Origin of the sequence: Burkholderia latens, from assembly GCF_902499045.1 — a bacterium.
Lineage (GTDB): Bacteria > Pseudomonadota > Gammaproteobacteria > Burkholderiales > Burkholderiaceae > Burkholderia > Burkholderia latens.
Window position 1 is genome coordinate 1 of sequence record NZ_CABVPL010000009.1, and the last position, 111743, is coordinate 111743.

The window sequence follows — 111743 nt, forward strand, 5'->3', positions numbered from 1 at the left end:
GGTGGTTCCGGCGGTGGTTCCGGCGGTGGTTCCGGCGGTGGTTCCGGCGGTGGTTCCGGCGGTGGTTCCGGCGGTGGCTCTGGCGGTGGTTCTGGTGGTGGTCACGGCGGGGGTTCCGGCGGCGGCTCTGGCGGCGGCTCTGGCGGCGGTCACGGTGGTGGTTCCGGTGGCGGTCACGGTGGTGGTTCCGGCGGCGGTCACGGTGGTGGTTCCGGCGGTGGTTCCGGCGGTGGTTCCGGTGGCGGTTCCGGTGGCGGTTCCAGTGGCGGTTCCGGTGGCGGTTCCGGTGGCGGTTCCGGTGGCGGTTCCGGCGGTGGTTCCGGTGGCGGTTCCGGTGGTGGTTCCGGTGGTGGTTCCGGCAGCGGCGGTCACGGCACCGGCGGTCACGGCAACGGTGGCGGCAACGGTAATGGAAACGGCAGCGGTGGCGCAGGAAACGGAGGGGCCAACGGCGTCGGCAATGGCAATGGCAACGGCAGCGGCAGCGCCGGCGGCAATGGCGGCAACGGCGGATCGGCCGGCGGCCACGGCCACTGACCGCGGCGTGACCTGACTCGGCCTGTCAGAGCATTTCGAGCGCGCGCTTGCTGCGCGGCGGGCGGAAGTACCCGTCGAGCTGCGCGCGCTCGTCATCGCTCAGCACGAGATCGAGCGCCGCGCGGTTGTCGCGCACGTGCTCGATCCGCGATGCCTTCGGAATCGCGAACACGTGCGGCTGCGCAAGCACCCACGCGAGTGCGACGCGCGTGACCGACACGCCGCGCTGCCGCGCGATTTCATCGAGCGGCGAACGCTTCGGCAGCCGTCCGTGATCGACCGGGCTGTAGGCCATCGCCGGGATCCGGTGATCGGCGAGCCACGGCAGCAGGTCGAATTCCGGGCCGCGGCGCGCGATGTTGTACAGGATCTGGTTCGTCGCGCACGCGCCGCCACCCGCGTCGCCGACGAGTTCGGCCATGTCGGCCGTGTCGAAATTGCTGACGCCCCAGTGGCGGATCTTGCCGGCCCGCTTCAGCGACTCGAAGCCTTCGACCGTCTCCTCGAGCGGCACCGAGCCGCGCCAGTGCAGCAAATACAGATCGATGCGATCGGTGCGCAGGCGCTTCAGACTCGCGTCGCACGCGGCGGCGACACCGCGCCGGCTCGCATGATGCGGATACACCTTGCTGACGACGAACACGTCGTCGCGCAGCCCGTTCAACGCTTCGCCGACGAGTTCCTCGGTCGCGCCGTCGCCGTACATCTCCGCAGTATCGACGAGCGTCATCCCGAGCGCGATGCCCTCGCGCAAGGCGGCGATCTCGTCCGCGCGCCGCGCAGGCCGCTCCCCCATTTCCCAGGTTCCGAGGCCAAGCTTCGGAATCGTCTCGCCGTCCGGCAGGACGACGGTGGCGATCGTGTCTGTCATGCGTTCCTCGCTGCGGATAGGCGGCCGCACGCGCGGCCAACGCATGGGCCAGTGTAGTCAATCGGCGCCCTGCCCGCCTATTGCACGGCAAAAACCGGCTATAACGGCGCCGCATGATGACTTAGAATGGCCGGCAACCTGATCGATACCCATTCCATGAAGGCACCCACGGACGACCGCTGGCAGGACCTGCGCCCCGACCCCGACAACGACACGCCGCTCTATCTGCAGCTCGCCCGCAAGCTCGGCGACGCGATCCACGACAATCGCTGGGCGGCAGGCGAGGCGCTACCGTCCGAACGCGTGCTGTCCGAAGCGCTCGGCGTGTCGCGCATCACCGCACGCAAGGCAATCGCGCTGCTCGTCGAGCAAGGCCTGATCCGCCGCACGCAAGGCGCCGGCAACTTCATCCAGCCGCGCTACGAGGATCCGCTGTCGCGGCTGTCGAGCTTCAGCGAGATGCTCGAGCGGCGCGGCTTCAAGCCGAGTTCGCAATGGCTCGAACGCGAGATCCAGCCGGCGAACCGCGACGAAGTGATCCAGCTCGGCCTGTCGCCGGCCGCGTCGGTTACGCGGCTGAAACGCCTGCGCCTCGCCGACGGCATCGTGATGGCCGTCGAGAACTCGACGTTCCCCGCCACGCTGATTCCCGATCCGCAGGCGATCGGCGGTTCGCTGTACAGCTATCTCGAAGCGCGCGGCACGCCGATCGTGCGCGCGCTCCAGCATTTCCGCGCGGTCAACGCGACCGACGAGATCGCGCAGCAGATGGGCATCGCGCCGCACGACGCGCTGCTGCTGATCACGCGGATCGGCTATACGGCCGACCAGCGCGCAATCGAGCTCACCGACACGTACTGCCGCAACGACTACTACGATTTCGTCGTCGAACTGCGCAAGTAACGCACATCGCGCAATCGCGGCCTACAGCCAGCGCGCGGCGTCGGTGCCGAGCGGCACGGGCGGGCGTGCGAATCGCGGCGGGGTCGCCGACAGGCGCTCGGCCGAACGCACGGCGTCGATCGTGCCGAACGGCGACGCAGCCCGGTCGAGCCGGTCGCGCACGTCGTCGATCGTGAAATCCGGTGCGCGCAGGCCGTCCGGCACCGCGCCGAACGACTGCAGCCAGCGCCCGGTCTGCGCGAGCGACAGCCGCACATGCCAGCTCCCGCCCTCCGTCGCGCGGCGCGCGAGCGCGATCATCGCGCCGAACGCCGCGAGATAACCCGTCGCGTGATCCAGCGCCTGGCACGGCAGATGGCGCGGGCCGTCCGCATGTGCGGCGTGCTGCTCCTGCCACGCGATGCCGCTCGCCGACTGCACGAGACTGTCGAAGCCGCGCCGCATCGCCCATGGCCCCGCGTGACCATACGCGGACACCGACACGCATACGATCCCCGGCCGCAATTCGGCGAGCGCCTGCGGCGAGAACCCGCGCGCCGTGAGCGCGCCGGGGCGATAGGCCTGCAGGAACACGTCCGCGTCGCGCGCGAGTTCGCGCAGCGTAGCGACGCCCGCGGCGTCGCGCAGGTCGATCCACGTCGAGCGCTTGCCGCGCCCGTTGTCGATCACGAGCGATGCGATGTTCGGCAGGTGCGGGCCGTTGACGAGCAGCGTCTGCGCACCGTGCGACGCGAGCGTGCGGCCCGCGACCGGCCCCGCGATGATGCGCGTGAGATCGAGCACGCGCACGCCCGCGAGCGGCTGGTCCGGCTCGCCGCGGCCGATCGCCTCGACGGGCGCGTCACCGATCCGCTCGATCTCGAACAGCGGCAGCGACGCGAGTGCACGCGCCTGCTCGTGCGCGGCCCATTCTTCAGGGGTTCTGATCAATGCCGCGCACAGACCTGCTTCGGCCAGCGCGGTATCGAGTGCCGCGCCGTCCCGCGTGCGGATCGCCGCGGCAACGTCGTCGCGCTCCGGCCCGCAGCCGAGCACGTCGAGAATCCCGTGCAGGTGATGCGGAAAGTTCGCATGCAGCTGGATCCAGCGCCCGTCGCGCGTGTCGTAGAAACCCGTCACCGGATGGCGCGGTTCGGGCGGCGGGCCGCCGTCCACACGCAGGTAGCGCTCGCTGCGGAACGCGACGAGCGCGTCGCGCACCGACACGTCGACGCGCTGCGCGACGCCCGTGCGCAGCCGGTGGCACTCGGCCGCCGCGAGGCCGGCCGCCGCGATCGTCGCCGCGGCAAGCGTACCGACATGGAACGCCGACGGCAGCGTCGGGTCCTGGCCCGTCACGGCCGCGCGGGCCAGTGCGCCGGGCTCGCCGTGCGCGAGTTGCCACAAACGGGTCAATGCGAGTTCGGGTGTCATGGTGCGAGCGTGCCGTTGGGAAGACGCAATCGAGTCTAGAATCGGCGACAGGTGCGATCAATCTTGATCGCGCGAATCAATACATAACGAATAGTTGTAACCGGGCCGCGCTTCATGCGCCCCGACAGGAGCGATCGGCATGACGTCCCTCAGCGCGCCGGAAGCCGCCGGCATCCTCGGTGTCAGCGTGAGCACGCTCTACGCGTACGTGAGCCGCGGCCTGCTGCGCTCGCTGCCCGACGGCGCGAGCAAGCGCCACCGCTACGACGCCGACGAAGTGCGTCTGCTCGCGCGCCGCCGCGCCGACGCGAAACGCGCGGGCGGCGTCGCCGAGCGTTCGCTCGACTGGGGCGTGCCGGTACTCGAATCGCGGATCACGCAGATCGCCGATGGCCGCCTGCGCTACCGCGGCGCCGATGCGATCGCGCTCGCGAACGGCGCGACGCTTGAAGAAGCGGCCGCGAGGTTATGGGATTGTCCGCCGGCGCGATTTGCGGCGGCGTCGCTTGCCGCGGCCGGCTTCGACACCGCGCAGTGGGACGATTGGGCGCGCCGCTGGATGCATCTCGCGCCGCTCGAACGCGCGCTGCTGCTGTTGCCCGCCGCGGCTGCGTCGCTGCCGCGCCTGTGGGCGCAGGAGCGCGACGCGCGGTTCGAGACGGCCGCGCTGCTGCTGCGCGTGACGGCGGCCGCGCTGGCCGGCATCGCGCCCGGCGACGCGCCCGTACATCGGCAGCTCGCCGCCGCGTGGCGCATCCGGCGGCGTGACGAAGCCGACCTGCTGCGCCGCGCGCTCGTGCTGTGCGCCGATCACGAGCTGAATCCGTCGACCTTTGCAGTGCGCTGCATCGCGTCGACCGGCACCCATCTGTTCGGCGCGATCGCCGGCGGCCTCGCGGCGCTGTCGGGCCCGCGTCACGGCGGCGAGACGTTCCGCGCGGGCGCGCTGCTCGACGAAGCGGCGCGCGCCGCCGACCTCGACCGCTACCTCGCGCTGCGACTCGCGCACGACGAGCGGACCGACGGCGCGCGCACGGTGCTGTCCGGTTTCGCGCACCCGCTCTACCCCGACGGCGATCCGCGCGCACGCGCATTGCTCGATGCGCTGCGCGCCGCAGCGCCCGAGCGGGCGCCGCTGCGCGCGGCCCTCGCGCTGGCCGCACGCGTCGAGACGGCGACAGGGCTGCGGCCCACGATCGATTTCGCGCTCGCGGTGCTGGAACGCACGCTCGCGCTGCCCGGCGGCGCCGCGTTCACGCTGTTCGCGGCCGGCCGCACCGCGGGCTGGATCGCGCACGCGCTCGAACAATACGCGGACGGCAAGCTGATCCGGCCACGCGCGCGCTATGTCGGCAGCGACGCGGCCGCGTGAGTACGCGCCCCGCGCCACGCGGCGAACCGGCGCCACGCCGTGGGCGCCGCCTGCACGGCCGGCGCCGCCTGCGGACCGAACGCGAATACCGCGCCGCCCGCCGCCGCGCCGATCCACACGCGCATGCCCGGCTCCAGCGCGAGCGACTCGCCGGCGCGCAGCCAGTGATCGTCGGGCCGGCCCTCGACCGTCACCCACAAGCCGCCGTCCGCGACCTGCAGCGCGGTGCGATCGACGATCCGCCAGCGCCCGGCCGGCTCGTTGCCTTCCATCTCGTAGAGTCGCAGTTCGCGCATGGCCGCCTCCGGGTCGCATGGGTTCGATGACACCAGTATTCCGGACGGCGGCAACACGCGGACAGGTACGCCTGCGGACACTTTCGGCTGAACTGTACCGGTCCGTCGGCGGACGGGCGTCATGCGAGACGGCGTGCGGGCAGCCCAGGCGGTCGGCCCCATCCTGCGCGGCATGGCGGCTTTGCCTACAATGACGGCTGTCTTGCGCCACCTGCCCCGTCTTCATGTTCCAACGCCCGCCCGCCGCCGCTCCCGGCGAAAAGAATCTCACCGTGATGCTCTGGCTCGTAGCGACGGGCTTCTTCATGCAGACGCTCGACGCGACGATCGTCAACACGGCGCTGCCGTCGATGGCCGTGAGCCTCGGCGAATCGCCGCTGCGGATGCAGTCGGTCGTGATCGCGTACTCGCTGACGATGGCGGTGATGATCCCGGTGTCGGGCTGGCTCGCCGATACGTTCGGCACGCGGCGCGTGTTCTTCAGCGCGATCCTGGTGTTCTCGCTCGGCTCGTTGCTGTGCGCGAACGCGCATACGCTGGCGCAGCTCGTCGCGTTCCGCGTCGTGCAGGGCATCGGCGGCGCGATGCTGCTGCCGGTCGGCCGGCTCGCCGTGCTGCGCACGTTTCCGGCCGAGCGCTATCTGCCTGCGCTGTCGTTCGTCGCGATTCCCGGGCTGATCGGCCCGCTGATCGGGCCGACGCTCGGCGGCTGGCTCGTGAAGATCGCGTCGTGGCACTGGATCTTCCTGATCAACGTGCCGGTCGGCATCGCCGGCTGCGTCGCGACTTTCTACTCGATGCCCGACGCGCGCAACCCTGCCGTCGGCCGCTTCGACATCAAGGGCTATCTGCTGCTGACGATCGGGATGGTCGCGATCTCGCTGTCGCTCGACGGCCTCGCCGATCTCGGGATGCAGCACGCGGCCGTGCTCGTGCTGCTGATCCTGAGCCTCGCGTGCTTCGTCGCGTACGGACTGTACGCGGTGCGCGCGCCGCAGCCGATCTTCTCGCTCGAGCTGTTCAAGATCCATACGTTCAGCGTCGGGCTGCTCGGCAACCTGTTCGCGCGGATCGGCAGCGGTGCGATGCCGTACCTGATCCCGCTGCTGCTGCAGGTGAGCCTCGGCTATTCGGCGTTCGAGGCCGGGCTGATGATGCTGCCGGTCGCGGCGGCCGGGATGTTCTCGAAGCGCATCATCACGCACCTGATCACGCGGCATGGCTACCGCAAGGTGCTGCTCGCGAACACGATCATGGTCGGCGTGATGATGGCGAGCTTCGCGCTGATGCGCGACACGGTGCCCGTGTGGGTGAAGGTCGTCCATCTCGCGCTGTTCGGCGGCTTCAACTCGATGCAGTTCACCGCGATGAACACGCTGACGCTGAAGGATCTCGGCACCGGCGGCGCGAGCAGCGGCAACAGCCTGTTCTCGCTCGTGCAGATGCTGTCGATGAGCCTCGGCGTCACGGTCGCGGGCGCGCTGCTGGCCACGTTCACGGGAATGCTGCGCACGGTAACGCCGAGCAACACGCTGCCCGCGTTCCATGCGACTTTCATCTGCGTCGGGATCATCACGGCCGCGTCCGCGTGGATCTTCGCGCAGCTCGCGCCCGAGATCCGCGGCCGCGCGCAGCACAAGACCGATCCGTCCGAACGCGCATGACGGCGGCGAGCACTTGACCTCATGCACGTAACCTGCGCGATACGCGCGGGTGGCGTCGCCACGGCGGCGCGTTGCGCACCATGCCGGTGCAGCGGCGCCGCTCGGCGCGGAAGCCGCTGGCCGCAGCGGGCCGCCGCGGTGGAGCCCACGCCGCGCATGCTTCTTGCTGGCCTATTCTGTAGGTAAACTGGCAGTCTTCCTTCGGCCGACATCATGAGCATGATCGACATCGATCCCCCTGGCTTCCAGCCGCCCCGCCCCGTCGCCGGCGACGACGGCAAGCGGCGCACCGTGCTGTACGGCGCGTACACCGTGTTCAGCGTGTTCCAGCCCGTTTTCTCGGTGTCGCACCGCCGCGCGATCGGCTATCACGCGTCGCTGCGCGCGCACGACGAGGACGGCCGTCAGGTCGCGTCGCACGAGGTGTTTACGCAGGCGGCGCGGCGCGGCGACCTGCTCGAGCTCGGCCGGCTCGCGGAATCGCTGCATCTCGGCAACTTCCACGCGTTCGACAGCCACGACGAATGGCTCTTCCTGAGCCTGCACCCGGCCGCGCTGATGGACACCGTCTACGGCGACGCGCTGCTCGCGAACCTGAAGGCGCTCGGCCTGCCGCCGCACCGCGTGGTGCTGGAAGTGCCCGAGCAGGCGGGCGGCGAAACACCGCGCTATGCGGCGATCGTCGACGGGCTGCGCAAGGCCGGCTTCCTGATCGCGCTCGGCGGCTTCGGCGCGAAGCATTCGAACATCGACCGCGTGTGGCACCTGCACCCCGACATCGTCACGCTCGACCGCGGGATCCTCGCGCAGGCGAGCGAGCACTCACATCTGGAACGCGTGCTGCCAGGGCTCGTGTCGCTGCTGCACGAATCCGGTCAGCTCGTGCTGATGGGCGGCCTCGCGACCGAGCGCGACGCGCTGATCGCGCTCGAATGCGACGTCGATTTCGTGCAGGGACAGTATTTCGCGGGGCCGAGCGTCGACCCCGTACAACCGCAGGCCGCCGCCGGTTGCATGGATACGCTGTCGGCCGCGCTGCGGCTGCGCGTCGCGCAGCGCGAACGCACGCAGGCCGAGCGCCTCGCGCCGTATGTCGCCGCGCTGGAAGAAGCGAGCCAGAAGCTCGCGGCCGGTGAAACGCTGATCGACGCGGCCGGCGCCGTGCTCGGCCTGCCGGAAACCGCGCGCTGCTTCCTGCTCGATGCGTCGGGCCGCCAGATCGGCGACAACGTGCTCGCACGCGGCAGCGTATCGCAGCGGGCGAAGCGCTTCCGGCCGCTGCTGCATTCGGAGGGCGCGAGCTGGGAGCGCCGCCCTTACTTCATCCACGCGATGCGCGCACCGGGCCGCGTGCATCTGACGCCGCCGTACCTGTCAATCAACGAGGCGCACCTGTGCGTGACCGCATCGATCGCCGCGCCGGCCGCGGCCGGCATGCAGGTGCTGTGCGTGGACATCAACTGGGAAGCGGCGCTCAGCCGCGAATGAAGCCCAGCGGCGCGCTCGGCGGTGCTGGCGGCATCAGCGCATCGGCACGGCGCACGATCAATCGATGCTCGCGCTTGCCGGATGCCACTGCCCCCTCGTGCTCGTCCATCAAGCGAATGCCGGCACCGAGCACCGCACGCATGCGCGCCGAAGCGAGCGGCATGTACAGGCGGCGCACTGCGTGCCGCTGCCGCGACGCGCCAGCTCAGGTACAGCGTGCCGCCCGGTATCGGCAGCGCGGTGAGCCGGGCGGCGGCCGACACGGCGGCGCGCATGCGCCGATCCGGCATACCGACGCGGCCGCCGGGTCAGACATGCGAATGCGCGCCGCCGCGCACCGGGCCGGTGCGCCGCTCGACTTCGCGACGTACGTCGCCGCGCAGCCCCGCGAAGAACGCGACTTCGGCAACGACGAACAGCGGCCCGACCATCAGGCCAACCAGATCGTCGACGAACGCCGGCTTGCGCCCTTCGAACCAGTGCCCGACGAACTGCACGATCCAGCCGACCACGAACGCGCCGATGCCGATCCCGAGCCATTGCGCGGTCGGCAACAGCGCGAGCGTCTGCGCGGCCCACAGCCCGAGCGCGAACAGCGCGGTCATCACGACGCCGAAGCGCAGGTCGAGCCTCAGGTAGAACACCGCGAACGCAACGGCGAGCACGAGCGCCGGCGACAGCGCGACGCCGGCCAGCGTGCCGAGCGCCGGCCGCGACAGCAGCACCTCGACCGCGAACACGATCATCGGGATCCCGACCAGATGCGTCGCGATGTTGCGCGCGTCGCGATGGTAGGCCGCATATTGGGAAAGATGGTCTTCAAGGGTCTTCATCGCGTCTCCTGGACGATCATTGAGCGCTATGATGCGCGTCAAGCCCGAGAACCTCTGTCAGCTACCCGACATCGCGCGCCCATGCCGTCGCCGCTTGCCTCCTACCTGCCGCAGATCGACGCGAACCCGTGGTTCGCCGCGCTGCCGTCCGCGTTGCGCGACGATCTGCTCGCCCGCGCCGCGCTGCGGCGCCTGCCTGCCGGCCATGCGCTGTTCCGGCGTGGCGACCCGCCGTGCGGGCTGTATGCGGTGCTGGCCGGTTCCCTGACGATAGGCGCGGTCGATCCGCGGGGCAAGGAAGCGCTGCTGATGGTCGCCGAACCCGTCACGTGGTTCGGCGAGATTGCGCTGTTCGACGGCCAGCCGCGCACGCACGATGCGATCGCGCTCGACGATACGCTGTTGCTGCACGTGCCGCAGGCCGCGCTGCTCGCGATGCTCGACGCGACGCCGCAATACTGGCGGCAGCTCGCGCTGTTGATGGCGCAAAAGCTGCGTCTGAGCTTCCTGAACGTCGAATCGATGAGCGTGATGCCGGCCGCGCAACGGCTCGCCGCGCGGTTGCTGATGATCGCCGACGGCTACGGGGGGATCAGCGCCGCCCGCACGCGTATTCGGCTGTCGCAGGAAAAGCTCGCGGCGATGCTGTCGCTGACGCGCCAGACCACCAACCAGCTGCTGCAGGCGCTGCAAGCCGACGGCGTCGTGCGCTTGCACGTCGGCGAGATCGAACTCGTCGACGTCGGCGCGCTGCGCCGCGCGAGCGGGCTGTCCGATGGCACGGGCTGACGCCGCGCCGATTACGCAACCGTTCCGCGCCGACGCCACCGCGCAAGAGCAAGACGCCGCAACGCCCGTTTTGCGCCGTCATCACGTCGCGGTATCGTGGCGGCTCACCCGTTTTTCCACGTCCACCGTCTTCCCCGCACGCACTTGAGCACATCGACCGTCACCGCCCCTTCCCGCCACGCGTGGCCCGTGTTCGTCGCGTTCCTGCGGCTCGGGCTCACGTCGTTCGGCGGTCCCGTCGCGCATCTCGGCTATTTCCGCGATGAATTCGTCACGCGGCGCGGCTGGCTGACGGAACGCGCGTATGCGGATCTCGTCGGCCTGTGCCAGTTCCTGCCGGGGCCGGCGAGCAGCCAGGTCGGGATGGCGATCGGACTTTCGCGCGCGGGCTACGCGGGGATGTTCGCCGCGTGGCTCGGCTTCACGCTGCCGTCGGCGCTGCTGATGATGCTGTTCGCGCTCGGCGTGCATGCGACGGGCATGTCCGTCGCGGCCGGCGCGCTGCACGGGCTGCGGATCGTGTCGGTCGCGGTGATCGCGCAAGCGGTGTGGGGCATGGCGCGCACGCTGTGCCCCGATGCGCGCCGCGTGACGCTGATGGCGATCGCGGCCTGCATCGCGATGCTCGTGCCGGCCGCATGGCTGCAGGTCGTCGTGATCGTCGCGGCCGGTGCGGCCGGTCTCGTGCTGTTGCCGCAGCCCGAGCGCGGCGCGCACGATCCGTTGCCGCTGCATGTGTCGCACCGCGCGGGCGTGCTGTGGCTCGCGCTGTTCGCCGCGCTGATCGTCGTGCTGCCGATCGCCGCGGGCGCGCTTCGTTCGAATACGCTGACCGTGGTCGACGCGTTCTTCCGCACCGGTGCGCTCGTGTTCGGCGGCGGGCACGTGGTGCTGCCGCTGCTGCAAGTCGCCGTCGTCGCGCCGGGCTGGGTCGGCGATTCGACGTTCCTCGCCGGCTACGGTGTCGCGCAGGCCGTGCCGGGGCCGCTCTTCACGTTCTCCGCGTTCCTCGGCGCATCACTGCGGGACGCGCCGAACGGCTGGGTCGGCGGGACGATCGCGCTCGTGTCGATCTTCGCGCCGTCGTTCCTGCTCGTCGCGGGCACCGCGCCGTTCTGGGAACGCCTGCGCCGCAGCACGCGCATGCAGGCCGCGCTCGCCGGCGTGAACGCGGCCGTCGTCGGGCTACTGCTCGCCGCGCTCTATCACCCGGTGTGGAGCGAGACGATCGTTGCGCCGCGCGACTTCGCGGCGGCGCTCGTCGCATTCGTCGCGCTCACGTTCTGGCGCGTGCCGCCATGGGCCGTCGTGATCGCGAGCGCGGTGCTCGGATGGACGTCGACGATGCTCGCGTGATCCGGCGAACGTCGCCGCACCGCGCAAAAAACAGAAAAGCCCTCGCAACGAGGGCTTTTCTTGACGTGCCGCGCGCCGCAGCGGCGCGCGAAGCGCGTGGATTTTACACGAAGTTCTTCGCTGCGAAGTCCCAGTTCACGATGTTCCAGAACGCTTCGACGAACTTCGGACGTGCGTTGCGGTAGTCGATGTAGTAAGCGTGTTCCCACACGTCGATCGTCAGCAGCGGCTTGTCGGCCGTCGTCAGCGGCGTGGCGGCGTTGCTCGTGGACACGATGTCGAGCGAACCGTCGGCCTTCTTCACGAGCCATGCCCAGCCCGAACCGAACGTGCCGACTGCGGCCTTCGAGAACGCTTCCTTGAATGCGTCGTACGAACCCCACTTCGCGTTGATCGCGTCGCCCAGCGCGCCCGACGGTGCGCCGCCGCCGTTCGGCGACAGGCTGTTCCAGAAGAACGTGTGGTTCCAGATTTGCGCGGCGTTGTTGAAGATGCCGCCCGACGACTTCTTGATGATCTCTTCCAGCGGCAGGTTCTCGAATTCCGTGCCCGGGATCAGATTGTTCAGGTTTGTCACATAAGCCTGGTGATGCTTGCCGTAGTGGTACTCGATCGTCTCTTTCGAGATGGTCGGCGCGAGCGCGTCTTCAGCGTACGGGAGCGGCGGGAGCGTATGAGCCATGGCGATTCCTTCGTTGAGTATGTAGGGAGGCTGTGTTGAATGCTGCCGAGCGTCCGATTGTAGGCGAGTCCGAATATCCCCGCAAACTCACGGGTATTTATCCGCGGCATGCGGAAAATCGGCGCTGGCGCTTCACCCGGCAGGTCAATGCGCGCGCAGCATCCGTTCCTACGCGCGGCACCACGCGCCGATCCGGCGCCGCCGCGCGCACGACCTTCGTTTCGCTTACGCGCTCTCGTCAGATCGTATCGGTGAGACGCGGCTGCACGTCGGCGAGCGACACGTCGGCCGAGCCTTCGGCCAGATGCACGGTCAGCCGGCGCTGCGGTTTCAACGCGGTCGGCGCACGCACTGCGCGGCCGGTCTGCGTGTCGATCAGCGCCGCGTAGCCGCGCTCGAGCGTGCGCTGCGGGCTCAGCACCTCGAGCCGCGCCGCGCACGCCGACACGCGCGCGGTGTCGCGTTCGTGACGGCGCTGCAGCGCGACCGCGAGACGTTGCGACAGCCCGGCGAGCGCATGGCGCGCATGCACCGGATCGGGCCGCGCGCGCTGCCAGCGCAATTGCGCGAGCGCGAACCGCGCACGCGCGTCGCGCACCGGCCGCGCCGCCGCCGACGCGAGCCGCACCGCGAGCTGCTCGACATGGACGCGTTGCCGCTTCAGCCGTTCGTCCGGACTGACGAGCCGGCGCGCGAGCCAGTCGAGCTGCTGCGCACGCTGCTGGAGCCCGCGCTCCATGCTGCGCGCCAATGCGCGCTGCCGATCGGCGACCTCCGTCAGCAGCAGCGCGCGTTGCGGGCTCGCGAGCTCCGCTGCGCCGGTCGGCGTCGGCGCGCGCAGGTCGGCCGCGAAGTCCGCGATCGTGAAATCGGTTTCGTGGCCGACGCCGCTGACGACCGGCACTTCGCTCGCCGCGATTGCGCGCGCGAGCGCTTCATCGTTGAACGACCACAGATCCTCGATCGACCCGCCCCCGCGACAGACGACGAGCACGTCGACCTCGCGCCGCGCGTTGGCCGTCTGCACGGCCGCGACCAGCTTCTCGGCCGAGCCGGCCCCTTGCACGGGCGCCGGATAGACGATCACCGGAATGTGCGGCGCGCGGCGCGCGAGCGTCGTGACCACGTCGCGCAGCGCGGCGGCCTGCAGCGACGTGACGATGCCGATCGCGCGCGGATGTGCCGGCAGCGGCCGCTTGCGTTCCGGCGCGAACAACCCTTCAGCCTCGAGCTGCGCCTTCAGGCGCAGGAACGCCTCGTACAGCCGCCCCTGGCCGGTGCGCCGCACGGCCTCGACGTTGAGTTGCACCTCGCCGCGCGGCTCGTACATCGTGACGACCGCACGCACCTCGATCCGGTCGCCTTCGCGCGGCGTGAACTCCGCATACTGCGCGCGGCCGCGGAACATCACGCAGCGCATCTGCGCCTGCTGGTCCTTGATCGAGAAATACCAGTGACCGCTCGCGGCGCGCGTGAAATTCGACACTTCGCCCGAGATCCACAACAGCGGGAACGAGCGCTCGAGCATCGTCGAAATCGCGCGATTGAGCGCCGAAACGGGAATCACTTCGTCGCCGCCTCGGGTCGCGCCGGGAGCGGAAAAAGGGGAGTCGGAAAGCATGGGCGGTCGGATGAATGCTGGCGGCGACACGATAGTCCCACATGCGCGCGGCGTCCAGCGCGGACCATCGGCGTCGCGATGCCAGGAATGTGTCCACACTCTGGCAATCGTCCAGCAAAAACCCTTGCAAACCGCGCAAAAATCCAGACAATTCTTTCTAACACATTGATTTCAATGAATTTTTAAACCTTACGGTTGGCTTCACCTCCGATTCGATGCCCGCCGGACGGGCGTTTGACGCGGACGGGCGGGCGGTTTTTCACAGAGTTATCCACAGGGCTCTCCGATCCGGCCCCTTCCGCCCCGCCACCCGGCCGCGCTTGCCGCGCCCGCGTGCGGCGCGCTAGAGTGCCGCCTTCCGAAGACCTTGCGGCGGTTGCCGCCCAATGGAGAATCCGTCTTGACGAATCCGTCCCACGCCGCGGCGCCCGACGCGCCGCGCCCGGCCCGATGAGCGCGCGCGGCGGCCCGCTCGCGCGGCTCGAAGCGCGGCTCACGCGCGAATGGCAGCGCCGCGGCGCGCTCGCATGGGCGCTCACGCCGTTCGCGTGCGTGTTCGGCCTGTGCGCGGCGCTGCGCCGCACCGCATACGCGCAGGGCTGGAAGCAACCGGTCGACGTCGGCGTGCCGGTCGTCGTGGTCGGCAACGTGACGGTGGGCGGCACCGGCAAGACGCCGACCGTGATCGCGCTCGTCGATGCGCTGCGCGCGGCCGGCTTCACGCCGGGCGTCGTGTCGCGCGGCTACGGCGCGAACGTGAAGGCACCGACTGCGGTCACGCCCGCGTCGCGCGCGAGCGCGGCCGGCGACGAGCCGCTGCTGATCGCGCGCCGCACCGGTGCGCCGGTGTGGGTGTGCCCGGACCGCGTCGCGGCCGCGCAGGCGCTGCTCGCCGCGCACCCGGACGTCGACGTGATCGTCAGCGACGACGGCCTGCAGCACTATCGCCTCGCGCGCACGGTCGAGCTCGTCGTGTTCGACCACCGGCTCGGCGGCAACGGCTTCCTGCTGCCTGCGGGCCCGCTGCGCGAGCCGCTGTCGCGCCATCGCGACGCGACGCTCGTCAACGATCCGTACAGCGGCGCGCTGCCGCCGTGGCCCGACACCTACGCGCTCGCGCTGACGCCGGGCGCCGCGTGGCATCTCGACCAGCCGGCGCTGCGCCGCCCGCTGTCGCAGTTCGCGAACGAGCGCGTGCTCGCCGCGGCCGGTATCGGCGCGCCGGAACGCTTCTTCGCGACGCTGCGCGCGGCGGGCCTTGCTCCGGCGACGCGCGCGCTCCCCGACCATTACGCGTTCGCCGACAATCCGTTCGTCGACGACGCCGCCGATGCGATCCTGATCACCGAGAAGGATGCAGTAAAATTGGGCGCTTCCTGGCGCGACGCTCGGCTGTGGGTCGTCCCCGTCGAAGCCGCGCTCGATCCTCGCCTCATTGCCCTCGTTGTGGAGAAACTCCGTGGACGCTCGCCTGCTTGAAATCCTTGTGTGCCCTATCTGCAAAGGCCCGCTCCACCATGACCGCGCCGCGCAGGAGCTCATCTGCAACGCGGACAAGCTCGCCTACCCGATCCGCGACGGCATCCCGGTGATGCTCGTCGACGAAGCGCGACAGACCGTCGAAGGCACGCCGGTCGATCCGGCCGGCCCGGCCAGCTGAACGCCGCAGCACGGCGCACGGCCGCGGTATATCCGCAGCCGCGCGCCGAACCCTGCCGGCCGCCCCGCTTTGCACGCCGCCGGCCCCGCCCCAGTCCCAGCCCCAGCCCTTCTCACCGCCCAGTCCCGATGACTCATCCGCAGCCCTTCATCGCCGTCATTCCTGCCCGGCTCGCGTCGACGCGCCTGCCGAACAAGCCGCTCGCCGATCTCGGCGGCAAGCCGATGGTCGTGCGCGTCGCCGAGCGCGCGCGCGAAGCGGGCGCGCAGCAGGTGCTCGTCGCGTCCGACGCGCAGAGCGTGCTCGATGCGGCCCGCGAACATGGCTTCGACGCGGTGCTCACGCGCGCCGACCATCCGTCCGGCACCGACCGGCTCGCGGAAGTCGCCGCGACGTTCGGGTGGAGCGACGACACCGTCGTCGTCAACGTGCAGGGCGACGAACCGCTGATCGACCCGGCGCTGGTCCGCGACGTAGCGTCGCACCTCGCCGCGCATCCGGACTGCGCGATCGCGACCGCCGCGCACCCGATCCACGACGCGGCCGACGTGTTCAACCCGAACATCGTGAAGGTCGCGCTCGACGCGCGCAACGTCGCGATGTATTTCTCGCGTGCGCCGATTCCGTGGAGCCGCGACGCATACCAGACGCACTGGCCCGACGTCGGATCGATGCCTGCGCCGGCGTTCCCGGTCCATCGCCACATCGGCCTCTATGCGTATCGCGCGCGTTTCCTGCGCACGTATCCGTCGCTCGCGCAGGCGCCGATCGAGCAGGCCGAGCAGCTCGAACAGCTGCGCGCGATGTGGCACGGCGAGCGCATCGCGGTGCGGATTACCGAGCATGCGCCCGAAGCCGGGATCGATACGCCGGCGGATCTCGCACGCGTGCAGGCCCTTTTTCGGCCGGGTTCAAAATAACCCGTGGCATAATCGGGCGATTGTGCGAGCCGTCCGCGACCCGCGCGTTCTCGCTTGACCCGCCACGGCCCGTCCCGGCAGCCGCGCGCCGCTTTTCGCCGCGCGCCGCGTCAGACCGGTGCGCCGCGCGCCAGGCAAGCCCCGCGCACGCTGTCGCCGACGCTTTGCGTCTCGCCAGACGAATCTACATACTGGAGATATCACCATGCGTTTGATCCTGTTGGGCGCGCCCGGCGCGGGAAAGGGCACCCAGGCAAACTTCATCAAGGAAAAGTTCGGGATCCCGCAGATCTCGACGGGCGACATGCTGCGCGCGGCCGTGAAGGCCGGCACACCGCTCGGCGTCGAGGCGAAGGGCTACATGGACGCCGGCAAGCTCGTGCCGGACGCGCTGATCATCGGCCTCGTGAAGGAGCGCCTGAAGGAAGCCGACTGTGCGAACGGCTACCTGTTCGACGGGTTCCCGCGCACGATCGCGCAGGCTGACGCGATGAAGGAAGCGGGCGTCGCGATCGATTACGTGCTCGAAATCGACGTCCCGTTCTCGGAGATCATCGAGCGCATGAGCGGCCGCCGCACGCACCCGGCATCGGGCCGCACGTACCACGTGAAGTTCAACCCGCCGAAGGTCGACGGCAAGGACGACGTGACGGGCGAACCGCTGATCCAGCGCGACGACGACAAGGAAGAAACGGTCAAGAAGCGCCTCGAAGTGTACGAAGCGCAGACCAAGCCGCTGATCACGTACTACGGCGACTGGGCGAAGCGCGGCGAGGAAAACGGCCTGAAGGCGCCGCAGTATCGCAAGATCTCGGGCCTCGGCACCGTGGACGAAATCCGCGCGCGCGCGTTCGACGCGCTGAAGTAAGCATCGAAGCATCGCGTCGCGCACGCGCGAGCCGCCCTTTCCGGGCGGCTTTTTTTCGTCCGCCCGATTCGTCCCGCTCGGCCTGAACTTGCACGTTCGTGACGCGGCCGCACGCACGCGGCGGCGCCCCGTACAATCGATCGAACGCATGCGCGCGGTGACACGGCGCACCGCGCGTGGCCACCGATCGACCGGCATCGGACCCAACCAAGGAGACAGTGATGGAGATTCGCGGCAACGTCTTTCTGATCACGGGCGGCGCATCGGGCCTCGGCGCAGGAACGGCCCGCATGCTCGCACAGGCTGGCGGCCAGGTCGTGCTCGCCGATCTGAACGAAGCGGCCGGCACGGCGCTCGCGGCCGAACTGGGCGGCGTGTTCGTGCGCTGCGACGTGTCGAGCGAGGCCGACGCGCAGGCGGCCGTCGACACGGCGACGCGTGCCGGCACGCTGCGCGGCCTCGTGAACTGTGCGGGCATCGCGCCTGCCGCGAAGACGGTCGGCAAGGACGGCGCGCATCCGCTCGACGTGTTCGCGAAGACGATCAACGTGAACCTCGTCGGCACCTTCAACATGATCCGGCTCGCGGCCGCCGCGATGGCCGCGACCACGCCGAACGACGGCGGCGAGCGCGGCGTGATCGTCAGCACCGCATCGGTCGCGGCCTACGACGGACAGATCGGCCAGGCCGCGTATGCGGCGTCGAAAGCCGGCGTCGCCGGCATGACGCTGCCGATCGCGCGCGACCTCGCGCGCAGCGGCATCCGCGTGATGACGATCGCGCCGGGGCTGTTCGAGACGCCGATGCTGCTCGGCATGCCGAAGGACGTGCAGGACGCGCTCGGCGCGATGGTGCCGTTCCCGCCGCGGCTCGGCAAACCGGACGAATACGCGCTGCTGGTGCGCCAGATCGTCGAGAATCCGATGCTCAACGGCGAAGTGATCCGCCTCGACGGCGCGATCCGGATGCAGCCGAAATAAGTGCAAACAACTGCAAACGAAAAACGCCCGCGAGCGGACGTCTTCGACCTTCGATGTGGCGCCTCGAACCGGGGCGCGCGGCTCAATCGTCGCCGTCGCGCTGCATCCGCTGCCGCAGTTCGGTCACCTGCGATTCGACGACGGTCGCGTCTTCCGCTTCGGGCCGCTCGCCGAGGTACTGTTCGAGATCCTCGAGTGCCGGGCGCAGGTAATCGAGCCGCGCATACGCGAAGCCGCGGTCGCGCACTTCGTCGAGCTGTTCCGGCAGCAGGATCACGAGCCGCTGCTGCACGGCGAGCAGCCGCTGCCAGCGTTCCGTCTGCAGATAGATCGTCTTCAGGTTGCGCAGCATCCGCGCGATGATCTCGCGACTCGTGGCCGGCTGCAGCAGCGCGCGCAACGCGCTGTCGACCGCACCCGCCGCCCGCGCGACGTACGGCTCGAGCATCTCGACCATCTCGGCTTCGGACAGCGAATGGCCGTTGGTCGGATCGATGATCAGGTCGCCGTCCGGCAGCGTCACGCGCAGCAGGAAGTGGCCGGGGAACGACACGCCGCGCGCAGGCACGCCGATCTGCTCCGCGAGTTCCAGATACAGCACCGACAGCGAGATCGGAATCCCGCGGCGCCGCTTCAGCACCGCGTTCAGGTGGCTGTTATCGGGGTCGTAGTAATCGTTGTGATTGCACGCGAAGCCGAGTTCGCGGAAGAAGAACTCGTTCAGCGCGGCGACGCGGTCCTTCAGGTCCGCATCGTCGGCCAGCCGGCGGCGCAGCCGCGCCGCCAGCATGTCGAGCTCGGCCAGCGTGCCCTGCAGGTCGAGGTCGGGATAGGCGTCCTGTGCGAGCGACAGCGCGGTTTCCGTGACGGGCAGACTGTCGTCGTCCGCCACGAGCGTGCTGAAGTAGTCGAGGACGCGGGTCATTGCGGTCGTCACTTGGCGCGCCTTCTGAAGTAAGCGTATTTGAAGCCCATCACCCACAACATACCGAAATATAGTGCAGCGAACAGCACGAGGCACGCGGCCATCAGCGCAATGCGATCGAGCGGCTGCGCGCGCATGCCGGTCCAGTCGAAGCTGATCGCGCACCAGTGCATCAGGCCCGCGAGCACGAGCGCCGCGCCGACGAGCTGCACGAAGAAGCGCAGCCAGCCCGGTGACGGCTGGTAGATGCCGCGCTTGCGCAGCCCGAGGAACAACAGCAGCGAGTTCAGGCATGCGCCGACGCCGATGCTCAGCGTGAGGCCCGCATGGCCGATCAGCGGCACGAACACGTAGTTCGACAACTGCGTGACGACCAGCACGCCGACCGCGATCTTCACCGGCGTCTTGATGTCCTGCTTCGCATAGAAGCCCGGCGCGAGAATCTTGATCAGGATGATGCCGACGAGGCCGATCCCGTAGGTCGCGAGCGCGCGCGCGACCATCGTGACGGTATGCGCGTCGAACTTGCCGTAGTTGAACAGCGTCGCGGTGAGCGGCGTCGCGAAGAAGAACAGCGCGAGCGCGCTCGGCGCCGCGAGCAGGAACGTGACGCGCAGCCCCCAGTCGAGCAGCGCCGAATACTCGTGCGTATCGGCGTCGACGTGCGCCTTCGACAGGCTCGGCAGCAGGATCGTGCCGAGCGCGACGCCGAGCAGCGCGGTCGGGAATTCCATCAGGCGGTCCGCGTAGTTGATCCACGACACCGCGCCCTGCCCGAGCCGCGACGCGATGTTGGTGTTGATGATCAGCGACAGTTGCGCGACCGACACCGCGAACGTCGCGGGCACCATCTTTGCGAGCACGCGCTTCACGCCGCGATGGCGCAGCGCGCGCAGCGGGTTCAGGCCGATCAGCGGCACCATGTCGATCTTCTTCAGGCCCGGCAGTTGCACGACGAACTGCAGCACGCCGCCGACGATCACCGCCCATGCGAGCGCGAACACCGGCACCTTCAGGTGCGGCGCGACGAACACGGCCGCGGCGATGAACGCGACGTTCAGCAGCACCGGCGCGAACGCGGGCAGCGAGAAACTCTTGTACGTGTTGAGCACGCCGGACGCGAGCGTCGTCAGCGAGATGAACACGATGTACGGGAACATGATCCGCGTCATCGTGACCGCGAGCGGGAACGCCTGCCCGTCGGCATGCAGGCCGGACGCGACCGCGAACACGACCCACGACGCGCCGGCGATCCCGGCGACCGACAGCACGGCGAGTGCCCACGCGAGCACGGTCGACATCGCGTCGACGAGCGCCTTGGTCGCGTCGTGCCCCTGCTGGTTCTTGAACTCGGCGAGGATCGGCACGAACGCCTGCGAAAACGCGCCCTCGGCGGACAGGCGGCGCAGCAGGTTCGGAATGCGGAAGGCGACGTAGAACGCGTCGGTGTATTGACTGGCGCCGAACGCACGGGCGATCAGCGTCTCGCGGGCCAGTCCGGTCACGCGCGACAGCAGCGTGAAGCCGCTGACCGTCAGCAGGGCTCGGAATAGATTCATGGGGCGCTTATTATACGGACGTTGCGTGCCCCGGCACGGACGGGTGCCGAAAAGCGCGCGCGCCGCCGACGCCCCCCGTCCGGCCGATATCACGTCGAACTTGCCACGCGCTTGATTTTGTTGCTATAATCGCCGGTTTCTGAGCCTGTTACATGCACGGCGCCTGTCGTTTTCATGTCTCGGCCTCGGTTAAAATCACCGTTTTTTTATGCGCCCCTGGGCAATCGTTCTCAGGGGACGGATCGAAAAGCAGCGCTTGGCCGTCAGGCTCCAAGCTCTGGAAACAGGACAGGATAAGGAACCGTCATGGCTAACTCCGCACAAGCACGCAAGCGCGCCCGCCAAGCCGCGAAGGCAAATTCGCACAACTCGGCGCTGCGCTCGAAATTCCGTACCGCGATCAAGTCGGTTCGCAAGGCTGTTGAAGCCGGCGACCAGGCAAAGGCTGCCGAGCTGTTCAAGGCTGCCGTGAAGACGATCGACACGATCGCCGACAAGAAGATCGTGCACAAGAACAAGGCCGCTCGCAGCAAGAGCCGCCTGGCCGCAGCCGTCAAGGGCCTGCAGGCAGCAGCGTAAATCCGGTGTGCCCGCTTCGGCGGGTGCTCCTGTTTCCTGCAATCACGAAAAAGCCCGCCTAGGCGGGCTTTTTCGTATCCATCTTTCGCGCATCATCGTGCCGGACGAGCATCGGGCGAGGCCGCATCATGCGCGCTCGCCCGCCGGGCTCACTTCTTGTCGTTGTAGTCCGGCAACTCGCATGCCTCGGTGACGACCAGGTTGTTGTCCTTCGCGAAATTCAGCACGAAATCGAATGCCATCGGCTCGATGTCGCGCAGCCTCGAATCGAGGATCACGCATTTCAGGTCGCCGAGCATCGTCGGGCGCACGTACAGCGAATATTTGAGGCGCGCGTTCGGACCGCTCGCACCCGGCCCGAAGCAGGCCATCACGCCGGCCAGACGCTCCGACCAGTCGCTCGGGCGAAACTTTTTCCCGTCTTTCGTGATGCCCTGGATGAAGAATTCGGTCGGAGGGGTTTCAGCCATGTGGTTACCCAAGTGACGGCCCGGCGATGTCCAGGCGACGGCGCCTGGGTACGCGAACACAAAGCTGGAATGGACAGCGGCAGACGCGCTTCGATATCCCGAAAACAGGCCGTCGACGCGTGCCGCCGGCGCGCCGCACCGGATTTGTGCAGCGCACGGCTTGTGTCCGGCAGAGCGCGAAAAGGCTTGCCTGCCGGGCTGGAGAAAACTTTCGAATTATACCGCAGCGCGGCATCGCGCGTCGTCCCGCGGCCGCTCTTCCCGCGCGCGCGGCCGCCCGTCAAGCTCGCTCCCCGCTTCGCCGCGCGGCTCGTCAAAGCACGGAAAATCCTTTATGCTGCTTTGAGTTATCCACATCCGACGGCGGCGCCGTCCGGCCCCGCTGCCGGTCCCGACCCGCCGTATTTCGTTTCATGACCGCCAAAACCATTCGTCACTACCTGCAGTTCAAGGATTTCTCGCTGGAAGACTACGAGTACGTGCTCGAACGCACGGGTATCCTGAAGCGCAAGTTCAAGAACTACGAGACCTATCACCCGCTGCACGACCGCACGCTCGCGATGATCTTCGAGAAGAGCTCGACGCGCACGCGCCTGTCGTTCGAGGCCGGGATCTTCCAGCTCGGCGGCCACGCGGTGTTCATGAGCACGCGCGACACGCAGCTCGGCCGCGGCGAGCCCGTCGAGGATTCCGCGCAGGTCATCTCGCGGATGGTCGACATCATCATGATCCGCACGTTCGAGCAGGACGTGATCACGCGCTTCGCACAGAACTCGCGCGTGCCGGTGATCAACGGCCTGACGAACGAATATCACCCGTGCCAGGTGCTCGCCGACATCTTCACGTACTACGAGCACCGCGGCCCGATCGCCGGCAAGACGGTCGCGTGGGTCGGCGATGCGAATAACATGCTGTACACGTGGATCGAGGCCGCGCAGATCCTCGGCTTCAAGCTGCGCCTGTCGACGCCGCCGGGCTACGCGCTCGACATGAAGCTCGTGTCGCCGGACAGCGCGCCGTTCTACGAAGTGTTCGACGATCCGAACGAAGCGTGCAAGGGCGCCGACCTCGTGACCACCGACGTGTGGACGAGCATGGGCTTCGAAGCCGAGAACGAAGCGCGCAAGCAGGCGTTTGCCGACTGGTGCGTCGACGAGGAAATGATGGGTCACGCGAACCCGGACGCGCTCTTCATGCACTGCCTGCCCGCGCACCGCGGCGAGGAAGTGACGGCCGGCGTGATCGACGGCCCGCAGAGCGTCGTGTGGGACGAAGCGGAAAACCGCCTGCACGTGCAGAAGGCGCTGATGGAGTTCCTGCTGCTCGGCCGTCTGAAGCACTGATCACCGCGCGCGCCGCCTGCATGCGGGCGTATGCGAAAAAAAGCGCCGATCGTCGATCGGCGCTTTTCGTTTGTGCCGCTGAAGCCGGTGCGGGGAGCCGGGTTACATGCACACAGGCTCGGGCTCCAGTTCGACGCCGAACCGCGCTCGCACGTCGCCCTGGATCGCCCGCGCGAGCGCCAATACGTCGGCGCCCGTCGCGCCGCCGCGATTCACCAGCACGAGCGCCTGTCGGTCGTGCACGGCCGCCGCGCCGAGCGCGCGCCCCTTCCAGCCGCACTGATCGATCAGCCAGCCGGCCGCGAGCTTCACGTGCCCGTCCGGCTGCGGATACGACACGACGTCCGGCACGCGCTCGCGCAGCGCATCGAACTGCGCGGCGTCGATCACCGGATTCTTGAAGAAGCTGCCGGCATTGCCGAGCACGAGCGGATCGGGCAGCTTCGCGCGGCGGATCGCGACGACCGCGTCGAACACGTCGCGCGGCGTCGCCGCGTCAGGCGCGATACCGCGCGCGTCGAGCTCGCGCGTGACGTCCGCATAGCCGAGCCGCGGCGTCCATTGCTTCGGCAGCCGGAACGTCACCGCGACGATCGCGAAGCGGCCGCGCCCTTCCCGCTTGAAGAAGCTGTCGCGATAGCCGAATGCGCAGCGCGCCGCATCGAAACGTTCGCTGCGCCCCGTCGCGAGTTCGACCGCGACCAGCGAATCGAAGTACGTCTTCATCTCGAGGCCGTACGCGCCGATGTTCTGGATCGGCGCGGCGCCGACGGTGCCCGGAATCAGCGCGAGATTCTCGAGGCCCGGCATCCCATGCTCGAGCGTCCATGCAACGAACTCATGCCAGTTTTCGCCGCCGCCGGCCTCGACGTACCACGCGTCGTCGTCCTCGCGAACGACGCGGCGGCCGGCGATCTCGTCGAGCAGCACGACGCCGTCGAAATCGCGCGTGAACACGACGTTGCTGCCGCCGCCGAGCACGAGCCGCGGCAGCGACGCGACGCGCTGGTCTCGATGCAGCGCCTCGAACTGCGCCGCCTGCGTGACGCGCGCGGCAAAGCGCGCGTTCGCGGCAATGCCGAACGTATTGTGCGCGGCGAGCGGATGGTCGGGGAGCAGCGACAGGGCGGAATCGTCAGGAGGCATCGGCATTCGCGGTCACGTCCGCCGGGCGGGCACGCGGCCGGCCTTGGGCAAACGGAGGGGCATCGGTAAAATGGCAAACAGTCCGCAATTATAGCGAGTGCCCGCGCGCGAGCCGGGCGCCCGCACCTCAAGGGAGAATGCCATGCCATCGTTCGACGTCGTTTCCGAAGCGAACATGATCGAAGTGAAGAACGCCATCGAGCAGTCGAACAAGGAAATTTCGACGCGCTTCGACTTCAAGGGCTCCGACGCGCGCGTCGAGCAGAAGGAGCGCGAGCTGACGCTGTTCGCCGACGACGATTTCAAGCTCGGCCAGGTCAAGGACGTGCTGATCAACAAGCTCGCGAAGCGCAACGTCGACGTGCGCTTCCTCGACTACGGCAAGGTCGAGAAGATCGGCGGCGACAAGGTCAAGCAGGTCGTCACCGTGAAGAAGGGCGTGACGGGCGACCTCGCGAAGAAGATCGTCAGGCTCGTGAAAGACAGCAAGATCAAGGTGCAGGCGAGCATCCAGGGCGACGCGGTGCGCGTGGCCGGCACCAAGCGCGACGACCTGCAAAGCGTGATCGCGATGCTGCGCAAGGACGTGACCGACACCCCGCTCGACTTCAACAACTTCCGCGACTGATCGACCCGCGTCGATCGAGCGGCCGGTCGAGCGGCCGCTCGCGCCGCCGGTCGCGCCCTCGATCGGTCATCCCGCGCTGCCGGGCCGCGCAGGCGGCGGCGCCCCGGCGGCCGGGTCATGCAGCGGCGCCTTTCTCAAGCCTTCCCGCCGTCCTGCGCGCCGCCGTCGGCCGCCGCCTTCTTCTTGTCGCCGATCCGGCTCTCCTGCCCCGCCAGCAGCTTCGAGATGTTGCCGCGGTGACGCCACACGAGCAGCATGCTCATCGCGAGCACGGCCCATGCGATCGGATTGTGGCCGGTGCCGAACAGGAACACGTCGAACACCGGTGCGAACACGGCGGCGACCAGCGCCGCGAGCGACGAATAGCGGAAGAAGAACGCGACGATCAGCCAGGTCAGCGCGGTCGCGAGGCCGAGCACCGGATGTACGGCGAGCAGCACGCCGGCCGCGGTCGCGACGCCCTTGCCGCCCTGGAAGCGGAAGAACACCGGATACAGGTGGCCGAGGAACACGGCGATCGCGACCCATGCGACGGCAACGTCGGACAGCCCGAAGTGCCGCGCGAGCCACACGGCGAGCCAGCCCTTGAACGCGTCGCCGACGAGCGTCAGGATCGCGGCCTTCTTGTTGCCGCTGCGCAGCACGTTGGTCGCGCCGGGATTCTTCGACCCGTACGAACGGGGATCGGCCAGGCCCATCGCGGCGCTGACGACGACGGCGAACGACACCGAACCGATCAGGTAGGCAACAACTGCGGCGAGCAGGATCTGCATGCGGAGAACTCTTCTTTCAACGTATCGGTGAAGGGGCGGCCGGGCGCGGCATCCCGGCCGGTTGCGGCGGGCGCCGCCGCGACGAACCGCCGGCTGGCCGTGACGGCCGGCCGCGCGGGCCGACCGGCCGAAACGGCGCCCATTCTACCGAACGGGCGCGGCCTGCCACGAAGGTGAAACCCTCAGTCGACGCTCGCGCACTGCACGGGCGTCGCGCCGAGCAGCGTCGTGAGCACCGCGGGCGCGACGCTGACGAGATAGCCGCGGCGGCCGCCGTTCAGGTAGATCGTCGGCAATTCGAGGATCGTCGACTCCACGTACACGGGCATCGCCTTGCGCGTGCCGAACGGCGACGTGCCGCCGACCAGATAGCCGGAATGGCGGTTCGCGACGTCGGGCTTGCACGGCTCGACGCGCTTCGCGCCGATCTGCCGTGCGAGATTCTTGGTCGAGACCGTGCGGTCGCCGTGCATCAGCACGATCAGCGGCTTCGCGTGCTCGTCTTCCATCACGAGCGTCTTCACGACGCAGTGTTCGTCGACGCCGAGCTGGCGCGCGGACTCGCCGGTGCCGCCGTGCTCGACGTAATCGTACGGATGCTCGCCGAACGCGACGCCGTGGCGGCGCAGCAGCTGGGTCGCGGGTGTCTCGGACACGTGTCTGGATTTGCTCATGGCGGCATTTTAATGGCGAACGACCGGCGGGCGGCCACGATCGCGCGGTCGTGCACCGCGCGGTGTTCGCGGCAGCCGGCTGCGCGGGCGGTATACTCGCGGCCCTCTTTGCCGCGCGGGCTCGCGTCCTTCATCGCGACGCGCGGCTCCATCATCGTTGCGGACATCGCGAAGCGCTATTGCCCGATTGGCCGATTGTGGCGCGCGCGCCGTCATGGCACGATCGTTCGCAAATCGCGCCGCGCCGTTGCCCGGCCCTTCTTCTGGAGACGCCATGACCGCCCCTGCCCGCTCAGCCACGCCGCTCGACGTCGCGGCGCTTCTTGCCGCATTGCCCGGCCGCATCGCCGACGTGCCCGCCCGCCGGGCCGCGCATGCACCGGCGTATCCGGCGCTGATCGAGGACGCGCGCCGGCTGTCGTACGGAGAACTCGCGCAGGCCGTCGACACGGCCGCCGAACGGCTCACGCACCTCGGCGTGCGCGGCGGCGATCGCGTGATGATCGTCGCGGAAAACAGCATCGCGCAGATCGTGCTGCTGTTCGCGGCCGCGCGCGTCGACGCATGGGCGCTCATGTCGAATGCGCGGCTGTCGGCCGGTGAGCTCGATGCGATCGCCGCACATGCGCGCCCGAAGCTGATCGCCTTCGCGACGGAAGCGTCGCCCGATGCGCGTGCGCACGCCGCGCGTTACGTCGCGACGGCAGCCGATGCGCTACCCGTCGACATCGGCGCGTGGTCGCACCACGTCGACGCAAGCGCGCCGGGCGAACCGGTCGCGGCCGACGGCGCCGCGCAATGCGCGGCGCTGATCTACACGACCGGCACGACCGGCACGCCGAAGGGCGTGATGCTGTCGCATCGCAACCTGCTGTTCATCGCGGCGACGTCGAGCGCACTGCGCCGCGTGTCGCCCGACGACGTCGTCTATACGGTGCTGCCGGTGTCGCACGTGTACGGGCTTGCATCGGTGTGCCTCGGCAGCCTGTACGCGGGCGCGACGCTGCGGCTCGCGCCGCGCTTCTCGCCGGAGGCCGTGCGCGTCGCGCTCGCCGACGAAGGCGTGACGATCTTCCAGGGCGTGCCCGCGATGCATGCGAAGCTGCTCGAGCACCTGCACACGCACGCGCATGCATGGCGTGCGCCGCGGCTGCGCTTCGCGTATTCGGGCGGCTCGCCGCTCGATGCCGACCTGAAGGCGCGCGTCGAACGCGTGTACGGCGTACCGCTGCACAACGGCTACGGAATGACCGAAAGCAGCCCGACGATCACGCAAACGCCGCTCGACGCACCGCGAACCGACTGCTCGGTCGGCGTGCCGATCCCCGGCGTGGAGATGCGGATCGTCGCACCGGACGGCACCGACGTGCCGCGCGGCGAAGTCGGCGAAATCCGCGTGCGCGGGCCGAACGTGATGATCGGCTACTACCGCAACGCCGAGGCGACGCGCGCGGCCGTGTCGCCGGACGGCTGGCTCGCCACCGGCGATCTCGCGCGGCAGGACGCCGACGGCTCGGTGACGATCGCGGGCCGCAGCAAGGAACTGATCATCCGCTCGGGCTTCAACGTGTATCCGGTCGAGGTCGAACAGGTGCTGAACGCGCACGCGGACGTCGTGCAGGCGGCCGTCGTCGGCCGTGCGGTCGAGGGCAACGAGGAAGTGCTCGCGTTCGTCGAGCTGGTGCCGGGCGCGACGGCGACGGAGGCGACGCTCCACGCGTGGTGCGCGGAACGGCTCGCGCCTTACAAGCGTCCTGCGCGCATCCGCGTGCTCGACGCGCTGCCGGCCGCATCGACCGGCAAGGTGCTGAAGCACAAGTTGCGCGAGCTCGTGTAACGCGCGGCGCCGGCGGCGGCCTCGTCGTGCGCAAGCCGGCGCACGCGCCGCGTGAACCTACCCGCGCGGGTGATGCTGCGCGTGCAGCGTCTTCAACCGTTCGCGCGCGACGTGCGTGTAGATCTGCGTGGTCGAGATGTCGCTGTGGCCGAGCAGCAGTTGCACGACGCGCAGGTCGGCGCCGTGATTCAGCAGGTGCGTCGCGAACGCGTGCCGCAGCGTATGCGGCGACAGGTGCGCACGCACGTCGGCCTCGCGTGCGTGGCGCTTGATGATGTTCCAGAACTGCTGGCGCGTCATCCCGTCGCCGCGCGCGGTCACGAACAGCGCGTCGGCCGCGCGCGCGCCGAGCAGCGCGGGCCGCGCGTCGCGCAAATAGCGCTCGATCCAGCCGTGCGCGACTTCGCCGAACGGCACGAGCCGTTCCTTCGAGCCCTTGCCCATCACGCGCACGACGCCTTCGTTGAGCCCGACCTCGACCGTCTTCAGCGTGACGAGCTCGCTCACGCGCAGTCCGCTCGCATACATCAGCTCCAGCATCGTCCGATCGCGCAGGCCGAGCGGCGTCGCGACGTCGGGCGCGCCGAGCAGCGCCTCGACCTGCGCCTCCGACAGCGTCGACGGGAACCGCGCGCCCTGTTTCGCCGACGTGATCCGCAGCGTCGGATCCGCGTTCGCGCGATGCTCGCGCACGGCCCAGCCGTAATAGCGGCGAAACACCGACAGCCGCCGGTTCGACGACGTCGCCTTGCCGTCGCTGCGCGCGGCGATGTAGCCGGTCACCATCGCTTCGTCGGCCGAGTCGAGCGGCGCGTCGTGCGTCGCGGCCAGCCATTGCGAAAACAGCACCAGATCGCGCCGGTACGCATCGAGCGTGTTGCGCGCGAGCCCGTGCTCGAGCCAGAGCGCGTCGCAGAACACGTCGATCGACGCACGGCTCGCGATGAGCGCGGGCGACGACGCGGTCGTGTGGTCCGCCGCGTCGGCCGCGTCGGCCACGGGACGGGGATCGGAATCGGGGGACAGCAACGGTTCGCTCATTTGTACGGCACACCCTCGTGCGCGAGCAGCCAGCGCTTCACTTTCTGGTAATAGCCACCGTCGTCGTGGTTGGCGAAGCCCCCGAGGCCGCCCGCCGCGACGACGCGGTGGCATGGAATCACGAGCGGGAAATAGTTCGCGCCGCACGCCTGGCCGACCGCGCGCGGCGCGCTGCCGATGCGCTTCGCGACCTGCCCGTACGTCAGCACGGTGCCCGGCGGAATGTCGCTGATCACGTCCCACACGCGATGCTGGAACGCGCTGCCGACGTCGGCGAGCGGCAGGTCGAAGCGCGCCGACGCGCGCTCGAAATACCGTTCGATCTGCTCGACCGCGCGCTTCGCGAGCGGCGAATCGGGCTCGACCGACCGGGCCGATTCGGGCAGATAGACGATCTCGCGCACCACCGCGCCGTCGGTCCGAATGCCGACCTTGCCGAACGGCGCGTCGATGACTGCGTTGAACATGAGGTTCTCCTTACCGGTGAAACGTGCGGCGCCGCCGACACTTTACGCCGCCTTCACGCGGCACGCAGCGCCCATTCGACATGCTCGCGCACGACCGGCGAAGGATCGTCGGCGCGCGCGCGCAACGCGGCGACGATCGCGCCGCGCGCATCCGGCGCGAGCCGATCGGCCGGCGCGCGCAGCGCATTGCCGAGCCCGACCGCGAGATTGCGCAGCCAGCTTTCATGGCCGATGCGCCGGATCGCGCTGCCCTGCATCCGCGTGTCGAACGTGTCGGCATCCCAGCCGAACAGCTCGACGAGCGTCGCGCGATCGAGCCCGTGCCGCACGTCGAAATCGGCGACCGGCGCGGCCTGCGCGAACTTGTTCCACGGACACACGAGCTGGCAGTCGTCGCAGCCGTACACGCGGTTGCCGATCAGCGGCCGCAGCGGTTCGGGAATGCTGCCCTTCAGTTCGATCGTCAGATACGAGATGCAGCGGCGCGCGTCGACGCGATACGGTTCGACGATCGCGCCGGTCGGGCACGCGTCGATGCAGCGCGTGCAGCTGCCGCAGTGCGCGCCGGGCGCCTCGGGCGCGGTGTCGGGCGCCGTTTGCGCATCGGTCGGCAGCGGAATGTCGACGTAGATCTCGCCGAGGAAGAACAGCGAGCCCGCGTCGCGCTGCAGCAGCAACGTGTGCTTGCCGCGCCAGCCGACGCCGGCTTTCTGCGCGAGCTCGACCTCGAGCACCGGCGCCGAATCGGTGAACACGCGGTAGCCGAAGCCGCCGATCTCGCGCTCGATGCGCTCGGCGAGCGTCTGCAGCCGGTTGCGCAGCACCTTGTGATAGTCGCGGCCGCGTGCGTAGATCGACACGACGGCCGCCTGCGGATCGTCGACGCGCGCCCGCTCGCGTGCGCGCCAGTCGTGCGGCACGAGCGCGCCGGACGACACAGCGACCGCGTCGGCGGCGAGCGTTTCGGCCGGCAGATACGCGAGCCGCGCGGAAATCACGCGTCGCGTACCGGCCACAAGTTCGGCCGGCCGCGCGCGTTTCATCCCGTGTTTGGCCATATAATCCATTTCGCCGTGGTACCCGGCTTCCAGCCAGGCGGCGAGGCCCGCTTCGGCATCCGAGAGATCGGTATCGCTGATGCCGATTGCCCCGAAACCCAATTCGCGCCCCCACGCCCTGATGCGAGCGGCGAGCGCGGTCAACGTCGCATCATCGAGCGCGCACGGCGCCGCGCCTTCGGCACGAGTCGAAGGGGTGTCGGATGCGGCGAGTTCCGGTAATCGGTTCATCGCACTATTTTACGAGAATGCCAGCCACGTCCCATACGCGTCATGCCGACACGCTGCCTGCCCCGCTCGCGGAACGCGTGATCGCGCTCGCCGACGAAGCGGCGACCGAAGCCTTCGGCACCCGCTTCGCGCACGCGCTCGATGCGGCGCGCACCGCACTCGCCCGCGCGCACGCGTTCGACGGGCTGCAGATCCAGCTGCTCGGCGATCTCGGTGCGGGCAAGACGACTCTCGTGCGCGCGATCCTGCGCGGCCTCGGCCATGCGGGGCGCGTGCGCAGTCCGACCTACACGCTGGTCGAACCGTATGCGTTCGCACGCGACGACGGGGAACTCGAGGTCTATCACTTCGATCTGTACCGATTCAACGATCCGGCCGAATGGTCCGATGCAGGCTTTCGCGAATATTTCAATTCCAGCGCGATCTGTCTCGTCGAATGGCCGCAACAGGCGGGCGCCCTGCTCGGCGTGCCCGATCTGGTTTTCTCGCTCGACGTGGACGGCGACGGCCGCGCCCTCACCGTCCGGGCGTACAGCGCTTCAGGAAAGGCATGTCTCGAAAGATGTTGATCAAACCGTTCCGCTCGATCGAATCGGCGGCCACCGCGACGCACAACTGGCGGCGCCGCCAGATCCTGCGCGCGGGCGCGTCGACGCTGGTGCTCGGCCTCGCCGCGCCGCGCCTCGCGCATGCGTCGTCGGTGCTCGGCGTGCGCGTGTGGCCCGCCCGCGATTACACGCGCGTCACGATCGAATCCGACCAGCCGCTGCAGAATAGCCAACAGCTGTTGCAGGCGCCCGACCGGCTCGTCGTCGACCTGACCGGCCTCGAGCTCGACCAGGCGCTGCGCGACCTCGTGTCGAAGATCGCGCCGAACGATCCGCAGATCCAGTCGGTGCGCGTCGGCCAGTATCAGCCGCACGTCGTGCGGATGGTGTTCGACCTGAAGGGTTCGGTGAAGCCGCAGGTGTTCACGCTGCCGCCGGTGGGCACCTACAAGTACCGGCTCGTGTTCGACCTGTATCCGGCCGTCGCGCCCGATCCGCTGACCGACCTGATCGCGCAGACGGAGCGCAAGGAACAGGCGCTCAACGACACCGCGCGCGCGCAGCAGATGCAGCCGCCGACCGCGCTCGCGGGCCCGGCCACGCCGCCGCCTTCCGCGGCCGACAACAGCGACGCGTTCTTCCAGCGCTTCGCGCAGAACACGCCGGCGACCCCGTCCACGCCGCGCACGCCGCCGGCCGCGGCCACGCCGTCGGCGCCCGCGAAGCCGGCCGTGAAGCCGCCGCCCGTCATCGCGCGCCGCGACGACAGCGACGACGACGGCGACACCTACAAGTTCACCGCGCCGAAGTCCGGCAAGAGCGGCACCGTGCGCCTGCTGACGGTCGCGATCGATCCGGGCCACGGCGGCGAGGATCCCGGTGCGATCGGCGGCGGCGGCACGTATGAAAAGCACATCGCGCTCGACATCGCGAAGAAGCTGCGCGCGAAGATCGACGGCGCGCCGAACATGCGCGCGATGATGACGCGCGACGCCGACTTCTTCGTGCCGCTGAACGTGCGCGTGCAGAAGGCGCGCCGCGTCGGCGCCGACCTGTTCGTGTCGATTCACGCAGATGCGTTCACGACGCCGTCCGCGCGCGGCTCGTCGGTGTTCGCGCTGTCGGATCACGGTGCGTCGAGCGCGGCCGCGCGCTGGCTCGCGAACAAGGAAAACGCGTCCGACCTGATCGGCGGCATCAACATCAAGACGCAGGACGCGGCCGTGAGCCGCGCGCTGTTCGACATGTCGACGACCGCGCAGATCCGCGATTCGCTGCGCTACGGCAACTACGTGCTGAAGGAAGTCGGCGGCATCAACAAGCTGCACAAGGGCTCGGTCGAGCAGGCCGGGTTCGCGGTGCTGAAGGCGCCCGACATTCCGTCGATCCTCGTCGAGACCGCGTTCATCAGCAATCCGGACGAAGAGCGCCGGCTCAACGACGACAGCTATCGCGACGAAATGGCCGACGCGATCTTCCGCGGCATCAAGCGCTACTTCGCCGCGAATCCGCCGCTCGCGAAGAACCGGATGGCCTGACGGCCGCGCGCGCGACCACCCGCTCCCGCGCCGCCGGCACGCGCCGCGTGCCGGCGCGTCACGACGCCGCGAAGCGGCGTATCAGCTTCCCGCCGAACACGTTCACCGCGAGGCCGGCCATCACCAGCGCCGCGCCGATCAGCTGCGCGCGGCTCAGATGCTCGTCGAGCAGCAGCGCCGACGACGCGAGCCCGACGATCGGCACCAGCAGCGAGAACTGCGCGACCTGCGCGGCCGGATAGCGCGACATCAGGCGGCTCCACAACCCGTAGCCGACCAGCGTCGCGACGAACGCGAGATACACGACCGCGAAGATCGATGCGCGGTCGAGCCCGGCGAGCGCGGCGCCGATCCGCTGCGGGCCCTCGAACCACAGCGACAGCGCGAAGAACGGCACCGGCGGCACGAGGCTCGCCCACACGACGAGCGACACCAGGTTCGCGTTGCCGACCTTCTTCGTGACGATATTGCCGAACGCCCACATCGCGGCCGAGCCGATGGTCAGCAGGAAACCCGCGAGCGTCATCGCGCTGCCGCCCTGCACGGCGATCACGACGAGCCCGGCCGCGGCGATCGCGAGGCCGATCAGGTTCTGCACGCGCAGCCGCTCGCCGAGGAACAGCATCGCGAACACGAGCGTGAAGAACGCCTGCGACTGCAGCACGAGCGACGCGAGGCCGGCCGGCATGCCGACGTACATGCCCGTAAACAGGAACACGAACTGGCCGAGCTGGATCGTCGCGCCGTACAGCAGCAGCATGCGCCACGGAATCTGCGGGCGACGCACGAAGAACACCGCGGGCACCGCCGCGAGCGTGAAGCGCAGCGCGCCGAGCAGCATCGGCGGCATGCCGTGCAGGCCGACCTTGATCACGACGAAGTTCACGCCCCACGCCAGGATCACGACCAGCGCGAGCAGCAGATCCTTCGGGGCCATCATCGGCGTCTCCTCGATTGTCGAATGATTGTGAAGCCGGTCAGTCTACCGGGTTTCGCCGCGCGGCCCGATACCCGCGCGGCGAGAATGGAATCGGCGCGGGCGCAGCGGTGTGCGCAACAACGGGCGCAGCAGCGCGCCGCCAGCGCGCACCGCACGACGCATGCCGGCCGCGGCCACATCCCGCGACGCGCGCGTTCCCCCGCGCGTTCCCCGTCACGCGCGTCGCGCCGCCGCCGTGCCGCCAGTACAATGACCGGCAGACCAGCCGTTCCCCACGAGGCCCGCCATGACCGCTCCGATCAAAGCCCTGCTGAAGCCGCACGTCCGCGACATCGGCAACCTGCAGGTGCGCCGCACGCTGCCCGCGCTCGCCGCACGCCTCGTCGGCCCGTTCATCTTCTTCGATCACATGGGCCCCGCGGCGCTGCCGGCCGGCACCGGGCTCGACGTGCGCCCGCATCCGCACATCGGGCTCGCGACCGTCACTTACCTGTTCGACGGCGCGATCCTGCACCGCGACAGCCTCGGCTCGCGGCAGGAGATCGTGCCCGGCGACGTGAACTGGATGACGGCCGGCCGCGGGATCGTGCATTCGGAGCGCACGCCCGACGCGCAACGCGCGAGCGGCCATACCGTGCACGGGATCCAGACCTGGGTCGCGCTGCCGGTCGCGCACGAAACCACCGAGCCGTCGTTCGAGCACCACCCGGCCGACACGCTGCCCAAGCGTCACGACCACGGCGTCGCGCTGACGGTGATCGCCGGCGACGCGTTCGGCCTGCGCTCGCCCGTCACGACGTTCTCGCGCACGCTGTACGTCGCCGCCGAATTCTCGGCCGGCGGCAGCGTCGAGCTCGATGCGTCGCACCAGGAACGCGCGGTCTACGTGGTCGACGGCGACCTGACGATCGACGGCACGCCGGTGCCGGCCGAGCAGATGGCCGTACTCGCGCCGGGCGCGACCGTCACGCTCGCGAGCAGCAACGGCGCACGCGCGATGCTGCTGGGCGGCGACAAGATCGACGGCGAGCGCTTCATCGAATGGAATTTCGTCGCGAGCAGCCGCGACGCGATCGAGCGCGCGAAGCGGGCGTGGACGAACCAGGAAATGGGCAAGGTGCCCGGCGAAACCGAGTGGATTCCGCTGCCCGAATCGAAGCCGCGTTGAAAAAGGGGCGCGCCGCCCCAACCCTGACGACATTCGAACGGAAGAGAACGACATGGACACCACGCTTGCCACTTTCGAGAAAGACGTCATCGAGGCGTCGCTGGACACGCCCGTGCTGGTCGACTTCTGGGCGCCATGGTGCGGCCCGTGCAAGACGCTCGGCCCGCTGCTCGAAAAGCTCGAAGCCGACTACGAAGGCCGCTGGAAGCTCGTGAAGGTGAACGTCGACGAGAACCAGGAGCTGGCCGCGCATTTCCAGACGCGCAGCATCCCGCACGTGATCGCATTCGCGGACGGGCGCCCGGTCGACCAGTTCATCGGCGTGCTGCCGGAAGGCCAGCTGCGCGCGTTCCTCGACCGGCTGCTGCCGGCGCCCGACGAAGCCGAGCGCCGCGCCGCGCAAGATGCGATCGCCGAATCGCGCTACGACGATGCACGCGCGCATCTCGAAGCCGCGCTCGCGCTGAACCCCGGTTTCGACGACGCGCGGCTCGACCTGATCGAGCTGCTGCTCGCCCACAACGACGTGGACGCCGCGCGCGCCGAGGCCGAGCGCCTGTCGCCGCAGACGGTGCAAGGCGCCGATCCGCGCTATCAGGCGATCAAGACCCGTTTCGACGCGCTCGACGCGACGGCCGATCTGCCGCCGACCGACGCGCTCGAAGCACGCATCGCGGCCGATCCCGCCGATCTCGACGCGCGCTTCGACCTCGCGCAGAGCCTGATCGCGCGACGCGCCTACGAAGGCGCGCTCGAGCAGTTGCTGGAAATCGTGTTGCGCGACCGCTCGTATGGCGACGATCTCGGCCGCCGCACGATGATTTCGGTGTTCGAGCTGGCCGGCGATCGGCCCGAACTGGTCGCCGCGTGGCGGCGCAAGCTGAGCATGGCGCTCAACTGACCACCTAACCGCGCCGGGCCGCACGCAGCGGCCTGGCCAGTTCGCGCCGTCGCGCGCGGCGGCAGCTGCCGCGCCGCACCATTCCCCTTGTGTCGAACGCCGCCTTGATCAGCCGGCAGCGCGCGCCGCGATCGCGCGCAGCGCATGCGCGGCCGCCGCGAAACCGAAGCTCGCGGTCACGCACACGCTCGAACCGAACCCCGCACAATTGAGCCCCGCGACATGCGCGGCGGTGGACGGCTCCGCGCCGTCCTCGATGTCGCATGCGGCCGCTTCCGGATAGATCAGCGGTTCGTCCGAATACACGGCGCTGATCTTGAAGCGCGCCTTCGGCCCGCGCGGAAAGCCATGCTGCTTGCGCAGCTGCGCGCGCACTTTCGACAGCAGCGGATCCTGGATCGTCAGCGCGAGATCGTCGATGCGGATACGCGTCGGGTCGAGCTGCCCGCCCGCGCCGCCGACCGTGACGAGCGGCTGCCCTTTCGCGACGCACCATGCGATCAGCGCGACCTTCGTGCGCACGCTGTCGATCGCGTCGATCACGTAGTCGAAGCCACCGCCGAGCAGCGCATCGAAATTGTCCGGTTCCGCGAAATCCTCGATCCGGTTCACGCGGCACGCGGGATCGATCAGCGCGATGCGCTCGGCCATCGCGTCGACCTTCGGCTTGCCGTAGTTGCCGTCGAGCGCGTGGATCTGCCGGTTCGTATTGCTTTCCGCGACGTTGTCGAGGTCGATCAGCGTCAGCGCGCCGATCGCGCTGCGCGCGAGCGCCTCGGCCGTCCACGACCCGACCCCGCCGATGCCGATCACGGCCACGTGCGCGCGCTCGAACGCGGCGAGCGCCGGTGCGCCGTACAGCCGCGCGATGCCGCCGAAACGGCGCTCGCGATCCACGTCAAGCTGGATCGTCGGGGTCGGGGTAAGATCAGAGGAACTGAGCGGGGCAGCGTCGGCGGCGGACATGGCAGCAAGGAAAACGTAAGTCGTGCAGCCCTCTATTTTGCCTGAACTCCCTGCCGGCACGCGCCACTGTGCGCGCACGATTCCCGCGCGTTCGCTATACTGGCCCCAGATTGAAGCGTTTGCATAACATGACGACTCTCGCCGATCTCCGCATCAACTATTCGCGTGCTTCGCTCGACGAAGCCGATGCCGCCCCCGACCCGTTCGCGCAATTCGATCGCTGGTTCAAGGAGGCGCTCGACGCCAAGCTCCCCGAGCCCAACACGATGACGCTCGCCACCGTCGGCGACGACGGCCGGCCGTCGGCCCGAATCGTGCTCATCAAGGGCGTCGACGAACGCGGGTTCGTCTTCTTTACCAATTACGAAAGCCGCAAGGGGCGCGACCTCGCCGCGCATCCGTACGCGGCGCTGCTGTTCTACTGGATCGAGCTCGAGCGCCAGGTGCGTATCGAAGGCCGGATCGAGAAAACCAGCGCCGACGAAAGCGACCGCTATTTCGCGTCGCGCCCGCTCGGCTCGCGCATCGGTGCGTGGGCGTCCGATCAGAGCGCGGTGATCGACAGCCGCGCGACGCTCGAGGCGCGCGAGAAGGCCGTCGCCGAGCGCTACGGCGAGAACCCGCCGCGCCCGCCGCACTGGGGCGGCTACCGCGTCGTGCCCGACGCGATCGAGTTCTGGCAAGGCCGCCCGTCGCGGCTGCACGATCGCCTGCTCTATACGCGCGACGCCGCCGCGGCGTCGGGCTGGACGATCTCGCGACTGTCGCCGTAAGCCGGCCGCGGCAGTGGCGCCGGCGCGTGCCGGCCGTGTCACGTGTTGCATCCGGGCGCCCGCCCCGCGAGGGCCGGCGCCGTCAAGATACTTGGCTGTATTCGATCCAACGAACAAACGGAGAATCCAAATGTTCTGGGAAAAGAAGCTGGCACAGTGGGCGGACGAAGTACGGGCGAAGGCGAACATACCGGCGCGCCTCGTGCTGTGGAACGGCGATCAACTCGATTTCGGCACCTTCAGCGCGCCGCAGGTCACGCTGAAGGTGAACAGCGCGTCCGCGCTGCCGCTGCTGCTCGAGCCGAGCCTCGACAATCTCGGCGAGGCGTACGTGAAAGGCAAGATCGACATCGAAGGCAAGCTGTCGGACATCATCAACATCGGCTACTCGCTCGCGCGCAGCACCGTGACGAGCGCAAGCAAGCTCGCGCGCGTGAAGCGCTACTTCAACCACACGAAGAGCAGCGACAAAAAGGCGATCCAGTACCACTACGACGTCTCGAACGAGTTCTACCAGCTGTGGCTCGACGAGAACATGGTGTACTCGTGCGCGTACTTCGAGAACGGCGACGAGGATCTGGCCACCGCGCAGATCAAGAAAATCGACCACATCCTGACCAAGATCCGGCTCGAGCCCGGCCAGCGCCTGCTCGACATCGGCTGCGGCTGGGGCGCGCTCGTGCTGCGCGCCGCGCAGAAGTTCGGCGCGACGTGTCTCGGCGTGACGCTGTCGCAGAACCAGTTCGATCTCGCGACCGCGCGCGTGAAGGCGGCCGGGCTCGAGGACAAGATCGAGATCCGCCTGCAGGACTATCGCGAGGTCGACGGCCAGTTCGATCGCATCACGAGCGTCGGGATGTTCGAGCACGTCGGGCGCAAGAACCTGCCGCTCTATTTCTCGCGCATCCGCGAGCTGCTGACCGACGACGGGATCGCGATGAACCACGGGATCACGTCGACCGACGCGGAAAGCGGCGAGACCGCGCTCGGCGGCGGCGAGTTCATTGACCGCTACGTGTTCCCGGACGGCGAGCTGCCGCACATCAGCCTCGCGCTCGAAGCGGCGCAGCGCGGCGGACTCGAGGCGATTGACATCGAAAGCCTGCGGCGACACTATGCGCGCACGCTCGACATCTGGACCGAGAACTTCGAGGCGAAGGCGGAACAGGCGCGGGCGCTCGTCGACGACGAAAAATTCCGCATCTGGCGCGTGTATCTGGCCGGCTGCGCGTATGCATTCGAGCACGACGACGTGTCGATCTTCCAGATCGTGTGCCGCAAGGCCGGCCGCAGCGCGAAAACGCTGCCGTGGTCGCGGCGCTACATGTACGAAAACCCGCTGCCGCGCTAGGCGGCACTTGACGCTGGGCATGCATGGGTGACGGCAGCACGCGGCGCGACGCGCCGCCGCAACGACAGCAGCGCGACGAACCGGACGAGTCGCACGCCGACGGGCAGTTCGACCTGTTCGGCGCGCCCGGCGACGCGCGCGCGGACGACGATCACCCCGCAGGCGCCGGCGAGCACATGACGCCGGACGAACGCGGCGCCGCGCGCCTCGCGAAGGCAACTGCGCGCGCCGGCCGCGCGGCATCCCGCCCTTCCCCGGACCGCGAGCTGGAACCGGCGCCCGCCTCCGGCCTGCTATGGGACGAACCGTCCCCACCCGCCACGCCGCCGACCAAAGGCCGGCGCCGGCGCGGCGTGCCGCCCGCACCGGTGTCCGCCGAAGTCGCCGACGCGGCGGCCGCGCTGCCGCCGAACGTGCGGCTCGGCACGTCGTCGTGGTATTTCCCCGGCTGGAACGGGATCGTCTACGACGGCGATTTCGCGCAGACGAAGCTGTCGCGCGAAGGGCTTGAAGCGTACGGCGCACATCCGCTGCTGAAAAGCGTGAGCCTCGACCGGTCGTTCTACGGCCCGCTGTCGGTGGCCGACTACCTGCGCTACGCGCAACAGGTGCCCGACGACTTCCGTTTCGTCGTGAAGGCGCCGGCGTCCGTCACCGACGCGGTCGTGCGCGGCCGGCGCGGCGAGCCGTCCGGCCCGAACCCGACCTTTCTCGACGCGCAGCTCGCCACGCAGGAGTTCGTGCAGCCGTGCATCGACGGGCTTGGCAAGAAGGCCGGCGTGCTGGTGTTCCAGTTTTCGCCGATGCCCGATCAACTGCTCGCCGAACCGGCGGCGCTGATCGACCGGCTGTCGGCGTTCTTCGCGGCGCTGCCGCCGCTGCCGCCCGATGCCGACGGCACGCGCTACGCGATCGAAATCCGCGACGCGTGCCTGCTCACGCCGCGCTTCATCCGCGCGCTGGCCGCGCTCGGCGTGCGCTACTGCGTCGGCCTGCATGCGCGGATGCCAGACCCGCTGCGCCAGGCGGCCGCGCTCGCGTTGCTCGACGGCGACGCGCCGGGCCCGCTGATTGTGCGCTGGAGCCTGCACGGCGGGTTCAAGTACGAACAGGCGAAGGCGAAGTACGAGCCGTTCGACAAGCTCGTCGACGAGGATCCGGCCACGCGCTCGGCGCTCGCTGAGCTGGCCGCGCGCTACGCGCTGGCCGGACAGCCGGTGATCATCACGATCAACAACAAGGCGGAAGGGTCCGCGCCGCTGTCATGCATCGCGCTGGCGCGCGAGATCGCCGCCGCGTGCGCGCACTGGCGCAGCGAGGCGGCGTAAGACGGCAGTCTTTGCGTCGCCGACGTGTTGAAGCCCTGTGCGTGGGCTCCGGCGCCATCGGCCTGCACCGACACTCGTACAACGCTACTTTTAAGACTTGTTCTATTTACCGCACCGCCTGCCTTGACCAAAACGCCTATCCGTTCGGCCGATTTCCCGATTGACTCCATTGCCACATAGCTTTCTATACCAATAGCGACACAGCGATTCTACGATCGGGGTCGCGCCTGCCGAATGACTGAAGTGCCATCCAGTCATGTTGAAAAGGACCCCAATCGATATGCAGATATGCACGATGGACTACAACGACCTCTCCAAAGACGGAAAAACAGTCAAATTGAAATGCCCCGGAGCGGGCACTTTCGATGTACTTTCCGGGATTGGGCGCTACGCAAATAAACCAAATTGCTCCGACATTTAAAAAGCGGCGATACCCCCCGGAACTTGCTGGATCGTTGACAGACCGACAGGAACGCGTGCCAACCAGGTCCGCGCCGAAGTCATTGACTTGATGAATTTTTACAGAAGCCGCCACGCGGAGTGGTTCGGCCTTTATAGCTCCCAGACCATGGGCGACCATCTCTACGTATACGGAGTCGAGAGAGGAAACTTCAGGCTTCATCCGCTGAATACCGATGGCACAGGGGAATCCTGGGGATGCGTTACGTTTTATCGAAATTCAGACTTCCAAATCCTCAGGAATGCACGCTTGCGAACCAGAAAAGTTGGCGTTCCAGGCGGGAGAGGACTGATGGCCTATGGTTTCGTGGAACTCAAAGGCATTCCCGACTTCGCCAAGTGTGACGTGAAATGAAAAAACCGAGCTTTGCGATCATCTTTCCATGCCTGTCGGTCATCGCTTTCGTGCTGATCCCGAATAGATTGGTCGAGGATTTCGTTTTCAACCGTCTACATGTCAGCGGCGATGGCGAAGATGCAATGAACGACTTCTATCTCATGGCGTTGGCAATCAGGATTTCCATTTCCATGCTTGTCTCGTTGGCCATACTGGGCATCGCCGCCAAGGCCTTGACGACAAAGAGATAACTTGGCGGCTCGCCAAACGGTGGCGCGCTAACCATGACGATCGGCACGCCACCGCACGGGGCTGGACCCCCTTCACCTTCTTCGTACGGCCAACCACCATCATTGCGTTGCCACGCAACGCAACGCATGAACCGATTACGAAGTACCGCTCACCCACCGCGCAGCGACTTCAGCCGGTGCGAGAACTTCTGCCGGAATTTCGCGAGCTTCGGCCCGATCACGACCGAGCAATAGCCCTGCCCCGGATTGCGCGCGTAATAGTTCTGGTGATAGTCCTCGGCCGGCCAGTAGTTGTCGTCGAGCGGCACGACCTGCGTGACGATGGGCTGCCCGAACACCTGCTCGCGCTCCAGTTCGCGAATCACGTCGAGCGCGATGTCGCGCTGCTCGTCCGAATGCGTGAACACGACCGAACGGTATTGCGTGCCGACGTCGTTGCCCTGCCGGTTCAGCTGCGTCGGGTCGTGCGTCGCGAAGAAGATCTCGAGGATCTCGCGATAGCCGATGCGTGCCGGATCGAACGTCACGTTCACGACCTCCGCGTGCCCGGTGTCGCCTTCGCACACGTCGCGATAGCCGGGATTGCGCGTATGGCCGCCCGCGTATCCCGACTGGACGGCCGTCACGCCGTCGACGTCGAGGAACACGGCCTCCGTGCACCAGAAGCACCCGCCGCCAAGCGTCGCGGTTTCAAGCATGTCGTTCCCCATGAAGTGTGTACCTCGTTGATGACGGCGGCCGTCACGCAGTCGCACCGTCGCGCTCGCGCGCCGGGCCGCCGATCCGTATCGCCGCTGCCCGGTTGCCCGGCGCGAAGCGGCACGCGTTCAAGTATCTCACTCGCGCATGAATCCGGCAGGATCGGCGCGTGCCGCGCCCGACCTGACGCGCGTTTCTCGACTACACTTAGGCACGCTTCGCCGCGACGGCATACCGTCCGGCTGCACGCAGCGTCCGATGCATGCCCGCCCTGATGCCAGCATCATCTGCCGGAACATCGATATGTACGCATTCGCAGATTCCGTCCGCGTCGCCAGCCCGGCCGCCGGTGTCCCGCACGCCGCCGCGCCGTCGCGTTGCCGCGAGCCTGCCGCCTCGGCAGTGCGGCAATCCAGTCCACCCCGCTTTCCTGCTTTTCCGACCTGATGCACGAGCGCGCGTGCCGCAAACGCATGCGGCCGCCGCGCAATCCGCTGACACGCACGTCCGCAGCGAACGGCCGTGCGCCCGTGATCCGATACAACCGAGAGAGGCACCACGATGAGCATGCGGCCTGACCCGACCTTTCACGCTTCGCCGGAACTCGCGATGCAGGCGCCGGCGGAGGAGTTTGCGTATACATTGCTGCTGAGCCCCGATTTTTCCAGACCCGACGCGCTCGCCGTGATCGACGTGAAACCCGGCTCGTCGACCTACGGAAAAATCGTGCACACGGTGACGATGCCGAACACCGGCGACGAGTTTCACCACTTCGGCTGGAATGCGTGTTCGTCGTCGCTGTCGCCGCTGACCGGCCACGCGTTTCTCGAGCGCCGCTTCCTGATCATCCCCGGACTGCGTTCGTCACGCATCTACGTGGTCGACACGAAGCCGCATCCGACGCAGGCGCGCATCCACAGGATCATCGAGCCCGACGAAATCTTCGCGAAGACCGGCTACTCGCGGCCGCACACGGTCCACTGCGGCCCCGAGGGCATCTACGTGAGCACGCTCGGCGGCGCCGGCAAGGACGGCACCGACGGCGCGCCGGGCATCTTCATCATGGATTGCGAGACCTTCGACGTGCTCGGCCGCTGGGAAATCGATCGCGGCCCGCAGGACAAGCATTACGACTTCTGGTGGAACCTGCCGCGCGACTACATGGTGTCGAGCGAATGGGCGCTGCCGCCGCAGTTCGAGAACGGCATCGTGCCGGACGACCTGCTCGCGAACCGGTACGGCCACCGGCTGCATTTCTGGGATCTGCGCGCGCGCCGCAACGTGCAGACGATCGATCTCGGCGCGCACCACCAGATGGCGCTCGAGGTGCGCCCCGCGCACGATCCGGTGCGCGAATACGGCTTCGTTGGCGTCGTGGTCGACACGGCCAATCTCGAAGGATCGATCTGGACCTGGTGGCGCGAAGGCGGCCAGTTCCATGTGAAGAAGACCGCGACGATCCCTGCCGAACCGGCCGCGGCCGACGAGCTGCCGCCGCTGCTGAAGGGCTTCGGCGCGGTGCCGCCGCTCGTGACCGACATCGACCTGTCGCTCGACGACCGCTTCCTGTACGTATCGTGCTGGGGCACCGGCGAGATGCGCCAGTACGACGTGTCGGATCCGCACCATCCGGCGCTCACGGGATCGGTCAGGATCGGCGGGATCGTGCGCCGTGCGCCGCACACGAACGGCCGTGCGTTCGCGGGCGGCCCGCAGATGGTCGAGATCAGCCGCGACGGCCGCCGCGTGTACTGGACCAACTCGCTGTATTCCACGTGGGACGACCAGTTCTATCCGGACGGCGTGCCGGCCGCGCAGGTGCTCGCGCATGCGGGGCCTGACGGCGGCCTGACGCTCGCCGACGATTACTGGGTCGAGTTCCCCGACGGCTATCGCGCGCACCAGATCCGGCTCGAAGGCGGCGACTGCTCGACCGACTCGTTCTGCTATCCGTCGGTCAAGCGTTGAGCACCGGCCTTCCCGCGCCGCTCGCGCTGTGGGCGGCGGTGCTCGCGAGCGGCGTCTATCACGGGCTCAATCCGGCGATGGGCTGGCCGCTCGCGGTATCGAACGCGCTGATGACGCGCCGCGGCGGCGCGCTCGTCGCGGCGCTAGGCTATCTGGCGCTCGGGCACGCGCTCGCGATGTTCATGGTGATGCTGCCGTTCGGGCTGCTCGCCGCGCTGCTCGCGTGGCAGACGGCGATCCGGATCGGCGCGAGCGCGCTCGTGATCGGCTTCGGCGCCGTGTTGCTGATCCGGCGGCGCCACCCGCGCGCACTCGCGCGGATTCCGCCCGCGCGGCTCGGGCTGTGGTCGTTCGCGGTCGCGCTCGCGCATGGCGCGGGGCTGATGCTGGTGCCGATCTATCTTGGACTGTGCGGGCTCGACGGCGACGCCGGTCATCGCGCGGCGGCCACGCTCATCGACGCGCATCTCGGCATGGCGCTCGTCGTCGCGGCCGTGCATGCGGCGGCGATGATCGCCGCGGGCGGCACGCTCGCGTGGCTCGTGTACCGCTATCTCGGGCTGACGTTCGTCGCGCGGAGCTGGTTCAACCTCGACGCGGTCTGGGCGTCGAGCCTGATCGTGACGGGTGCGCTCGCGCTGGGGCTCGCGGCGGCGCGATAGAGGCGATGCGCGACCGCAGACAAATGGTTGGCGGATCGTCACTCGCGGCTCATCGGTCCGCGTTCGCGCACCAATAAAACGCGACGGAACGACAGCGTCCGCACGATTGCGTGCAGCGCGCGCCAGTGTTCGCTACCTCACGCTCGGCCCGCGATCCGCCGTCCGCACCGGCCCGGCGGTCGCGATTCCGCTAAAATCGGGCCATGCGCACCACTTCCCAACCGACCGCCCCGGCCTTGCCGCCTTTCGTCCGCCGCGCCTGTCGCATCCGCCGCGCGCCGCGCCCGTCCGTCTCGTTCCCGATGGCCGTCCGATGAACCACGCGACCCCGCCGGATTTCGATTCGGGCGCCTTTCGTCAGGCGCTCGGCCAGTTCGCGACCGGCGTCACCGTCATCACGACACGCGCGCCGTCCGGCCAGCTGATCGGCATCACCGCGAGTTCGTTCAACTCGGTCTCGCTCGACCCGCCGCTCGTGCTGTGGAGCCTCGCGCACAAATCGGCGTCGACGCCGGTGTTCCGCAGCAACAGCCATTACGTGGTGAACGTGCTCGCGGCATCGCAGCTCGACCTGTGCAAGCGCTTCTCGACCTACAAGGGCGATCGTTTCGAAGGAATCGCGCACGCGGCCGGCAACTCGGGCATGCCGGTGCTCGACGGAGCGCTCGCGTGGTTCGAATGCCACAACCGCAGCCGCTACGACGAAGGCGACCACGTGATCTTCGTCGGCGAAGTGGAACGCTGCGGCGTGCGCGCCACGGCGGAAGGCGCGCCGCCGCTCGTGTTCCACGGCGGCGGCTTCCACGGCCTCACACCGCTTTGATCGCCCCGGTGCGCGCCAGCCCGACCGGCGCGCCCGCTTCATCCTTGAGCGTCTGCAGCACGATGTTCGACCGGATGTCCATCACGCCCGGCGCCTTGTAGAGCCGGTTCAGCACGAAATCCGAATAGTGCTTGAGGTTGTGCGCGAGCACGCGCAGCAGATAGTGGCTCTCGCCGGTCACGACGAACGCGCCGACGACCTCCGGCCATTCGCGCAGCGCTTCCGCGAAGCGCTCGTGCCATTGATTCTCCTCGTTGCGCATCGACACCTGCACGAACGCCTCGAGCTCGAAACCGAGCTTCTCGCGGCTCAGGCACGCGCGATAGTGTTCGATCACGCCCTGCTCCTCGAGCAGGCGCATCCGGCGCAAACAAGCCGACGGCGAAAGCGAGATGCGTTCGGCCAGGTCGAGATTGCTGATTCTGCCCTCCTCCTGCAATACCGCGAGAATCCGGCAGTCGGTGGCATCGAGCGTGATCGCGTGCATTTTTGTTCCCCCTTTCCCCGTCTGATTCGAATTATCTGCCAATCCGGCGGATTGTCCATGTTTATTTCGCAAGCACTTTCTACGAGCGTCCACCTATCATTCGAAGGATCGATTCACCGCTTCGTCATGCCATGAACACACTCTGGGACATCTCGCCGCCCGTCAGCCCCGCCACCCCCGTATGGCCGGGCGACACGCCCGTTTCCGTCGAACGCGTGTGGCGGATGGAGGCCGGCTCGCCGGTCAACGTCGCACGCCTGACGCTGTCGCCGCACACGGGCGCGCACTGCGACGCGCCGCTGCATTACGACGCCGACGGCGCGCCGATCGGCGCGGTGCCGCTCGATACCTATCTCGGCCCGTGCCGCGTGATCCACTGCATCGGCGCATCGCCGGTCGTGCGCCCGGCCGACGTGGAAGCCGCGCTCGCCGGCGTGCCGCCGCGCGTGCTGCTGCGCACGTATGCGCGCGCCGCGGTCGAGCAATGGGACAACGACTTCTGCGCGGTCGCGCCCGAGACCATCGACCTGCTCGACGCGCGCGGCGTGAAGCTGATCGGCATCGATACGCCGTCGCTCGACCCGCAGGACTCGAAGACGATGGACGCGCATCGCCGCGTACGCGCGCACCGGATGGCGATCCTCGAAGGGATCGTGCTCGACGACGTGCCGGCCGGCGACTACGAGCTGATCGCGCTGCCGCTGAAGTTCGCGACGCTCGACGCGAGCCCCGTGCGCGCGGTGCTGCGCGCGCTGCCTGCGCACGCTTCCTGATTACCCAACCTACGAACTCACATCATGATCAAGACCCGTGAAGACGCGCTCGCCCTCGACCGCGACGACCCGCTCGCCGCGTTGCGCGACCAGTTCGCGCTGCCGGACGGCGTGATCTATCTCGACGGCAACTCGCTCGGCGCGCAGCCGCGCGCATCGGCTGCCCGCGCGCAACAGGTGATCGGCGCCGAATGGGGCGAAGGGCTGATCCGCAGCTGGAACACCGCAGGCTGGTTCGCGCTGCCGCGCCGCCTCGGAGACAAGCTCGCGACGCTGATCGGCGGCGCGCCGGGCGAGACGGTCGTCACCGACACCATCTCGATCAACCTGTTCAAGCTGCTGTCGGCGATGCTGCGCCACCAGGCCGAGCGCGCGCCGGAACGCCGCGTGATCGTGTCGGAACGCTCGAACTTCCCGACCGACCTGTACATCGCGCAAGGGCTGATCGAACAGCTCGGCGGCAACTACGCGCTGCGCCTGATCGACGATCCGGCGGAGCTGCCCGACGCGCTCGGCGCGGACACGGCCGTCGCGATGATCACGCACGTGAACTACCGCACTGGCTACATGCACGACATGCCGGCCGTCACGCAACTCGCGCACGACGCGGGCGCGCTGATGCTGTGGGATCTCGCGCACTCGGCCGGCGCGGTGCCGGTCGACCTGAACGGTGCGCGTGCGGACGGCGCGGTCGGCTGTACGTACAAGTACCTGAACGGCGGCCCCGGCTCGCCGGCGTTCGTATGGGTGCCGCAGCGCCATCTCGCGCACTTCTCGCAGCCGCTGTCGGGCTGGTGGGGCCATCGCGCGCCGTTCGCGATGGAGCCCGGCTTCGCGCCCGATCCCGGTATCGCGCGCTTTCTGTGCGGCACGCAGCCGATCGTGTCGATGTCGATGGTCGAATGCGGGCTCGACGTGTTCCTGCAGACCGACATGCAGACGATCCGCCGCAAGTCGCTCGCGCTGACCGACGCGTTCATCGCGCTCGTCGAGGAACGCTGCGCGGGCCTGTCGCTGAAGCTCGTCACGCCGCGCGCGCATCACCAGCGCGGCTCGCAGGCGAGCTTCGAGCATCCGCACGGCTACGAGGTGATGCAGGCGCTGATCGCGCGCGGCGTGATCGGCGACTACCGCGAGCCGTACGTGCTGCGCTTCGGCTTCACGCCGCTCTATACGCGCTTCGTCGACGTGTGGGATGCCGTCGAGACGCTGCGCGACATCCTCGCCACCGACGCGTGGAAGGCCGCCGAATTCGCCGAGCGCGGCGCGGTGACCTGATCGGCACAGCCCGGCGCGCACCGCGGTTACGTGCGGATCGCGCGCCGCGCTCCCGTCATTCAAATCTGGAGAAAGTCGTGAATTCTGGTCATATGCAGCCACCCGGCGGCGACGCGCCGGCGGGCTGCCCGTTCTCGGGCGCACGCGCGGCCCAGCCCGCTCATGAAGCACCGCACGTGCCGGCCGGCGACGCCGCGGGCGAGGCTGGCTGGCACAACGCGCAGCTCGATTTCTCGAAGTCGATGAGCTACGGCGATTATCTGTCGCTGAATTCGATCCTCGACGCGCAGCATCCGCTGTCGCCCGATCACAACGAGATGCTGTTCATCATCCAGCATCAGACGAGCGAGCTGTGGATGAAGCTCGCGTTGTTCGAGCTGCGCGGCGCGCTCGACGCGGTGCGCGGCGACGCGCTGCCGCCCGCGTTCAAGATGCTCGCGCGCGTGTCGCGCATTCTCGAGCAGCTCGTGCAGGCGTGGAACGTGCTGTCGACGATGACGCCGTCCGAGTATTCGGCGATGCGGCCGTATCTCGGCCAGTCGTCGGGCTTTCAGTCGTATCAGTACCGGCAGCTCGAATTCCTGCTCGGCAACAAGAACGCGCAGATGCTGCAGCCGCATGCGCACCGGCCCGACATCCTCGAACAGGTGCGCGCGACGCTCGAGGCGCCGTCGTTCTACGACGAGGTCGTGCGGCTGCTGGCGCGCCGCGGGTTCCCCATCGCGCCCGAGCGGCTCGAGCGCGACTGGACGCAGCCGATGCGTCACGACGAAACCGTCGAGGCCGCGTGGCTCGAAGTCTATCGTCACCCGCAGCAGCACTGGGAACTGTACGAGATGGCCGAGGAACTCGTCGATCTCGAGGATGCGTTCCGCCAGTGGCGCTTCCGTCACGTGACGACCGTCGAGCGCATCATCGGCTTCAAGCAGGGCACCGGCGGCACGAGCGGCGCGCCGTATCTGCGCAAGATGCTCGATGTCGTGCTGTTCCCCGAGCTGTGGCACGTGCGCACCACGCTGTAACGCACGTCGTCGCGCACGTGATGCGCCCGCCGGTCACGATGACGTACGGGCCAGCTTCTCCCCTTCGCGCGGCGCCGCGCGTTCATGCGCGAGCCGCGGAATGTGCCGCCGCACCATGAGCAGCGCGACGCACACCACGCTCATCGCCGCGGCGAGCATCGTCAGGTACGCCGTCGCACCGCCCGCCGTGATCACGAGCGCGCCCGCGAACGCGCTGAGAATCGCGCCGAGCCGCCCGAACGCGAGCGCGCTCGCGGTGCCGGTCGCGCGCACCGCCGTCGGATAGATGTACGCGCAGAGCGCATACATCGTCGACTGCACCGCGTTGACGAACAACCCGTGCAGGCCGAGCCCGACGATCAGCCAGCCCGTGTGGCGCCCGGCATCGATACCCATCAGCCACATCGCGCTCGCCGTGCCGCCGATGCTGCACAACACGAGCGGCCAGCGCGAACCCGCATGCGCGATCGCCCATGCGCACAGCAACGCGCCGATCACGCCGCCGAGGTTGTACGCGGTCAGTCCCGAACCCGCGACCGACACGCTGAGCCCACTCGCGGCCAGCATCGTCGGCAGCCAGCTGAACGCCGCGTAGACAGCGAGCAGGCACATGAAGAACGCGCACCACAGTGCGATCGTGTCGCGCGCCTGGCCACCGGCAAACAGCGCGCCGAAGCCGCCGCGTGCGCCAGAGGGGCGCGCATCGCGCAGATCGGTGAATGCGGTGCCCGGTGCGACCGGCCGCTGCATGCGCGCGAGCAGCGCGCCGAGTTCCGGCCAGCGCGCGGGCCGGCGCGCGAGATAGCGCGGCGATTCGGGCAGCGCGCGCACGAGCACGAAGCCGAGCACAAGCGGCAGCGCGCCGCCCGCGAAGAACAACCCGCGCCAGCCGTAGCGCGGCAGCACCTCGTGCGCGAACAAGCCGGCCAGCATCCCGCCGAGCGGCACGCAGACGATCGTCGCCGTCACCATCATCGTGCGGCGCCGCGCGGGCGTGTACTCGGCCGTCATCGTGGTGGCGGTCGGCAGCGCGCCGCCGATCCCGAGTCCCGCGCAGAAACGCAGCAGCGCGATCGTCGCGACATCCGGCGCGAAGCCGATCGCGCAGGTCGCGACGCCGAACAGGAACACGCTGCCGATCACCGCGTGGCGGCGGCCGAAACGATCCGCGACGAGCCCCGCGCATGCGCTGCCGATGCCCATCCCGATCAGCCCGGCGGCCACCGCCGGCGCGAACGCGCCGCGCGTGATCCCCCATTCGCGGATCAGCACCGGAATCGCGAAGCCGATGAGTTGGCCGTCGAAGCCGTCGAGCACGATCGCGAGCGCGGCAAGCAGCACCACGCACCGCTGCATCGTCGTGAACGGTCCGTCGTCGAGCGTCGCGCCGATGTCGACCGACGGCGGCTGCAATGTGTCGCGCGTGCTCATGCGGCCTCCCGTGCGTCGTGCATCGGCGGCATCGAAGACAACGGGCGCGGCCGGCGCGCGGTAAGACAACGGCATTTGCTGACTTTCATGGCGTCTCCAGTTGCCCGAGCTGGCGCGCGCGCGCGTGCCCGGATCTCGTGCTGCACCCACGGCGCCAACGCGTGCGCGCCGGCTCCGGTGTGCTGTCCCATTCGTCTCGATCGGGCGCCGTCGTCAATGCGGCGCGCTTCTCGTCGTGCGGCGCAAGCCCGCCGCCGGCCTGATGTTCAGTCGCGCCGCGCGTCGATCAGCCTCACCAGCGCGAGCAACGTGTCCACATGCGGCACCGCGACACCGGCGTCGCGCGCGGCCGCGACGACCTGGCCGTTGATCGCGTCGATCTCGGTGCGGCGTCCGGCGAGCACGTCCTGCAGCATCGACGGCCGATGCCCGTGATGCGCACGAATCGCATGCTCGACGTTGCGCGCGATGCGTTCGCCATCGACGGCGATCCCTTTCGCGCGCGCGACGGCGGCCGTCTCGGCGGCGATCGCGAGCGCGAGCCGCGGCCCGTCGGGCACGCGGGCGAGCTGGTCGACCGTGCAGCCCGTCGCCGCGCACAGCGTGTTGAGCGCCGCGTTGAATGCGACCTTCTCCCAGATCGCGGCCCACACGTCGGCGTCGAGCGAACACGCGAGCCCGGCACGCGACAGCACGTCGGCCACGGCCGCCGCGAACGGGCGCGCCGCGCCGTCGGCCGTCATCATGCGGATCGTGCCGGCGCCGTGCGAACGCACATGCCCCGGCCCGGCGAAATCGGCCGGCCACGTCGTGACGCCGACCAGAATGCGTTCGAGCGGCACGAACGCATTCACCGTCTCGACGTTGCCGAGCCCGTTCTGCAACGTCAGCACGGATGTGCGCGGCGTCAGCAATGCGCGCACGCCATCGAGCGCGGTACGCGTGTGCAGCGATTTCGTGAAAACGATCAGCAGGTCGAGCGGTGTGTCGGGCGCGGCGCTTGCCGCCGCATTCGCCGCTTCCGGCCGCACGGCCTGCAACGCGCGGATGCAGCGTTCGCCGCGATCGTCGTCGATCCGCAAGCCGTCGCGGCGAATCGCGTCGAGGTGCGCGTCGTTCACGTCGATCAGCGTGACGGCTTCGCCGTGCTCGGCCAGCCGCGCGCCGAACAGCGAGCCCATCGCGCCGGCACCGAGAATCGCGATCTTCATCGCCAGTGCCTCCTCAGAACGGGTAATGACGCGGCGCGGTCTGCACGGTGATCCAGCGCAGGTCGGTGAATGCCGCGATGCCGGCCTTGCCGCCGAAATGGCCGAAGCCGCTGTCCTTCACGCCGCCGAACGGCATCTGCGCCTCGTCGTGCACGGTCGGGCCGTTCACGTGGCAGATGCCCGACTCGATCCGTGCGGCCACGCGCATCGCCCGCGCGACATCGCGGCTGAACACGGCCGATGCGAGCCCGAACGCGTTGTCGTTCGCGCACCGGATCGCGGCCGCTTCGCCGTCGACGCGCACGATCGGCTTCACCGGCCCGAACGATTCCTCCGCGTAGATGCGCATCGCGGGCGTCACATGGTCGAGCAGCGTCGCGGGGAACAGCGTGCTGTCGGACTTGCTGCCGCACACGAGCGTCGCGCCGTGCGCGAGCGCATCGTCGATCAGCGCATTGCAGCGCTCGACGGCCTTCATGTCGATCAGCGAGCCGAGCACGACGGGCCCCTCGCGCGGGTCGCCGAGCGGCAGCGACGATGCCTTCGCGGCGAGCTTCGCGACGAATGCGTCGGCGATCGCGTCGTCGACGATGATCCGCTCGGTCGACATGCAGATCTGCCCGGAATTCGCGAACGCGCCGAATGCGGCGGCCGCGACCGCCGCATCGAGATCCGCGTCGTCGAGCACGACGAACGGCGCCTTGCCGCCGAGTTCGAGCACCGACGGTTTCAGATGCCGCGCGCACGCTTGCGCGACGATCCGCCCGACGCGCGTCGAGCCGGTGAAGTTCACGCGCCGCACGGCCGGATGCGCGATCAGCGCGTCGACGACGGCACCCGCATCGTCAGGCGCATTCGTCACGAAGTTGACGACGCCCGGCGGCAGCCCCGCTTCCTGCAGCGCCTCGACGATCAGCCCGTGCGTGACGGGGCACAGTTCGGAGCCCTTCAGCACGACCGTGTTGCCGCACGCGAGGGGCAGCGCGAGCGCGCGTGTCGCGAGGATCACCGGCGCATTCCACGGTGCGATGCCGAGCACGACGCCGGCCGGCTGCCGCACGCCCATCGCGAGCGAGCCGGGCACGTCGGACGGAATCAGCTCGCCGCCGACCTGCGTGGTCAGCGATGCTGCCTCGACGAGCCCGCTCGCGGCCAGATGCACGTTGAAGCCGGCCCACAGCGCCGACGCACCGGTTTCGGCCGCCATCGCGGCGACGAACCGCTCGTGTTTCGCTTCGAGCGCGGCGGCCGCCTTCAGCAGCAGCGCGCGGCGCGCGCCGGGGCCGAGCGCGGCCCATTCGGGAAACGCGCGCGCGGCCGCGTCGGCCGCCGCGCGCGCATCGTCGACGGTGCACGCGGGCGCCGTCGACGCGACTTCGCCGTCGAGCGGGTTGCGGCGCACGAAGGTCGCGCCGCTGGATGAATGGCGGCGTTCGCCGCCGATCAGCATCGATACGGTTTGCATGGATTCTCCGGAAGACGCGCGCCGCGCGTCAGGCAACCTCGACGTCGACGACGACGGGTGTATCGGCCCGCGGCGCGTCAGCCAGCACTTCGGTCAACGTGGCGCGCAGCCGCGCGGCATCGGCCACGCGTACGCCGCGGCATCCCATCCCCTGCGCGAGCGCGACGAAATCCAGGTCGGGCAAATCGGTGCCCTGCACCAGATCGCCGGCACCGAAACCGAACACGGGTGCGAAGTCCTGCAGCGCCGCGTAGCGCCGATTGTTCAGGATCACGAACGTAATCGGCAGCTTCAGCTGCGCGGCACTCCACAGTGCCTGGATCGAATACAGGCTCGAGCCGTCGCCAATCAGCGCGATCACGCGCCGCCCCGGCTGCGCGAGCGCGACGCCGACCGCGGCCGGCATCCCGTAGCCGAGCCCGCCACTGTCCATCGTGTAGAACGTGCCGCTGCACGTGAACGGCAGGTAGTCCTGCATCACCGGCCGCGCACTCGGCGCTTCCTCGACGACGACGTCGTGCGCGTCGTGCGCGTCGCGCACGTCGGCGAGCGTCTGCAGCGCGAATGCGACCGACATCCGCTCGCCGGCCGCCGGCGCTTCTACGCGCGCACGTGCGGGCCGCGGCGCGGGCATCGGCCGCTCGCGCGGCGCCGGCCGCGCGAGCAGGTCGCGCGCCGCGAGCCGCAGGTTCCCGACGACCGCGTCGCCCGACGGCGTCCATGCGGCGATGCCCGGATCGTCGACGAGCTGGACGAGCGTCGCGCCCGGCGGCACGTGCGGACCGAAGCCCTCGATGTGATAGGTGAACGCGGGCGCGCCGAACGCGAACACGAGATCGTGCCCGTCGAGCCGCGCGACGATCTTTTCGCGGATCGCCGGCAGGAAGCCCGCGAACAGCGGATGATCCTCGGGAAAGCTGCAACGCCCCGACATCGGCGCGACGTACACGTTCGCGCGGTGCCGTTCGGCGAGCCGCACGACGTCGTCCCATGCGCCGGCGCGATCGACGGCCGCGCCGACCACGAGCGCCGGACGCCGCGCGGCATCGAGCGCGTTGCCGAGCCGCGCGAGTGCGTCGGGATCGGGCCGCACGACGCTGCTCACGTCGCGGCGCGGCAGCAGTTCGGCCGGCTGATCCCAGTCGTCGACCGGAATCGACACGAACACCGGCCCGCGCGGCTCCTGCATCGCGATCCGGTACGCACGCGCGATCGCGGCCGGCACGTCCTGCGCACGCGCGGGCTCGATGCTCCACTTCACGTACGGCTTCGGCAGCTCGGCGGCCTGCGTCGAGCCGAGGAACGGATCGAACGGCAGGATCGCGCGCGCCTGCTGGCCCGCGGTGACGATCAGCGGCGTGCGGTTCTTGAACGCGGTGAACAGGTTACCCATCGCGTTGCCGACGCCGGCCGCCGAATGCAGATTGACGACCGCCGCATTGCCGGTGGCCTGCGCATAACCGTCGGCCATGCCGACCACGATGGCTTCCTGCAGGCCGAGCACGTACTGGAAATCGGCCGGGAAATCGCGAAACATCGGCAGCTCGGTCGAGCCGGGATTGCCGAACACGCGGTCGATCCCGAACTGGCGAAACAGGTCGATGACGGCGTCGCGGACGGTCACCGGTGCGGTGGATGCGGCGGATTGGGATGCGGTGCCGGACATGCTCGGGCGTCTCCTCGATGGCTTGGCGGTTTCCACAGTATCGAAGCGCGGGTCATTCGCGGATACTGTATTTTTGGCGAAAAGCCATTACGGTTCGGCATGACTTTCGATCTTCGACAATTACGGGCATTCACGACCATCGTCGCGTGCGGGAGCCTCGGCCGCGCGGCCGACGCGCTGCACGTGACCCAGCCGGCACTGAGCCGGATCCTGAAGCGGCTCGAGGACCAGGTCGGCGCGCCGCTGTTCGAGCGCCACTCGAAAGGCGTGCAGCTGACCGCGTTCGGCGAAGCGCTGCTGCCGCACGCGACGCTGCTGCAGCACGAGGCCGAGCACGCACGGGAGGAACTCGACGCGATGCGCGGCTTCGCGAAGGGCACGATCAAGGTCGGCACGGTGGGCAGCATCGCGAGCCTGGTGTTGCCGGTCGCGGTCGGCCGCGTGCTGGACCGCTGGCCGAACCTGCGTGTCGAGATTCTCGAGGGCGTGTGGGACCGGCTCGCCGAAGGGCTGAACAAGCACGAGATCGATCTCGCGCTGTCCGCGCACGGGCCGGACACCGACGAGATCGTCGCGATTCCGGAGTGCCGCTGGGAAGACCGCAGCCATATCGTTGCGGCGCCGCACCATCCGCTGCGCGCGCTCGGGCGCGCGCCGACGCTTGCCGATACGCTGCACGCGCGCTGGGCGATTCCGCCACGCGGCACCGCGCCGTTCGACCATGTGCGCGCGACCTTCGACGCACACGGGCTCGCGCTGCCCGACATCGCGGTCGAGACGCGCTCCGTCACCACGCTGAAAAGCCTCGTCGCGCATGCGGGCTTCCTGAGCTGGATGCCCGAGCCGATGTACGGCGCCGAGCAGCGGGCGGGCACGATCGACACGCTGCCCGTGCGCGAGGTCGTCGCGGTGCGCACGCTTACCGCGTTCCGGCGCCGCCACGGGATTCTGCCGGGGCCGGCCGGGAAGCTGCTCGATGAGTTGGTCGCGCTGACACGCGACGGGCGGTGATGGGTGGCCGCGCTCGGCCGTACTCGGCCTTGCGCGTTCTCGCCGTCGCTGCCGTTCCCGACGTTCCCACCGTTCGCGCCGCTTCCGCCATCCAAGCCCTCCGTGCCCGCCCCACCCGAGCGCCACCCGCCGCACCGCACCATCGAATGCCGTTTCCGCGCCTTGACTTTCGTTCGCCCGAATACGATCATTCGCTCACACGAAGAGCAAATGATCGAAATAACCGTATTCGACAGCGACGATCGCGGATGCTGCGGCGAGGCCGCCCGCGCTCCGATCGCGACAGGAGACACCGGATGACCGAATCGCCCTCCGCCCGCACGCCCGTGCTGCTGCACATCGGCGCAGGCTCGTTCCACCGCGCGCATCAGGCGTGGTATCTGCACCGCGTGAACGCGGCCGTGCCGGCCGATGAACGCTGGACGCTGACCGTCGGCAACATCCGCGACGACATGCGCGCGACGCTGGACGCGCTCGCCGCGCAGCACGGCGCATACACGCTCGAAACCGTCACGCCGCAGGGCGAGCGCGCGTACGAGACGATCCGCGCGATCACGCGCGTGCTGCCGTGGTCGGCCAATCTCGCCGCGCTGATCGATGCGGGCGCCGACCCGGCATGCCGGATCGTGTCGTTCACCGTCACCGAAGGCGGCTACTACCTCGACGAACACAACCGGCTCGACGTCGCGAACGCCGATCTCGCGGCCGACCTGCAAGGCGCACGCACGACGCTGTACGGCGCGCTCGCCGCGCTGCTCGCCAAACGCGTGAAACGCGGTGCGGGCCCGCTCACGCTGCAGAGCTGCGACAACCTGCGCAACAACGGCGCGCGCTTTCGCGCGGGCATGCGCGAATTCCTCGAACGCCGCGGCGACGGCGGCCTGCTCGCGTGGTTCGATACGCACGTCGCGACGCCGAGCGCGATGGTCGACCGCATCACGCCGCGCCCGACCGCCGACGTGCGCGAGCGCGTGCGCGCGGCCACCGGCGTCGACGACGCATGCCCGGTGATGGGCGAATCGTTCATCCAGTGGGTGATCGAGGACCGCTTCGCGGCCGGCCGGCCGCGCTGGGAGCTGGCCGGCGCGGAGCTGGTCGACGACGTGCATCCGTACGAGGAAGCGAAGATCCGCATCCTCAACGCAACGCACAGCTGCATCGCGTGGGCCGGCACGCTCGCGGGCTACACGTATATCCACGAAGGCACGCGCGACACGGCGATCCGCCGCTTCGCGCACGACTACGTGACGCAGGACGTGATGCCGTGCCTCACGCCGAGCCCGCTCGACCTCGCGCGCTACCGCGACGTCGTGCTCGAACGCTTCGGCAATCCGTACGTGCTCGACACGAACCAGCGCGTCGCGGCCGACGGCTTTTCGAAGATTCCCGGCTTCATCGCGCCGACGCTCGCCGAATCGTTCGCGCGCGGCGCGGCGCCGGTCGCGACCGCGGTGCTGCCTGCGCTGTTCCTGCGCTTTCTCGAACGCTGGGCGCGCGGGCTGCTGCCGTATGCGTACCAGGACGGCGTGATGGACGAAGGTGCGGCGCGGGCGATCGTCGACGCCGACGACCCGGCCGTCGCGCTGTGCGCGAGCCGCGCGCTGTGGGGCTCGCTCGCCGGCAACGCGGCGCTGTACGACGCGCTGCGCGCCGGACTCGCGCGCGTCGATGCATGGCTCGCGCAGCGCTGACGCGCGGAGCCGGCCACCAAGGCCGCGTCAGCGGGGCTTCCGTCGCGCGGCCGCGCATCCGGGCGAACCTGCGTTGGCATCCCCGCGTGCGTGCGGCTAAAGTAGCGGCTCCTCACTGACGGAACGGATCGCTCATGTATCTCGGCATCGACCTCGGCACCTCGGAAGTGAAGGTGCTGCTGCTGGCCGCGGACGGCACCGTGGTCGGCACCGCGGGCACGCCGTTCAGCGTGTCGCGGCCGCACCCGCGCTGGGCGGAACAGCATCCGGACGATTGGTGGCAAGGCACGCTCGCCGCGCTCGCGGCGCTGCGCGAACGGCACCGCGAAGCATTCGCGCAGGTGCGCGGGATCGGCCTGTCCGGCCAAATGCACGGCGCGGTGCTGCTCGGCCGCGACGATCGCGTGCTGCGCCCCGCAATCCTGTGGAACGACATGCGCAGCGCCGACGAATGCGCGCTACTCACCGAACGCGCACCCGATCTGCACACGCTGGCCGGCAACCTCGCGATGCCCGGCTTCACCGCGCCGAAGCTGCTGTGGGTCGCGAAGCACGAACCCGACGTGTTCGCCGCGACCGCGTGCGTGCTGATGCCGAAGGACTACCTGCGCTTCCGGCTCACCGGTGCGAAGGTGTCCGACCCGTCGGACGCGGCCGGCACGCTGTGGCTCGACGTCGCGCGGCGCGACTGGTCCGACGCGCTGCTCGCCGCATGCGGGATGACGCGCGATCAGATGCCGCGCATCGTCGAAGGCAATGCGCCGTCCGGCACGCTGCGCGCGGACGTCGCGCGCGGGCTCGGGCTGTCGGAAGCGGTGGTCGTCGCGGGCGGCGGCGGCGACAACGCGACGAGCGCGCTCGGCATCGGCGCGATCCACGCGGGCGACGGCTTCGTGTCGCTCGGTACGTCGGGGGTGCTGAGCGTCGTCGGCGACCGTTTCATGCCGAATCCCGCGTCGGCCGTCCATGCGTTCTGTCACGCGATTCCCGACCGCTGGCAACTGATGAGCGTCGTGCTGTCGGCCGCGAGCTGCCTGCGCTGGGTGTGCAAGCTCACCGGCACCGACGAGCCGGCGCTGCTCGCCGAGATCGAAGCGCTCGACGCGGACGCGCGCGCGAGCGCGCCGCTGTTCCTGCCATACCTGTCCGGCGAGCGCACGCCGCACAACGATCCGTATGCGCAGGGCGTGTTCTTCGGGATGACGCATGCGGCCGAGCGCGCGCATCTCGGCTATGCGGTGCTCGAAGGCGTGACGCTCGGCCTCGCGGACGGCCTCGACGCGCTGCACGCGGCCGGCGTCGAAACCGATCGTCTGTCGCTGATCGGCGGCGGCGCGCGCAGCGCGTTCTGGGCGCAGCTGATCGCCGATGCGCTGAACGTGCGCACGCGCCAGCACGGCGGCGGCGAAACCGGTGCGGCGCTCGGCGCCGCGCGCCTGGGCTGGCTCGCCGTGGGCGGCGATCCGCGCACCGTGCTGACCAAGCCGCCAGTGCGCGCCGAATACGCGCCCGACGCCGCCCGTCATGCGCAGTTGCGCGAGCGCCTCGACGCGTTCCGCTCGCTGTATCGCCACGTGCGCCCGCTTTACGAACCGTCTCGCACGCGGCTCGCATGACGGCCGCCGCGCGCGCCGAGACCGTCGGCCGCGCGTCCCGCATGCGTTACAGTGAATGCCGTTGCGCCGCCTGACGGCCGGCCCGCGAGGGCGGCCCCCAGATCCGAACCGAACCGCTATCGTGTCCAAGTCCTCCGAAAAACTCGATCTCGCCACGCGCGCCGCGTGGCTCTACTACGTCGCCGGCGACACGCAGAACGAAATCGCCGAGAAGCTGCAGGTGTCGCGCCCGGTCGCGCAGCGCCTCGTCGCGTTCGCGGTCGAGAAGAACCTGATCCGCGTGCGCGTCGATCACCAGCTCGCCGACTGCCTGGAGCTCGGCGCGCAGTTGTCGAAGCGCTACGGGCTCACGATGTGCGAAGTCGTGCCGGTCGATGCCGACGCGCCTGAAGCGATCGACCGCAAGCTCGCGGTCGCCGGCGCGCAGGTGATGGAGCGCTATCTGAACGAAACGCGGCCGATGGTGATCGCGATCAGCAGCGGCCGCACGCTGAAGGCGGCGGTCGCGCAGATCGCGCAGATCGAGCGGCCGCAGCACCGGCTCGTGTCGATGGTCGGCGCGATCGCGGCCGACGGGTCGTCGAACCGCTACGACGTCGCGCAGTACATTTCCGAAAAGACGGGCAGCAAGCACTTCCTGCTGCCCGCGCCGTTGTTCGCCGACAGCGAAGCCGAGCGCGCGCAGTGGTGCAACCACCGGCTGTACCGGATCGTCGACGCGCTGTCGGCGCAGGCCGACGTCGCGTTCGTCGGGATCGGCAACATCGGCCCGCACTGCCCGCTCTACGAGGACGGCTTCATCACCGAGCAGGAACGCGACGAGATGATCGCGCTCGGCGCGGTGGCCGAACTGCTCGGCGTGCCGATCGATGCGCGGGGCAAGCTGGTCGACGTGTCGACGAGCGCGCGCGTGACGAGCGTTGCGCTCGACACGCCGCCGAAGCGCCCGACGATCGCGTTCGCCGGCGGCCCGAAGAAACGCGACGCGGTGATCGCCGCGCTGCGCGGCGGCTGGGTGTCGGGGCTCGTCACCGACGAGACCTGTGCGCGGGCGGCGCTGGACGCGAAGGCGGGCTGACGCCGCCGGCCGATCACGCGGTCACGCGGCCACTTGCGACGCCGGAAACGCATGCCGGCGCGCACGCCACGCGCCCAGCCAGGCCGCCGCCAGCAGCGCGACGAGCGCCCACGGAATCGACGCGGCCCCGCTGACCCCGAGCAGCATCCCGCCCGCGATGCCGCCGCCCGCGATCGCGAGGTTCCACACCGTCACGAGCATCGACTGCGCGACATCGGCCGCGTCGCCGGCCGCGTTCGCGGTGGCCGTCTGAAACAGCGTCGGCGCGCCGCCGAACGCGAACCCCCACAGCACCACGCCGGCATAGACGATGGCGGCCCCGGAACCCGCGCCGAGCAGCGCTGCCGCGAGCGCGAACAGCGCGATGCTCGCGAGCGTCAGCCGCCGCTGCGGGGCGCCGATCCATGCGCCGGTCAACGCGATGCCGGCCAGCGACGCGACGCCGAACACGAACAGCACCGCGTCGACCCGCGCGCCCATCCGCACGCCAGCGAGGAACGGCGCGACGTACGTGTACAGCATGTTGTGCGCGAGCACGTACGCGAACATCACGACCAATACCGGCCGCACGCCGGGCAGCGACAGCACGGCGAGTACCGGCTTGCGCGCGCCGGCCGGCTGCCCCGGATAGTCGGGCATGCGCAGCCGGATCCAGCCGATCAGCGCGAGCACCGCGACCGTGATGCCCGCGAACGCAACGCGCCAGCCGAACATCGCGCCGAGCGCGGTGCCGGCCGGAATGCCGATCGACATCGCCGCCGGTATGCCGAGCATCGCGACCGCGATCGCACGGCCGCGCAACGACGGGGCGACCATTCGGCTCGCATAGCCGGCGAGCAGCGCCCACAACAGCCCGGCCGACATTCCGGCGACGAACCGCGCCGCCAGCGTCAGCGCGTAGTACGGCGACGCGGCAGTCAGCGCATTCGACACGACGAACCCGGCTAGCGCCGCGAGCAGCAGCCGGCGCCGGCGCATCGCGCGCGTCGCGGCGACGAGCGGAATCGCCGCGACGATCGAGCCGAGCGCGTAGACGGTCACCAGTTGGCCGATCAGCGCGTCGGTCACGCGCAAGTCGGCGCTCATCAGCGGCAGCAGGCCGGCCGGCAGTGCTTCGGTGAGAACCGTGATGAAGCCGGCGGTGGCCAGCGCGAGCAGATTCGCGACGGGCAGGCGCACGCGGGCCTCCGTGCACGGGGCCGTCGCACCATCGGCAACGCGGTCGGAGGCGGATACGCATTCGCTCATCACGCCCCCCTCTTGTCGACGCCGTACACCGCATCGCGCACGTCGGTGACGATCCGTCCGTGCATCCCTTCGTACAGCGTATTGGTCAATGCAACCACCGTCAGCCCGGCCGCCCGGTCGACGAACCACGCGTGCCCGTACGCGCCGCCCCAGCGCCACGTGCCGACCGACTCCGGCGACTGCGCGGCCGCCGGATCATGCAGCACGGAAAAGCCGAGCCCGAAGCCGAACCCCGGCGCGTCCGGCAAGTCGCGCGCGCCGGGCTGCACGCGCGACATCTCGTCGATCCAGCTCCGTGCCAGCCAATCGTCGCGCCCGGTGCGTAACGTATCGAGCAGCGTCATGCAGTCGCGCGCGGTACCGATCATCCCCGCGCCGCCCGACGGCCATGCGGACGCGTCGAGCGCGCGCGCCGGCGCGAAGCGGATGCCGACCGTGCCGTCGTACACCGGTACGAGATCGTCGTCGGCCATCCGGCGCGGCACGCCCGACGTACTGACGTAAGGCGTCGCCAGCCGCGCGGCGTCGTGCGTGAAAAATGCCGTGTCGGTCATCCCGAGCGGCGTCGTCACGAGCGCCGCCACGGCCTCGGCGAGCGGCCGGCCGTCGACCGCCTCGATCAGCGCGCCGACCACGTCGGTCGCGAGCGAGTAGTCCCACGACGTGCCGGGCGCGAACCGCAGCGGCACGCTGCCGATGCGCCGGACGTTCTCCGCGAGCGATGGTCCCGCGCCGTCCATTCCGTCGGACACGCCCGCGCGCGCATACGGCCCGTCGTCATCGGCTTCGAGGAAGCGGTAGCCGAGCCCGGCCGTGTGCGACAGCAGATGACGCAGCGTGATGTCGGCAGGCGTGCCGTCCGCGAGCGTCGGTGTGAAAGCCGGCAACCAGCGCGCGACGGGCTCGTCGAGTCCGATCTTCGCTGCGGCGACCAGCCGCATCGCAGCGGCCGTCACGATCGGCTTGGATACCGAAGCAAGCCGGAACAGCGCGTCCTCGCGCATCGGCGCGCCGGCTTCGCGATCGGCGAGCCCGGCCGCGCGCGCATAACGCAATTCGCCGTCGCGTGCGACCAGCACGACTGCGCCGACCACGCGTGCGTCGGCCAGCGCACGATCGAGCACGGCATCGAGCCGGGCGCGCAGTGCAACGTCCGGTTCGGCGCGGCGGGCGGTGACAGGCAGTGACGACATGGCGTGACCTCGAATAGTGAAGGAACGCCCATCGTAGGAAGCCGGCGCGAGAAGAAAAACCGGGTTAGAGTTCCGGACAATCCGGACATCGGTGTCCGCAATCGGGAACCTGCATGGAAAATCTTGGCGGCTTCGTCGTGTTCGTCCAGGTCGCGGAAACGCGCAGCTTCGTCGCGGCAGGCCGGGCGCTCGGACTGTCGGCGTCGGCGATCGGCAAGCGCATCGCACGCCTCGAGGCACGGCTGAACGTGCGGCTCTTTCACCGCAGCACGCGCAGCATCACGCTGACGGCCGAAGGTGCGCGATTCCTCGAACGATGCCGGCGCGTGATCGCCGAAATCGACGCGGCCGAGCGGGAATTGACGCAGAGCGTCGAGGCGCCGCGCGGGCGGCTGCGCGTGAGCCTGCCGACGATCGGCACGCTGCTGCTGCCGGTGCTCGCCGATTTCATGACCGCGTATCCGGACATCGAGCTCGACATCGACTTCAGCGACCGGCTCGTCGACGTGGTCGACGAAGGCTTCGACGTGGTGCTGCGCACCGGCCACCCGACCGATTCGCGGCTGTCGTCGCGGCTGCTCGGCCACTTCCGCCAGCACCTGGTCGCGTCGCCCGACTATCTCGAACGGCGCGGCACGCCGCGCACGCCGGCCGATCTCGCGCAGCACCGCTGCCTGCATTACCGGTTCCCGAGCAGCGGCAAGCTCGAGGTCTGGCCGCTGCGCGCGCCGCGCACCGGCACGCTGCCGGCGTTGCCCGTGTCGATGGTCAGCAACAACGCGGAGACGCGCCTTTGCTTCGCGCTGCGCGGGCTCGGCATCGCGTGCCTGCCCGAGTTCTTCGTGCGCGACGCGCTGGACGACGGCCGGCTGCGCGCGGTGCTCGACGACCACGTCGCAAGCCGCACGCCGTTCTACGTGCTATGGCCGTCGGGCCGCCATCCGATGCCCAAGCTGCGCGCGTTCGTCGACCACATGGCCGAGCACCTGCCGTTGTAACCGGCGAGCGGCCTTCACGCCGCCTTCGCGTGCGCGCTCAACCGCCGGAACGCCTGCCCCGCTTCGTCGAACAGGTGGCAATGCTCGGGCTGCGCGTGCACGTGCAGCGCCTCGCCGGTGCGGTACGTGTCGAGCGGCGGAATTCGCGCGATCAGCCCGTCCGGCGCGACCGCCGACTCCCCGTACAGGTACGCGGCATCGCCGAGCGACTCGACCGCCATCGTCCGCGCGGCGACCCCGTCGGCCGCCGCGCCCACCAGCAGATGTTCGGGCCGCACACCGACGGTCACGGCCGCGCCGCGCTGCAGGCCAGCCGCCTCGACCGCGACGCGCTGCGTCTCGCCGCTGTCGAAGCGCACCAGCACGCCGGCCGCGTCGGCCGATTCGACCGTGCCCGTCAGGAAGTTCATCTTCGGCGACCCGATGAAGCCCGCGACGAACTGGTTCGCCGGCGCGTGATACAGCTCGTTCGGCGTGCCGACCTGCTGCACCGCGCCGCCCGACAGCACGACGATCTTGTCGGCGAGCGTCATCGCCTCGACCTGGTCGTGCGTCACGTAGATCATCGTCGTCTTCAGCTCGTCGTGCAGCCGCGCGAATTCCAGCCGCATCTTCACGCGCAGCGCGGCGTCGAGGTTCGACAACGGTTCGTCGAACAGGAACACCTTCGGCTTGCGCGTGATCGCGCGGCCGATCGCGACGCGCTGCCGCTGCCCGCCCGACAGCTGCTTCGGCTTGCGGTCGAGCAGATGATCGATGTGCAGGATCTTCGCGGCCTGCTTCACCGCCTGATCGATTTCGGGCTTCTTCGCGCCCGCGAGCTTCAGCCCGAACGCCATGTTGTCGTACAGCGTCATGTGCGGATACAACGCATACGACTGGAACACCATCGCGATGCCGCGCTTCGCGCTCGGCACGTCGTTGACCTTCGCGCCGTCGATCAGCAGATCGCCGCTCGAGATGTCCTCGAGCCCGGCGATCATCCGCATCAGCGTGGATTTGCCGCAGCCGCTCGGGCCGACGAACACGACGAATTCGCCGTCGGCGATGTCGAGGTTCACGTTGCGCAGCACTTCGGTGTCGTCGTAGCGCTTCGCGATATTGCGCAGGAGCACGCTTGCCATGATCTGTCTCCGTTCGTTCGTGATGCTTGATGTGTGATGCGCCGCGGCGGCGCGGCGCGATCGTTCGTCGCCGCTAGCCCGGCAGCACGGCGCCCGTCGCCTGCCAGCGCGCGACGTAGCCGGGCAGCTCGTGCATGTCGTCGAAGACGTGACGCGCGCCGATTCCGCGCAGCGCGTCGATCTGCGCGGCCGACGCATGCCCGCCGCCGACGAAGCCGAGCACGGTCATGCCGGCCGCGGCGGCCGCGGTAATGCCCGTCACGCTGTCCTCGACGACGAGGCACTGCGCGGGCACCGCGCCGAGCGCGCGGGCGGCCGCCAGATACACGTCGGGCGCGGGCTTCGGCCGCGCGACGGCGTCCGCGCAGAACAGCCGGTCGCCGAAGAAGCGCGCGAGGCCGGTGCGCGCGAGCGCCGCTTCGACGTACGCGCGGTAGCTGTTGCTCGCGCACGCGGTCGTCATGTCGATCGCCGCGAGCGCCGCATCGATGCCGTCGACCATCGGCGCGTTGACGGCCGCGGCCTCGACCGCGCGACGGATCGCGTCGACGTCGTCGGCCGACAGCGTGCGGCCGACGGCTTCGCTCGCGCCGGCCAGCACGCGCTCGATGCGCAGTCCGAGCAGCGGCATCACCGCCGGCCGCGCATCGACGCCCGGCCAGCGCGCATCGAGTTCGCGCACGATCACGTCGGCGGCGACGGCCTCGCTGTCGATCAGCACGCCGTCGCAATCGCAGATCAGCACGTTGACGCCATGACCCGTCGCGCCTTTGCCGGCCGCGCTCATTTGACCGCCCCGAACGTGAGTCCGCGCACCAGCTGCTTCTGCGACAGCCAGCCGACGATCAGGATCGGCGCGACCGCGAGCAGCGACGCCGCGGACAGCTTCGCCCAGAACAACCCTTCGGGGCTCGAGTACGACGCGATGAACACGGTGAGCGGCGCCGCGTTGGAGCTCGACAGGTTGATGCTCCAGAACGCCTCGTTCCACGACAGGATCACGAGCAGCAGCGCGGTCGACGCGAGCCCCGGCAGCGCCATCGGCATCAGCAGGTAGACGATCTCCTGCCACGTCGACGCGCCGTCGATGCGCCCGGCTTCGAGGATGTCCTTCGGAATCTCGTTGAAGTACGTGAAGGTCATCCACACCGCGATCGGCAGATTGATCAGCGTGTACACGATCACGAGGCCCGACACGGTGTCGAGCAGCCCCGCGTTCTTCCACAGCAGGTAGATCGGCACGAGCACGCCGACCGACGGCATCATCTTCGTCGACAGCATCCACAGCAGCACCTTCTGCGTGCGGTGATTCGGGAAGAACGCCATCGCGTACGCGGCCGGCACCGCGAGCAGCAGCGAGATCGCCGTGACGCCCGCCGAGATCAGCACCGAGTTCCACGCGAACGAGAAGTAGTTGCTGCGCGCGAACACCTCGCGGAAGCTGTCGAGCGTCGGCATGAAGAACAGCGTCGACGCATACGCCTGCTGCTCGGTCTTGAACGCGGTGATCGCCATCCAGAAGATCGGGAAGAACAGCAGCAGCGCGATCAGCCACGCGAGCGCGCCGGGCAGCGCGCGCCGCACGAGCTCGAACGGAGCCGGCGCGCGACGGCCTTCGATAGTCAGGTCGCTCATTTTTCGTACTCTCCCTTCAGGTTGCGCGCGAGCATCCGCACCAGGAAGAACGACACGACGTTCGCGACCACGACGGCGATGATCCCGCCCGCGGATGCGAGGCCGACGTCGAACTGCTGCAGGCCGAGCGCGTAGATCAGATACGACAGGTTGGTCGTCGCGTCGCCCGGGCCGCCGCCCGTCGTCGTGTAGATTTCCGCGAAGATCGACAGCAGGAAAATCGTCTCCATCATCACGACCACGGCGATCGCGCGCTTCATATGCGGCAGCGTGATGTAGAAGAACATCGCGATCGGGCCCGCGCCGTCGATGCGCGCGGCTTCCTTCTGCTCCTGGTCGAGCGACTGGATCGCGGTGAACAGGATCAGGAACGCGAACGGCAGCCACTGCCACGCGACGATCATGATCACCGCGGTGAGCGGGTAATCGGCGAACCAGTCGACGGGCGTCATCCCGAGCGCGCGCATCGCGTTCGCGACGAGGCCGTACACCGGATGCAGGATCATGTTCTTCCAGATCAGCGCGGCGACCGTCGGCATCACGAAGAACGGCGCGATCGCCAGCAGCCGCGCGATGCCCTGCCCGTAGAACGTACGGTCGAACAGCACGGCCATCAGCACGCCGCCGATCACCGTGATCGCGAGCACCGCGCCGATCAGCACGAGCGTGTGCCAGATCGCGGGCAGGAACGACGGATCGGTCGCGAGGAAGCGGTAGTTGTCGAGCCCGGCGAAACCCTTCACGTCCGGGTTCAGCAGGTTGTAGCGCGACAGCGAATACCAGATCGTCATCGCGAGCGGGATCGACATCCACAGCAGCAGCACCGCGACGGACGGAGACACGAGCCAGCTCGCGCCGCGCGCGCGGCGGGGCGCGCCCGGCGGCGGCGACGCGTCGCCGACCGACGGCGCGTGGCTCAGGGGAAGACGTAAATGACGCATGATCGGAGTCCCTCCGGTTGAGGCGCGGGCACGAACGGCCCGCCCGCGTTTGCTGCTTCGGCGACGTGCACCGCGCGCGGCAGCGCACGGTGCGAGCCGCATTACTTGCCGCATTACTTCTTGTAGCCGGCCTGCCGCACTGCGCGGTCGGCGGCGGCCTGGCCCGCGGCGAGCGCCTGGTCGACCGACATCTGGCCGGCCACCGCACCCGCGATCGCCTGCCCGACCACCGTGCCGAACGACTGGAACTCAGGAATCCCGACGTACTGCACGCCCGTGTACGGCACCTTCTTCAGCGACGGATCGTTCGGATCGGCCGTCTCGATCGCCTTCAGCACGAAGTCCGAGAACGGCGCGGCGGCCTTGTACTCGGCGCGCTGATACGTGGACGCACGCGTGCCCGGCGGCACCGACGCCCAGCCCTCGTCCTTGCCGACCATCTCGATGTACTGCTTCGACGTCGCCCACGCGATGAACTTGCGTGCGGCGTCCTGCTGCTTCGACGTCTTCGGCACGGCGAGCGCCCATGCCCACAGCCAGTGCGAGCCCTTCGGCGTGGCGGCGACCGGCGCGGCCGCGAAACCGATCTTGTCGGCGACCTGCGACTGCTGCTTGTTGTACAGCATCCCGGCGGCGACCGTCGCGTCGATCCACATCGCGCACTTGCCCGATGCGGTGAGCGTCAGGTTCTCGTTGAAACCGTTCGAGCTCGCACCCGGCGGGCCGTTCTTCTTCAGCAGGTTGACGTAGAAATTGATCGCCTTCTTCCATTCGGGCGACGTGAGCTGCGCGTTCCAGTTCTCGTCGAACCAGCGGCCGCCGAACGTGTTCACGACCGTCGACACGTACGCCATGTTCTCGCCCCAACCGGCCTTGCCGCGCAGGCAGATCCCGTAGGTGCCCTTCGACTTGTCGGTGAGCTTGTCCGCGAACTCGGCGATCTGGTCGTAGGTCGGCTGGTCGGGCATCTTCAGCCCCTTCGCCGCGAACAGGTCCTTGCGGTAGAACGTCATCGAGCTTTCGACGTAGAACGGTAGCGCATACAGCTGGCCGTTGTACGACAGGCTGTCGCGCGCGGTCTTCACGATGTCGTTCAGGTCGTAGTCGGCGGGCAGGCCCGTCATCGGCGCGAGCCAGCCGCGCTTGCCCCACTGCGGCGTCTCGTAGGTGCCGATCGCCATCACGTCGAACTGGCCGCTGCCGGTCGTGATGTCGGTGGTCGCGCGCTGGCGCAGCACGTTCTCCTCGAGGATCACCCAGTTCAGCTTGATGTCCGGGTTCGCCTTCTCGAACGCCGGCGACAGCTTCTTCAACTCGATCATGTCCGGGTTGTTCAGCGTCGCGATCGTCAGCGTGCCGGCGGACGCCGCGCACGCGGCCGTCGCGAGCGCGGCTCCGGCGAAGCAGCGTACGGCGGCATCGAGCATCTTTCGTTGCATGGCATGTCTCCTGTGATTGTTCGAACTGTCGTCGGTGTTGCGTCGTGCGTACTGCGTATTGCGTGTGTCGTGTTGCTGCGTTTCCTTCGCGGCCGGTCATCCCGGCCGCTGCATCCCGCACGCGCGCGCATAGTGCGCGATCACGTCGCGTATCCGGTGGCGCACCCATGCGCGCGGCTCCTTCGCAAGGCCGCCCGCGCGGCACGCCGCGTACACGTCCGGCAGCCACTGCGCGACGAGCGTTTCCGGCACCGGCTGTCGCGCGAGGTTGTCGAACAGCTGCTCGACCGCCGCCGCGACGGCCGGGTGCAGCCAGTAGTAGCGGATCCGGTCGCTGTAGCCGAACTGGCGCGCGAGCCGCTGCTCGGTCTCGTCGCCGCGGTAGTACGGCGCCCAGTGTTCGGGCTGGGCGCGCATCGCGGCGTCGACGACGTCGCGCAGGCGCGAACGCTGCGCGACCTCGCCGATCAGCGCATCCTCGATGAAGGTGAGCGCGAACAGCGCCTCACGCAGCGCGAAGGTCAGCGCGGGGCCGACCTTCAGCACCGCGAAATGATCGCGCACGAGCGCGGCGAGCGCGGCTTCGGTCTGGTAGTCGGTCGAATGCGCTTCGAATACGAGGCGCGGCGTGCGCAGGATGCTCGCGCCGAGCGATGCGGCCTTCGCGCTGTCGTAGTCGAGCACGTGGCGATCGTCGAAATCGACGCCCGGCTGCGCGACGACCGCGACCACGCGCGTCCATGCGTCGTCGAGCCCCGCCGCCGCGAACGCGCCGCGGTGCGCGTCGAGCGTCGCGGCAATGCTGTCGCTGCGCGTGACCGCGATCCGCGCGATCGCGGCGCCGTCCGCATCGCCGTCGCCGGCCACTTCGCCGCCCGGCGTCGGCACCTCGGTGCCGATCACGTAGACGGGCGCGACGCCGGCGCGCAATGCCGCGTCTTCCGCGGCGCGGCACAGCTCGGCCGCACGCGCGGCAATCGTGCGATCGTCGAGCCGCGCCGGATCGTCCGCGCACGCCATGCTCGCGTCGAGATGGATCTTCTCGAACCCGGCTTCGACATACGCCGCGACCATCGCAGCCGCTTCGCGCATCGCATCGGCCGCGCGGCGGTGCCGCCACGGGTTCGGGCCGAGATGATCGCCGCCGAGCACGAGCGCCGACGGCGCGAGCCCGCAGCGCTGCGCGATCGCATCGACGTCGCGACGGAAGTCGGCGGGCGTCATGCCCGTGTAGCCGCCGAGATGGTTCACCTGGTTGCAGGTCGCCTCGATCAGGAGCGGCGAGCCGTCGGCGCGCGCGGCCTCGCATGCGGCCTCGAGCACGAGCCGGTGCGCGCTGCAGATCGAATAGATGCCGCGCTGCGCATCCGCGCGGTTCGCATCGAAGATCATCCGCAGCACGGTCTGCGCGTGCGCGGTGCGCGGGCGCTCGGCGATGGTCGTCAGGCCGGGCATGCGACACCTCGTTCGGTCAGGAAGCGGTCGATCTCGGCCGCACTGCTGTTGCCCTCCATCGGGCCGCGCCGCGTGACCGCGATCGCGCCGGCCGCGTTCGCGCGGCGCAGCGCGACGTCGATCGGCCGGCCCGCGACGAGGCTCGCGACCAGCGTGCCGCCGAAGCAGTCGCCGGCGCCGGTCGGATCGACTTCGTCGACGGAATAAGCCTGCACGTCGATGCGGCTCGCCCGATCGAACGCGACACTGCCGGCCGCGCCGCGCTTGAGCACGATGCGCTCGAGCAGCGGGTGCGTCGCGAGCAGGCCCGCGATCGCGCGTTCGGCCGGCTGCGGCCCGCAGAAGAACGGCAGGTCGGCCTCGCTCGGCAGGAACAGGTGGCACGCGGCGAGCATCGCGTCGAGCGCCGCGCGCATCGGCCGGAAGCTCAGCATCTCGGGCCGCACGTTCGGGTCGAACGACACTTTCGCGCCGGCGCGCGCCGCCTCGATCACGCCGCGCTGCACGGCCGCGATCGCCGATTCGCTCGTCAGCGACGAGCCCATCACGTGGAAGTAGCGGCAGCCGTCGAACATCGCGGTGTCGACGTCGGATGCGTCCACGCACGCTGCCGCGCTGGTGGACAGGCTGAACACGAAGCTGCGCGAGCCGTCGTCACGATACGCGACGAACGCGGTGCCGGTCGGGCGCGCGACGCGGCGAATGCGCGCGACGTCGACGCCGTCGCGTTCGAGTCGTGCGACGATCGCGTCGCCGAACGCATCGCGGCCGACGCAGCCCGCGTACGCGACGCGCGCGCCGAGCCGCGCGGCCTGGTCGGCGAAGATCGCCGGCGCGCCGCTGGGGAACGGGCCCGCGAACAGGCCCGGCGCATCGAAGCCCTGACCGCGCTCCGCAGCGACGAATTCGGCCAGCAGTTCGCCGGCAACCACGATCTCGGCCATCAGGCGTGCCCTCGTGCGGCGGCGGCCGCGTGCAGCGGATCCACCCGGATTGCGCGTGCGAGCGGCGGCATTTCAGCTCATCCAGTTGCCGCCGTCGACGTTCAGCGTCTGGGCGGTGATGTAGTCGGCGTCGGCCGACGCCAGGAACAGCGCGGCGCCCGTGAGGTCGCCCGGCACGCCCATGCGGCCGAGCGGCACGGCTTCGCCGACGAGCCGCTTCTTCTCGCCGAGCGGCCGGTTCTCGTAGCGGGCGAAGAGCGCATCGACCTGCTCCCACATCGGCGTGTCGACCACGCCCGGCGCGATGCCGTTCACGTTGATCCGGTGCGGCGCGAGCGCGAGCGCGGCCGACTGCGTGTAGCTGATCACCGCGGCCTTGGTCGCGCAGTAGTGCGAAACGAGCGCCTCGCCGCGCCGCCCCGCCTGCGATGACATGTTGATGATCTTGCCGCCGCGGCCCTGCTCGACCATCCGCTGCGCAACAGCTTGCATCAGGAAGAACAGCCCTTTCACGTTGACCGCGAACAGCCGGTCGAACACGTCCCAGGATTCGTCGAGGATCGGGCGCATGTCGAACAGCGCCGCGTTGTTGAACAGGATGTCGACGCCGCCGAAACGCTCGACGGCGGTCGCGACGATGCGCGCGATGTCGTCACGGCGCGTGACGTCGGCGGTGACGGCCACCGCGCGGCCTGGGTTCGCCTCGATCAGCCGAGCGAGCGAGCCGCTCGCGGGCTTCAGGTCCACCAGCACGCAACGCGCGCCCTCGTCCAGATAGCGTTGCGCGACCGCTTCGCCGATGCCGCTTGCCGCGCCCGTCAGGATCGCGACCTTGTCTGCCAGTCTCACTGGTTGTCTCCGGTTCGTTCTGCTGCACGAAGGTCGCGAGGTGAGCGAACGCTCGCTGACCGATCAATTGCTCTGTTGTCGATCGAATGATCGGATACGCGATTGACGCTGTCAAGGCGACACGCGCGCTTTCGATGATGCGCTGCGGCACGACGGCATTGGCTGCGGGCTCGGGCGCCGCACGCGGCAAGGCGCCGCGCGCTGGGTGCGGCGCGGCTGAAATTCCGAAGAAGGGGGACGGAGCGTGCGGGCGGAGCGGATTGGCGCTGCATGGCGGCAAGATACGTTATATCATCGCGATATTTCGTTTCATTGCCTGCCTCCCGCCATGGCCACCTCATCGCCCATTGACGCCCGGTTGTCCCGGGCCGACGCATTCGCCGCCGAGCACGGGCTCGCGTGGACGCCACTGCGCCGCCAGGTCTACGAACGCGTGCTGGCCGCGCAGCGCCCGATCGGCGCGTACGACCTGCTCGCCGAGCTCGAGCCGCAGCGCGGCCGCGTGCCGCCGACGACCGTCTATCGCGCGCTGGATTTCCTCGTCGAGCACGGCTTCATCCACCGGATCGAATCGAAGAACGCATTCTTCGCGTGCTGCGAGATCGGCGTGCCGCACGAAGGCCAGTTCCTGATCTGCGATTCGTGCGGCGAGACCGTCGAGATCCCGGGCAGCGATCTCGCGAAGCAGTTGTCCGCGAGCGAGCCCGCGCACGGGTTCGAGGTCCATCACCAGGTCGTCGAGCTGAACGGCCTGTGCGGGCACTGCAAGGGCAAGCCCGCGCAACGCTGACGCCGCACATGTGCGGCGCACCGCGCCGCCCTTTCCAACGAGGAGTTTCATGTCCATTGCTCTGAAGCGCGCGCCGCGGCGCGCCCTCCCGCTTGCCCGCCTGCTCGCCGCCGCAACCACCGCGGCGGCCGTACTGTCGTTCGCCGCACCCGGTATCGCGCAGGCCGCGACCGTCAACGTCGTCGCGGCCGAGAATTTCTATGGCGACGTCGCGTCGCAGATCGGCGGCAGCCATGTCGCGGTGACGAGCATCCTGAGCAATCCCGACCAGGATCCGCATCTGTTCGAAGCGAGCCCGAAGACCGCGCGTGCGTTGCAGCACGCGCAGGTCGTGATCTACAACGGCGCGAACTACGATCCGTGGATGGGCAAGCTGCTGTCCGCGTCGAAGCAGGCCAAGCGCGCGACGATCGTCGTCGCGGATCTGGTGGGCAGGAAGGCCGGCGACAACCCGCACCTGTGGTACGACCCGGCGGCGATGCCGGCCGCCGCGCGCGCGATCGCGGCCGAGCTGGGACGTGCGGACCCGGCGAACAAGGCCGACTACGACGCGAACCTGCAGAAGTTCATCGCGTCGCTGAAGCCCGTCGACGACAAGATCGCCGCGCTGCGCGCGCAGTACAAGGGCGTGCCGGTGACGGCGACCGAGCCGGTGTTCGGCTACATGTCGGATGCGATCGGCCTCGACATGCGCAACCAGCGCTTCCAGCTCGCGACGATGAACGATACCGAGGCGAGCGCGCAGGACGTCGCCGCGTTCGAGAACGATCTGCGCAAGAAGCAGGTGCGCGTGCTCATCTACAACAGCCAGGCCGAAGAACCGATGACCAAACGCATGCTGAAGATCGCGCGCGACGGCGGCGTGCCGAGCGTGAGCGTCACCGAGACGCAGCCGGCCGGCAAGACCTTCCAGCAATGGATGGCCGGCCAGCTCGACGCGCTCGCGGCCGCGCTGGCCGCCAGCAAGAAATGACCGACATCACGACATGACCGCCACTCCCCACGCACTCGCGCTCGATCGCGTCACGCTCGAACTGGGCGGCCGCACGATCCTGCGCGACGTGAGCTTCTCGATCGAACCCGGCGAATTCGTCGGCGTGCTCGGGCCGAACGGCGCGGGCAAAACGACGTTGATGCGCGCGGTGCTCGGCCTCGTGCCCGTCACGGGCGGCGCGCTGTCGGTCGGCGGCGTGCCGGTCGAGCGCGGCAACGCGTCGATCGGCTACATGCCGCAGATCAGGAGCGGCCTCGCGAATCGCCGGATGCGCGGCTACGACTTCGTCGCGATGGCCGCTGACGGCCACCGCTGGGGGCTGCCGCACACGAACGCCGCGACGCGGCGCGACGTCGATCGCGTGCTCGAGCTCGTCGGCGGCACGACGCTCGCGCGCCGGCCGCTGTCGGAACTGTCGGGCGGCGAACGGCAGCGGCTGCTGCTCGCGCAGTGCCTGCTCGGCCGCCCGAAGCTGCTGCTGCTCGACGAGCCGCTGATCAGCCTCGACCCGAATCACCAGCGCGGCGTCGTCGAACTCGTGCGCAACGTGCAGCGCGAGCTCGGCATCACCGTGCTGTTCTCCGCGCACGAACTGAATCCGCTGCTGAACGCGCTCGATCGCGTGCTGTATCTCGGCAACGGCGTCGCGGCGCTCGGCACCGTGGACGAGGTGATCACGAAGCCGGTGCTGTCGCGGCTTTACGGGTCGCCGATCGACGTGATGCGCGTGAACGGCAAGATCTTCGTGATGTCCGGCGACGTCGAGATCGAGAAGCACGACCACGAACACGAGGACGACGACGGCCACGCGCACGGCAGCGGCGGCCACGGCCATCACCACCACGGACACGCTCATCCCGGGCATTCGCACGATGTTTGAATACGATTTCATGATCAACGCGTTCGCCGCGTCGGGGATCGTCGCGGTGCTCGCGGGCATCGTCGGCTACTTCCTGGTGCTGCGCGGACAGACCTTCGCCGGCCATGCGCTGTCGCACGTCGGCTTCACCGGCGCGACCGGCGCGGTGCTGCTCGGCATCTCGCCGATCTGGGGAATGGTCGGCTTCACGCTCGCGGCCGGCATCGGGATGGGTGCGCTCGGCGAACGGCTCGCGGGCCGCGACGTCGCGATCGGCGTGATCCTGTCGGGCGCGCTCGGCTTCGGCCTGTTGTTCCTGCACTTCTACACGTCGTTCGCGACGCAGGTCACCGCGCTGCTGTTCGGCAACGTGCTTGCCGTGAGCCACGACACGCTCGCGGTGCTGGCCGGCATCGGCGCGGTGAGTCTCGTCGCGCTCGCGCTGATCGCGCGGCCGCTGCTGTTCGCGTCGCTGCAGCCGGAACTGGCCGAAGCGAAAGGCGTGTCGCTGCGCACGGTGTCGATGCTGTTCCTCGCGGTGTGCGCGCTCGCGGTGGCCGCGGCCACGCAGATCGTCGGCGTGCTGCTCGTGTTCACGCTGCTCGTCGGGCCGGCGGCAGCCGCGCAGAATGTGTCGACGCGGTTGTCGACCGGCGTGCTGCTTGCCGCGCTGTTCGCGCTGTTCGAAGCGTGGGTCGGGATTGCGCTCGCGTATCACACCGACTGGCCGACGAGCTTCTGGATTACGGCGTTGTCGGCAATGGTGTATGGGGCGAGCTTGTTGCGCAGGCCTGGGTGACGCGGCAAGCCTGTCGCCGAAGTCACAGGCTCGCTTTCCATGCGCATGCGCCCGTTGCCGCGAGAATCAGGAGACTGACCCAAGGTTTACGGCCGGCGGCCCTGGATCTCGCGAGCAACACGACTTGAGTGACGGCAACGACGATCAGGAACACATATGCGGCAAGCCCCCGGTCGCCCGCTTCGTCGTGGATTGCACCCATTGCGACCGATGGATCAATTTCATGCATCCACGCGTACTGGTTCCCGGTGATCGCGAGGACAACAAGCAAGCCGATGACACACACGGCATGAATGGCGAAATGGATTAGACGAGTCATGTCGGTCCCGTAAGCATTAGTGCATGAGCCGAACGAAACGTTGCCAGTGCTTAACGATAAAATCACCATAGCTGGTATTTTGTCTGATCTGCTCAAGAGATAATCCGCTTCCTCGATTGTAGCGAGCCCCGATGATTCGAAGCTGATCGACTGAAAATGGAAATTCGAATCCGTCACGTTCCGCCAATTGCCGGAGATGACGTGCAACTAGATCGATATTGAAGATATCGCGCTGAAGGCGATCGGACAGACCTCTGAATTGCGAGGCGGACACTTTTAACGGATCCATTCCGAGTGTTTGTGCCGCCGTGCGAAGCTGCATGCTGACGGGGCCAAATGACGTCATCGCAGGATGACGCGTGAGTGTCAGATGCTTGTCGACGAATGGTGGACCGCTCCAGTCGAACGCGCGCACCTCGAATGCAACGCGATCGATGAATTCCGGGTCTCCGCCAACCTCGATCCAGCACACGCCTGCATGCTCGACGCGCGCACGACACTGATCCTCATTGAACGCCACATCCAGTGTCCAATGCATGCCGTTTTCGATGGCCCCATGCGAGCGCACGGCGTGGGCAATCCGTGCCGCGTCCGGTGGCACGCTCGAGACGTAATAGCGACGCTGCGTGGCAACGGCGTCACCGATTTCCCGTGTGGATTCGACCATCGCTATGGCCCGCAGTCCCGGCCAAAGCTCGGGCTCGGGTTGCCAGTTCGTCAGGGCGCTGCTGGCGATGCAGCGGCGCGTCTCGATACGGCCATGTCCCTTTTCTACTTCCCGATATTCGCTGGTGCAATCGGCGTAAGCGCCCGGAACGCGCTCAATCGCATCCAGCGCGGCCCGAATCCGCGTCAGCGGCGTCGACTGTTTTTCCTTGACCGACAGCACGTAGTCGGCGCCAGCCTTGACGATTTTCTGCGCAATGCCGCGCTGGCATCCCATCGCGTCGAGCGTCACGATCGCGCCCTGCAGTAGCAGCGCCTCGAGCAGCTCAGGAATCGCCGTGATCTCGTTGCTCTTTTCCGACGTGCGAACCTGACCGAGTACGAGGCCCAATCCGCTGCTGTATGCCGACACCAGATGAATCGCCCGTTCGCCACGGCGGTAGGAGCGGCGTACCGTCTTGCCGTCGATGGCCACCACCTGCCCGGCCAGCGCCGGGCACGCGTGGCTCATCCAGTGCAAGAAGCACGCTTCGAACTGCTTCGGGTTGAGCGCCGAAAACACCCGGCCAAACGTGTCGTGCGACGGCACGCCGTTCTTCAATGGCGTATGGCGTCGCAACCATTCCGACTTCGCCTGCGCCCACAATTCGATTCCCAGCCAACTGTCCGCACCCGCCAGAATCGCGCACAGCGCCACGACCAGCCTCTCGTTCAGGTCATGCACTGGCGCACGGCTACGCGGATCCTTCAGTTCACCAAACGCCTTCTCGATACTCAAAATGCCCGCCATCTCCAGATTTACCCAAAGCCCCAGTAAACCTCGACCCCATCTCAAAACAAACCGTTTGACTAAGTCGTTGATTGTTAACGGCCCTTCATGCGAAAGCGCTGTGCACTTTTCGCGCGTCCGGTATTTTTCGTACCGGTCAAATTGTGCGTACCTCGTTGACCATGGCAGCATTCTCGGCCCTCAACGAAGCTGAGCGATGCCTGCCATGCTCGAATGCACATTCGCACTGAACGATCGGAACATGAGTGCGCTGCAATGCGGCGCCCTGTCGTTTCCAGCCTTGTCCGGCAGCGCGCGTCACCGCAATCGCCGCTCGTCGTCATGCCTCGCTGGTGAAGGCGCCATTCCGCCGGGCCGGTACTACATTGTCGATCGACCAACCGGCGGCATGCTCGGTCCGCTGCGAGAGTTCTTCCGCGACAAACGGGACTGGTTTGCGCTCTATGCCGCTGACAGCAACATTGACGATTACGTACTTTGCGACGACGTCAGACGCGGCAATTTCCGGCTTCACCCCGAAGGCGTGCGGGGAATCAGCAGGGGGTGCATAACCGTCGAATCGACGATCGCATACGCGCGACTGCGAGACTTGCTGATCGCGCAGAAGCCCGCTCCGATACCGGGTTCCTCACTGCAGGCATACCGCACGGTTACAGTGAGATGAGGCGAATCGTGTACCGAGCCGCAGTGATCGCATGGACCCTTTTCGCGTCCGCGTTGCTTGCGAGGCTGTGCCTGACCCACGAGTCGTTCGCACTACCGATCCCTGAGCAGGCGTGGGTGTGGCTCGGCACGCACGTTCCGGGGTTCTGGGACGGCGAGGCGGGCGACGATCTCGTGATCGCCGGGCATTTGCTGATAGCACTTGCGGTCGTGGCGCCGCTGACATGGCTTGCCTCGCGCATGCTGCGAAAGTGGAAACGCCACACCTCCCGATGAGGCGGGATGGCATGGCGGTTTGTCGCATTAACGTACCAGCACCCGCGCATGATGCGCAATGTGATCGGCGATGAACGTCGAGATGAAGTAGTACCCGTGGTCGTAGCCCTCATGCCGCCGCAGCGTCAGCGGCTGCCCGGCCTTCTCGCACGCGGCTTCGAACACGTCCGGGTTCAGCTGATTCGCGAGAAACTGATCGGCGAGACCTTGATCGACGAGAATCCCTTCCGCGAACTTCGGCGCATCCGCGCGCGCGACGAGCTCGCTCGCGTCGTGCTGCTTCCATGCGTCGCGGTCGGCGCCGAGGTAGCCCGAGAACGCCTTCTCGCCCCACGGGCAGCGCGTCGGGGCTGCGATCGGCGCGAACGCCGACACCGAGCGATACAGTTCGGGATGACGCAGCGCGAGCGTCAGCGCGCCGTGCCCGCCCATCGAATGCCCGAAAATCCCGAGCCGTGCACCGTCGATCGGCAGCTCGGTCGTGACGAGTTCGCGCAGCTCGCCCGTCACGTACGACTCCATCCGGTAATGCGTGGACCACGGCGCCTGCGTCGCATCGACGTAGAAGCCCGCGCCGACACCGAAATCCCACGCATCCGCTTCACCCGGCACGCCGGCGCCGCGCGGGCTCGTGTCGGGCATCACGAGCGCGATGCCGTGCTGCGCCGCGTACTGCTGCGCACCGGCCTTGATCGCGAACGTCTCGTCGGTGCACGTGAGCCCCGCGAGATAGAACAGCGCCGGCACGCGACCGTGCGCGGCCTGCGGCGGCAGGTACACCGAGAACTTCATCGGCAGGCCGATGGCCGTCGAATCGTGGCGATAGAAACGTTGCTCGCCGCCGTGGCAAGCATGCGAAGAAACGAGTTCGAGCATGGGATTCCCTTCCGTTCAATACAGCACGATCGGGCGAAGCGATTCGCCGTTCTTCATCGGGTCGACGCCACTGCGCAGCGTCGAGCGGCACGCATGCGTGGACCGTTCGGTCGCGCCGTGCCGCACGGGCTCGCATACGGCAGTCGAAACACCGTCGTGCTCGCCATGATCGCCGATCGCGTCGCGCATCATGCGCGCGAAACAGCCGTCGGCTTGCCGCGACGCGTCATCGCTGGCGCAAACGGCAAGTGACCGAGTTTAAACGCCGGTCGCGAACCACGCATCCGTTCGCGCATACAGATCGATGAAACGCGCGTGGCGCGCGGCCAGCGCCCGATCGTCGCGCGGTGCGGCGACCGGCGACGCGGCCGGTGCAAGCGTGCGCAGCGCCTCCTCGCGCCAGTGCCCGATCGCGACGCCCGCGAGCAGCGCGGCACCGCGCGTCGCGGCGTTCGGGCAATCGACGGCATCGAGCGACGCGCCGAGCGCATCCGCGAGCAACTGGCGCCAGCGCGGATCGACGGAGCCGCCGCCGGCCAGCCGCAGCGTCGTCACCGGATCGGCGCGGTTCGCGTCGCGGATCGCGTCGAGCCCCGCACGCAACGCGAACGCGACGCCTTCGAACGCGGCGCGCATCATCGCGCCGCGCGTGTCGCCGAGCCCCAGCCCGAGCCAGCCGCCGCGTGCGTCGGGGTTCATCCATGGCGAGCGTTCGCCCGTCAGGTACGGCAGGAAGCACAGCCGCTCGGACGCCGGCTGCGCGAACGCGTCGTCATACGCGTCCGCCCACCGCGAATAGCCGAGCCAGCCGCGCACGGCTTCGAGCGCAATCCCGACGTTCTGCATCGCCGCCATCGTGTAATAGCCGCCGCCCGCCGCCGTTCGATAGCGATGCAGCCCGCGCCGCGCGGGTGGCAACGCGTCGGCGAGCACGACGATCTGGCCGCCGCTGCCGGTGGTGAGCAGCGCGTCCCCGGCCGCGACGAGCCCGCTGCCGAGCGCCGCGCACGCCGTATCGGCCGCGCCGGTCGCAAGCGGCACGCCGGCCGGCAGCCCGAGTGCCGTCGCGGCCTGCGCATCGAGCACGCCGCAGCGCGCGCTCGACGCTCGCACCGGGGCGAAGCGGTCGAGCGGCAGGCCCAACGTGTCGATCAGCGCCGTATCCCACGTGCCGTCCGGCGTCGCGAGCGCGGTCGCGCACGCATCGCTCGGATCGGCCGCGACGTCGCCGCCGAGCGCGACGCGCAGCCAGTCCTTCGGCTGGACGGCCCAGCGCGCGGCCTGCAGCGCATGCGGTTCATGCGCGGCCAGCCAGCGCAACAGCGGGCCGGCCATCCCCGGCGCGATGGGATTCGGGGCGACGGGCTTACCGGCGACGGGCTTACCGGCGACCGACACACCGGCATCGGGCACACCGCCGTCGCTCCAGGCTGCCGCATCGGCTTCACGCACCGCGCGCGTATCGGGCCACAGCATCGCGGGCCGCACCGGCCGGCCAGCCGCATCGATCGGCACGACGCCGTGCATCTGGCCGGAGAAGCCGATCGCGGCGACCTGCTCGCGCTCGCCGGCCGGCAGCCGTGCAGCGGCGCGCACGAGCGCGTGCCACCACACGCCGGGCGCGATTTCCGCCCAGCCAGGCTGCGGCGACGACAGCGCATAAGGCTCGCTCGCGACCGCGCGCTCGACGCCATCGGCATCGAGCGTGACGAGTTTGATGGAGCCGGTGCCGAGGTCGATTCCGAGCAGGCGCATGACGGGGTCGCGTATTCGAGTAAACGGATAGCGATGATAGCGGGATCGCGACATGCGGCCCCGCTCGAAGCAGCGCTTTTTACGGTCATGACGATACGCAAACGTGGCCGCGCACGGTGCGGTTCACCGCGCGGCATGTTGCCGGCCCGCACGCCCGCTCGCGGGTTAACCCGGCACGATTTTTCACCGGTCGTTTTTGCCACTATGCCGCGGTCGCGATACACACCATAAAGACACCGATATTTGACACGGGGGTCCGCGCTATTTTGGACGGCTATAAAACCGGGGAACCTCACTCCAGCGGCAGTTTCCCGATGATCGACACCCTCTTTCATGCCGAAATGGCATATCGAACCAGCAAAGAACGGAATAGAACCCAGCGCTCTTGTTGCGATGTGGCATTGCGCATAACTTCGTATCACCCCGAATACAAGATCATGGAGTGAGACAGATGCAATCGAACACGGTCCATCCGTGCGATGAGGTGCTGCCGACCGGCAAGCTCGTAACGCTTGGTCTCCAGCACGTCCTCGTCATGTACGCCGGCGCCGTCGCCGTGCCGCTCATCGTCGGCGGCGCGCTGAAGCTGCCCAAAGACCAGATCGCGTTCCTGATCAGCGCCGATCTGTTTTCGTGCGGCATCGCGACGCTGATCCAGACGCTCGGCCTGTGGATCTTCGGAATCCGCCTGCCCGTCATCATGGGCTGCACGTTCGCGGCAGTCGGCCCGATGATCGCGATCGGCACCAATCCCGGCCTCGGCATTCTCGACGTGTTTGGCTCGACGATCGCGGCCGGCATCATCGGCATCGTGCTCGCGCCGACGATCGGCAAGCTGTTGCGATTCTTCCCGCCGGTCGTCGTCGGCACGGTGATCGCGGTGATCGGGCTGTCGCTGATGGAAGTCGGGATCAACTGGGCGGCCGGCGGCGTCGGCAATCCGGAATACGGCAGCCCCGTCTACCTCGGGCTGTCGCTGCTCGTGCTCACGCTGATCCTGCTGATCAACAAGTACGGCCGCGGCTTCATCGCGAACATCTCGGTGCTGCTCGGGATCGTCGCCGGCTTCGTGATCGCGTTCGCGATCGGCCGCGTGAATACCGACGGCGTCGCGCTTGCGCCGTGGGTCGGCTTCGTGATGCCGTTCCATTTCGGCATGCCGCATTTCGACCCGCTGTCGATCGCGACGATGGTCACGGTGATGTTCGTCACGTTCATCGAATCGACCGGGATGTTCCTCGCGGTCGGCGACATGGTCGATCGTCCGGTCAACCAGGAGCGTCTCGTGCGCGGCCTGCGCGTCGACGGCCTCGGCACGCTGATCGGCGGCATCTTCAACTCGTTCCCGCATACGTCGTTCTCGCAGAACGTCGGCCTGATCGGCGTGACGGGCGTGAAGAGCCGGTTCGTCTGCGCGACGGGCGGCGTGATACTGGTGCTGCTCGGCCTGTTCCCGAAGATGGCGCAGGTCGTCGCGTCGGTGCCGCCGTTCGTGCTCGGCGGCGCGGGTATCGTGATGTTCGGGATGGTCGCCGCGAACGGCATCAAGGTGCTGTCGAAGGTCGACTTCGTGAACAACTCGCACAACCTGTTCATCGTCGCAGTGAGCGTCGGCATGGGCCTCGTGCCGGTCGTGTCGCCGCACTTCTTCTCGAAGCTGCCGCCCGCGCTCGCGCCGATTCTCCATAGCGGGATCCTGCTCGCGTCGGCGACGGCCGTGATCCTGAACATCGTGTTCAACGGCGTGAAAGGCGAGAAGGACGCGCGTTGCGAGATTCGGCGCGCAGGGCACGACTTCGACGGACGCCCGGCCGACGTGCATCACTGATCGCGCCGCATCGGACGCAGCTTGACGCTGCGGTGAAGAAAAAAACGCCACGGCCCGGCCGTGGCGTTTTGCTTTGCGCGAGTTGCGGGCGATGGCGGCGGTAGTGGCTGCCATGCGAGTGATGCGCGTAGCGCCTTCGAAGCCGGCGATGCGTGCGATGCGTGCGACGCCGATCCGTTACCGCTCCAATCCGCTCGCGCCACCTGACCGCATAAAAAAACAACGCCACGGATGAAGACCCGTGGCGTTGTCGTATCGCGGGGCACCGCGACTTCGGCGGCGCGAAGCGGTTGCCCGCCCCTGCCCGCCGTGCCGTGCTTACCCGTTCGTCGCGGCTGCCGACGCGCTCGCCGGTGCGGCCGCCTTGTCGTAGCCGGCCGTCTCGTCCGGCGCACGCGGCGTCTCGCCGGCGCGCTGGATCCAGCCGCCGCCCAAGGCGCGGTACAGATCGACGAGGTTCGTCCAGCGTGCGAGCCGCGCGCTGATCAGCGTCTGCTGTGCGGAGTACAGATCGGTCTGCGCGGTCAGCACCGACAGGTAGCTGTCGACGCCGTTCTTGTAGCGCAGATCCGACAGATCGAAGCGACGCTGCTGCGCGTGCTCGTTGCGCTCGAGCGCGGCGATCTGCTGGTCGTACGTGCCGCGTGCCGCCAGCCCGTCCGACACTTCGCGGAACGCCGACTGGATCGCCTTCTCGTAGTTCGCGATCTCGATACGCTTCTGCACGTTCGCAAGGTTCAGGTTCGCGATGTTCTGCCCGCCTTCGAAGATCGGCATCGTGATCTGCGGCGCGAACGACCACGCCGCCGTGCCGGCCTTGAACAGTCCGCCGAGCGTCGGGCTCGCGGTACCGAACGCGCCCGTCAGCGAGATGCGCGGGAAGAACGCCGCGCGCGCCGCGCCGATGTTCGCGTTCGCGGCCAGCAGCGTCTGCTCGGCCTGCATCACGTCCGGACGACGCATGAGCAGGTCCGACGGCAGGCCGGCCGGCACGTCGGCCAGCAGGTTCTGCGCGTCGAGCGGCATGCCCGCCGGCAGATCGTCCGGCAGCGGCTCGCCGATCAGCAGCACGAGCGCGTTGAGCGCCTGCGCACGCGCACGCGCCTGCGCCTGCTGGTTCGCGAGCGCCGTCTCGACGACCGTCTGCGCCTGGCGCAGCTCGAGCTCGGAGCCCGTGCCGTTGTCGAACTGCAGCTTCGTCAGGTCGTACGATGCCTGCGCGGTCTTCAGCGTGTTTTCCGTGACCTTCAGCAGGTCGTCGGTCGACAGCAGCGTCAGGTACTGATCCGCGACCTGCGACACGAGCGAGATCTCGGTCGCCTGACGCGCGTACGACGTCGCCAGATACTGTGCGAGCGCCTGGTCCTTCAGGCTCTGCACGCGACCGAACAGGTCGAGCTCCCACGACGCGGACGCGCCGACGTTGTAGGTGCGCGAGATGTACGGCTGCCCTGTCTGAGAAACGCCGCGCGGCACGCGCTGGATGTTGCCGGTACCCGTGCCGTCGAGCGTCGGGAACAGGCCGGCGCGCGTGATCTGATACTGCGCGCGCGACGCCTCGATGTTCAGCACCGCGACCCGCAGGTCGCGGTTGTTCTTCAGCGCGATCTCGATCAGCCGCTGCAGGCGCGGATCGACGAAGAACTCGCGCCAGCCGATGGCGGTCGCCGCCTCGCCGTTCGCGCTGCGCGCGCCGGCAGCACCGGGCTGCGTCGCATAGACGCCGCCGGCCGGGTACGCCTGCGCGACGGGCGCGTCGGGCCGCTTGTAATGCGGCGCCAGCGTGCAGCCCGTGGCCAGGAGCGCGACCGCGATTGCAGTCAAAGCGTGTTTTTGCATCATCACTGTCCCTTGTTGCCTTCGTCGCCGTTGCCCGGCTTCTCTTCGTGGTGCGAGTGCTCCTGAGCGAGGCGCAGCGCCTCGTCGACGTCTTCCTTCTCGCCGCTGAAGATCGCACGGATCTTCACGAAGAACATCGGGATCATGAAGATCGCGAGGAACGTCGCCGTGATCATCCCGCCGATCACGCCCGTACCGATCGCATGCTGGCTCGCCGAGCCCGCGCCGTTGCTGATCGCGAGCGGCAACACGCCGAGAATGAACGCGAGCGACGTCATCAGGATCGGACGCAGCCGCAGGCGCGCGGCTTCCAGCGCCGCCTCGATCGGCCCCATCTTCTCCGTCATCTGCAGTTCGCGCGCGAATTCCACGATCAGGATCGCGTTCTTCGCGGACAAGCCCACCGTCGTCAACAGGCCGACCTGGAAGAACACGTCGTTCTCGAGGCCGCGCATCGTCGCCGCGAGCAGTGCGCCGATCACGCCGAGCGGCACCACCATGATCACCGAGAACGGGATCGACCAGCTTTCATACAGCGCCGCCAGACACAGGAACACGACCAGGATCGAGATCGCGTACAGCACCGGCGCCTGCGAGCCCGACTGGATTTCCTGGAACGACAGGCCGGTCCACGAATAGCCGATACCGACCGGCAGCTTCTTCGCGAGCGCTTCCATCGCGGTCATCGCCTGGCCCGTCGACTTGCCCGGTGCGGCCTGACCCTGGATTTCCATCGCGGACACGCCGTTGTAGCGCTCGAGCTTCGGCGAACCGTACGTCCAGTGGCCGGTCGCGAACGCGCTGAACGGCACCATCCCGCCCGACCCGTTGCGCACGTACCAGATGTTCATGTCCTCCGGCGTCATCCGGAACGGCGCGTCGGACTGCACGTACACCTTCTTGATCCGGCCGTCGGTGTCGAGGAAGTTGTTCACGTACTTCGACGCCCACGCGATCGAGAACGTCTGGTCGATCGCATCCGCGCTCACGCCGAGCGCGTTCGCCTTCTCTCGATCGATGTCGACCTTGTACTGCGGCGTATCGTTCAGCCCGTTCGGACGCACGCCCTGCAGCGTCGGATCCTTCGCGGCCATCCCGAGCAGCTGATTGCGCGCGGCCATCAGCGCGTCGTGGCCGAGACCGGCGTTGTCCGTCAGCTCGAAGTCGAAGCCGGCGGCGGTGCCGAGCTCCGGAATCGACGGCGGGTTGAACGGGATCACGATCGCGTCCTTGTAGCTGCCGTAGCGGCCGAACATCCGGCCGATCAGCGCCTGGACCTTCTGGTTCGCGTGCTGCCGCTGCGCGTAATCCTTCAGCCTGACGAACACGAGACCCGAGTTCTGGCCGCGGCCCGCGAAGCTGAAGCCGTTGACCGTGAACGCCGACTCGACGATTTCCTTCTCGTCGTTCAGCAGGTAGTCGGAAATGTTCGCGAGCGTCTTCGCGGTCGTTTCCTGCGTCGAACCCGACGGCGTCTGCACGATCACGAACATCAGGCCCTGGTCTTCATCGGGCAGGAACGACTTCGGCAGGCGCACGAACAGCAGCCCGACCGCGACGATCACGACCAGATAGATGATGAGCCAGCGGCCCGAGCGCTTGATCACGTGGTGCACGCCGACGTGGTACTTGTCGCGGCTGTTGTTGAACGTGCGGTTGAACCAGCCGAAGAAGCCCTTCTTCTCTTCGTGATGCCCTTGCGGGATCGGCTTGAGGATCGTCGCGCACAGTGCGGGCGTCAGAATCAACGCGACCAGCACCGACAGCACCATCGCCGACACGATCGTCAGCGAGAACTGACGATAGATCGCGCCCACCGACCCGCCGGAGAACGCGACCGGCACGAACACCGCCGACAGCACGAGCGCGACGCCGACGAGTGCGCCGGTGATCTGGCCCATCGCCTTGCGGGTCGCTTCCTTCGGCGACAGCCCTTCTTCCGCCATCACGCGCTCGACGTTTTCGACCACGACGATCGCATCGTCCACCAGCAGGCCGATCGCGAGCACGAGGCCGAACATCGACAGCGTGTTGATCGAGAAGCCCACCATCGACATGATCGCGAACGTGCCGAGCAGCACCACGGGCACCGCGATCGTCGGGATGATCGTCGCCCGCAGGTTCTGCAGGAACAGATACATCACGAGGAACACGAGCACGATGCCTTCGAGCAGCGTCTTGACCACTTCCTCGATCGACAGCTTCACGAACGGCGTGGTGTCGTACGGATACTTGACGACGAGGCCGTGCGGGAAGAACGGTGCGAGCTCGTCGATCTTCGCGCGCACGGCCTTCGCGGTCGCGAGCGCGTTCGCGTTGGTCGCGAGCTGGATACCGAGCGCCGCGGTCGGCTGACCGTTGTACTTCGTGTCGAAGTTGTAGTTCTCGCCACCGAGGCCGATCTGCGCGACGTCCTTCAGGCGCACCTGCGAGCCGTCCTGGTTGACCTTCAGCAGGATGTTGCCGAACTGCTCGGGCGTCTGCAGCAGCGTCGATTCGGTGATCGTCGCCTGCAGCACGGTGCCCGGCTTCGCCGGCGTGCCGCCGATCTGGCCACCCGCGATCTGCACGTTCTGCGCGCTGATCGCGCTCGTCACGTCGACCGGCGTGAGACCGTAGTTCGTCAGGCGGTTCGGATCGAGCCAGATCCGCATCGCGTACTGCGAGCCGAACAGCGTGACGGTACCGACGCCGTTCAACCGGCTGATCGGATCCTTCACGTGCGACGCGACGAAGTTCGCGAGGTCGTACTTGTTCATGCTGCCGTCTTCGGAGTTGAAGGCGAGCACCAGCAGGAAGCTGCTGCTCGACTTCGTCACCGACAGACCGAGCTGCTGCACGACCTGCGGCAGAACCGGCGTCGCGAGCGACAGCTTGTTCTGCACCTGGACCTGCGCGATGTCGGCGTTGGTGCCCGGCGCGAACGTCAGCGTGATCGTCGCGTTGCCCGAGTCGTCACTCGTCGACGACATGTACAGGAAGTTGTCGAGACCGCTCATCTGCTGCTCGATCACCTGCGTCACCGTGTCTTCCACCGTCTTCGCGGAAGCGCCCGGGTAGTTCGCGGTGATCTGGATCGATGGCGGCGCGATCGTCGGATACTGCGCGATCGGCAGCGTGAAGATCGCCGCAACCCCGGCCAGCATCAGGATGATGGCGATCACCCACGCGAAGATCGGGCGATCGATAAAAAACTTTGCCATGAAACAGGCTCCCTGTTATTGCGCGCTCGACGCAGCGGCGGCGCTCGCCGGCGCGGCGCCCGACGCGGCGGCGCCCGAAGCGGCGGCTGCCCCCGAACCGGCGGCGGCCGGCGCAGCGGATGCGGCTGCAGCGCCCGATGCCGCTGCGGCGGCCGGCAGCTGCGCCGGGACGGACTTCACGGTCGCGCCCGGACGCACCTTGTCGACACCCTGCACGATCACGCGGTCGCCCGCCTGCAGACCGCCTTCGACGATCCAGTTCTGACCCTGCATGCCGGTGGTCTTCAGCGGACGCGGCTCGACCTTGTTGCTCGCGTTCACGACCATCGCGATCGCCTGGCCCTTCTGGTCGTGCGTGACGCCGATCTGCGGCACCAGGAACGCGTTCTCGTTCACGCCTTCCTCGATTCGTGCGCGCACGAACATCCCCGGCAGCAGCACGCGGCCCGGGTTCGGGAACACCGCGCGGATCGTGACCGAGCCGGTCGTCTGGTCGACGGTCACATCGGAGAACTGCAGCTTGCCCGGCTCCGAGTACGTCTTGCCGTCCTCGAGGATCAGCGACACCTTCGCCGCGCCCGGGCCGCTCGTCTTCAGGCGGCCGCTCTGCACGTCCTGGCGCAGCTTCAGCCCTTCGAGGCTCGACTGCGTGAGGTCGACATAGACCGGATCGAGCTGCTGCACCGTCGACATCAGCGTCGCCTGGCTCGCCTGTACGTACGCGCCCGGCGTCACCTGCGAAATGCCGACGCGGCCGGTGATCGGCGACACGACGTCCGTGTAGCCGAGGTTGATCTGCGCGGTCTCGACCGCCGCCTTGCCGGCCGCGACGTCGGCCGCTGCCTGGCCTTGCGTGGCCACCGCGTTGTCGTAGTCCTGCTTGCTGACCGCGTTCGCGGCGACCAGCACCTTGTAGCGCGCGACCAGCGCGTTCTGCGTGACGAGATTCGCCTGCGCCTTCGCGAGCGTCGCCTTCGCGCTGTTCAGCTGCGCGACGTACGGCGCCGGGTCGATCTTGTAGAGGCGCTGGCCGGCCTTGACGTCGGTGCCTTCGGTGAATTCGCGACGCAGCACGATGCCGTCGACCCGCGCGCGGACCTGCGCGACGAGGTAGGCACTGGTGCGGCCCGGCAGTTCGGTGAAGACCGGAACGGATTGCGGCTGGACGGTGACGACGCCGACTTCCGGCGTTTGCGGCGGCGGTGCCGATTCTTTTTTCCCGCACGCGGCCAGGAAAACGGCGGCCGTCGCGACAGTGAGTAAGCGGTATGGAACCCGTTCGACGCGCATGGAGCGACCTCTGTGTATAACCAATGGAATAAGTGCGGCGCCCGGACGGAGCGTCACACGGATGCGCCTCGCGGCGCTGATCGAACACCTGAATTACTGGACTGCTGGATACAGCAAGTCGGCACGAGACCTCCATGCCGACGAGATGCCGCGAACTGCGGACTGATACTAGGGCGGGAATCAGCAGAGTGGGATATTAACTGATTGCCACTTGGGTCATTCGATCGTAGGGTGGTATTGTATATACATTCACGAATGTATGTAAAAAGCCGGCTCACCCGCCGCCGCCCCTTCAGTCTTACGAATTATTACCCGTCGCAAGCATAGCGGTTCCGCTGGACGGCGACGAGCGTGACGGACCCCGGATTCACCTACGATCGATCGATTCAGGCCTGCACATGGTCAGACGCACCAAGGAGGAGGCGCTCGAGACGCGCAACCGCATTCTCGACGCCGCCGAGCACGTGTTCTTCGAGAAGGGCGTGTCGCACACGTCGCTCGCGGACATCGCGCAGCACGCCGGCGTGACGCGCGGCGCGATCTACTGGCATTTTGCGAACAAGAGCGAATTGTTCGATGCGATGTTCGACCGCGTGTTCCTGCCGATCGACGAGCTCAAGCGGACGCCGCTCGACGCACCCGGCGGCAATCCGCTCGAGAAGATCCGCAAGATCCTGATCTGGTGCCTGCTCGGCGTGCAGCGCGACTTGCAACTGCGGCGCGTGTTCAGCATCCTGTTCATGAAGTGCGAATACGTCGCGGACATGGAGCCGCTGCTGCAGCGCAATCGCGCCGGGATGAGCGACGCGCTGCACGCGATCGACGCCGATCTCGCGATGGCCGTGCGGCTCAAGCTGCTGCCCGAGCGGCTCGACACGTGGCGCGCGACGCTGATGCTGCACACGCTCGTCAGCGGTTTCGTGCGCGACATGCTGATGCTGCCCGACGAGATCGACGCCGAGCAGCATGCGGAACAGCTCGTCGACGGCTGCTTCGACATGATGCGTTACAGCCCGGCGATGCTGAAGACGGGCGGCTGACGGGCCATGGCCAGGCCGCCGACGGCGCGGCGTTTCATCGCCGTCGGCCGGAGCCCGCCGCGCGTGGTCGGCAGCCGCGCGCAGCACCGCCCGACGGTTCTCTTTGCCGTTCCCCGCGTTCCGTCACGCCGCCTTCGCGCGCTGCGCACGCGCCCGCCGGTTCGACGCCGCCACCGAATCACGCGTCGGCATCGCCGAGCCGCCGAGCACGGCGATCCACGCATCGGTCGACATCACCGCCGCGAAGTTCGACTGGAACACCACCGTGTACGCGCGGTGAATCTCCTCGGCGCTCGCCGCCCCCGCTTCGTTCTCGTACGGCACCGAGCCGGTCGCGTCCGCGAGGTACTCGACGGTCAGCCCGGCATGCGCAGCGTGATAGACCGTCGACGCATTGCAGTTGTGCGTCATGTAGCCGGCGACCGACAGCGTGTCGATTCCGTGCGCGGCGAGCCACGCGGCGAGATCCGTGCCGGCGAACGCGCTCGCGTGCGCCTTCACGATCAGGTGCGCATATGGGCGGCCCGCGACGACCGGATGCAGCGCGACGCCGTCCGTGCCGGGCGCGAAGATCGGCGCACCGGCCGGCGCGACGTGCTGGACGACGATCACCGGCACGCCGGCCGCATGCGCGGCGTCGATCGCGCGGCCGATGTTCGCGAGCGACGCGTCGACGGGCGGATACTCGATCGGCAGGTTGCCCGTCACGTATTCGTTCTGCACGTCGATGACGATCAGCGCACGGCGGGAAGACGAAGCGGAAGAAGAAGTGGACGACGGCACGGCATTCGACATGGCAGGACTCCCGGTTGGATGGCGCCGCCCCGCTCCGGACCGAAGCGGGCAGCAGCGCGATGCGATGCATTGTCCGGTCGCATCGCGCACGCGGACAGTGGCCCGATAGCCAATATTCGATAGAATCGGGCCATCGCCATTCCGGAGCACGCCATGCGCGTCGCCGCGCCGTCCGCCGCCACCGCCCCGACCGTCGTCGCCGTGATCGCGTACGACGGCATCAGCCCGTTCCACCTGTCGGTTCCGTCCGTCGTGTTCGGCAAGGAGCGCGACGCGGCGGCGACGCCCGCGTTCGATTTCCGCGTGTGTTCGGCCGAGCGCGGCCCGCTGTCGACCACCGGCGGCTTCACGATCACCGCGCCGCACGGGCTCGACGCGCTCGACGACGCCGACATCGTGATCGTGCCGGCGTGGCGCGATCCCGCCGAAGCGCCGCCCGCGGCGATGGTCGACGCGGTGCGCACGGCGGCCGCGCGCGGCGCGCAGGTCGTCGGCCTGTGCCTCGGCGCATACGTGCTCGCGGCTGCCGGCCTGCTCGACGGGCGCCCGGCCACCACGCACTGGGCGTGGGCCGACGACTTCGCGCAGCGGTTTCCGCGCGTGAAGCTCGACCCCGACGTGTTGTACGTCGACGACGGCAACCTGATGACGTCGGCCGGCACGGCCGCGGGGCTCGACTGCTGCCTGCACGTCGTGCGGCGGCGTTTCGGCTCCGACGCCGCGAACCGGATCGCGCGCCGCCTCGTGATCCCACCGCACCGGCAGGGCGGTCAGGCGCAATACGTGCCGCAGCCCGTCGCCGCGCATCCGCGCGACGCCCGCCTCGCGGGGCTGCTCGACTGGGTGCGCGCGAATCTCGGCGTCGCGCACAGCGTGGATTCGCTCGCCGAACGCGTGTTGATGAGCCGGCGCACGTTCACGCGGCACTTCCGCCAGGCAACGGGCACGACCGTCACCGCGTGGCTGCAGGCGGAACGGCTCGCACGCGCGCAGCATCTGCTGGAAGCCACCGGACAATCGATCGACGCGATCGCGCAAGCAGCCGGCTATGGGTCAAGCGTGTCGCTGCGCCAGCATTTCGCGGGCGCGCTCGGCACGTCGCCGTCGGCGTATCGGAGGGAATTTCGCGGCGCCGCGCCCGACGCGCCGCGCTGACGGCCGCCGCGCGAGCGGCGGGCGGCCGGGAAATGCGCGAACTGCCGCGCGCGCTCGGCTCAGGCGCCGTTGATCCAGCGCGCCGCATACAGCAGCAGCGCGACGAACACGACGATCGCCGCCCACGCCCAGCCGGGCAGCGGGCCGGATTCGCGATGATGAACGGCGCTCGCGGCACGACCGCTCAGCGCACCCCCGAGATGCGGCAGCGGACGCTTCGCCGCGGCCATCAGCGACGCGGGCCGCAGGAACACGTGCTGGCGGCGCGGCGCGTTCGCGCGCACGCGGTTCGGCACGAGACCGTGCTTCGCCTGCACGACCGCGCTGAATTCACGGAAGAAATCGTCGGTCCACTCGCGCAGCGCATTCTCGATCTGCCGGGCCGGCAGCTCCGCGAGCGGCCCGCTCGCCGTCGCCCACACCACGTAGTCGATGCGCGTCGTGTCCGCGTCGCCTTGTTCCCGCAGCAGCACGAGTTCGACCTGGCCGCGCAGCGCGCCGAGACCGTCGGCGCGCGCCTTGAAGTTCAGCACGCGGCGCGGCTGCCCTTCCGCGTCACCCTGCTCGGTCGCCGAATGCGCACGCACGTCGTAGCGCGCGCGCAGCGGGCCGAGCGGCACCATGATCGTCAGCGCGAACTCGCCGTGCGCGAGCTTCTCGAACGACTCGCAATGGTCGAAGCTCGCACGCAGCAGCGCGAGATCCTCGAGCGCCTCGCGCACGACCGGCGGCGCGAGCGGTACGCGTAACGTGTCGTTCAGTTCCATGATGCCTCCCCGATGAACGCGCGCCGCATCAGGACGTCTCGACGAGACTGTCGACCCGTGCGGCATCGAAGGCGACGTAGTGCGCGAGCGCGGACGCCGCCTCCCCCGGTTCTTCGTAACTCCATGCGGCGTTCTCGATCACGCCGTCTTCGGTCTGCAGGTCGAAATAGACGGCCTGCCCCTTGAGCGGGCAGGCGGTTGTGACGCTCGACTTCACGAGCCTGCGCATGTTCACGTCGCCGCGCGGCAGGTAATGGATGTCCGGCAGGCCCGCCTCGCGCACGGTCAGTGCGCCGTGCGAGTCGGCATACGTAATGCCGCGATGGATCACGCGCACGCGATGGCGGTTCGGCACGATTTCGAGGCGAGGGTCGGCGGCATCGGACATCGTTTCTCCTCCGGGCAGCCCCGGCGGCACACCGGGCGCGGAAACGAAAAAGCCACGGCACGAGGCCGTGGCTTTCATTATGGGCGAAACTTCATCCGATTGCGCGACCCGCGCCGGGGTGTGCGCGGCGCGTTACTGCGCACTCCATTGGAACGCGGCCTTCGCGCCGCCCTTCGCGCCGACGGTGACGGCACGCGTCTCGTCGCTGCCCTGGTACGACGCGTGCACCGTATAACGCCCCGGCGGCAGCTTCACGAGCATGTACGGCCCGCGCGCATCGGTCTTCAGCACTTCGGTGCCCTTGCCGTCGACGATCCGCACATGGACGTCGGCCAGATATTCGCCGCCCTTGCCGGTGAAGCGCAGCGCCAGCGGCCATGCCGATTCGTTGCGCTCGAACGCCGTCGATTGATCCTTGCCGATGCCGCCTGACACGTAGCTTACATCGCCCTGCTGGCTCACCTCGGGCAAGCCGTCGTCCGACGATTGCGCGTACGCGCCGGATGCGGCAGCCGCCAGGCCGGCGGCCAGTGCCGCCGCGACGGCAAATCGGGACACGTTGCGTAGATATTGCATGGCTCTCTCCTTTCGGGTCGGAATACAACATCACGGGGCCGAATGCCGGCGGCGCCCGCCGGGGCCAGCCGGGCCGGCCCGCAACGGCCGCCGGTCAGCTCAGGTCGACCGGCACGAAGATCTGTGCATTATCGCGCTGGATCAACAGAGCAAGACTGTTGCCCGCTCCCTTGACGGCCTCGCGCAGCTGCTCGGGGCTCGTGACCGGACGGCCGTTCACCGCGAGAATCACGTCGCCCGGCTGGATGCCGGCGCTGGCGGCCGGACCGGCCGCCTGCTGCACGATCAGCCCGTGCGACAGGCTCGTCGCGCTGCGCTCCTGCGGCGTGAGCGGCCGCACCGCGACACCGAGGCGCCCCTGCTCGACCGGCCCGCCGTCGTTCGACGCCACCTTCGTGTCGGTCATCGAGCCGAGCGTCACGCTGATCGACTTCTTCGCCTTGTCGCGCCACACCTGCAGGTCGGCCTTCGAGCCCGGCTTCAGGTTCGCGATCTGCGCGGGCAGCGACGTCGAATCGGCGACCGGCGAGCCGTTGACGGCCAGGATCACGTCGCCAGGCTGCAGACCTGCCTTCGCGGCCGGGCCGTTCGGATCGACCGAGCTCACGAGCGCGCCGTCCGGCTTCGGCAACCCGAACGAACTCGCGAGCGTCTGGTTCAGCCCCTGCACGGCGACGCCGAGGCGGCCGCGGCTCACGTGGCCCGTCTTCACGAGTTCGTCCTTGACCTTGATCGCCTCGTTGATCGGAATCGCGAACGACAGGCCCTGGAAGCCGCCCGTCTGCGAGTAGATCATCGAGTTGATGCCGATCACCTCGCCCTGCAGGTTGAACAGCGGGCCGCCCGAGTTGCCCGGGTTCACCGGCACGTCGGTCTGGATGAACGGCGTGTAGTTCTCGTCGGGCAGCGCGCGCGACTTCGCGCTGATGATGCCGGACGTGACGGTGTTGTCGAAGCCGTACGGCGAGCCGATCGCGACGACCCACTGGCCGACCTTGCTCTGCGCCGGATCGCCGATCTTCACGGTCGGCAGGCCGCTCGCGTCGATCTTCAGCACCGCGACGTCGGACTGCTTGTCGGAGCCCACGACCTTCGCCTTGTATTCACGCTTGTCGGTCAGCTTCACCGTGACGACGTTCGCGCCGTCGATCACGTGCGCGTTGGTGAGGATGTACCCATCGGAGCTGACGATGAATCCCGAACCGAGGCTCGCGCTCGGCTGGTCGTCCGGCTGCGCGTCGCCGCCCATGCCCGGCACCTGGCCGTAGAAGTGCTTGAAGAACTGGTAGAACGGATCGCTCGGGTCCAGCGGCAGCTGCGGCTGCTGCACGCGCCGCGACACCTGCTTCACGACGTGCTTCGCGCTGATGTTGACGACCGCCGGGCCGTAGGTTTCGACCAGCCCGGAGAAATCGGGAATGCCGGTCTTCGCCGCGGCTTCGGCCGGCATCAGCGCCGCGGCCTGCGCAGGCGTGATGATCTGCGGATCGGCGTGGCGCGTGCCCGCGACATAACCGGCGGAAAGTGCGGCCGCCACGGCGACTGCGACGGCGCCGCGCGCAAGGAATCGGGTGTTCATCGTAGGACCTCCTCTTTGTTAGGTCGCAGCGTAACGACCCTGACTTAAAGGAGGCTTAATCGGCCTTAAGCGGGGCTTAAGCCGCTGCCGGCGCGGCAGCTCACGCGGATTCGGACGCCTGCGGCGCCGGCTCGCGCATCTCCGCGTCGCGGAACACGACGCTCACGAGCAGCCCGCCCGCGGCCGCGTCGCCGAGCGACACCGTCGCGCCCTGCTGCGCCGCGACCCGCTTGACGATCGCGAGCCCGAGCCCGCTGCCCGACACGTCGGCGCGCGCGCGCGCGGAGCTGTCGCGATAGAAGCGGTCGAACACGCGCTCGCGCTCGTCGGCCGGGATGCCGGGCCCGCTGTCGGCGATCTGCACGCAGGCGCGGCCGGCCACGTCGCGCGTCAGCGACACGTCGATGCGGCCGCCGTCCGGCGTGTACTTCACCGCGTTGTCGAGCAGGTTGCCGAACATCACGCGCAGCGCGCCGATGTCCGCGACGACGGTCGCCGCGCGCGTCTCCTCGAAGCCGAGGTCGATGCCGCGCCGCTGCGCGAGCGGCGCGTGCGCGGCCACGCATTCGGCGAGCAACGCGTGCAGGTCGACCGGCTCGCGCACGGTCGGCCCATCGGGTTCCGCGCGTGCGAGCGCGAGCAGCTGTTCGGTCAGCCGGGTCGCGCGCGTGACGCCGTCCTGCAGATCCGCGACCGCCTCCCGGCGCGACGCGTCGTCCTTCGCGCGCGCGACGAGCTGCGCCTGGATCTGCACGGCCGCGAGCGGCGTGCGGAGTTCGTGCGCGGCATCGGCGACGAACGCCTTCTGCGTGTCGAGTGCCGACGACAAGCGCGCGAGCAGCCCGTTCAGCGCGCGCACGAGCGGCTGCACCTCGAGCGGCAGCCGGCCGTCGGGCAGCGGATCAAGCGCTTCCGGCCGGCGCGCCTCGACCGCGCGCGTCACGCGGCCGAGCGGCGCGAGCCCGCGCCCGACGATCATCCAGACCGCCGCGCCGAGGAACGGCAGCAGCACGATCAGCGGCCACAGCGTGCGCAGCGCGACGTTCGCGGCGAGCCGGTTGCGCACCGACAGCGGCTGCGCGAGCTGCACGACGTTGTCGCCGACGATCGCGCCGTACACGCGCCACTCCCCGCGATCGGTGCGCTCGGTCGAGAAGCCGAGCTCCGCGCGCGGCGCGATCGGCGCGCGCGGATGCGAGAAGTACATCAGCACGCCGTTGCGGTTCCAGATCTGGATCACGATGCCTTCGTCGCCGTTGGTGCGCGAGCCGAACACCTGCGAGAACGGCTCCGACGGCAGCGCCGCGGCGATTTCCTGCAGCTGGTAGTCGAACAGCTCGTTCGCCTCCGCGAGCGCCTGCCGGTAGATCAGCCAGCCCGCGGCGCCCACGCCCGCGACGACGATCGCCAGCAGCCAGATCAGCAATTGATGACGAATCGACCTCACGCGTCAGCTTTCCTTGACGACCATGTAGCCGAGCCCGCGCACGTTGCGGATCAGGTCCGAACCGAGCTTCTTGCGCAGCGCGTGGATGTAGACCTCGACCGTGTTGCTGCCGATCTCCTCGCCCCAGCCGTACATCTTCTCCTCGAGCTGGCTCTTCGACAGCACCGCGCCCGGCCGCGCGAGCAGCGCCTCGAGCAGCGCGAACTCGCGCGCGGACAGCGCGACGGGCGCGCCGTCGAGCGTCACCTGGTGCGATGCCGGGTCGAGCGTCAGCGCGCCGTGGCGGATCAGCGACTCGCTGCGCCCCGCCTGGCGGCGGATCAGCGCGCGCATGCGCGCGCCGAGTTCGTCGAGATCGAACGGCTTCACGAGGTAGTCGTCGGCGCCCGCGTCGAGGCCCTTCACGCGATCGGCCACCGCATCGCGCGCGGTGACGATCAGCACCGGCAGCGCCAGCCCGCGCGCGCGCAGCGTGCGCAGCACGTCGATGCCGTCGCGCTTCGGCAGGCCGAGGTCGAGCAGCAGCAGGTCGTACGTCTCGCCGCCGAGCGCCGTGAGCGCCGCGTCGCCGTCCTGCACCCAGTCGACCGCGAAGCCGTCCGCGCGCAGCGCCTTGCGCACGCCCTCGGCAATCATTCGATCGTCTTCAACTAGCAGAATGCGCATCGGAACCGGAACCCATGGAACGAGTAAAACATGGCGACCATTGTAGCGCCGCGAATCGCGGCTGCTCCCTGCAATGCAACAGAAAGGCGGATTGCCGCGGCTGCGGGCGCACTTGTCTCTACAATGTGCGCTCCGGCGCCGCGCGCGCCCTGCCCGGACCCTTGTGCATTTCCCGTATTCGCCCATGCCGATTTCCGATCTCTCCGCCCGGTTCGCCCGTCGCGTCCGCGTCTGCGTGCGCGCGGCCGCCGTCGTCGCCACCTGCACGGCCCTTGCGTTCGCGCCGCCCGCGCAGGCCCGCAAGAAATCCCACAAGGACGCACGCAAGACCGCCGTCGTGTCGCCCGCCGCGCGCGCCGCGGGCCTGCCGGCGTCCGTGCTCGTCGCGCTGCAGCGCGCGAAGGTGCCGGCGTCGGCGATGAGCGTCGTCGTCGAGCGCGTCGGCGACCCCGAGCCGCTGATCGCATGGAACGCGAGCCGGCCGATGCTGCCCGCGTCGACGATGAAGCTCGTCACGACGTATTCGGGCCTGTCGATCCTCGGCCCCGACTTCCGCTGGCGCACCACCGCGTATGCGGACGGCCCGGTCGATCCGGACGGCACGCTGCAAGGCAACCTGTACATCAAGGGCACCGGCGATCCGAAGCTCGTCCCCGAGGAGCTGATCGACCTCGTCGACAAGCTGCGCAAGGCGGGCGTCAAGCGCGTGGCCGGCGGCCTCGTGCTCGACAAGAGCTATTTCGCCGCGTCCACGCGCGACCTGCCGTCGTTCGACGACGACGTGAGCGCGCCGTACAACGTCGGCCCCGATCCGCTGCTGTACGCGTTCAAGGCCGTGTCGTTCACGGTCACGCCGGGCGACGACGGCAAGGTCGCCGTCGACGTGCTGCCGCCGCTCGCGAATCTGTCGATCGACAATCAGCTGGTCGAAGGCTCGGGCTCGTGCGGCGCGGCCGCCGCCGCCGCGCGCCCGACGCTGTCGGCGGGCAACGGCGGGATCGTGACGGCGTCGTTCGCCGGCGACTATCCGCTGCGCTGCGGCGCGCACACGACCAACCTCGCGATCCTCGATCACACGACGTTCTTCGCGCGCGGCTTCCTCGCGCTGTGGCAGCAGGACGGCGGCACGATCGCGGGCCCGGTGAGCGAAGGCAAGGTGCCGGGCGCCGCGCGGCCGCTCGCCGTGCATCACAGCCCGGTGCTCGGCAGCATCGTCTACGACATCAACAAGTTCAGCAACAACGTGATGGCGCGCAACCTGTTCCTGACGATCGGCGCGGTCGCCGGGAAGCCGCCCGCGACGCCCGAGCAGTCGAGCCGCGCGATTCGCGCGTTCCTGCAGAAGAGCGGGATCGCGATGCCCGACCTCGAGCTCGACAACGGCTCGGGCCTGTCGCGCGACGAGCACGTGAGCGCGCTGTCGCTCGCCGCGCTGCTGCAGGCCGCGAACGCGAGCCCGGTCGCGCAGGCGTTCATCGACTCGCTGCCGATCGCCGGTATCGACGGCACGATGAAGAACCGCCTGACCAACGCGGGCGTGCTCGGCAACGCGCACATCAAGACCGGCACGCTGCGCGACGTGCGCGCGATCGCGGGCTACGTGGCCGGCGCCGACGGCCAGAGCTACGTCGTCGTCAGCTTCATCAACGACGATCATGCGGAAGCCGCGCGCGCCGCGCACGACACGCTGCTCGAATGGGTCTACGCGGGCGCGCACTGACGACGCAATCAGGCATGCGCGCCGACGCGGCGCACCGCCGCTCGCGATCGCATTGCGCCGGCCTTCGGGCCGGCACCTCGTGCGGTGTCGCCGCGCAGCCGACCGGTCGCAGCGTCACCCTCGAAATCGTCGTTCGCGGTTTGAAACGGCGTCCCGCTGCGGTGCGCCGGCGCACCGCCCGCCAGCCGCGCCGCAAACGGGGCCAAACCGCGCGGCCCCGCACGGTACGGCTTCCGTAGAAACCCTGTCCTCAGAGGGAACCCTCTACGCTGCCCCCTCGCCTAGCGCGTGGCGATTGCGTAGGCTGTTGGCCTGACCGATATCTACAACGGGCCGCACGCCCGGCCTCACGGCTTGCAGGGGAAAGGAGGAGACACGTCCATGCGATTCGACGTCGAATTGCTTCTGCTCGCGCTGGCGCCCGTCTTCCTGCTGTGCATCGCGTGGGAAGCGTGGCATCTCGCGCGCACGCGTGCGCAGGACCATGTCTATGCGTGGCGCGATACGCTGTGCAATGCGGCGCTCGCGCTGATGCACCAGGGCGCCGACAAGCTCGCGTGGCTGTTCGTGATTCCCGTTTATGCGTACTGCTACGCACATTTCAGACTGTTCACGTGGCACGACGGCTGGCTGTCGTTCGCGGTGCTGTTCATCGGCCAGGATTTCCTCTACTACGTGTTCCATCGCGCGAGCCATCGCGTGCGCTGGCTGTGGGCCGCCCACGTCGTGCACCACTCGTCCGAGCGGATGAATTTTTCGACCGCGTTCCGGCAGAGCCTGATGTATCCCGTCGCGGGCATGTGGGTGTTCTGGCTGCCGCTCGCGCTGCTCGGCTTTCCGCCGCAGCAGATCGTCGGCGTCGTGCTGATCAACCTCGCGTTCCAGTTCTTCGTGCATACGCAGGCGATCGGCAAGCTCGGCTGGCTCGAATACGTGTTCAACACGCCGTCGATCCATCGCGCGCACCATGCGCGCAACCCGCGCTACATCGACCGCAATTACGCAGGCGTGCTCGTGATCTGGGACCGCCTGTTCGGCAGCTTCGTCGAGGAAGCCGCCGACGATCCGCCGCAATACGGAATCGTCGAGCCGCTCGGCTCGAACAACCCGCTCGTCGCGACGTTTCACGAGTGGGTGTCGATGGCGGCCGACGCGTTGCGCGTGCAGGGATGGCGCAACAAGCTGCGCGCGATTGTCGGCCCGCCCGAATGGGCGAGCGCTTATCATGCGCAGATCGCCGAGGCCGCGAATCATGATCCGCGCACCGCGCCGCTTGCGGCCGTGCGCGACCAATAAACCGCTTCAGCCAACGGCCGCCGCGCAGCCCGACCTGAGCGGACACGCGGCAGATGCACAACACATCGGGCCATATCTACGAGGAGATACACCAGATGCAGACGCAACAATCCACTCCGTCGCGCAACCGGCAGCGCCTGCTGCGCACCGCGCAAGTCGCGATCGCGGGCGCCGCGCTCGCGCTGCTCGCCGCATGCGGCGGCGGTGACGACAACAACAGCAGCAGCGCGTCGAATACGCCGCCGTCCGGCGTGAAGATGCAGATCGTGTCGTTCGGCGACAGCCTGTCGGATGTCGGCACCTACTCGCAGATCAAGCTCGGCTTCGGCGGCGGCCGCTTCACGACCAACCCGGGCCAGGTGTGGACGCAGAACGTCGCGCAGTACTACGGCGACACGCTGCAGCCCGCGAACCAGGGCGGCTTCGGCATTCCGTTGCAGGCGACGGGCGGGCTCGGCTACGCGCAAGGGGGCTCGCGCGTGACGCTGCAGCCGGGTATCGGCCACGCGGACGCCAGCGTCGCGAACTCGGACTATGCGCAAGCGACGACGACGCCGATTGCCGATCAGGTCAAGCAGTACCTGTCGCAGCACGGCAGCTTCAACGCCGGCCAGATCGTGCTGATCAACGGCGGTGCGAACGACATCTTCTATCAGGCGCAGGTCGCGCAGGCGCAAGGCAACACGCCGGCCGCGCAACTCGCGGCCGCGCAGGCGATCGGCCTTGCCGCGCAGCAGCTCGGCGGCATCGTCCAGCAGATCGTCGCGGCCGGCGCGACGCACGTGTTCGTCGCGAACGTGCCGGACATCGGCGGCACGCCGCTCGCGCTGCAAGGCGGCACGCAGGCCGCGTTCACGCAACTGTCGGGCCTCTTCAACCAGACGCTGGTCGGCACGCTCGCCGCGCTGAAGGTCGACCCGACGAAGTATGCGGTCGTCGATTCGTTCACGTGGCAGGACGGCATCGCGGCCAACTACCAGGCGAACGGCTTCAGCGTGAAGAACACCGATACGGCGTGCAACCTGAAGGCGATGGTCCAGGCCGCGACGCAGTACGGCGTCGCGAACGCGAGCGCGTTCGGTTCGTCGCTGTTCTGCTCGCCGCAGACCTACACGGTCGCGAACGCGGACCAGACGTACATGTTCGCCGATCTCGTCCACCCGACCACGCGCCTGCACGCGCTGTTCGCGCAGTACGTCGAACAGCAGATCGCGAAGTCGGGCGTCGGCAAGTAAGCCGCCCGCCGCGCGCGCAAACGAAAACGCCTGACCGGTTCGCGCCGGTCAGGCGTTTTTTGTCTGCGTGGACGGTGGCGAACGGCTGCGTCAGTCGCTCGCTTCGAATGCCGCGGCCGCGCGGCCGAGACGATCGTTGACGGCGATCCATTCGACGGTCTCGGGCAGCTTCTCGACGAGAATGCGTGCGACCTGCGCGCGGTCGAGCGCGCGCAGCATTCCGTACAGATCGCGCGCATACGCCTGCGGATCTTCCGGCGCCGCGACGAAATGCACGCCGTCGGCGTGCGCCCAGCGTCCCGCACGCGATGCGCGCGCGACCAGCGCGACGCGTTCGCCGTCGGCCTGCGCGGCCGCGAGCAGCGGCTCGAGCGCGTCGAACGGCAGCAGCGCGAGCGGCGTGCGCGGCGCGTAATGCGCCTTCAGCGTGCCGGATGCGCGCGGCGCGGTCGCGTCGCCGCCGTCGGGCAGGCGCGGCGCGCGGCCGAGCACGTCGGCGATCTGCTGCGGCGTCACGTGGCCGGGCCGCAACAGCGCGGGGAAGCCGCGCGACAGGTCGAGGATCGTCGATTCGATGCCGACTTCGGACGCGCCGCCGTCGAGCACGTGCACCGTGTCGCCGAATTCGTCGCGAACGTGCTGCGCGGTGGTCGGGCTCACGTGACCGAAGCGGTTCGCGGACGGCGCGGCAACGCCGCCATGGCCGCCGCGCCGCGCGCTGAACGCGGCCAGCAGCGCTTGCGCGACCGGATGCGACGGGCAGCGCAGGCCGACCGAGTCCTGGCCGCCGCTGACGGCGTCGGGAATGCGCGCATGGCGTTTCAGGATCAGCGTGAGCGGGCCCGGCCAGAATGCATCGATCAACGCCCGCGCATCGGCCGGCAGGTCGGCGGCCCAGTAGCCGGGATCGCCGCCGGGCGGCAGATGCACGATCACCGGATGGTTCGCCGGACGCCCTTTCGCCGCGTAGATGCGCGCGACGGCTTCGGGGTTCGCCGCATCGCCGCCGAGCCCGTACACGGTTTCGGTCGGGAACGCGACGAGCTGGCCGGCATCGAGCAGCGTGGCAGCCGCGTCGATCTGCGCGGGCGTCACCGGGTTCGGGAGATCGATGGACATCGGCCTGCGCCTCAGTCGAGCGGCACGCGCAACAGCTGCGCGCACGCGTTGGCGGCAGCGACCGCGTCGTCGCGCGTCTCGGCCGTGAAGTTCACGTGGCCCATCTTGCGGCCGACGCGTGCTTCTTCCTTGCCGTACAGATGCAGGTGCGCGGCCGGCATCGCGGCGACGGTGTCCCACGGCGGCGTCACGGCGTCGGCGGCCTCGCCGTTGGGGAACCACACGTCGCCGAGGATGTTCAGCATCGCGGCCGGCGAATGCTGGCGCGGGTTGCCGAGCGGCATGCGCGTCATCGCGCGCACCTGCTGCTCGAACTGGCTGGTTGCGCACGCATCGACCGTGTAGTGGCCGGAGTTGTGCGGGCGCGGCGCCATTTCGTTCGCGACGAACGAGCCGTCTTCCAGCACGAAGAATTCGACGCACAGCACGCCGACGTAGCCGAGCGTGTCGGCGATCCGGATCGCCGCCTGCTGCGCTTCCGCGACGCGTGCCGCATCGGCGGACGGCGCCGGCACGACCGTCAGCGCGAGGATGCCGTTGTGGTGAACGTTCTGCGCGAGCGGGAATGCGGCCGAACGGCCGTCCACGCCGCGCGCGATCAGCGCGGACACTTCGTACTTCAGCGGCAGGCGCTTTTCGAGCACGCACGGCACGCCGCCGAGCGCCGCATGCGCGTCGCGCGCTTCCTGCGCGGTGTTCACCCGCACCTGGCCCTTGCCGTCGTAGCCGAGGCGCGCCGTCTTCAGGATGCCCGGCAGCACCGCACCGAGCGCCGCATCGTCGAGCGCGGCGAGCGCCGCCGCCGATTCGATCACCACGTGCGGCGCGACCGGCACGCCCGACGCCTCGATGAAACGCTTCTCCGCGATCCGGTCCTGCGCGATCGCGACGCAGCGGCCGGCCGGCGCGACGAACGTGGTGCGCGCGAGAAAATCGAGGCTCGCGGCCGGCACATTCTCGAATTCCGTCGACACGGCATCGCACAGCCCGGCCAGCTCGGCGAGCGCGGCTTCGTCGTCATAGGCCGCGCGCAGATGGCGATCGGCGACCGCACCGGCAGGGCTCGTCGGATCGGGATCGAGCACGGCGACGCGATAGCCCATCGACTGGGCGGCAAAGCAGAACATGCGGCCGAGCTGGCCGCCGCCGACCATGCCAAGCCACGCGCCGGGCAGGATCGGGGAAACGGAATCAGGAGTTGCGGTCATGTCAGTGGTCGGTCGCGGCGGGGACAGCCCGCCGCAGTAGAAAGATCAGGCGGCTGCCGGAAACGCCATGCGGCCGCGGTGCGCCGTCATGCGAGCGGCGGCAGCACCATCGCATGCGCGGCTTCGTTCTGGCGCACACGGAATGCGGCGAGCCGGTTCGCGTAGTCGACCGACGTGCCGGACAGGATCGACACCGCGAACAGCGCGGCGTTCGCGGCGCCGGCCTCGCCGATCGCGAACGTCGCGACCGGCACGCCCTTCGGCATCTGCACGATCGAGTGCAGCGAATCGACACCCTTCAGGTACTTGCTCGCGACCGGCACGCCGAGCACCGGCACCGTGGTCTTCGCGGCCAGCATGCCGGGCAGGTGCGCGGCGCCGCCGGCGCCCGCGATGATCGCGCGCAGCCCGCGCTCCCGCGCCTTCTCCGCATAGTCGAACATCTCGTCGGGCATCCGGTGCGCGGACACGACCTTCGCTTCGTACGGCACGCCGAATTCCTGCAGGATCGCGACCGCGTTCTTCATCACGTCCCAGTCGGAACTCGAACCCATCAGCACGCCGACGAGCGGCGCGCTGTGCGTGTGGGCAGTCTGGACTTCACTCATTATCGTGCGTTCCTTCGCTCAGGCAAGCGGCTGGCCGGTGATGCGCTCGAGCGCTTCCTGGTACTTCGCGGCCGTCTTCTCGACGACGTCGGCCGGCAGCGCCGGTGCCGGCGCGGTCTTGCCCCACGGCTGCGCCTCGAGCCAGTCGCGCACGAACTGCTTGTCGAACGACGGCGGGTTGGTGCCGACCTCGTACTGGTCGGCCGGCCAGAAGCGCGACGAATCGGCCGTCAGCACTTCGTCCATCAGGTACAGCTTGCCGTGGTTGTCGAGGCCGAATTCGAACTTCGTGTCGGCGATGATGATGCCGCGCGTCGCCGCGTAGTCGGCCGCTTCCTTGTACAGCTTGATCGAGATGTCGCGGATCGTCGCGGCCAGCTCGGTGCCGATGCGACGCTCGGTTTCCTCGAACGTGATGTTCTCGTCGTGCTCGCCGAGCTCCGCCTTCGCGGCAGGCGTGAAGATCGGCTCCGGCAGCTTCTGCGCGTTCTGCAGGCCTTCCGGCAGCTGGACGCCGCACACGGCGCCCGACGCCTGGTATTCCTTCCAGCCGCTGCCGGCCAGGTAGCCGCGCACGACCGCTTCGATCATGATCGGCTCGAGGCGCTTGACGACCGCCGCGCGGCCCTTGACCTGCTCGACTTCGTCAGCCGCGACGACCGACTCCGGCGTGTCGCCGGTCAGGTGGTTCGGCACGATGTGCGCGAGCTTGTCGAACCAGAAGTTGGCCATCTGGTTCAGCACGCGGCCCTTGTTCGGAATCGGCTCGCCCATGATCACGTCGAATGCCGACAGGCGGTCCGTCGTGACGATCAGGAGCTTGTCGTTGCCGACCGCGTAGTTGTCGCGGACCTTGCCGCGACCGAGGAGCGGCAGCGAGCGGAGCGTGGATTCGTAAAGGGTAGACATCGTCTTTTCGCAGATAAGGAGCCAAACAAAAAGGGAAACGCCGTTCCCCGCGGCAGGCGGGAACGGCGGTCTTGCAATGCGTCGGCGAACCGGCGGGCGTTCACGCCCGCGGCTGCCGGCCGGCCCTCGTTCGGCCGGACGGAACGGCTGTCAGGGCCGGATCGGATCCGGCACCGGGGCAGCCCGCCCCGGCCCGGCGGCGAAACCGGGCGGGGGCAATCGTACTACAGTCTCAGCGCACGACCTGCGCGAGCGCGCCGGACTTGTACTGTTCGGCGATCTTGTCGAGCGCGACCGGCTTGATCTTCGCGGCCTGGCCTTCGCAGCCGAACGCGAGGTAGCGGTCGACGCACACCTTCTTCGCCGCTTCGCGCGCGGGCTTCAGGTAGTCGCGCGGATCGAACTTGCCCGGGTTCTCGAACAGGTAGCGGCGGATCGCGCCGGTGATCGCGAGACGCAGGTCGGTGTCGATGTTGATCTTGCGCACGCCGTGCTTGATACCTTCCTGGATTTCCTCGACCGGCACGCCGTAGGTTTCCTTCATGTCGCCGCCGAATTCGCGGATTTCGGCCAGCAGCTCCTGCGGCACCGACGACGAACCGTGCATCACCAGGTGCGTGTTCGGGATGCGCGCATGGATTTCCTTGATGCGCTGGATCGACAGGATGTCGCCCGTGGGCTTCTTCGTGAACTTGTACGCGCCGTGCGACGTGCCGATCGCGATCGCGAGCGCATCGCACTGCGTGAGCTTCACGAAGTCGGCGGCCTGCTCCGGATCGGTCAGCAGCTGCTCGCGGGTCATCGTGCCTTCCGCGCCGTGGCCGTCTTCCTTGTCGCCCTTCATCGTCTCGAGCGAGCCGAGCACGCCGAGCTCCGCCTCGACCGTCACGCCGATCGAGTGCGCCATCTCGACGACCTTGCGCGACACGTCGACGTTGTATTCGTACGAGGCGACCGTCTTGCCGTCGGCTTCGAGCGAACCGTCCATCATCACGCTGGTGAAGCCGCTGCGGATCGCGGCCATGCAGACCGCCGGCGACTGGCCGTGGTCCTGGTGCATCACGACCGGGATGTGCGGATACGACTCGACCGCCGCTTCGATCAGGTGGCGCAGGAACGGCTCGCCCGCATACTTACGCGCGCCGGCCGATGCCTGCATGATCACGGGCGCGCCGACCTGATCCGCCGCCGCCATGATCGCCTGGACCTGCTCCAGGTTGTTCACGTTGAAGGCCGGCAGGCCGTAACCGTGCTCTGCCGCGTGGTCCAGCAATTGACGCATTGATACGAGAGGCATTGTGGAACTCCTTGGAATGAAAACCGGTGCGCCCTGACGCCGGCGCGGCGCTCGCTCCGGTCTGAACCGGGACGGCACGGCGCGGCTGAGCGTCGAATAGCGGCATTTTATCGCGAAGCGCCTCCGATTCCGACCGCCGGAGGCGCGCGCTCGCAATTTGTTACCTTCGCACGGCACAATCCGGGCAAAAAACAGAAAAAAAGCCGCGCGGGGCATCGGACCCCGCGCGGCTTTGGATTGAAAAACGGTGCCATATCTGCTCGGGCAGCAGTTCGGCCCGTCCGCGGACCGGCTCAGTAATGCTCGCCGACCCGCACGATCTTCAGTGTATTGGTGCCGCCCGCCTGCCCCATCGGCTCGCCGACCGTCAGCACGACCATGTCGCCGTGCTGCACGTACCCCTGCTTGACGACGATCTCGAGCGCCGCCTGCAGCGCCGAGTCGCGATCGCTGTTGAAGTCGACGTGCAGCGGCGTCACGTTGCGGTACAGCGCCATCGTGCGCTCGCTGCCGACGCGCGGCGTCAGCGCGAAGATCGGCACGTGCGTGTAGTGGCGCGACATCCACAACGCCGTCGCGCCCGATTCGGTCAGCGCGATGATCGCCTTCGCGCCGAGGTGGTACGCGGTGAACAGCGCGCCCATCGCGATCGACTGGTCGATCCGCGTAAACGTGCGATCGAGGAAATCCTTGTCGAGCTCGACGTGCTCGGACTTTTCCGCCTCGACGCACACGGCCGCCATCGTCTCGATCGTGACGACCGGGTACTTGCCGGCGGCCGTCTCGGCCGACAGCATCACCGCGTCGGTGCCGTCGAGCACTGCGTTCGCGACGTCCGACACTTCCGCGCGGGTCGGCACTGGCGCGTAGATCATCGATTCCATCATCTGCGTCGCGGTGATCACGAGCTTGTTGGACTCGCGCGCCATCCGGATCATCCGCTTCTGCAGCGCCGGCACGGCCGCGTTGCCGACTTCCACCGCGAGGTCGCCGCGCGCGACCATGATGCCGTCGGATGCGTCGAGGATGCTCTGCAGCGCCGGAATCGCTTCCGCGCGCTCGATCTTCGCGATCATCTTCGGCTTGATGCCGTACGGCGCGCCCGCGATGTTCGCGAGCTGGCGCGCCATTTCCATGTCGGTCGCGTTCTTCGGGAACGACACCGCGACCAGATCCGCGCCGAGCGACATCGCGGTGCGGATGTCCTCCATGTCCTTCGCGGTCAGCGCGGGCGCCGACAGGCCGCCGCCCTGGCGGTTGATCCCCTTGTTGTTGGACAGCTCGCCGCCCACCTTGACGATCGTGTGGATCTCGTCGCCGAGCACGCGCTCGACGGTCAGCACGATCAGGCCGTCGTTCAGCAGCAGCAGGTCGCCCGGCTTCAGGTCGCGCGGGAGTTCCTTGTAGTCGAGGCCGACGCGCTCGTCGTTGCCGAGTTCGCAGCCCGCGTCGAGGATGAACGCCTGACCGGGCGTCAGCGTGGTCTTGCCGTTCTCGAACTTGCCGACGCGAATCTTCGGACCCTGGAGGTCGGCCATGATCGCGATCTCGCGGCCGACCTTGCGGGCGGCCTCGCGCACCATCTCGGCGCGCTGGCGGTGATCGTCGGCCGTGCCGTGCGAAAAATTGAGCCGCACGACGTCGAGCCCGGCCTGCATCATCTGCAGCAGAATCTCCGGCGAACTGGAAGCCGGGCCGATCGTGGCGACTATCTTGGTGGCGCGCTGCATGAAACTCCTCTTCTGGATCAAGGTGGATGCGCTGGGTGAAACGCTGCGAGAGCCGGAATCGGCGGGCCCAGCGGCGGCCGCTCCGGAGGGCGTGCCGGTGCTTGCGCCCGGCATCGCTTTGTTCTGAATCTCGTGGTGCTGCACGGCCGCGTCGCCGGCGGCCGCCGGTGCGCGCGGGGACGAGTTCGCCCGCGCGGGCGCGCGTGTGCGCTTGCCCGCGCCGGCCGGCTGCTCCGCTTTCGCGGAGCGCGCGGCCCTCGTCACTCCTGCGCGCGCCGCCACGCTCAGGCCGCCCGCGTTTCGAGCACTTCCACCGCCGGCAGCTTCTTCCCCTCGAGGAACTCGAGGAAGGCGCCGCCGCCCGTCGAGATGTAGCTGACCTGGTCGTGGATGCCGTACTTCGCGATGGCCGCGAGCGTGTCGCCGCCGCCCGCGATCGAGAACGCGGACGATTTGGCGATCGCTTCGGCGAGCGTCTTGGTGCCGTTGCCGAACTGGTCGAACTCGAACACGCCGACCGGGCCGTTCCACACGATCGTGCCGGCCTTCTCGAGCTGGCTCGCGAGCGCGCGGGCCGTATCCGGGCCGATGTCGAGGATCATGTCGTCCGCTTCGATGTCGGCGACCTGCTTCACCGTGGCCGCGGCCGTCGGCGAGAATTCCTTGGCCGTCACGACGTCGGTCGGGATCGGCACCGACGCGCCGCGCTCGCGCGCTTCGTCGATGATCGCCTTCGCCTCGGCGACGAGATCGGCCTCCGCGAGCGACTTGCCGATCGACAGGCCGGCCGCGAGCATGAACGTGTTCGCGATGCCGCCGCCGACGATCAGCTGATCGACCTTGCCGGCCAGCGACTTCAGGATGGTCAGCTTGGTCGACACCTTCGAGCCGGCGACGATCGCCACCAGCGGGCGCGCCGGGTTGCCGAGCGCCTTGCCGAGCGCGTCGAGTTCCGCAGCAAGCAGCGGGCCTGCGCACGCGACGGGCGCGTACTTCGCGATCCCGTGCGTGGTCGCTTCCGCGCGGTGCGCGGTGCCAAATGCGTCGTTCACGTACACGTCGCACAGCTTCGCCATCTTCTGCGCGAGCTCGTCCGAATTCTTCTTCTCGCCCTTGTTCACGCGGCAGTTCTCGAGCAGCACGACCTGGCCCGGCGCAACGTTCACGCCGTTCTCGACCCAGTTCGACACCAGCGGCACGTCGCGGCCGAGCAGCTCGGCGAGACGCTTCGCGACCGGCGCGAGCGAGTCTTCCGGCTTGAACTCGCCTTCGGTCGGCCGGCCGAGGTGCGACGTGACCATCACGGCCGCGCCGGCGTCGAGCGCCGCCTGGATGGCCGGCACGGACGCGCGCACGCGCGTGTCCTCGGTGATGTTGCCGTGATCGTCCTGCGGGACGTTCAGGTCGGCGCGGATGAACACCCGCTTGCCGGCGAGCTGGCCGGCGACGATCAGGTCGGTAAGACGCTTGACTTGGCTCATGTTGAACACATTGAAGTAGTGGATGGGGAAAGGGGGTTCACGCTGGACGTGCGCGGGCTGCCGCGAAAGGGCGCCGGATGCGGCCGTGGCTGGCGGTTCGCATGACGCGCACGGGTAAAAATCTCGAACGGGCATTCTAGCCGATCCATTCGGCAGACTGACCCGTGCGGCGGCGAATTCCGCCTATTTGGGATCGCGCGTGCCGGGCGACAAGTTGCTGCAATGCAGCAACGCACGGCCGCGCGTATGACCGGCCGGACCGCGGCCGGTCAGAAGATCAGCCGCAGGACGGTAAAGACGAGCATGCCGACGACGATCGTGCCGAGCATGCTGCGCCGCCACAAATACCAGCCGAGGCCGGCAAGCGCCGCGTAGAACGGATGATTGGACAGCGCGAACGACAGTCCGGCCGGCGTCTCGAGCACGTCCGGCAGTACGACCGCGACGAGCGCGGCGGCCGGCGCATAGCGCAGCGCGCGCTGCGCACGCTCGGGCAGCACCGTGCGCTCGCCGCCGAGCAGGAACAGCGCACGCGTGACGGCCGTGACGATCGTCATCCCGACGATGACGATCCAGATTTCGGTCGCGCTCAATCGATTTCCTTTTCGTGCACGGTTTCGGTACGAATGCGCCGCCAGTCGGCGCGCTCGACGAAGAAGTCGGCTGTGCAGCCGGCCGCGAGCGCGGCGAACACCGCGATCGGCAGCGCGAGCCGGTACGGCAGGTCGAACGCGATCAGCGACACGATGCCCGCGACCGCGACGGCCGCGAGCGTCGAGCGGTTCGCGACCGCCGACACCATGATCGGAATCAGCGCGAGCGTGCCGGCCAGTTCCAGCCCCCAGCTCGCGGGAAAGAAGCTCGCGAGCAGGATGCCGGCGAGCGACGACACCTGCCACGACGCCCAGCTCGCGAGCGCCATCCCCCAGAAGTACGCTTCCTTGCCCGGCACGTGGCCGTACGCGAAGCCCTGTTTCTGGAACAGCAGGTAGATCACGTCGCCATTGAAATAGCCGATCGCGAGGCGCCGCCACAGCGGCAGGTAGGAAAAATGGGGGGCTAGGCCGGCGCTGAAGATCACGAAGCGCAGGTTGACCATCGCGGCCGTAAGCAGGATCGTCCAGACCGGCAGCTTCGCGACGAGCAGCGGCAGCACCGCGAGCTGCGACGAGCCCGCGTAGACGAAGATCGACATCGCGCTCGCCTGCCCGAGCGTCATCACCGACTTGCTCATCGCGACGCCGGTGACGAGGCCCCAGGACAGGATCGCCATCAGTGTCGGGGAATAGTCGCGTGCGCCCTGGATCAGCGCGAAGCGGTCGGTGGCGGACAATCGAGCGAGCATGGGAAAGCGGGCCGCGGCGGGCAGTTCGTCCGGGCGCCGGCGTCTCCTGCCGGCAAGGCCCGTCGTTATTGGAATCGGTACCGGCGATTATAGCGCCGGCCACGTGCCGACCGACCGGATCGGCGCCAAATGACGCTAAAATAAGCGTCTTTCCGGCTCAACGCTGCACATAACCCGCAGCATC

Annotated in this window: 106 protein-coding genes and 1 pseudogene; 49 read left to right on the top strand and 58 right to left on the bottom strand. The window is 68.7% G+C overall.

Features of this window, described 5'->3' with window-relative positions; all coding sequences use genetic code 11:
• On the top strand, positions 1–553 hold a 553-nt coding region (locus BSE24067_RS09045; protein WP_174904729.1), incomplete at its 5' end, for a hypothetical protein.
• A gap of 9 nt (positions 554–562) precedes the next feature.
• Here the strand turns inward: BSE24067_RS09045 and BSE24067_RS09050 are convergent.
• A complete protein-coding gene (locus BSE24067_RS09050; protein WP_151068709.1) occupies positions 563–1408 on the bottom strand; it encodes an aldo/keto reductase in 846 nt (281 codons plus the stop codon).
• Between the two features lie 156 nt (positions 1409–1564).
• Here BSE24067_RS09050 and BSE24067_RS09055 point away from each other — a divergent pair, with 156 nt between their 5' ends.
• Positions 1565–2311, top strand: a complete 747-nt coding sequence (locus BSE24067_RS09055) for a GntR family transcriptional regulator (RefSeq protein ID WP_124499819.1) — start codon at positions 1565–1567, stop codon at positions 2309–2311.
• 21 nt (positions 2312–2332) lie between these two features.
• On the opposite strand, the gene BSE24067_RS09060 is transcribed toward BSE24067_RS09055, so the two are convergent.
• Entirely contained in the window at positions 2333–3724 is a 1392-nt protein-coding gene (locus BSE24067_RS09060; RefSeq protein WP_151068710.1) for a CoA transferase, read from the bottom strand.
• A 139-nt stretch (positions 3725–3863) separates the two neighbouring features.
• Between BSE24067_RS09060 and BSE24067_RS09065 the strand changes: the two genes are divergently transcribed.
• A complete protein-coding gene (locus tag BSE24067_RS09065) occupies positions 3864–5096 on the top strand; it encodes a citrate synthase family protein (protein WP_174904730.1) in 1233 nt (410 codons plus the stop codon).
• Here the strand turns inward: BSE24067_RS09065 and BSE24067_RS09070 are convergent.
• Entirely contained in the window at positions 5069–5392 is a 324-nt protein-coding gene (locus BSE24067_RS09070; RefSeq protein WP_151068481.1) for a DUF2917 domain-containing protein, read from the bottom strand. The two genes, BSE24067_RS09065 and BSE24067_RS09070, sit on opposite strands and share 28 nt — an antisense overlap.
• A 224-nt stretch (positions 5393–5616) precedes the next feature.
• Between BSE24067_RS09070 and mdtD the strand changes: the two genes are divergently transcribed.
• Together mdtD and BSE24067_RS09080 are read left to right on the top strand one after the other, a co-directional pair.
• Positions 5617–7056, top strand: coding sequence for a multidrug transporter subunit MdtD (gene mdtD / locus BSE24067_RS09075; protein WP_151068480.1), 1440 nt, complete (start codon positions 5617–5619; stop codon positions 7054–7056).
• A 213-nt stretch (positions 7057–7269) separates the two neighbouring features.
• Positions 7270–8544: an EAL domain-containing protein gene (locus tag BSE24067_RS09080; RefSeq protein ID WP_151068479.1), complete on the top strand. Its 1275-nt coding sequence runs from the start codon at positions 7270–7272 to the stop codon at positions 8542–8544.
• On the opposite strand, the pseudogene BSE24067_RS09085 reads toward BSE24067_RS09080, so the two are convergent.
• Positions 8531–8810: pseudogene (locus BSE24067_RS09085) on the bottom strand (hypothetical protein); the annotation flags it as partial. The gene BSE24067_RS09080 and the pseudogene BSE24067_RS09085 overlap by 14 nt on opposite strands.
• Before the next feature lie 42 nt (positions 8811–8852).
• On the bottom strand, positions 8853–9377 hold the full coding sequence (locus BSE24067_RS09090) for an Mpo1 family 2-hydroxy fatty acid dioxygenase (protein ID WP_151068477.1): 525 nt from the start codon (positions 9375–9377) through the stop codon (positions 8853–8855).
• An 81-nt stretch (positions 9378–9458) separates the two neighbouring features.
• On the opposite strand from BSE24067_RS09090, the gene BSE24067_RS09095 reads away from it, so the two are divergent.
• A complete protein-coding gene (locus tag BSE24067_RS09095) occupies positions 9459–10166 on the top strand; it encodes a Crp/Fnr family transcriptional regulator (RefSeq protein WP_151068476.1) in 708 nt (235 codons plus the stop codon).
• A gap of 144 nt (positions 10167–10310) precedes the next feature.
• Positions 10311–11522 (top strand): chromate efflux transporter, encoded by a 1212-nt coding sequence (chrA, locus tag BSE24067_RS09100; RefSeq protein WP_151068475.1) that lies wholly within the window; start codon positions 10311–10313, stop codon positions 11520–11522.
• A 103-nt stretch (positions 11523–11625) separates the two neighbouring features.
• Here the strand turns inward: chrA and sodB are convergent, their stop codons facing one another.
• On the bottom strand, positions 11626–12204 hold the full coding sequence (sodB, locus tag BSE24067_RS09105; RefSeq protein ID WP_151068474.1) for a superoxide dismutase [Fe]: 579 nt from the start codon (positions 12202–12204) through the stop codon (positions 11626–11628).
• A gap of 238 nt (positions 12205–12442) precedes the next feature.
• Positions 12443–13825, bottom strand: a complete 1383-nt coding sequence (gene xseA / locus BSE24067_RS09110; protein WP_151068473.1) for an exodeoxyribonuclease VII large subunit — start codon at positions 13823–13825, stop codon at positions 12443–12445.
• A 450-nt stretch (positions 13826–14275) separates the two neighbouring features.
• Here xseA and lpxK point away from each other — a divergent pair, with 450 nt between their 5' ends.
• The 5 genes from lpxK (at position 14276) to BSE24067_RS09135 (ending at position 18253) form a co-directional block, all read left to right on the top strand.
• Entirely contained in the window at positions 14276–15304 is a 1029-nt protein-coding gene (lpxK, locus tag BSE24067_RS09115) for a tetraacyldisaccharide 4'-kinase (RefSeq protein ID WP_151066048.1), read from the top strand.
• Positions 15285–15485: a Trm112 family protein gene (locus tag BSE24067_RS09120; protein WP_040141600.1), complete on the top strand. Its 201-nt coding sequence runs from the start codon at positions 15285–15287 to the stop codon at positions 15483–15485. Before lpxK ends, BSE24067_RS09120 begins: the two co-directional genes overlap by 20 nt.
• Positions 15486–15613: 128 nt before the next feature.
• Positions 15614–16405: a 3-deoxy-manno-octulosonate cytidylyltransferase gene (kdsB, locus tag BSE24067_RS09125; protein ID WP_151066045.1), complete on the top strand. Its 792-nt coding sequence runs from the start codon at positions 15614–15616 to the stop codon at positions 16403–16405.
• Between the two features lie 205 nt (positions 16406–16610).
• Entirely contained in the window at positions 16611–17273 is a 663-nt protein-coding gene (gene adk / locus BSE24067_RS09130) for an adenylate kinase (RefSeq protein ID WP_151066044.1), read from the top strand.
• 221 nt (positions 17274–17494) lie between these two features.
• Positions 17495–18253: a 3-hydroxyacyl-CoA dehydrogenase gene (locus tag BSE24067_RS09135; RefSeq protein WP_151066043.1), complete on the top strand. Its 759-nt coding sequence runs from the start codon at positions 17495–17497 to the stop codon at positions 18251–18253.
• A gap of 82 nt (positions 18254–18335) precedes the next feature.
• Here BSE24067_RS09135 and BSE24067_RS09140 read toward each other — a convergent pair whose 3' ends face one another.
• Complete coding sequence (locus tag BSE24067_RS09140) at positions 18336–19178, bottom strand: SirB1 family protein (RefSeq protein ID WP_151066042.1); 843 nt, start codon at positions 19176–19178, stop codon at positions 18336–18338.
• A gap of 8 nt (positions 19179–19186) precedes the next feature.
• Positions 19187–20737 (bottom strand): murein biosynthesis integral membrane protein MurJ, encoded by a 1551-nt coding sequence (gene murJ, locus BSE24067_RS09145; RefSeq protein ID WP_151066041.1) that lies wholly within the window; start codon positions 20735–20737, stop codon positions 19187–19189.
• Between the two features lie 306 nt (positions 20738–21043).
• Here murJ and rpsT point away from each other — a divergent pair, with 306 nt between their 5' ends.
• Positions 21044–21316, top strand: a complete 273-nt coding sequence (rpsT, locus tag BSE24067_RS09150) for a 30S ribosomal protein S20 (protein WP_006482211.1) — start codon at positions 21044–21046, stop codon at positions 21314–21316.
• A 149-nt stretch (positions 21317–21465) separates the two neighbouring features.
• Here rpsT and BSE24067_RS09155 read toward each other — a convergent pair whose 3' ends face one another.
• Positions 21466–21786: a DUF3579 domain-containing protein gene (locus BSE24067_RS09155; RefSeq protein WP_011885815.1), complete on the bottom strand. Its 321-nt coding sequence runs from the start codon at positions 21784–21786 to the stop codon at positions 21466–21468.
• 413 nt (positions 21787–22199) lie between these two features.
• Between BSE24067_RS09155 and argF the strand changes: the two genes are divergently transcribed.
• Positions 22200–23129, top strand: a complete 930-nt coding sequence (gene argF, locus BSE24067_RS09160) for an ornithine carbamoyltransferase (RefSeq protein WP_006482207.1) — start codon at positions 22200–22202, stop codon at positions 23127–23129.
• A gap of 102 nt (positions 23130–23231) precedes the next feature.
• On the opposite strand, the gene murB is transcribed toward argF, so the two are convergent.
• On the bottom strand, positions 23232–24281 hold the full coding sequence (gene murB, locus BSE24067_RS09165) for a UDP-N-acetylmuramate dehydrogenase (RefSeq protein WP_151066040.1): 1050 nt from the start codon (positions 24279–24281) through the stop codon (positions 23232–23234).
• Positions 24282–24417: 136 nt separating this feature from the next.
• Between murB and BSE24067_RS09170 the strand changes: the two genes are divergently transcribed.
• Positions 24418–24903 (top strand): YajQ family cyclic di-GMP-binding protein, encoded by a 486-nt coding sequence (locus BSE24067_RS09170; RefSeq protein WP_014896235.1) that lies wholly within the window; start codon positions 24418–24420, stop codon positions 24901–24903.
• A 134-nt stretch (positions 24904–25037) separates the two neighbouring features.
• Here the strand turns inward: BSE24067_RS09170 and plsY are convergent, their stop codons facing one another.
• From plsY to BSE24067_RS09185, 3 genes are all read right to left on the bottom strand, one after another.
• On the bottom strand, positions 25038–25676 hold the full coding sequence (gene plsY, locus BSE24067_RS09175) for a glycerol-3-phosphate 1-O-acyltransferase PlsY (protein WP_151066039.1): 639 nt from the start codon (positions 25674–25676) through the stop codon (positions 25038–25040).
• 182 nt (positions 25677–25858) lie between these two features.
• Complete coding sequence (locus BSE24067_RS09180; protein ID WP_151066038.1) at positions 25859–26350, bottom strand: aminoacyl-tRNA deacylase; 492 nt, start codon at positions 26348–26350, stop codon at positions 25859–25861.
• Positions 26347–26517, bottom strand: coding sequence for a hypothetical protein (locus tag BSE24067_RS09185; RefSeq protein ID WP_170297509.1), 171 nt, complete (start codon positions 26515–26517; stop codon positions 26347–26349). Before BSE24067_RS09185 ends, BSE24067_RS09180 begins: the two co-directional genes overlap by 4 nt.
• Positions 26518–26624: 107 nt before the next feature.
• On the opposite strand from BSE24067_RS09185, the gene BSE24067_RS09190 reads away from it, so the two are divergent.
• Positions 26625–28187, top strand: a complete 1563-nt coding sequence (locus tag BSE24067_RS09190) for a class I adenylate-forming enzyme family protein (RefSeq protein ID WP_151066037.1) — start codon at positions 26625–26627, stop codon at positions 28185–28187.
• Between the two features lie 57 nt (positions 28188–28244).
• Here the strand turns inward: BSE24067_RS09190 and xerD are convergent, their stop codons facing one another.
• The 3 genes from xerD to queG are packed head-to-tail and all read right to left on the bottom strand — an operon-like array spanning position 28245 to position 30984.
• Complete coding sequence (gene xerD / locus BSE24067_RS09195) at positions 28245–29228, bottom strand: site-specific tyrosine recombinase XerD (RefSeq protein WP_151066036.1); 984 nt, start codon at positions 29226–29228, stop codon at positions 28245–28247.
• A complete protein-coding gene (locus BSE24067_RS09200; RefSeq protein ID WP_151066035.1) occupies positions 29225–29695 on the bottom strand; it encodes a methylated-DNA--[protein]-cysteine S-methyltransferase in 471 nt (156 codons plus the stop codon). Before BSE24067_RS09200 ends, xerD begins: the two co-directional genes overlap by 4 nt.
• Before the next feature lie 53 nt (positions 29696–29748).
• Complete coding sequence (gene queG, locus BSE24067_RS09205) at positions 29749–30984, bottom strand: tRNA epoxyqueuosine(34) reductase QueG (protein WP_151066034.1); 1236 nt, start codon at positions 30982–30984, stop codon at positions 29749–29751.
• A gap of 17 nt (positions 30985–31001) precedes the next feature.
• On the opposite strand from queG, the gene tsaE reads away from it, so the two are divergent.
• Entirely contained in the window at positions 31002–31553 is a 552-nt protein-coding gene (gene tsaE / locus BSE24067_RS09210) for a tRNA (adenosine(37)-N6)-threonylcarbamoyltransferase complex ATPase subunit type 1 TsaE (protein ID WP_151066033.1), read from the top strand.
• Positions 31535–33070, top strand: a complete 1536-nt coding sequence (locus BSE24067_RS09215) for an N-acetylmuramoyl-L-alanine amidase (protein WP_151066032.1) — start codon at positions 31535–31537, stop codon at positions 33068–33070. Before tsaE ends, BSE24067_RS09215 begins: the two co-directional genes overlap by 19 nt.
• A gap of 58 nt (positions 33071–33128) precedes the next feature.
• Here the strand turns inward: BSE24067_RS09215 and BSE24067_RS09220 are convergent, their stop codons facing one another.
• Entirely contained in the window at positions 33129–34007 is an 879-nt protein-coding gene (locus BSE24067_RS09220; protein WP_174904737.1) for an EamA family transporter, read from the bottom strand.
• A gap of 289 nt (positions 34008–34296) precedes the next feature.
• Between BSE24067_RS09220 and BSE24067_RS09225 the strand changes: the two genes are divergently transcribed.
• Complete coding sequence (locus BSE24067_RS09225; RefSeq protein ID WP_151066030.1) at positions 34297–35178, top strand: pirin family protein; 882 nt, start codon at positions 34297–34299, stop codon at positions 35176–35178.
• Between the two features lie 52 nt (positions 35179–35230).
• On the top strand, positions 35231–36079 hold the full coding sequence (gene trxA, locus BSE24067_RS09230) for a thioredoxin (protein ID WP_151066029.1): 849 nt from the start codon (positions 35231–35233) through the stop codon (positions 36077–36079).
• Between the two features lie 108 nt (positions 36080–36187).
• On the opposite strand, the gene tcdA is transcribed toward trxA, so the two are convergent.
• A complete protein-coding gene (tcdA, locus tag BSE24067_RS09235; RefSeq protein ID WP_151066028.1) occupies positions 36188–37045 on the bottom strand; it encodes a tRNA cyclic N6-threonylcarbamoyladenosine(37) synthase TcdA in 858 nt (285 codons plus the stop codon).
• Between the two features lie 128 nt (positions 37046–37173).
• On the opposite strand from tcdA, the gene pdxH reads away from it, so the two are divergent.
• The 5 genes from pdxH to BSE24067_RS09260 all read left to right on the top strand — a co-directional run bounded on the left by pdxH (position 37174) and on the right by BSE24067_RS09260 (position 41544).
• The gene (pdxH, locus tag BSE24067_RS09240) at positions 37174–37818 is read left to right on the top strand and encodes a pyridoxamine 5'-phosphate oxidase (protein WP_151066027.1); all 645 of its coding nucleotides are present in this window, start codon (positions 37174–37176) and stop codon (positions 37816–37818) included.
• Positions 37819–37948: 130 nt separating this feature from the next.
• Positions 37949–39169 carry an SAM-dependent methyltransferase gene (locus BSE24067_RS09245; protein ID WP_151066026.1) on the top strand — a complete coding sequence of 407 codons (1221 nt, stop codon included), beginning with the start codon at positions 37949–37951 and terminating at the stop codon, positions 39167–39169.
• A gap of 23 nt (positions 39170–39192) precedes the next feature.
• Entirely contained in the window at positions 39193–40497 is a 1305-nt protein-coding gene (locus BSE24067_RS09250) for a DUF72 domain-containing protein (RefSeq protein ID WP_151066025.1), read from the top strand.
• Between the two features lie 430 nt (positions 40498–40927).
• Entirely contained in the window at positions 40928–41311 is a 384-nt protein-coding gene (locus tag BSE24067_RS32945; RefSeq protein ID WP_208455058.1) for a DUF2778 domain-containing protein, read from the top strand.
• On the top strand, positions 41308–41544 hold the full coding sequence (locus BSE24067_RS09260; RefSeq protein ID WP_151066024.1) for a hypothetical protein: 237 nt from the start codon (positions 41308–41310) through the stop codon (positions 41542–41544). Before BSE24067_RS32945 ends, BSE24067_RS09260 begins: the two co-directional genes overlap by 4 nt.
• Before the next feature lie 149 nt (positions 41545–41693).
• Here BSE24067_RS09260 and msrA read toward each other — a convergent pair whose 3' ends face one another.
• Entirely contained in the window at positions 41694–42254 is a 561-nt protein-coding gene (msrA, locus tag BSE24067_RS09265) for a peptide-methionine (S)-S-oxide reductase MsrA (RefSeq protein ID WP_151066023.1), read from the bottom strand.
• Positions 42255–42804: 550 nt separating this feature from the next.
• Here msrA and BSE24067_RS09270 point away from each other — a divergent pair.
• The 3 genes from BSE24067_RS09270 (at position 42805) to BSE24067_RS09280 (ending at position 45696) form a co-directional block, all read left to right on the top strand.
• Positions 42805–44211: a selenium-binding protein SBP56-related protein gene (locus tag BSE24067_RS09270; RefSeq protein ID WP_151066022.1), complete on the top strand. Its 1407-nt coding sequence runs from the start codon at positions 42805–42807 to the stop codon at positions 44209–44211.
• Positions 44208–44873, top strand: coding sequence for a hypothetical protein (locus BSE24067_RS09275; RefSeq protein ID WP_151066021.1), 666 nt, complete (start codon positions 44208–44210; stop codon positions 44871–44873). Before BSE24067_RS09270 ends, BSE24067_RS09275 begins: the two co-directional genes overlap by 4 nt.
• A 313-nt stretch (positions 44874–45186) precedes the next feature.
• Positions 45187–45696 (top strand): flavin reductase family protein, encoded by a 510-nt coding sequence (locus tag BSE24067_RS09280; RefSeq protein WP_151066020.1) that lies wholly within the window; start codon positions 45187–45189, stop codon positions 45694–45696.
• On the opposite strand, the gene BSE24067_RS09285 is transcribed toward BSE24067_RS09280, so the two are convergent.
• On the bottom strand, positions 45683–46183 hold the full coding sequence (locus tag BSE24067_RS09285) for an Lrp/AsnC family transcriptional regulator (RefSeq protein WP_006477992.1): 501 nt from the start codon (positions 46181–46183) through the stop codon (positions 45683–45685). The genes BSE24067_RS09280 and BSE24067_RS09285 overlap by 14 nt on opposite strands.
• Before the next feature lie 131 nt (positions 46184–46314).
• Here BSE24067_RS09285 and kynB point away from each other — a divergent pair, with 131 nt between their 5' ends.
• From kynB to kynA, 3 genes are all read left to right on the top strand, one after another.
• A complete protein-coding gene (gene kynB / locus BSE24067_RS09290; RefSeq protein ID WP_151066019.1) occupies positions 46315–46956 on the top strand; it encodes an arylformamidase in 642 nt (213 codons plus the stop codon).
• 24 nt (positions 46957–46980) lie between these two features.
• The gene (gene kynU, locus BSE24067_RS09295) at positions 46981–48234 is read left to right on the top strand and encodes a kynureninase (protein WP_420883505.1); all 1254 of its coding nucleotides are present in this window, start codon (positions 46981–46983) and stop codon (positions 48232–48234) included.
• 92 nt (positions 48235–48326) lie between these two features.
• On the top strand, positions 48327–49256 hold the full coding sequence (gene kynA / locus BSE24067_RS09300) for a tryptophan 2,3-dioxygenase (protein WP_151066046.1): 930 nt from the start codon (positions 48327–48329) through the stop codon (positions 49254–49256).
• 33 nt (positions 49257–49289) lie between these two features.
• Here the strand turns inward: kynA and BSE24067_RS09305 are convergent, their stop codons facing one another.
• The 4 genes from BSE24067_RS09305 to mdlC form a co-directional block, all read right to left on the bottom strand.
• Positions 49290–50687: an MFS transporter gene (locus tag BSE24067_RS09305; RefSeq protein ID WP_151066018.1), complete on the bottom strand. Its 1398-nt coding sequence runs from the start codon at positions 50685–50687 to the stop codon at positions 49290–49292.
• Positions 50688–50953: 266 nt separating this feature from the next.
• A complete protein-coding gene (locus tag BSE24067_RS09310) occupies positions 50954–51898 on the bottom strand; it encodes a ketopantoate reductase family protein (protein ID WP_151066017.1) in 945 nt (314 codons plus the stop codon).
• A 13-nt stretch (positions 51899–51911) separates the two neighbouring features.
• The gene (locus tag BSE24067_RS09315; RefSeq protein WP_151066016.1) at positions 51912–53363 is read right to left on the bottom strand and encodes an aldehyde dehydrogenase; all 1452 of its coding nucleotides are present in this window, start codon (positions 53361–53363) and stop codon (positions 51912–51914) included.
• Positions 53364–53391: 28 nt separating this feature from the next.
• A complete protein-coding gene (gene mdlC / locus BSE24067_RS09320; RefSeq protein WP_174904731.1) occupies positions 53392–55029 on the bottom strand; it encodes a benzoylformate decarboxylase in 1638 nt (545 codons plus the stop codon).
• Positions 55030–55128: 99 nt separating this feature from the next.
• Here mdlC and BSE24067_RS09325 point away from each other — a divergent pair, with 99 nt between their 5' ends.
• From BSE24067_RS09325 to BSE24067_RS09340, 4 genes are all read left to right on the top strand, one after another.
• Positions 55129–56040 carry a LysR family transcriptional regulator gene (locus BSE24067_RS09325; RefSeq protein WP_170297525.1) on the top strand — a complete coding sequence of 304 codons (912 nt, stop codon included), beginning with the start codon at positions 55129–55131 and terminating at the stop codon, positions 56038–56040.
• A gap of 296 nt (positions 56041–56336) precedes the next feature.
• Positions 56337–57731 (top strand): D-arabinitol 4-dehydrogenase, encoded by a 1395-nt coding sequence (gene dalD / locus BSE24067_RS09330; RefSeq protein ID WP_151066383.1) that lies wholly within the window; start codon positions 56337–56339, stop codon positions 57729–57731.
• A 134-nt stretch (positions 57732–57865) separates the two neighbouring features.
• Positions 57866–59347, top strand: coding sequence for a xylulokinase (gene xylB, locus BSE24067_RS09335; RefSeq protein WP_151066382.1), 1482 nt, complete (start codon positions 57866–57868; stop codon positions 59345–59347).
• A gap of 121 nt (positions 59348–59468) precedes the next feature.
• On the top strand, positions 59469–60425 hold the full coding sequence (locus BSE24067_RS09340; RefSeq protein WP_151066381.1) for a sugar-binding transcriptional regulator: 957 nt from the start codon (positions 59469–59471) through the stop codon (positions 60423–60425).
• A 21-nt stretch (positions 60426–60446) separates the two neighbouring features.
• Here the strand turns inward: BSE24067_RS09340 and BSE24067_RS09345 are convergent, their stop codons facing one another.
• A complete protein-coding gene (locus BSE24067_RS09345) occupies positions 60447–61673 on the bottom strand; it encodes an MFS transporter (RefSeq protein ID WP_174904732.1) in 1227 nt (408 codons plus the stop codon).
• Entirely contained in the window at positions 61673–62866 is a 1194-nt protein-coding gene (locus BSE24067_RS09350; RefSeq protein ID WP_151066379.1) for a serine hydrolase domain-containing protein, read from the bottom strand. The genes BSE24067_RS09345 and BSE24067_RS09350 overlap by 1 nt, the downstream gene beginning before the upstream one ends.
• Before the next feature lie 113 nt (positions 62867–62979).
• Here BSE24067_RS09350 and BSE24067_RS09355 point away from each other — a divergent pair, with 113 nt between their 5' ends.
• Positions 62980–63864: a LysR family transcriptional regulator gene (locus BSE24067_RS09355; RefSeq protein ID WP_151066378.1), complete on the top strand. Its 885-nt coding sequence runs from the start codon at positions 62980–62982 to the stop codon at positions 63862–63864.
• 14 nt (positions 63865–63878) lie between these two features.
• Here BSE24067_RS09355 and BSE24067_RS09360 read toward each other — a convergent pair whose 3' ends face one another.
• The 8 genes from BSE24067_RS09360 to BSE24067_RS09395 all read right to left on the bottom strand — a co-directional run bounded on the left by BSE24067_RS09360 (position 63879) and on the right by BSE24067_RS09395 (position 72251).
• Complete coding sequence (locus tag BSE24067_RS09360; RefSeq protein ID WP_151066377.1) at positions 63879–64988, bottom strand: ABC transporter ATP-binding protein; 1110 nt, start codon at positions 64986–64988, stop codon at positions 63879–63881.
• Positions 64989–65061: 73 nt separating this feature from the next.
• Positions 65062–65775 carry an HAD family hydrolase gene (locus BSE24067_RS09365; protein WP_151066376.1) on the bottom strand — a complete coding sequence of 238 codons (714 nt, stop codon included), beginning with the start codon at positions 65773–65775 and terminating at the stop codon, positions 65062–65064.
• Complete coding sequence (locus BSE24067_RS09370; protein ID WP_151066375.1) at positions 65772–66623, bottom strand: carbohydrate ABC transporter permease; 852 nt, start codon at positions 66621–66623, stop codon at positions 65772–65774. The genes BSE24067_RS09365 and BSE24067_RS09370 overlap by 4 nt, the downstream gene beginning before the upstream one ends.
• Positions 66620–67564 carry a carbohydrate ABC transporter permease gene (locus BSE24067_RS09375; protein ID WP_151066374.1) on the bottom strand — a complete coding sequence of 315 codons (945 nt, stop codon included), beginning with the start codon at positions 67562–67564 and terminating at the stop codon, positions 66620–66622. Before BSE24067_RS09375 ends, BSE24067_RS09370 begins: the two co-directional genes overlap by 4 nt.
• A 113-nt stretch (positions 67565–67677) precedes the next feature.
• Complete coding sequence (locus tag BSE24067_RS09380) at positions 67678–69003, bottom strand: ABC transporter substrate-binding protein (RefSeq protein WP_151066373.1); 1326 nt, start codon at positions 69001–69003, stop codon at positions 67678–67680.
• A gap of 96 nt (positions 69004–69099) precedes the next feature.
• On the bottom strand, positions 69100–70458 hold the full coding sequence (locus tag BSE24067_RS09385) for a D-tagatose-bisphosphate aldolase, class II, non-catalytic subunit (RefSeq protein WP_151066372.1): 1359 nt from the start codon (positions 70456–70458) through the stop codon (positions 69100–69102).
• Positions 70446–71402, bottom strand: a complete 957-nt coding sequence (locus BSE24067_RS09390; protein WP_151066371.1) for a sugar kinase — start codon at positions 71400–71402, stop codon at positions 70446–70448. The genes BSE24067_RS09385 and BSE24067_RS09390 overlap by 13 nt, the downstream gene beginning before the upstream one ends.
• A 72-nt stretch (positions 71403–71474) precedes the next feature.
• Positions 71475–72251, bottom strand: a complete 777-nt coding sequence (locus tag BSE24067_RS09395; RefSeq protein ID WP_151066370.1) for an L-iditol 2-dehydrogenase — start codon at positions 72249–72251, stop codon at positions 71475–71477.
• Positions 72252–72579: 328 nt separating this feature from the next.
• On the opposite strand from BSE24067_RS09395, the gene BSE24067_RS09400 reads away from it, so the two are divergent.
• Genes BSE24067_RS09400 through BSE24067_RS09415 form a run of 4 tightly spaced genes read left to right on the top strand, consistent with a single transcriptional unit; the run spans position 72580 to position 75693 of the window.
• A complete protein-coding gene (locus BSE24067_RS09400) occupies positions 72580–73041 on the top strand; it encodes a Fur family transcriptional regulator (protein ID WP_014896195.1) in 462 nt (153 codons plus the stop codon).
• 49 nt (positions 73042–73090) lie between these two features.
• Positions 73091–74014, top strand: coding sequence for a metal ABC transporter solute-binding protein, Zn/Mn family (locus BSE24067_RS09405; RefSeq protein ID WP_151066369.1), 924 nt, complete (start codon positions 73091–73093; stop codon positions 74012–74014).
• Between the two features lie 13 nt (positions 74015–74027).
• Positions 74028–74915, top strand: a complete 888-nt coding sequence (locus BSE24067_RS09410; protein ID WP_151066368.1) for an ABC transporter ATP-binding protein — start codon at positions 74028–74030, stop codon at positions 74913–74915.
• A complete protein-coding gene (locus BSE24067_RS09415) occupies positions 74908–75693 on the top strand; it encodes a metal ABC transporter permease (RefSeq protein ID WP_151066367.1) in 786 nt (261 codons plus the stop codon). The genes BSE24067_RS09410 and BSE24067_RS09415 overlap by 8 nt, the downstream gene beginning before the upstream one ends.
• Before the next feature lie 22 nt (positions 75694–75715).
• On the opposite strand, the gene BSE24067_RS09420 is transcribed toward BSE24067_RS09415, so the two are convergent.
• Both BSE24067_RS09420 and BSE24067_RS09425 read right to left on the bottom strand, forming a co-directional pair.
• A complete protein-coding gene (locus BSE24067_RS09420) occupies positions 75716–76012 on the bottom strand; it encodes a hypothetical protein (protein ID WP_151066366.1) in 297 nt (98 codons plus the stop codon).
• Positions 76013–76028: 16 nt separating this feature from the next.
• Positions 76029–77456, bottom strand: coding sequence for an ISAs1 family transposase (locus BSE24067_RS09425; protein ID WP_244130532.1), 1428 nt, complete (start codon positions 77454–77456; stop codon positions 76029–76031).
• 253 nt (positions 77457–77709) lie between these two features.
• Between BSE24067_RS09425 and BSE24067_RS09430 the strand changes: the two genes are divergently transcribed.
• Entirely contained in the window at positions 77710–78132 is a 423-nt protein-coding gene (locus BSE24067_RS09430) for a DUF2778 domain-containing protein (protein ID WP_341826506.1), read from the top strand.
• A 23-nt stretch (positions 78133–78155) separates the two neighbouring features.
• Positions 78156–78407: a hypothetical protein gene (locus tag BSE24067_RS09435; RefSeq protein WP_244122308.1), complete on the top strand. Its 252-nt coding sequence runs from the start codon at positions 78156–78158 to the stop codon at positions 78405–78407.
• Positions 78408–78434: 27 nt separating this feature from the next.
• Here BSE24067_RS09435 and fghA read toward each other — a convergent pair whose 3' ends face one another.
• Together fghA and BSE24067_RS09445 are read right to left on the bottom strand one after the other, a co-directional pair.
• Complete coding sequence (fghA, locus tag BSE24067_RS09440; RefSeq protein ID WP_151066363.1) at positions 78435–79283, bottom strand: S-formylglutathione hydrolase; 849 nt, start codon at positions 79281–79283, stop codon at positions 78435–78437.
• 258 nt (positions 79284–79541) lie between these two features.
• A complete protein-coding gene (locus BSE24067_RS09445; protein ID WP_151066362.1) occupies positions 79542–81038 on the bottom strand; it encodes a xylulokinase in 1497 nt (498 codons plus the stop codon).
• Positions 81039–81489: 451 nt separating this feature from the next.
• Between BSE24067_RS09445 and BSE24067_RS09450 the strand changes: the two genes are divergently transcribed.
• Positions 81490–82866 carry a nucleobase:cation symporter-2 family protein gene (locus BSE24067_RS09450; RefSeq protein ID WP_170297524.1) on the top strand — a complete coding sequence of 459 codons (1377 nt, stop codon included), beginning with the start codon at positions 81490–81492 and terminating at the stop codon, positions 82864–82866.
• A gap of 318 nt (positions 82867–83184) precedes the next feature.
• On the opposite strand, the gene BSE24067_RS09455 is transcribed toward BSE24067_RS09450, so the two are convergent.
• From BSE24067_RS09455 to BSE24067_RS09465, 3 genes are read right to left on the bottom strand one after another with little or no spacing between them, the layout of a single operon-like run.
• Complete coding sequence (locus tag BSE24067_RS09455; protein WP_151066360.1) at positions 83185–84708, bottom strand: efflux transporter outer membrane subunit; 1524 nt, start codon at positions 84706–84708, stop codon at positions 83185–83187.
• Positions 84708–87908: an efflux RND transporter permease BpeB gene (gene bpeB, locus BSE24067_RS09460; RefSeq protein ID WP_151066359.1), complete on the bottom strand. Its 3201-nt coding sequence runs from the start codon at positions 87906–87908 to the stop codon at positions 84708–84710. The genes BSE24067_RS09455 and bpeB overlap by 1 nt, the downstream gene beginning before the upstream one ends.
• A gap of 15 nt (positions 87909–87923) precedes the next feature.
• Positions 87924–89198, bottom strand: coding sequence for an efflux RND transporter periplasmic adaptor subunit (locus tag BSE24067_RS09465; protein ID WP_174904733.1), 1275 nt, complete (start codon positions 89196–89198; stop codon positions 87924–87926).
• Between the two features lie 398 nt (positions 89199–89596).
• Here BSE24067_RS09465 and BSE24067_RS09470 point away from each other — a divergent pair, with 398 nt between their 5' ends.
• Positions 89597–90238 carry a TetR family transcriptional regulator gene (locus BSE24067_RS09470; protein ID WP_151068210.1) on the top strand — a complete coding sequence of 214 codons (642 nt, stop codon included), beginning with the start codon at positions 89597–89599 and terminating at the stop codon, positions 90236–90238.
• A gap of 123 nt (positions 90239–90361) precedes the next feature.
• Here BSE24067_RS09470 and BSE24067_RS09475 read toward each other — a convergent pair whose 3' ends face one another.
• The gene (locus BSE24067_RS09475) at positions 90362–91033 is read right to left on the bottom strand and encodes a cysteine hydrolase family protein (RefSeq protein ID WP_151068211.1); all 672 of its coding nucleotides are present in this window, start codon (positions 91031–91033) and stop codon (positions 90362–90364) included.
• A 153-nt stretch (positions 91034–91186) separates the two neighbouring features.
• Here BSE24067_RS09475 and BSE24067_RS09480 point away from each other — a divergent pair, with 153 nt between their 5' ends.
• Positions 91187–92188, top strand: a complete 1002-nt coding sequence (locus BSE24067_RS09480; RefSeq protein WP_151068212.1) for a helix-turn-helix domain-containing protein — start codon at positions 91187–91189, stop codon at positions 92186–92188.
• 59 nt (positions 92189–92247) lie between these two features.
• Here BSE24067_RS09480 and BSE24067_RS09485 read toward each other — a convergent pair whose 3' ends face one another.
• The 6 genes from BSE24067_RS09485 to BSE24067_RS09510 all read right to left on the bottom strand — a co-directional run bounded on the left by BSE24067_RS09485 (position 92248) and on the right by BSE24067_RS09510 (position 97611).
• Positions 92248–92955: an SRPBCC family protein gene (locus BSE24067_RS09485; protein ID WP_151068213.1), complete on the bottom strand. Its 708-nt coding sequence runs from the start codon at positions 92953–92955 to the stop codon at positions 92248–92250.
• Positions 92956–92983: 28 nt separating this feature from the next.
• Positions 92984–93343: a DUF427 domain-containing protein gene (locus BSE24067_RS09490; protein WP_151068214.1), complete on the bottom strand. Its 360-nt coding sequence runs from the start codon at positions 93341–93343 to the stop codon at positions 92984–92986.
• A 132-nt stretch (positions 93344–93475) separates the two neighbouring features.
• Positions 93476–93919, bottom strand: a complete 444-nt coding sequence (locus tag BSE24067_RS09495) for a carboxypeptidase-like regulatory domain-containing protein (protein ID WP_151068215.1) — start codon at positions 93917–93919, stop codon at positions 93476–93478.
• Between the two features lie 94 nt (positions 93920–94013).
• Positions 94014–95498, bottom strand: coding sequence for a DegQ family serine endoprotease (locus tag BSE24067_RS09500; RefSeq protein ID WP_151068216.1), 1485 nt, complete (start codon positions 95496–95498; stop codon positions 94014–94016).
• Positions 95499–95598: 100 nt separating this feature from the next.
• Positions 95599–96945: an ATP-binding protein gene (locus BSE24067_RS09505; RefSeq protein WP_151068217.1), complete on the bottom strand. Its 1347-nt coding sequence runs from the start codon at positions 96943–96945 to the stop codon at positions 95599–95601.
• Positions 96946–96948: 3 nt separating this feature from the next.
• Positions 96949–97611, bottom strand: coding sequence for a response regulator (locus BSE24067_RS09510; RefSeq protein ID WP_151068218.1), 663 nt, complete (start codon positions 97609–97611; stop codon positions 96949–96951).
• Positions 97612–97795: 184 nt separating this feature from the next.
• Between BSE24067_RS09510 and dacB the strand changes: the two genes are divergently transcribed.
• The 3 genes from dacB to BSE24067_RS09525 all read left to right on the top strand — a co-directional run bounded on the left by dacB (position 97796) and on the right by BSE24067_RS09525 (position 101862).
• The gene (dacB, locus tag BSE24067_RS09515) at positions 97796–99331 is read left to right on the top strand and encodes a D-alanyl-D-alanine carboxypeptidase/D-alanyl-D-alanine endopeptidase (RefSeq protein ID WP_151068219.1); all 1536 of its coding nucleotides are present in this window, start codon (positions 97796–97798) and stop codon (positions 99329–99331) included.
• 381 nt (positions 99332–99712) lie between these two features.
• The gene (locus BSE24067_RS09520; RefSeq protein WP_151068220.1) at positions 99713–100627 is read left to right on the top strand and encodes a sterol desaturase family protein; all 915 of its coding nucleotides are present in this window, start codon (positions 99713–99715) and stop codon (positions 100625–100627) included.
• A 95-nt stretch (positions 100628–100722) separates the two neighbouring features.
• Positions 100723–101862, top strand: a complete 1140-nt coding sequence (locus tag BSE24067_RS09525; protein WP_151068221.1) for an SGNH/GDSL hydrolase family protein — start codon at positions 100723–100725, stop codon at positions 101860–101862.
• 90 nt (positions 101863–101952) lie between these two features.
• On the opposite strand, the gene BSE24067_RS09530 is transcribed toward BSE24067_RS09525, so the two are convergent.
• The 6 genes from BSE24067_RS09530 to pyk form a co-directional block, all read right to left on the bottom strand.
• Positions 101953–102981, bottom strand: coding sequence for an L-threonylcarbamoyladenylate synthase (locus BSE24067_RS09530; protein WP_174904734.1), 1029 nt, complete (start codon positions 102979–102981; stop codon positions 101953–101955).
• An 11-nt stretch (positions 102982–102992) separates the two neighbouring features.
• Entirely contained in the window at positions 102993–104189 is a 1197-nt protein-coding gene (locus tag BSE24067_RS09535; RefSeq protein WP_151068190.1) for a 5-(carboxyamino)imidazole ribonucleotide synthase, read from the bottom strand.
• An 86-nt stretch (positions 104190–104275) separates the two neighbouring features.
• Positions 104276–104797 (bottom strand): 5-(carboxyamino)imidazole ribonucleotide mutase, encoded by a 522-nt coding sequence (gene purE, locus BSE24067_RS09540; protein ID WP_012364611.1) that lies wholly within the window; start codon positions 104795–104797, stop codon positions 104276–104278.
• An 18-nt stretch (positions 104798–104815) separates the two neighbouring features.
• Positions 104816–105706 (bottom strand): phosphoribosylaminoimidazolesuccinocarboxamide synthase, encoded by an 891-nt coding sequence (locus BSE24067_RS09545; RefSeq protein ID WP_151068191.1) that lies wholly within the window; start codon positions 105704–105706, stop codon positions 104816–104818.
• A gap of 232 nt (positions 105707–105938) precedes the next feature.
• Complete coding sequence (gene fba / locus BSE24067_RS09550; RefSeq protein WP_151068192.1) at positions 105939–107003, bottom strand: class II fructose-bisphosphate aldolase; 1065 nt, start codon at positions 107001–107003, stop codon at positions 105939–105941.
• Positions 107004–107296: 293 nt separating this feature from the next.
• Positions 107297–108733, bottom strand: a complete 1437-nt coding sequence (pyk, locus tag BSE24067_RS09555) for a pyruvate kinase (RefSeq protein WP_151068193.1) — start codon at positions 108731–108733, stop codon at positions 107297–107299.
• Between pyk and BSE24067_RS32780 the strand changes: the two genes are divergently transcribed.
• Positions 108732–108860, top strand: coding sequence for a hypothetical protein (locus BSE24067_RS32780; RefSeq protein WP_279612185.1), 129 nt, complete (start codon positions 108732–108734; stop codon positions 108858–108860). The two genes, pyk and BSE24067_RS32780, sit on opposite strands and share 2 nt — an antisense overlap.
• A gap of 157 nt (positions 108861–109017) precedes the next feature.
• Here BSE24067_RS32780 and BSE24067_RS09560 read toward each other — a convergent pair whose 3' ends face one another.
• The 3 genes from BSE24067_RS09560 to BSE24067_RS09570 form a co-directional block, all read right to left on the bottom strand.
• Positions 109018–110214: a phosphoglycerate kinase gene (locus BSE24067_RS09560; protein WP_151068194.1), complete on the bottom strand. Its 1197-nt coding sequence runs from the start codon at positions 110212–110214 to the stop codon at positions 109018–109020.
• 269 nt (positions 110215–110483) lie between these two features.
• Positions 110484–110807 carry an AzlD domain-containing protein gene (locus BSE24067_RS09565; RefSeq protein WP_151068195.1) on the bottom strand — a complete coding sequence of 108 codons (324 nt, stop codon included), beginning with the start codon at positions 110805–110807 and terminating at the stop codon, positions 110484–110486.
• Complete coding sequence (locus BSE24067_RS09570; RefSeq protein WP_151068196.1) at positions 110804–111559, bottom strand: AzlC family ABC transporter permease; 756 nt, start codon at positions 111557–111559, stop codon at positions 110804–110806. Before BSE24067_RS09570 ends, BSE24067_RS09565 begins: the two co-directional genes overlap by 4 nt.
• Positions 111560–111743 lie beyond the last annotated feature (184 nt).

Excerpts from the sequence above, each read along its gene's own strand:
- BSE24067_RS09050 (WP_151068709.1), bottom strand. The coding sequence starts at position 1,408 with ATGACAGACACGATCGCCACCGTCGTCCTGCCGGACGGCGAGACGATT.
- BSE24067_RS09055 (WP_124499819.1), top strand. The coding sequence starts at position 1,565 with ATGAAGGCACCCACGGACGACCGCTGGCAGGACCTGCGCCCCGACCCC.
- BSE24067_RS09060 (WP_151068710.1), bottom strand. The coding sequence starts at position 3,724 with ATGACACCCGAACTCGCATTGACCCGTTTGTGGCAACTCGCGCACGGC.
- BSE24067_RS09065 (WP_174904730.1), top strand. The coding sequence starts at position 3,864 with ATGACGTCCCTCAGCGCGCCGGAAGCCGCCGGCATCCTCGGTGTCAGC.
- BSE24067_RS09070 (WP_151068481.1), bottom strand. The coding sequence starts at position 5,392 with ATGCGCGAACTGCGACTCTACGAGATGGAAGGCAACGAGCCGGCCGGG.
- mdtD (WP_151068480.1), top strand. The coding sequence starts at position 5,617 with ATGTTCCAACGCCCGCCCGCCGCCGCTCCCGGCGAAAAGAATCTCACC.
- BSE24067_RS09080 (WP_151068479.1), top strand. The coding sequence starts at position 7,270 with ATGAGCATGATCGACATCGATCCCCCTGGCTTCCAGCCGCCCCGCCCC.
- BSE24067_RS09090 (WP_151068477.1), bottom strand. The coding sequence starts at position 9,377 with ATGAAGACCCTTGAAGACCATCTTTCCCAATATGCGGCCTACCATCGC.
- BSE24067_RS09095 (WP_151068476.1), top strand. The coding sequence starts at position 9,459 with ATGCCGTCGCCGCTTGCCTCCTACCTGCCGCAGATCGACGCGAACCCG.
- sodB (WP_151068474.1), bottom strand. The coding sequence starts at position 12,204 with ATGGCTCATACGCTCCCGCCGCTCCCGTACGCTGAAGACGCGCTCGCG.
- xseA (WP_151068473.1), bottom strand. The coding sequence starts at position 13,825 with ATGCTTTCCGACTCCCCTTTTTCCGCTCCCGGCGCGACCCGAGGCGGC.
- lpxK (WP_151066048.1), top strand. The coding sequence starts at position 14,276 with ATGAGCGCGCGCGGCGGCCCGCTCGCGCGGCTCGAAGCGCGGCTCACG.
- kdsB (WP_151066045.1), top strand. The coding sequence starts at position 15,614 with ATGACTCATCCGCAGCCCTTCATCGCCGTCATTCCTGCCCGGCTCGCG.
- adk (WP_151066044.1), top strand. The coding sequence starts at position 16,611 with ATGCGTTTGATCCTGTTGGGCGCGCCCGGCGCGGGAAAGGGCACCCAG.
- BSE24067_RS09135 (WP_151066043.1), top strand. The coding sequence starts at position 17,495 with ATGGAGATTCGCGGCAACGTCTTTCTGATCACGGGCGGCGCATCGGGC.
- BSE24067_RS09140 (WP_151066042.1), bottom strand. The coding sequence starts at position 19,178 with ATGACCCGCGTCCTCGACTACTTCAGCACGCTCGTGGCGGACGACGAC.
- murJ (WP_151066041.1), bottom strand. The coding sequence starts at position 20,737 with ATGAATCTATTCCGAGCCCTGCTGACGGTCAGCGGCTTCACGCTGCTG.
- rpsT (WP_006482211.1), top strand. The coding sequence starts at position 21,044 with ATGGCTAACTCCGCACAAGCACGCAAGCGCGCCCGCCAAGCCGCGAAG.
- BSE24067_RS09155 (WP_011885815.1), bottom strand. The coding sequence starts at position 21,786 with ATGGCTGAAACCCCTCCGACCGAATTCTTCATCCAGGGCATCACGAAA.
- argF (WP_006482207.1), top strand. The coding sequence starts at position 22,200 with ATGACCGCCAAAACCATTCGTCACTACCTGCAGTTCAAGGATTTCTCG.
- murB (WP_151066040.1), bottom strand. The coding sequence starts at position 24,281 with ATGCCGATGCCTCCTGACGATTCCGCCCTGTCGCTGCTCCCCGACCAT.
- BSE24067_RS09170 (WP_014896235.1), top strand. The coding sequence starts at position 24,418 with ATGCCATCGTTCGACGTCGTTTCCGAAGCGAACATGATCGAAGTGAAG.
- plsY (WP_151066039.1), bottom strand. The coding sequence starts at position 25,676 with ATGCAGATCCTGCTCGCCGCAGTTGTTGCCTACCTGATCGGTTCGGTG.
- BSE24067_RS09180 (WP_151066038.1), bottom strand. The coding sequence starts at position 26,350 with ATGAGCAAATCCAGACACGTGTCCGAGACACCCGCGACCCAGCTGCTG.
- BSE24067_RS09185 (WP_170297509.1), bottom strand. The coding sequence starts at position 26,517 with ATGTCCGCAACGATGATGGAGCCGCGCGTCGCGATGAAGGACGCGAGC.
- BSE24067_RS09190 (WP_151066037.1), top strand. The coding sequence starts at position 26,625 with ATGACCGCCCCTGCCCGCTCAGCCACGCCGCTCGACGTCGCGGCGCTT.
- xerD (WP_151066036.1), bottom strand. The coding sequence starts at position 29,228 with ATGAGCGAACCGTTGCTGTCCCCCGATTCCGATCCCCGTCCCGTGGCC.
- BSE24067_RS09200 (WP_151066035.1), bottom strand. The coding sequence starts at position 29,695 with ATGTTCAACGCAGTCATCGACGCGCCGTTCGGCAAGGTCGGCATTCGG.
- queG (WP_151066034.1), bottom strand. The coding sequence starts at position 30,984 with ATGAACCGATTACCGGAACTCGCCGCATCCGACACCCCTTCGACTCGT.
- tsaE (WP_151066033.1), top strand. The coding sequence starts at position 31,002 with ATGCCAGCCACGTCCCATACGCGTCATGCCGACACGCTGCCTGCCCCG.
- BSE24067_RS09215 (WP_151066032.1), top strand. The coding sequence starts at position 31,535 with ATGTCTCGAAAGATGTTGATCAAACCGTTCCGCTCGATCGAATCGGCG.
- BSE24067_RS09220 (WP_174904737.1), bottom strand. The coding sequence starts at position 34,007 with ATGGCCCCGAAGGATCTGCTGCTCGCGCTGGTCGTGATCCTGGCGTGG.
- BSE24067_RS09225 (WP_151066030.1), top strand. The coding sequence starts at position 34,297 with ATGACCGCTCCGATCAAAGCCCTGCTGAAGCCGCACGTCCGCGACATC.
- trxA (WP_151066029.1), top strand. The coding sequence starts at position 35,231 with ATGGACACCACGCTTGCCACTTTCGAGAAAGACGTCATCGAGGCGTCG.
- tcdA (WP_151066028.1), bottom strand. The coding sequence starts at position 37,045 with ATGTCCGCCGCCGACGCTGCCCCGCTCAGTTCCTCTGATCTTACCCCG.
- pdxH (WP_151066027.1), top strand. The coding sequence starts at position 37,174 with ATGACGACTCTCGCCGATCTCCGCATCAACTATTCGCGTGCTTCGCTC.
- BSE24067_RS09245 (WP_151066026.1), top strand. The coding sequence starts at position 37,949 with ATGTTCTGGGAAAAGAAGCTGGCACAGTGGGCGGACGAAGTACGGGCG.
- BSE24067_RS09250 (WP_151066025.1), top strand. The coding sequence starts at position 39,193 with ATGGGTGACGGCAGCACGCGGCGCGACGCGCCGCCGCAACGACAGCAG.
- BSE24067_RS09260 (WP_151066024.1), top strand. The coding sequence starts at position 41,308 with ATGAAAAAACCGAGCTTTGCGATCATCTTTCCATGCCTGTCGGTCATC.
- msrA (WP_151066023.1), bottom strand. The coding sequence starts at position 42,254 with ATGGGGAACGACATGCTTGAAACCGCGACGCTTGGCGGCGGGTGCTTC.
- BSE24067_RS09270 (WP_151066022.1), top strand. The coding sequence starts at position 42,805 with ATGAGCATGCGGCCTGACCCGACCTTTCACGCTTCGCCGGAACTCGCG.
- BSE24067_RS09280 (WP_151066020.1), top strand. The coding sequence starts at position 45,187 with ATGAACCACGCGACCCCGCCGGATTTCGATTCGGGCGCCTTTCGTCAG.
- BSE24067_RS09285 (WP_006477992.1), bottom strand. The coding sequence starts at position 46,183 with ATGCACGCGATCACGCTCGATGCCACCGACTGCCGGATTCTCGCGGTA.
- kynB (WP_151066019.1), top strand. The coding sequence starts at position 46,315 with ATGAACACACTCTGGGACATCTCGCCGCCCGTCAGCCCCGCCACCCCC.
- kynU (WP_420883505.1), top strand. The coding sequence starts at position 46,981 with ATGATCAAGACCCGTGAAGACGCGCTCGCCCTCGACCGCGACGACCCG.
- kynA (WP_151066046.1), top strand. The coding sequence starts at position 48,327 with ATGCAGCCACCCGGCGGCGACGCGCCGGCGGGCTGCCCGTTCTCGGGC.
- BSE24067_RS09305 (WP_151066018.1), bottom strand. The coding sequence starts at position 50,687 with ATGAGCACGCGCGACACATTGCAGCCGCCGTCGGTCGACATCGGCGCG.
- BSE24067_RS09310 (WP_151066017.1), bottom strand. The coding sequence starts at position 51,898 with ATGAAGATCGCGATTCTCGGTGCCGGCGCGATGGGCTCGCTGTTCGGC.
- BSE24067_RS09315 (WP_151066016.1), bottom strand. The coding sequence starts at position 53,363 with ATGCAAACCGTATCGATGCTGATCGGCGGCGAACGCCGCCATTCATCC.
- mdlC (WP_174904731.1), bottom strand. The coding sequence starts at position 55,029 with ATGTCCGGCACCGCATCCCAATCCGCCGCATCCACCGCACCGGTGACC.
- BSE24067_RS09325 (WP_170297525.1), top strand. The coding sequence starts at position 55,129 with ATGACTTTCGATCTTCGACAATTACGGGCATTCACGACCATCGTCGCG.
- dalD (WP_151066383.1), top strand. The coding sequence starts at position 56,337 with ATGACCGAATCGCCCTCCGCCCGCACGCCCGTGCTGCTGCACATCGGC.
- xylB (WP_151066382.1), top strand. The coding sequence starts at position 57,866 with ATGTATCTCGGCATCGACCTCGGCACCTCGGAAGTGAAGGTGCTGCTG.
- BSE24067_RS09345 (WP_174904732.1), bottom strand. The coding sequence starts at position 61,673 with ATGAGCGAATGCGTATCCGCCTCCGACCGCGTTGCCGATGGTGCGACG.
- BSE24067_RS09350 (WP_151066379.1), bottom strand. The coding sequence starts at position 62,866 with ATGTCGTCACTGCCTGTCACCGCCCGCCGCGCCGAACCGGACGTTGCA.
- BSE24067_RS09355 (WP_151066378.1), top strand. The coding sequence starts at position 62,980 with ATGGAAAATCTTGGCGGCTTCGTCGTGTTCGTCCAGGTCGCGGAAACG.
- BSE24067_RS09360 (WP_151066377.1), bottom strand. The coding sequence starts at position 64,988 with ATGGCAAGCGTGCTCCTGCGCAATATCGCGAAGCGCTACGACGACACC.
- BSE24067_RS09365 (WP_151066376.1), bottom strand. The coding sequence starts at position 65,775 with ATGAGCGCGGCCGGCAAAGGCGCGACGGGTCATGGCGTCAACGTGCTG.
- BSE24067_RS09370 (WP_151066375.1), bottom strand. The coding sequence starts at position 66,623 with ATGAGCGACCTGACTATCGAAGGCCGTCGCGCGCCGGCTCCGTTCGAG.
- BSE24067_RS09375 (WP_151066374.1), bottom strand. The coding sequence starts at position 67,564 with ATGCGTCATTTACGTCTTCCCCTGAGCCACGCGCCGTCGGTCGGCGAC.
- BSE24067_RS09380 (WP_151066373.1), bottom strand. The coding sequence starts at position 69,003 with ATGCAACGAAAGATGCTCGATGCCGCCGTACGCTGCTTCGCCGGAGCC.
- BSE24067_RS09385 (WP_151066372.1), bottom strand. The coding sequence starts at position 70,458 with ATGCCCGGCCTGACGACCATCGCCGAGCGCCCGCGCACCGCGCACGCG.
- BSE24067_RS09390 (WP_151066371.1), bottom strand. The coding sequence starts at position 71,402 with ATGGCCGAGATCGTGGTTGCCGGCGAACTGCTGGCCGAATTCGTCGCT.
- BSE24067_RS09400 (WP_014896195.1), top strand. The coding sequence starts at position 72,580 with ATGGCCACCTCATCGCCCATTGACGCCCGGTTGTCCCGGGCCGACGCA.
- BSE24067_RS09405 (WP_151066369.1), top strand. The coding sequence starts at position 73,091 with ATGTCCATTGCTCTGAAGCGCGCGCCGCGGCGCGCCCTCCCGCTTGCC.
- BSE24067_RS09410 (WP_151066368.1), top strand. The coding sequence starts at position 74,028 with ATGACCGCCACTCCCCACGCACTCGCGCTCGATCGCGTCACGCTCGAA.
- BSE24067_RS09415 (WP_151066367.1), top strand. The coding sequence starts at position 74,908 with ATGTTTGAATACGATTTCATGATCAACGCGTTCGCCGCGTCGGGGATC.
- BSE24067_RS09420 (WP_151066366.1), bottom strand. The coding sequence starts at position 76,012 with ATGACTCGTCTAATCCATTTCGCCATTCATGCCGTGTGTGTCATCGGC.
- BSE24067_RS09430 (WP_341826506.1), top strand. The coding sequence starts at position 77,710 with ATGAGTGCGCTGCAATGCGGCGCCCTGTCGTTTCCAGCCTTGTCCGGC.
- fghA (WP_151066363.1), bottom strand. The coding sequence starts at position 79,283 with ATGCTCGAACTCGTTTCTTCGCATGCTTGCCACGGCGGCGAGCAACGT.
- BSE24067_RS09445 (WP_151066362.1), bottom strand. The coding sequence starts at position 81,038 with ATGCGCCTGCTCGGAATCGACCTCGGCACCGGCTCCATCAAACTCGTC.
- BSE24067_RS09450 (WP_170297524.1), top strand. The coding sequence starts at position 81,490 with ATGCAATCGAACACGGTCCATCCGTGCGATGAGGTGCTGCCGACCGGC.
- BSE24067_RS09455 (WP_151066360.1), bottom strand. The coding sequence starts at position 84,708 with ATGATGCAAAAACACGCTTTGACTGCAATCGCGGTCGCGCTCCTGGCC.
- bpeB (WP_151066359.1), bottom strand. The coding sequence starts at position 87,908 with ATGGCAAAGTTTTTTATCGATCGCCCGATCTTCGCGTGGGTGATCGCC.
- BSE24067_RS09465 (WP_174904733.1), bottom strand. The coding sequence starts at position 89,198 with ATGCGCGTCGAACGGGTTCCATACCGCTTACTCACTGTCGCGACGGCC.
- BSE24067_RS09470 (WP_151068210.1), top strand. The coding sequence starts at position 89,597 with ATGGTCAGACGCACCAAGGAGGAGGCGCTCGAGACGCGCAACCGCATT.
- BSE24067_RS09475 (WP_151068211.1), bottom strand. The coding sequence starts at position 91,033 with ATGTCGAATGCCGTGCCGTCGTCCACTTCTTCTTCCGCTTCGTCTTCC.
- BSE24067_RS09480 (WP_151068212.1), top strand. The coding sequence starts at position 91,187 with ATGCGCGTCGCCGCGCCGTCCGCCGCCACCGCCCCGACCGTCGTCGCC.
- BSE24067_RS09485 (WP_151068213.1), bottom strand. The coding sequence starts at position 92,955 with ATGGAACTGAACGACACGTTACGCGTACCGCTCGCGCCGCCGGTCGTG.
- BSE24067_RS09490 (WP_151068214.1), bottom strand. The coding sequence starts at position 93,343 with ATGTCCGATGCCGCCGACCCTCGCCTCGAAATCGTGCCGAACCGCCAT.
- BSE24067_RS09495 (WP_151068215.1), bottom strand. The coding sequence starts at position 93,919 with ATGCAATATCTACGCAACGTGTCCCGATTTGCCGTCGCGGCGGCACTG.
- BSE24067_RS09500 (WP_151068216.1), bottom strand. The coding sequence starts at position 95,498 with ATGAACACCCGATTCCTTGCGCGCGGCGCCGTCGCAGTCGCCGTGGCG.
- BSE24067_RS09510 (WP_151068218.1), bottom strand. The coding sequence starts at position 97,611 with ATGCGCATTCTGCTAGTTGAAGACGATCGAATGATTGCCGAGGGCGTG.
- dacB (WP_151068219.1), top strand. The coding sequence starts at position 97,796 with ATGCCGATTTCCGATCTCTCCGCCCGGTTCGCCCGTCGCGTCCGCGTC.
- BSE24067_RS09520 (WP_151068220.1), top strand. The coding sequence starts at position 99,713 with ATGCGATTCGACGTCGAATTGCTTCTGCTCGCGCTGGCGCCCGTCTTC.
- BSE24067_RS09525 (WP_151068221.1), top strand. The coding sequence starts at position 100,723 with ATGCAGACGCAACAATCCACTCCGTCGCGCAACCGGCAGCGCCTGCTG.
- BSE24067_RS09530 (WP_174904734.1), bottom strand. The coding sequence starts at position 102,981 with ATGTCCATCGATCTCCCGAACCCGGTGACGCCCGCGCAGATCGACGCG.
- BSE24067_RS09535 (WP_151068190.1), bottom strand. The coding sequence starts at position 104,189 with ATGACCGCAACTCCTGATTCCGTTTCCCCGATCCTGCCCGGCGCGTGG.
- purE (WP_012364611.1), bottom strand. The coding sequence starts at position 104,797 with ATGAGTGAAGTCCAGACTGCCCACACGCACAGCGCGCCGCTCGTCGGC.
- BSE24067_RS09545 (WP_151068191.1), bottom strand. The coding sequence starts at position 105,706 with ATGTCTACCCTTTACGAATCCACGCTCCGCTCGCTGCCGCTCCTCGGT.
- fba (WP_151068192.1), bottom strand. The coding sequence starts at position 107,003 with ATGCCTCTCGTATCAATGCGTCAATTGCTGGACCACGCGGCAGAGCAC.
- BSE24067_RS32780 (WP_279612185.1), top strand. The coding sequence starts at position 108,732 with ATGAAACTCCTCTTCTGGATCAAGGTGGATGCGCTGGGTGAAACGCTG.
- pyk (WP_151068193.1), bottom strand. The coding sequence starts at position 108,733 with ATGCAGCGCGCCACCAAGATAGTCGCCACGATCGGCCCGGCTTCCAGT.
- BSE24067_RS09560 (WP_151068194.1), bottom strand. The coding sequence starts at position 110,214 with ATGAGCCAAGTCAAGCGTCTTACCGACCTGATCGTCGCCGGCCAGCTC.
- BSE24067_RS09570 (WP_151068196.1), bottom strand. The coding sequence starts at position 111,559 with ATGCTCGCTCGATTGTCCGCCACCGACCGCTTCGCGCTGATCCAGGGC.